We start from the raw sequence: 115343 nt of genomic DNA, 5'->3' as shown, positions 1-115343 counted from the left end.
CGCGGGCAACGACCGCAAGACCACCGGGTCGTACTACACGCCGTCGTCGCTGATCGAGTCGCTGCTCGACACCACCCTCGACCCGGTCATCGACGAGTACGCCGCGTCCGGGGTCGCCGACGACCTGCTGAAGATCACCATCTGCGACCCGGCCTGTGGCTCAGGACACTTCCTCGTCGCCGCCGCCCGCCGGGTCGCCAAGCGGTACGCGACCCTGGTCACCGGCGAGGCCGAGCCGGTGCCGTCCGCCGTGAACGAGGCCATGCGCAAGGTCGTCAGCAGATGCGTCTACGGAGTGGACATCAACCCCCTGGCCACCGAACTGGCCAAGGTGTCCCTCTGGATCGAGTCGCTGGAACCGGGTAAGCCGCTCGCCTTCCTCGACGCCCATATCAGGGTCGGCAATTCTCTGCTGGGAACCACCCCCAGACTGCTGGACGCCGAAATTCCCGATGCGGCCTTCAAAGCGATCGAAGGCGACGACAAGAAGATCGTTGCGTCGCGGAGGAGTGAGAACGCCAAACAACGGGGTAACCAGAGCACGCTCTTCGCGGAGCAGGGACCGCGCGTCGGGAACAAAAAGCTGAGCGGAAGACTCCAGGAACTGGCGGCCATCCCGGTGTCGAGCGTGGCCGACGTGCGGGAACAGGAACGATGGTTCCGCGAGTTCGAGCGGTCCGAGGAGTTGACCCGCGCCCGCCTGGTGGCCGACGCCTGGTGCGCGGCGTTCGTCTGGCGCAAGCATGTCGATGCTCCGGAACCCATCATGACCGACACCCTGCGACAGTTGGCAGCGGGAGGCGACCTTCCCCCGGCCATGGCCGAGGAGTTCGATCGGATCACGGAGCGCTACCGCTTCTTCCACTGGCACGTGGAGTTTCCCGAGATCTTCGATGTCCCGGCTGAGGGCGGCGCCGACATCGACCCGGTGACCGGCTGGCGGGGCGGATTCACCTGCGTGCTCGGCAACCCGCCGTGGGAGAGGGTCAAGCTGCAGGAGAAGGAGTTCTTCGCCACGAGGCACGAAGACATCGCGAACGCCAAGAACGCCGCCGCGCGGAAGAATGCCATCGCCGCGCTGGCCACCAGCGAAGAGGAGACGGACCGGAGGCTGTTCGCCGAGTTCGCGGACGAGCTCCGCAGCGCCGACGGCTGGGCACACCTGTTCCGGGAGTCAGGCCGGTATCCGCTGACCGGACGGGGGGACATCAACACCTACGCCGTCTTCGCCGAGACGGGGCGGACGATCCTCGGTCCAAGGGGGCGGGTCGGCATGGTGCTGCCCACCGGCATCGCCACCGACGCCACCACCCAGTTCTTCTTCAAGGACATGGTGGAGACGGAGACCCTTGCCTCGCTCTACGACTTCGAGAACGAAGAGAAGCTTTTCGTACACGTCCATCACTCGTTCCGGTTCTGCCTGTGGACAGCGTCGGGTGGCGAGGCAACTCAGCCTCAGATCAACCTGGCGTTCCGGCTCCGGCAGGTCGAACAGCTCGACGAGCGATCCTTCACGCTCACCCCCAAGGACATCACGCTGCTCAACCCGAACACCGGAACCTGCCCGGTCTTCGACTTCAAGCGCAATGCGGATATCACCCTCAGTATTTACCGGCGCGTCCCGGTGCTCTGGCGGGAGAGTCCTAATGTAAACCCTTGGAATCTGTCGTTCATGGCTATGTTTCACATGGCAAACAGCTCGGGTATCTTTCGCCCTAGTGCTCAGAATAAAGAAACTCTCGAAGGGATGCTGGAAGGGGGGTGGGAGTTCGACGGAAATCATCTCGTTAAGGATGGTGAGCGTTTGCTTCCTCTCTTTGAGGCGAAGATGGTCCACCATTTCGACGATCGTTATGGGACTTACAAGGATCAGACTCAGGCGCAGGCCAATGCTGGAACATTGCCTCGCCCTACGCCAGCACAGAAGGATGACCCCGCATACGCGACGTTGCCTCGTTACTGGATTTCAGAGAAAGAGGTCACCGATCGACTCCACTCTGCGGAAGACTCGCGTGGTAACCATCGATCCCCTGGTTGGGATCGCCGATGGTTATTCGGTTGGCGCAAGGTGTGTCGATCATCGGATACGCGGACGCTGATTACTGCACAGTTCCCTCTAGCTGGATTTGGAGACTCTGGTTATGTTGCCATATTCGACATCGAGAACCCAGATCTAGTTTCCTTGAATTTCAACGCCTATGTTCTTGATTTTGTCCTTCGACAAAAGATGGCGGGAACCAACCTTAACTATTTTCTTATCAAGCAGCTCCCTGTGTTGCTACCTGCAACCTATAAGCAAAGATGTCCGTGGGATGAGAGCGAATGGTTGGATCGTTGGGTTAGAGGGCGAGCGTTTGAGCTCACCTACACCTCCTATGGTATGGAGGCGTTCGCTCGCGATCACGGTGAGGAAGGCGCTCCATACAGATGGGACGACGAGCGGCGCTTCTGGCTGAGAGCCGAATTGGATGCGGCCTACTTTCATCTGTACGGCGTCGTCCGTGAAGACGTGGATTACATCATGGACACCTTCCGAGCCTTCCGGAACAAGTCTCCCCTCCTGTTTCAACGCACCAAGGACGCAATCCTGGAAATCTACGACGCCATGCAAGAGGCCATCGACGGGCGCAAGCCGTACCAGACTCCTCTTGACCCGCCTCCCGGCCACGGCCCCCGTCATCCGGAGCGGGCGCAGAAGGGTCGTTGAGCGCGTGGAAGTGGGCAGTGCGGCGGTTGCCGTGCCTCCGGAGAGGACGGGCTCGCCGGAAGCGCAGGGTTCTTGAGGCTCAGGAAGATGGGTGCTGGTCGGCCCAGCGGCTGAGGGAGGCGAGGCCGGCGCCGAGGTCGGGGAGGGGTAGGAAGGTGCATTGGTTGTCGGGGCGGGTGGGCAGGGCGAAGGTGACGGCCTTGGCGGGGGCGCCGGTGGTGAAGGTCGTGGTGGCGTAGACGTGGCAGTGGCCGCGCGAGAGCTGGTGGGCCAGGAGCAGGCCACGGCCGTTCTCGGCGAGTAGCGGTAGGCCGAGTTCGTCCACCGAGTGAAGCAGGTCGAAGATGATGCCGACCTCGTGCAGGTCGGGATCGCCGTCGGCGATCTCGCACCAGGTGGGGACGGCATTCACGCTGATGATGCGCAGCTCGTACGGCGGGTGGGCGTGCTTCTCGGCATTGGCGGCGAGTTCGGCGACGACGAGTTCGGCGTCGGAGATGGCATCGTCGCCCAGGCCGCTTTCCTGGAGCACTTCGCGGAGGATGGCGCGGGCTCGGCGGGAAGCCGAGCCTGGCTGGAGAACCCTGACCATCACCCGGACGTCACCGGGCTGCTCTCCAGTGGTGTGCCGCATACCGGGGTGATCGGGGACGGCGTCTGGAGGAAGATTGCCGACTGGCCGCATGGAGCTGCTCCGTTCGCTGTCGGTGACGGTGCACAGCAGGAAACGGCATGGCGCCGGGAGGGATGAACGCCGAGGTCGGCTCGTTGTTCGCAGGCGAGTGAGCCGCGCGCCCGAGGTGGTCGTTTGCTGGTCGTTTCGCTGCGCACGGTAGCGCGGCAAGTCTCGCCGACATGACAATGAGTAGTCGTTCGATTACGTCATGGAGGCGGTTGTGGATGAGCCACGGCGGGGCGAAGGGCGTCCGGAGTTGACCAGAGCACGCAGGCAGCGCGGGCTGAGCCAGGGGGCGGCGGCGGAGGCGGTCGGGGTGGGGGCGACGACCTGGGCGCGGTGGGAGCGCGGCGAGCAGGGCGTCCGGGCGGCTCACCGGGCGCGGATCGCCGCCGCGTTCGGGGTGGACGCTTTGGAGGTCGAACGATGGATAGACGGCTGGTCCTTCGGGGAGACATCTTCGTGGCCGATCACGGAGTACGGCGACACCTCGACGGCGGCTACGGTGAGGTCGGCCGCGCTCTTGTGGAGGTACGAGATGGATGCGTCCCGGCGTCATTTACTGGCCTCGTTGCCGTTCGTGCCCTCGGTGCTCGGCGAATGGTTGATGTCCTGGAACTACGCCACTGCGCCCCGGACGGTCGCGCAGCAGGGGGCCAGGTGCACGGTAGGCCTGGCCGACGTCGCTCGGATCAACGAGGCGCGCGAGGTGTTCGGCCAGATAGATCAGCGCTTCGGTGCCGGACTGGTCCGTCCGGTGGTCGTGCGATATCTGAGCGAGACGGTCACCCCGCTGCTGCGGGGCCGCTACGACGACCGGGTGGGCTCGGAGCTGATGACGGCGACGGCGGGAATGACCTGGCTGGCGGGCTGGACGGCCTTCGACCTGGGTCGTCACGGCCAGGCACAACAGCACTTCGGCCAGGCTCTGCGACTGGCGAAGACGGGTGACGACCCGCTGACCGGTGCGTGGGTGCTGGCGACGCTGACCCGCCAGGCGATTCACCTGGATCAGGCCACCTTGGCGGTGTGGCTGGCACGGGCCGCGACCGATACCGCCCGTCGGGCGCAGGCACCGCCGCGCGTCATGGCGTTGACGCTGACCAGGGAGGCCTGGGCGACGGCCCTGCATGCAAGGCCGGCCGAAACTCGTGACGGGCACGGTGCGAAGCAGGTCGAACACCTGCTCGCCGAGGCGGAGAGTGTCCACGCCCAAGGTGCCACCGACCGCGACCCGGTGTGGACGAGCAGGTACGAGGAGGCGGAGCTGAACGCGGAGGCGGGCAACTGCTGGCGACTGCTCGGCGACCACATGCGGGCGGTGAACTACGCGGAAGCAGCCGTGGCCGCGTTCGGTGAGCGCCTCCCCAGGTCCACCCGGCTCAATCGAGTGCATGCCGCTGAGGCATACCTGGGAATGGGCGAGCTGGAGCAGGCCCTCGATTCCGCACGGGCCGCGATCCCGGAGACGAAGGCGTTGGCCTCCACCCGTTCGGTCGAGCTGATTCGGCGGTTCGCCGGCCAACTGGAGCCCTACGGCGACAGCATCATGGTCCGTGAGTTCCACGACCACCTCAACCACGCCCTCGCCGCCTGATCTCACCGCCGTTCCTGCGGACCGAGTAAGAAGACGTTCGCAATCATGGTCGTCCGACGGCGGCGCCAAGATCAGGTGTCGCGTGATCGGTCTGACCACGCCGAGGGCGGGGTTGCCGTTCAAGGAGATGTGGTGAGACTCGGAGAGGCAAGCACTGGGGCATTGCTCTCGTACACCAGTAGCGTCGGGAGCATGGTTCCGGAACTGCGCGAACGTGCCGCTCTTGTGGCGTTGTTGCAGCGTCCTGGGGCGAAGTGGCAGGACATCGGGCTTGAGGTGCTGGAGTCCGGCAGTGCGGTGACCGTCCTCGAATCCCGGCTCAGGCTGCAGGAGACCCTGTTCCCCGCATCCGATCCCGTGGTGTCCGCGATCGCGGACGCGGCGGAGCTGGTGGAGGGCTGGGAGAAGGCCGGTATCGGGGTTCATGCCTGCTTTGATCTTGATTACCCGAGCCGGTTGCGCAGCATCCACCAGATGCCTCCGCTGCTGTTCTCGCGAGGCGGTCTCGTCGAGGATCAACGGGCGATCGCCGTTGTCGGCACTCGGCAGGCGAGTGAGCGAGGACTACGGATCGCCTCAGCGGTAGCGAGAGAGCTGGCTCTGAACGATGTGACCGTGGTCAGCGGGCTCGCGAAGGGCATCGACACCGCTGCGCACCAGGCGGCGCTCGACGCCCATGGCCGTACGGTGGCCGTGATCGGAACCGGGATCAACCGGTTCTATCCCAGTGAGAACCGTGCGCTGCAGGAGCGGATCGCCCACGAAGGCGCGGTGATCAGCCAGTTCTGGCCGGACGCGCCGCCCAGCAAGCAGAGCTTTCCGATGCGCAACGCCGTGATGAGTGGTTACGCCGCGGCCACGGTGGTGGTCGAGGCGCCTTGGAAGAGCGGGGCGCGCATCCAGGCCCGGCTGGCTCTTGAGCATGGCCGCCCCGTGGTGATGCCCGACCAGCTTCTGGAACACGACTGGGCTCGGGAGTACGCGAACAAGCCCGGAGTGCATGTGGTCTCCAGCATTGAGCAGCTACTGTCCGTAATAGAACAAATGATCTCCGGTGGAATTTCTCTGTAATGGCCGAAGCGGATCTCGCGATGATCCGACCATGGCATCGCGGATGGAGCTCACCCGGAAGATTCTGTTCATGGCCGCTCGGCTGCTGGCCGAGCACCCCGACGGCCTGCCCGTCTCCGAGATGTGGCAGCTCATCAAGAAGCGGTTGCCGGACGTGGACGAGCAGTGGAACGCGGGCGGCGCGGCGAGTAACACGCCGGAGCTCACTCTGACGTGGAAGAGCGGTGGCCTGGTCAAATCCGGTTGGGTCACCAAGGCGCATCGCCGCTGGTACCTGACGCCACTCGGCCGCATCGCCGTCAAGAGCCATCTCGACGTCTCGTCCTTCACCGCGGAAGCCAATGCCGGTTACCAGTACTGGGCGCAGCACAGGGCGGGGTTCGAGGCCGCCAAGCGGCTGGCGGAGGCCGTACCGGAGGGAAGCTGGATCGCGGCCGGAGACCTGGCCGCGCAGACCGGTCTGGACGGCGCGCGGTTGACGTCACTGTTCCAAGGGGAACGGCCCGAGGGCTGGCACCGGGTGCTGGATTCCGACGGCGGTATTCCGGACGACGCGCATGCCGACGAGCGGCTGCGGAAGGAGTGGCAGGAGCTGCTCACCGCGGACGGGCTGGACGCGATGCTCGGCATGGTGCCGCAGGAACGACGGATCTCCGGCGCCGATCTACGGCAACTGGTGGACGATGACACGGAGGGCGGCGACGGGGCGGAGCGTCCGCGTCGCGCGTGGCTGGTGCGCGGGTCCAACGTGCATGGGGTGAGTCTGGTGGCGGACTGGCTGGCGGAGGGATACTGCTCGCTCCCGGCCTCCAAGCTCCGGGAGCTGCCGCCGGGGACGGCGCAGGAGGCGATCCGGGCGGCGGTGGACGAGGACTACGCGCATGGCTCGTACAACGACCGGTTGAAGAAGACCGCCGAGTTCCACGCGTTCCTGTCGCGGATGCGCGAGGACGATCTGGTGCTCAGCAACGACGGGGGAAAGGTCTACCTCGGCCGGATAAAAGGTGGTCCAGCGTTCCGGGCCAGTGTGGAGAACCGGTCCAACCTGCAGCGGCCGGTCGAGTGGTCGAACTCGCGGGCCCCGCTCGACTTCGCCGATGACCTGCCGGACGAGATCTCGGCGAAGCTGGCCACCCAGCACGACGTGCTCGACCTGACGGAGTTCGTCGAGGAGCTGGAGGCGCTGGTCGGGCCCGCGCCGGTCAGGCCGCCGGTCGTCCGGGATCTGGTGCTGCCGGATGCCGGCGCCGAGCTGGCCGAGGAGTTGCTCGTCGACCAGGAGTGGTTGCAGGAGTGCGTGGAACTGCTCCGCGACCGTCCGCAACTGATCTTCTACGGGCCGCCGGGGACGGGGAAGACCTATCTCGCGCAGCATCTCGCCCAGTTCCTGGTCGGCGGGAAGCCGGAGAACGTCAAGCTCGTGCAGTTCCATCCGGCCTACTCCTACGAGGACTTCTTCGAGGGCTTCCGGCCGGTGCAGACCGCCGACGGGCAGGGCGTGACCTTCAAGCCGCTGCCTGGTCCGTTGCTGCGGCTGGTGGACGCCGCGCGGCAGCATCCCGAGGAGCCGTACGTCCTGATCATCGACGAGATCAACCGGGGCAACCTCGCGAAGATCTTCGGGGAACTGTACTTCCTGCTGGAGTACCGGAAGAAGGCCGTCGACTTGCTGTACTCCTCGGCGGAGGGGACGGGCCAGGCGTTCACGCTGCCTGAGAACCTGATCATCCTGGGCACGATGAACACCGCCGACCGGTCGATCGCTCTGGTGGACGCGGCGATGCGGCGCCGCTTCGCGTTCGTGGAGCTGCACCCGGAGGAGACGCCGACCCGGGAGATGCTGGGGCGCTGGCTGGAGAACAGGGAGCTGCCCGACGACGCCGCCCGCCTGCTGGCCGAGCTCAACGCCCGGATCGAGGACCGCGACTTCAAGATCGGTCCGTCGTACCTGATGCGGGCGGCGATCCACCGGGACGCCAAGGGGTTCGAGCGGGTGTGGCGGACCCAGATCCTGCCGCTGCTGGAGGAGCACCACTACGGCGACGGCATCGACGTCGCCGAGCGGTACGGCCTGTCCGTGCTCCGGCACCGGCTGGGGCTCGATCGGTGATCGACCTGAGGGAGGGCGCTCCACCGGTCGAGTACGAGCTGACCGCCGAGCAGGTGGCGGCGCTGGCGGCGGCGAAGGTCGTACGGATGGGTCCCGGACCGAGGGCAGGGCTGTGGAAGGTCCGCGACAACGGGTACGTGGGCGCGGCGGTCATCGGTGGCGTCGAGGTGCGGATCACCCCGAAGACCCCGATCGACCGGGTGCTCTTCCTTCTCGGGTACGCCCGTCGGCCGCGCGGCTGGCGGCAGGAGGAGGTGGACGCGGGGGAGCACCCGGAGCTGCTTCCGGCGCTCGCGCACGCCTACGCGCTGGCCGCCGATCGTGCCCTGCGGCAGGGGATGCTGCAGGGTTACCGGGAGGTGGAGGAGGCACTGCCGGTCGTGCGGGGTCGGATCCGGGAGGCCGACCAGATCCGCCGCCGGTACGGGCTCCCGTTGCCCGTCGAGGTCCGCTACGACGACTACACCGTCGACATCGCAGAGAACAGGCTGCTGCTGGCCGCGTCCGCCCGGTTGCTGCGGCTACAGGGCCTCTCCGTAGCGACCCGCAAGACGTTGCGGCACGTCATCGCCAGGCTGGCCGGAGTCACGCCGCCGGTGCCGGGGCGGCCGTTCCCGGTGTGGCGTCCCAGCCGGATCAACGCGCGCTACCAGACCGCGCTCGGGCTGGCCGAGCTCGTGCTTCGCGGGGCCTCCTATGAGCTGGACGACGGGACGGCTGTCCGGGTGAACGGCCTGCTGGTGGAGATGTGGCGGGTGTTCGAGGACTTCGTGACCGTGGCCCTGGCGGAGGCGTTCCGCCCGTCCGGTGGCCGCACCGACTTGCAGGACCGTCGCCACCACCTGGACCACGGGCGGCGGGTGCTGCTCAGGCCCGACCTGGTGCGCTATGTCATCGACTCCGCGGGAAAGGAGGTTCCGGCTGCGGTGGTGGACAGCAAGTACAAGATCTCAACAGGACCTGACGGCCATGGTGCGGATCTTTACCAGATGCTGGCGTACTGCACGGCGCTCGGTCTCGATCGCGGTCATCTGGTGTACGCCGAGGGGAATGCCGAGCCGTACCGGCACGTGGTGCACGGCGTGGGGATCGAGATCACGCAGCACGCGATCGACCTGACCCTGCCACCGATGCGGCTGCTCGCCGCTGTGGAGCGGGTCGCCGGATCGATCCTGCGGAACGACGACGGCCGGTAACCCGTATTGCTCGGGTAACGGCGTGCGAATGAGTTCAACGGAGTGCGTGGGCCGAACGGCGCCGCTCCCGCGTAGCCGAAAACGGATGTGCGTTGAGAGGGAGAGGGCAGACGGGGCGGGGCGTACTGGTCCGCCGGCCGCGTCGTCACCAGGCCTGCGGAGGTCACCGGATCGGTGTAGGGGTGGCCGTTGCCTGCCGTCGTCCGTGTTGTTCCAGGGAATTGAGTGACTTACTAATAATATTTATGTTTGCGGTAAATGTTACTATTGGCATGGTTGGTCTGGCGGTATTTGTGGTGAACCGGTCGGTGCCTCTTTCAATTGCCTGTCGTTGATGTACAACGGATTGGTAATGCGGAATCAGCCGATTGAGTGGTGAGGGATCGATGCGCGCAATCCCGGATGCAGGCGAGGAGATGTCGGAGCCTTGGGTGCGACGGGCTCGGAGGCCGAGGTGAACGAGGAGTCCACGGGAGACGAAAGGGCCGCGATGAGCGACGGGTTTGGGGCGGGGCAGCATCCCATCGACTTCTTGGCGCACCGCCAGCGCAGGGGTGAGGCGGGGGCCAGGGAGGACTTCGAGCAGATGCTCGTCTCGCTCGTCTCGGCGGTCACCGGGCAGGAGGCGGTGCCGGTCCGGGCGAATCCCGGTGACTGGGGCATCGACGTGCTGGTGGGAGATCTCAACGGTGAGATCACGGACTGGCAGGCGAAATATTTCATCGACGGGTTCGGGGAATCCCAGAAGGGACAGGTCAGGGACTCCTTCAAGTCGGCCCGGAAATACGCAGAAAAAGAAGGCCATGTCATAAAGAAATGGGTGCTGTGCATTCCCTGCAGCATGGATGCTCCGACACTGCGGTGGTGGCAACGCTGGAGCGGAGAGCAGCAGGCGGAGACCGGCATCGCCATCGAACTGTGGGACGAGAGCGGGCTGCGTCGCCGCCTCGACCTCCCCGAGGCGGCGACCGTCAGGAGGGTCTACTACGACCCCTATCGGCCCGCCGAGCCGGTCGATCCGCCCCTCGGGCCGCTAGCGGGTCCGGTCCCGACGGAGGTTTCCTGGCGCGGAGGCGAGGAGCTACGCCTCGGCGGCGACTGCTATCTCCTGCACGATGACGCTGCCGAGACCTTCAGCCCCGACCGGTCATGGGCGTGGCGGGAGGCGACCGCCGACCGTATCGAACCTGCCTCCGCCCGAGTACGGCTGCGTCAGATCACGATGCTCCGTGACGGCCCCGCTTCGGCCGACGCCCGGCGTGCCCTGCGTGACCAGGCAGCACTGCTCTCCAGCATGTCGGGTGTGCGCCGACTGCCCCGGCTGCTCGGCCACTATGAGGATCCGGCTCACGGGATCACCGTCGCCTCGGAACTGCCCCCGGGACCGGCCTGGCGCGAGGTCTTCGGACCAGGCGACGGGCCGCTTGACCACCTCACGGTCGCGGCGGTCCTGGACGCGGCCGCACGGCTGGCCGATTCGCTTGCCGAGCTCCATCGGAGAGGGCACAGTCACCGGAAGTTGAGTCCCGACGCGATCGTCATGACCGGCCGGGCCTGCGAACCGGTGCTGCGAGACGTGGGACTGGCGGCCTGGCCGCCGCGACCGGGAGAGGGCTTTGACGGTTACCGCGCGCCCGAGCAGGCGCGTTTCGGCCCGCACTCCCCTCGGCCGGGGATGCACACCGATCTCTACCAGCTCGCCGCCGTCGTCCATCACACGGTGACAGGCCATCCACCCCTGCCTGGAGGATCCCCGCCGATGCGGGTCACCGTACGAGGGTTCCCCTCCGTCGCCGACGAGCTGTTGGCGTGTGCCCTGGACGCCGACCCGCGGCGTCGCCCGGAGCGGATCGGGATGCTCGCCGCGGCACTACGGCAGGGACGGAAGGAAATCTCCCAGGGAGGGTTTTCGTGACGGCGTCATCGGTGTCGCCGGTCTCCCTGCCCGGTCCGGTGGCGGTGATCCCGTCGGAGAAGGTACGAAGCCGGCTGGCGCCACACCTGCGGCCGGACCAATTGATCAAGGAGATGACCCGCCTGTCCAGGATGGGAGCGCTGCCCGCCAGGCTGGAGGAGAACCCGGACCGTCTCGTCGTCTACACCGACACGCACGTCGCCTGGCTCTTCGTGACCCGGCGCGGGGATGCCTACAACCTTGGAACCGCGTTCCCGCGCGGCTTCCGGGAGGAGGAGCGGCTGCTGCGTGGCGCCCTGTTGCTGAAATGCTCCGCCGGTTGGCAGGGCTTCCACCAGTTGCGCGACGTGCCGGACGGTATGTCGGCGCACTGGCCATTGCTGCGGCGGGCCTGGGGCGGTGTCAGTTCCTCCGAGCCGGAACGGCCGTCGCTGCCCCAGCACCACACCGCGTACCTCGATCGGATGGCTCAGGTCATCGAGGCGGGGCGGGACATCGAAATCGCTCGGCAGCGCGAGGAGCCACCCGTCCACTACCGGAGCAGGGAGAGTGTCCGTGAGGAGCGGCGCTCCACCCAGAGCATGTACATCTTCGGCCTGGTGCGTCCCGCCACGTTGGCGGCCGGGGCCGTGGTGCATCTCGCCGACCAGCCCGACCTGAAGGGCAGAGTGGTGAGGGTGAAGGGGCTGGACGTTCTCATCCGGTTCGAGACGACGGTTGACTATGGCCGCATCCCCGCCCAGGGGGCCCTCGTAGTGATGCCCAGCGACCGCGTGTTCCGGGCGCAGGCCGACACCGTGAATGCACTGCGTCAGGGAGACGTGGTGAACCGTGGGCTGCTTGGTTGGCTTGTCGACCGGAGCCTCACCCCGTTCAAGGCGGATCCCAACGATCGGCCCCGTGGGACGCTCGACCAGGACAGCCAGCTGTCGGCGTTCCAGCGGGCACTCGCCGTGCCCGACCTGCTGCTCATCCTGGGGCCGCCGGGCACCGGCAAGACGAGGACGATCACCGAGATCGCGGTCGCGTGTGCCGCGCGGGGCGAACGCGTGCTGATCACTTCGCATACCAACCGGGCCGTCGACAATGTCCTGGAACAGTTGCCCGCGGACCTCCTGGCGGTGCGCGTCGGCAACGAGGATGTCATCACCGGCCGTGCCCGCGAGCTCATGGTGGAGAGCCACGTCACCGCGTTGCGGCAACGGATTCGTGCCTCCACCGAGGGAACGGTCTCGCGCCTGGCGCCGTTCATGAACGACAGGGACGCGGCCGGCCGTCGGCTGGCGTACCTCACGGAATCTCTCGCGGCCGCCCGCACGGCCGAGCGGGAGGAACAGAGGCACGCGGCCGGTCTCGACGCGGTCATCCAGCGGCTGGAGCCGGCCCAGGCCGATCGGATCACCGACGCCGTCAGCCGTCTCACCGCCGCACGCGCCGCCGCCGAGCGGCTGGACGCCCGGCGGGAGAGCTGGGAGCGGCGGCACGCGAGCGCCCAAGCCCGGACGGTTTCGGGGATGCTCGCTTTCTTCTACCGCCGGCTGGCCGGCCGCCAGTTGGCCCGGCTGAACGTGGTCCGGCAGGAGCTCGTGCTCGCCGCCGAGGAGGTGACGCGAGCCGAGACAGTGTGCCGCGCGGAACAGGCCGAGATGGAGAGACTCATCGAAGCCCATCCGGAGGCGGCTCGGCTGCTGGCGGCCAGGAACACCGCTCGTCGGGACGGCGAGAAGGCGACGGCCGAGGCGTCCAGAGCCGCGGGATCACTGCGGTCGATCGTCGCGGCCGTCGTCCCGACCTTGGAAGAGCCGCTGCCGGACGGACAGCCACCCGCGAACCTGGCTGGCTGGGAGGCTCTGCGTGACCGGTTGGGACAGGTCGTGGCGACGTTCCGGACGCGGGCGGCCCTGTTGGACGATTGGCGGGCCCGAATCGGCGACGCCGAGCAGGATCTCCAGCGTGAGCTGGTGCGCTACGCGGACGTGGTGGCCGCCACCTGCATAGGCACCGCGACCACCAAATTGCTCGCCGAGCTGGAGTTCGACCTAGTGATCGTCGACGAGGCCGGCCAGATCTCCACGCCCAACCTCCTTGTTCCCCTGGTCCGGGGGAAGCGCGCCATCCTGGTGGGCGACCATCAGCAGCTTCCGCCGTACCTTGACGAGGAGGTACGCGAGTGGGGAGACAACCTGGCTCAGAATGGGGATCTGCCGCCCGCCGACGCGAGAGAGATCGCCGACGTGCTGCGCAGAAGCGCCTTCGAACGGCTCTACGGAGCCGTGCCGGCGGACCACCAGGTCATGCTGACCGTGCAGCGACGGATGCCGCGTGAGGTTGGAGAGTTCGTGTCGGAGGCTTTCTACGAAGGTGTGCTCCGCACCGACCATGCAGGGAGGCACGACGACCCCATCTTCGCCAGCCCGTTTGCGATGATCGACACCAGCGACAGACCGGCGATCGAGCGAGCGGAGGAAGCGGGTAGTCGGCCCGGTTACGTCAGCCGGCTGGAGGCCGACATCGTGGTGCGGCTGGTGGCCGGATACGCCCGGTATTACAAGGACTGGGCGGTGATCGTGCCCTATCGCGCGCAGGTGGAGCGTATCCGTGCCGGACTCGCCCGCGTGCTCGGTGAGGGCACCGAGGTGGCGGACAACGTCGGTACGGTCGACTCCTTCCAGGGAGGTGAGCGTGATCTCATCGTCTACGCCTTCACCCGCAGTAACGCGCGTGGAGAGGTGGGATTCCTCAGAGAGCTGCGGAGGCTGAACGTCGCCGTTTCCCGGGCCAGGAGGCAGCTCGTGCTGGTGGGGGATACCACGACCCTCACCGCCGCCAGAGACGAGGGGTTCCGGGTGCTGGTGCGGCAGATGATGGACCATCTCCGCCGCGTCGGTGACCTGAGGCCCTCGGCCGAGGTCGCCGCCCGTCTCGACTGCCTTGACGAGTTCCCATGACGACACGTGCCATCTACCCCGCCCGGCGTGCCGTGGAGCACGCCGTCACCGTCCCCGGAGTCCGGCCGGTGCGCCTCTTCGCCGTCTCATGGCCCTTGTGGGAGGTGGAGATCACCGCGAACGTCTACGACGAGCAAGCCTACGAGGTCATTGACCGGTTCCTGGCCCGTGCTCTCTCGGAGGGTGGTATCGGCACTCGGGACGGACTGGTCGCCTTCTTCGGGCTGGAGTCCTCTCTGGTGGACCGCTGCCTCGCCTTCCTCACCGTGATCGGCCATCTCACGGTGAGCCGCCACGGTGAGGTCCGGCTGACCGAGCTGGGGCTGCGGTCCGTGCAAGCGGGTGTGCGGTACACCCCGAAGGAGAGCAGGCAGAAGGTGCTGATCGAACGCTTCACCGGCAGACCGCTGCCACGACACTACTATCGGGGGTCGCTCACCGTGCTGCCCAGTCCGAACGTCCCGCAGGAGTTGCTGGATGACCGTGCGCGGTTCCTTCCAGTGTTCGCGCCGACGGCATTCCACTCGCGGGTGGTCGACGACCTCGCGGCCCGCCCTGATCGAGCCGACTACAACCTTCCCGCCCAACTCAGAGAGATCAGAGGCGTCGCGGCACGGGATGCTTACCTGCCCACCTATCTGATCGAGACCAGCGACCGCTCCTTGCTTGCCTACACCGACACCGGTTCCGGGCGGGACGACTTCATGGAGGCCGTCTGCCGTGACGTTCCGGCGATTCGGGCGAGGATCGACACGGTGGATCGTGTGAACCCGCGCGAACTGTGGACTGAATGGCTCGCCGACAGAAAGTTTGGCCCTGGCCGGCTTCAGGAACTGCCGAACGCCGTCTGGCGGGTCATCCTGGCCCCGAGCGCGTTCGGCGGATCCTCGAAACTGCCGTTGAGCCAGGTGGGTTCCTTCCAACTGCGAAACCATCATTTTTTGCAGCTGTGGTGTGACGATGCCGGGTTACGCCGTCGTGCCGTGCTGGAAAGGGTCCTTGGCATGGCCCGCCTGTACGGAGTCCGTACCCGGGCCGATCTGTCCGATCGCGCCGCCGGCCTTGCTGCTCAGCTGGAAGTCGCCTTACCCACGTTCGCCGAACTGCGTGCCCACGCTGTCGGTGAACGCATGTACGACCACCTTGGCCACCTCGACGTGCTCGAATGATCAATCGGCGGCGGTTCTCCCTTCGTAGGTCCTGCCTTCCGTAACCCGGCCGTCGAAGGTGAACGGCCAGGTCTCATGCGTCTGTTCCTGGTCGGCTTAATCCGTTTCCGTCACCCGCAGACCGATGCGGTCGCGTACCGCCACCACCCGCGGGTCGTCATAGCCGGAAAGGAGACTCAGTGCCTCCGTCCAGTGCCGGTGAGCCGCCTCGGAGTCCTCGTCGAGCAGGGCCGCCCCCAGGCCGTCGAGGGCCAGGGCCTCGTTCCAGGCGTCGCCGAGTTCGTGGTGGACGACGGCGGCCTGGCGGTGGAAGTCGGCCGCCTCCGTGTGACGGCCGAGGTGGCGGTAGGCCTCGCCCGCACCATGCCAGGCCAGCGCCTCCCGGCTGCGGTCACCGAGGCGGCGATGGAGCATGGCGGAGCGGTGGTAGGAGTCCAGCGCGTCGGCGAAGCGGCCGTCGGCCTGCTGGGCGTTGCCGAGGGTGATGAGCCAGAAGCCCTCCAGCCGGTGGTTGCGGAGGCCGAGGGCGATGTCCAGCGCGGCCTGGGCCGACCGCAGGGCTTCCCGCACCTCTCCCTGCTCCCGCTGGAGCTCGCTCATGAGGCGCAGGACGTTGCCCTCACCGCGCTGGTTGTCCAGGGACCGGTGCGCCGCCAGCGCACGCCGGACGGCGTCCGCGGCCTCCGGCAGGCGGCCCGCGTGGTAGTGAGTACTGGCGAGATTGGACAGCATGGTGGCCTCCCAGTGAGCGGAGTCCCGCTCGTGGAAGGCGGCGGCGGCCTGCTCGAAGTGCTCCGCGGCGTCGTCCAGCCGTCTCGTGCGGAGATGCACCAACCCGATCAGGTTGAGCGAGTGTGCCTCGCCGAGCCGGTCGTCCAGCTCGCGCCAGATCGCCAGCGCGTTCCGATGGCATTCGAGGCTCTCGGCCAGGTGATTGATCCGGGTGTATCCCATGCCCAGCTCCGTGAGCAGCTGCCCTTCCGCGACGCGGTCACCCAGCCGTTCGGCCGCCGCCAGCCCCAGGCGGCCCACGGCCAACCAGTCGGCGACCGGTGCTGAAGGAGACTGCGCGTTCGACAGGACGGCCGACAGCTGCCAGGTGAGCCGGTCCTGCCCGGTCGAGGCGGCGCTCCTGATCGCCTGCAGGAGGTTCGTGTGGTCACGCTCGGACCAGTCCACGGCGCCGTTGTAGTCGGAGAAGGTCAGCGGATGCACACCGTCCATTGGTGGTGCGAGTTCCACCCGGGCTTCGGCGGGATTGATCCAGCTCTGGGCGGCGTCGGCGGTGTGCAGGTACCACTCCAGCACCCGGCGCAGCGCGACCTCGCGTTCCTCGGGCGGTTCCTCCTGCTGTGCCTGGTCGGCGGCGTAGGCACGCAACAGGTCGTGGAACTGGTAACGGCCGGGTGCCGTCTGTTCCAGGAGATGGGCGCCGACCAGGGAGTCAAGAAGCTGCCGGGTCCGGCTGGGGGACGATCCGGCCAGGGCCGCGGCGGCGTGGAATCCGAACTCGGGACCTGGATGCAGGCCCAGTAAGCAAAACAGCCGGGCGGCCTGCTCGGGCAGGGCACGGTAGGACCACGCGAACACCGTACGGACGGCTCCGGCCTCTTCGTCGTCCCCCGTGCTCAGGGCGTCCCACAGGGCGGACTCGTCACGCAGGTCGGCGATCAGGTCGTCCAGCCGCATGTGCGGGTAGCTGACGGCGCGTTCGGCGGCGATGCGCAGGGCGAGCGGCAGCCGGGCGCACAGCCGGGCCAGTTCGGTCAGCTTCTCCTCGTCGTCCTCCGGACGGTATCCGGCGGTGACGGCCCGCAGCAGGGCGACGGCCTCCGGCTCGGGCAGCGTGCCCAGCGTCAGCCGGTGTGCTCCGTCGTGTACGGCGAGACTTGACAGGCGGTTGCGGCTGGTGACGACGACCAGACAGCCCGCGCTGCCAGGCAGCAAGGGACGGATCTGACCCGCCGTCGCCGCGTTATCCAGAACGATCAGCACCCGGCGGCCGGCCAGCCGCGAGCGATAGAGCGCGGCGGCGGCGTCGACGTCCTGCGGCACGGAATGGGCGCGGACGCCGAGAGCGACCAGGAAACGGTGCAGAGCCTTGTAGGCGGTGACCGGCTCTCCCGGGTCATAGCCACGAAGATTGATATAAAGCTGCCCGTCGGGAAAACGATCCTGGACCTGGTGGGCCCAGCGCAGTGCGAGCGATGTCTTCCCTACGCCTGCCGTCCCGGCGATCACATACACCGAGATGACGCGTGGGTCGCCGTCCTCACCGATCAGTACCGTGTTCAGCTCTTCGAACTCGCCGGTGCGGTTGACAAACCCGCGCACATCGGCCGGTAGTTGCCGTGGGGTGGGGTTGGTGGGGTCGCTCCGGCCCGGTTTGCCATGCTCGTGGAAGTGAACTCCGCCACTGACGTCCCTGGCCTGTACGACATCACGAGAGGACCCCGACAGTTCTGAACGCGAGCCGCCGGGGCGCTCCTCTTCTTCTCTGGTCCTGTTGACGCCTACTCCAGCTTCGTCCCGGGCGAGTGAAGGTAGGTCAACTCGCGGTCGAAGTAGGAAATCACATCTTCTCCACCCTCATAGAGGTCTTTGATGTATTTCTCCCAATTTTCGATGATGCCGGGATCGGTGTAGCGAACCGCGCCGTCCGGGACGCCGGTCGCGGTGTAGAGGACGTAGTAGAGGGTCCGGCCGCCGAGGATGACCACTTCGGGCAGCGGATCGGTCCTCTCCGAGGCTGCCACCTTTTCCACGCCGATCACACGGATCCGCTCACCGCATTCGGCACGGATTCGCAGCGAGTGCAGTTCCCACCGCATATACGGTGTGAGCGGCGTCTCGACCACGCGTACCCGGTGAAAGAAGGAGCCGCGCCGTTCGTCCTCTCGGGTGAGCGCGAGCAGATCGTCTCGTCTCTCCTCGAGAAGCCGTAGCGCCTCGTCCCAATCGCCTCGGCGAAACGCGTCACGGCTTGGACTGCCCTGCTCCTCGAAGTGCTGCCGCCGCTCGAACTTCCAGGAGTCACGGTTGCGAACCTGTGCGTCCCGTTGCCGGAAGTCGCGTCTGTAGGCTTCCCTGACGAGTTTCTCGCCCTGCGCGGGCACGCCCCGCCCGGGAACGACGAAAGGGGCACGGGGATCAAACATCGGCGATGTCCGCCTTGGCTGTGCTGAGCATGATGCCCGGGATGACGACCAGTCGCTCGTCCGGTGCGAGGGACACGCCCTCCGGCAGGTGAGGACTGTAGGCAGCCGTGAGGTCCCTGCCGATCACCGCGATGTCACCATTGCTGAGCTGCCAGATATCTGGGCATTCGTCGCGGCCGTCTGATTTGTCTAACTCTTTGGCCGACTTTCCTAATCGTCGCTCGAACGACGCGGAAGGGTCCGCCTCCCAGGAACGAGCCATGCCCGCCTCCACTCGGCTTGGCTGTACGTTTTCACCTGTGCGGAGCATATGTTGGACGGTTCTCTGGGACAACGGAATGAGTGAGTTGTCACGCAAAAATAGCCGAAAAAACAAACGGCCGGTCCGAAATCAGGAGTAAAGCGGTCTGAGTGAAAAGTGTTCGTCGTATCGCACCGCTTCGCTGATTGTCGATGCGCAGGGTTACGGTGGCCTTACGCCGAGTCGACCTTGAGTGGAGGGATGGCGATCAGGTGGACCGTGGCAGACTTTTCCGGATTCGCGCTATGGCCGCATATCCCGACATCCAGTTCATCGATGATCGATTCTAGTGATCAGTGGACTCTGGAGACTTGAAGGGCACCATGGTACGAACAGTGCACGCATGGCTTTCCTGGGTCAAGGGCTCGCACATTAACGAGAAAGGGAGCGGAAGTTCCGGTGTCGTGGCAGGTCACAACCCCATCTGGGGCGTCTGGTGGTCGATTACGGCAGGTTCCACACGCACGACTCACGCCCTGTTGCCGGAGTGCCGGTCCGGACAGGAACAGCGGATCGGAGCTGCCGGTGGGACCTGAACGCCGGCTCCGTGAAGGATGGTCAGTCCGTGTCCGGTGCTCCGTGCGGCTTCGGAGCACCGAAGGTGATCCCACCCTCGATATCCCTGGCCTGCACGGCGTTGCCGTGCACGGTGCCGCTGATCTCGTTGTGAACACCACCGGCCTCGGGTTCGGGTGCGGCCTCTTCGGGGCGCGAGGAAAAAGCGCCATAAACCGCCAGCCCCAGCCCCAGCAGTCCGACAAACGCTCCGAGAACGCTGGCGAGCTTATCCGCACGATCAAGGCCGACCGTAATGAAATACCACCCCAGCGTGGCCAGTGCCACCAGTGCCACGGCTACACCCGACCAGGTCAGTGCGCGTCTCGACATGTGTTCAGTGTCGGCCATGTTCCAGAACGGCGGTAGCCCGCCGCCGCGAAGCTTGTCACGCCGGCGACCCGGTGATGCCCCCCGTTCCTTGCGAGCGGGCGTCCGCCGGCTTCGCCGTACGAGACGATCGACCAGGTTTTCACCGAGGGCGTCAGGACGGCCGCATGGTCTGGGTGCCGATGACGGTGAGGAGTTTCAGCTTGTCGGCGGCCTCGGTGCCGGGGGCGGCGCTGTAGACGATGATGCGGAGGTCGCTGCCGGGAACGGTGAGCACGTCGCAGTCGAGCGTGAGCGGGCCGACGTCGGGGTGGTGGACGGTCTTGCGGTCCGACTCGTGGACGCCGACGACATGGCTGTCCCACAGCTCCGCGAAGCGCGGGCTGGCGTTCCGCAGGTCGGTGACGAGCGAGCGCAGATCGGTGTCGGCGGGGTAGCGGGCGGTCGCCGACCGGAGATCGGCGACCGCGACCGTCTCGAAGCGGGTCTCCTGCTCCGGGGTGTGGCTCACGCGCCCCGGCAGGCCCGTGAAGTGGCGCCAGACCGCGTTGCGCTCGCGCCCGACCAGCAGGGAGGGGTCGCCGAAGAGCGCGGCCCACGGCCGGTTCCAGCTGATCAGGTTCCAGGAGGCGTCGCTGACGCTGAGGGGTGCGCCGTCCAGCTGGGCGAGCAGTCGTTGCACACTCGGGGTGATGTGGGTGGACATGCGCCCGGCGGTGGGCGGTGGCTGCCCCGCGAGGAGGAACAGGTGCTCGCGTTCCTGGGTGGACAGCCGCAGCGCCCGCGCCAGCGCGGTGAGGATCTGCGCGGACGGGGAGGTCGCCCGGCCCTGTTCGAGGCGGGTGATGTAGTCGGCCGACACCCCCGCGAGCATCGCCAGCTCCTCGCGCCGCAGGCCCGCCGCGCGGCGCGGCCCGCCGCCGGGCAGCCCGACCGCGGCCGGGGCGACCCGGTCACGCCAGTGCCGCAGCGCGGGGCCCAGTTCTCCGCTTTCGGTCATTTATCCAGTATGAGACGTTTTACGAGGTACAGCCTGGTACCGCCTGTCCCATCCACGGCCCGGTATCACCCTGCCTGACAGTGGAGGATGCCCTCTCTGTGACCGCCCCCGCCCGGAGGAGGGCGAGACGGGCGTTCCCCGTTCCGGCGTACGCCTCCTCCCCGGCAGGAAGCGGACCCCGGGCCCGCGAGGGCAGACAACGCAGGCGGTGCCGCACCTTGCGTGTCCCGTAAGGACCGCGTCGATCCCGTCAGGGACCGCATCGACGAGCTCGAACGGCACGAGCGCGGTCAGCTCCCCCGGATGCCCGGGCTTGACCTCCGCCAGGGAAGGCCAGGGCCTGGCATTTCTTTGCCGCGATATGGGATTAGAAATCTTTGCCACGGTATGGGATTAGAAATGCGCTTCCTCCGTATTCTGGATGAAAGGTACATAAAGCTCACCGTGTGGATGTTTTGGAGTGGGCAGGATGGCAGACGGCTGGGACGACGGGGGAGGGCCCGACGAGAAGCTCGTGGAGTGGTTCCTGGACGGGAAGCTCACGGGGAACGAGGTGCGCGCCGCGACCCTGCAATCGTGGCGGCGGTGCCAGGAGGCGGGACTCATGCCCAGCGCCGTGAGGCCGCGCCTGTCCGGTGATCTTGATTTTGACTGCGGAGTGGTGCGCGCGGCCCGGCCCGTGTTCGAGCGGATGCGTACCGTCATCAAGGGCACCCCCGTGACCATGTTCCTGGGCGATGCGAGTGGGGTCTTGTTCCTGCGCAACGAGGGCGATCCGGCCCTGTGCCGGACCATGGACGCGGTCGGCGCCGCGCCAGGGTTCCACTTCGCCGAGGCGGACATGGGCACCAGCGCCTTTGGCTCGGCGCTGGTGGAACGGCGAATCTGCCAGGTCACCGGCAACGAGCACTTCGCGGAGGAACTGCGCGGGCTCACCGGCGTGGGCGCCCCGATACGCCACCCGCTCAGCGGGCGGATGAACGGAGCCATCAGCGTCGTCTGCCTGAAGGACACGGCCAACGCGGAGATGATGGTCCTGGCCCGGCGATCGGCCGCCGCCGTCGAGCGGCGATTGTTCGAAATGGTGGTCGAACGCGAGCGGGCCCTGGTGGAGGAGTTCCTCCGGGCGCCCGAAGGAGGCGTCGCGACGGCTTCCACGCCCCTGGACCTGTGCCGCCGTGATCGGCTCGCCCTGGAGGACGCCGCCGTGAGGCTGGTCGCGCAGGGCCGGGCGGCGATGGTGAAGATGGCCCTCTCGGACGGCCGCACCGCCACGCTTGTGGCCCAGTCGATCAGCGGTTCCACCGCCATCGCGGTGAAGGCGAGGCTCACCGACGGCCAGGAGGCCCGGCCGGACGGGGGAGGAAGGTGACCGAAACCGACGGGTGGCTGCTCGCCATGAGCGAGCCGGGCATCGGCCGGCTCGCCCTGCGGGCGCGTGAGCGACTCACCTTGCTGTGCGACGCGGGTTCCTGCATCGGCACCACCCTGAAAGTCACCCGGACCGCCGAGGAACTGGCCCAGGTCGCCGTCCCCCGGTTCGCCGACTATGTCGCCGTCGACCTGGCCGACTGCGTCCTGCGGGGCGACGAGCCCGTCGGCATGGACGCGGGGCTGCGCCGGGTCGCCTTCGCGGGCATCGGGGAGGGGACCGCTCTGTACCAGCTCGGCGCGCTCATCCACCCGCTCCCTTCCACGCCGCAGGGGCGCAGCCTCGCCACCGAGCAGCCGGTGCTCGGCCCGGTGTTGTCCACTGCTTTCGGGTGGCTGGCACAGGATCCCGAGCGCGGCCGGAGAATCTGTGAGCAGGGCATCCACTCGCTCATCACGGTGCCGGTGCGAGCCCGGAGCGTCACGCTCGGGGTGGTGAGCTTCTATCGCGCCAAGGGCAAGGACGCGTTCGAGGAGGACGACCTCGCCCTGGCCGAGGAACTGGTCGGCCGCGCCGCGGTGTGCGTCGACAACGCCCGCCACTACACCCGCGAGCGCGCGATATCCGCAGAGCTGGAGCGCGTCACCGAGTCGTTGCAGCAGGCGCTCGACCGCCAGCGGTGCTTCACCACCGATGCCTCGCACGAACTGCGCACTCCGCTGGCCGGGCTGCGGGTCAAGTTGGAGGAGGCGCAACTTCACCCCGACGAGACCGACCTCGCCGACCTGGTGAAACACTCCCTGGGCGATGTGGACCGGCTGCAGGCCATCATCAGCGACCTCCTCATGCTGGCCCGGATCGGAGCGGCACCGCCCGCCGCCCTGGAGTCCGTCGACCTGGCCGTACTGGCCGAGGCCGGAACCGCGCGCCGCACCGGCGATCCGCACCCGGCACGGCTCGACCTCACCGCCGGCATGACGGCCGACGCCGTCCCGGAACAGATCAACCGGGTGCTGGACAACCTGCTGGACAACGCGCAACGGCACGCCGTGCGCGACGTGGTGGTCACGGTGCGCCGCGCCGGGAGCACAGCCGAGCTCAGCGTCACCGACGACGGCACGGGCGTGCCTCCAGCGGAGCGCGAGCACATCTTCCAGCGCTTCGCCCGGCTGGACACCGCCCGCAGCCGCGACCGCGGCGGCACCGGGCTCGGCCTGGCCATCGCCCGTGACATCGCCCGCGCCCACCACGGCACCCTCCACGTCGAGGACGCGTCCTCGGGCGGAGCGCGCTTCGTCCTCCGTCTCCCGCTCAGCACGCGGACGGCGTGAGGGCCTGGACCGTACGCGAAGGGATCGGACGGTTCGGACGCACGACGAGCCAGGCGCTCGTCCCGACCGGCTTGCCCAGGTCCACGGCAGCACCGCAGCCACTCGGGCCAGGTCCACCGCGACGCGGCAGGCGCCCTCGCCATCGGCTGGACGCGGGCTCACCACCGGGGAAGCCCAGAGGTCAGGCGCCCGGGTACTTCCTGCGCCAGGCGTCGGTGATCTCGTGGTTCCCGGCGGACCAGGCCGCGAAGTCGTCGGCCAGCTCGGTGATGGCGTCCCGGCCCTCAAGGTGCGCGAGCCAGTCGGCGGGGAGCGCCGCCTCACCGTGGAGGGTGCCCAAGAGGTTGCCGCAGACGGCGCCGGTGGAGTCGCTGTCGCCGGAGTGGTTGACCGCGAGCAGCAGCGCCCGCCCGACGTCGCCGGGCGCGGGGTGGGTCAGGGCGCAGTAGACCGCGATGGCGAGCGCCTCCTCGGCGACCCACGCGCCGCCCAGCGACTCCACCTTCTCCGGGCTCGGGCCGCCCCGCGCCGCGAGGGACACGGCGCCGCGCAGCGCCAGGCTGGTCTCCTCGTGCGAGGGGTACGTCGCCAGCAGGTCCATCGCCTTCCGTACGGCCCGCGCGAGCGTCTCGTCCGGCTTCGGGGGCCCGTCCGCCCCGCCGGGCCCGTTCTCCGTCAAGGACCCGTTCTCCGCCGGGAACTCGTTCTCCGCCAGGAAGTGGACGATGGCGGCGAAGGCGCCGGCGGCCAGGTAGCCGGTGGGGTGGCCGTGGGTGATCTGGGCGCACTCGGCGGCCAGGTCGAAGGCGTGGCGGGCGCTGCGCGCGCCCAGGCCGAAGGGGGCCGAGCGCATGACCGTCCCGCAGCCCTTGGAGCCGGGGTTGACCGGTCCGGGCTCGCCGAACGGGGCGGGGGCGCCCGCCTGGCGGGCCCTGCGGTCGCGCAGGCCCGACAGGCAGGCGTTCCCGGGGGCCCGCTGGGAGTAGAGCCACTCCTGCTCGCGGAGCAGGCCGGTGCGGACCGGGTCGTTCCCGGACGGGGCCGGAGCGGGATCGTTCGCCGGACGGTCGTTCGTGGCCGGGGAGGAGACGCGCGCCGGGCGGGCGGCGGTGCGGTCGTGCGCGGGGGAGGCGGGAGGCGGGGAGCGGTGCTGCTGGGTGTCCAGCCAGCGCAGGTAGGCGCGCCGGACGGCGGCGACGTCACCGCCGCGGATCAGTCCCTCCACGGTGAAAAGCGTCATCTGCGTGTCGTCGGTGATCAGGCCGACCTTGCCGCGCCAGTCGGGGACCAGGCCGGTCAGCCCCTCGGGTCCGTGCTGCCGGCGAATCCTTTTGATCGACTCGAACTCGACGGGAGCCCCCAGCGCGTCGCCGAGCGCGCCGCCCAGCAGGCAGCCTCTCACGCGGCCGAGATGGTTCGGCAGGTCATGGACGGGAGGACGCACGGGCACGATCCTTTCGTTGCCGGTTGACATCAACTTAACTTCAGGTTCGAGACTGTGCGCGAGGACATCGAGAGAAAGTGGTCGACATGCGCATTGTCCAGGTGACCGCGTTCGGGGGGCCGGAGGTACTCGTGGTGGCCCGCTCGCCGGAGCCGGTCGCCGGAGCCGGGCAGGTCGTGGTCGGGGTGTCCGTCGTCGATGTCCTGTCCCTCGAGACGCAGCTCCGTACCGGCTGGGGTGCCGAGTTCTTCGGCCAGAGTCCACCGTACGTGCCGGGGGGCGGGGTGGGCGGGCGAGTGGTCTCCGCCGGGGAGGGGGTCGACTCCGGCTGGGTCGGCCGCGACGTCATCGCCATGACCGGCGACGGAGGGTACGCCGAGCGGGCCGTGGTCCCGGTGGAGGCTCTCGTCCCCGTACCGGACGGGCTGGGCGTGCGGGAGGCGACGGCGCTTCTCCAGATCGGCCCGGCCGCGCTGAGCCTGGCGGGCGCGGCCGAGGTCAAGCCCGGGGAGCGGGTGCTGGTCACCGCGGCGGCCGGAGGGCTCGGCACCCTGCTGGTACAGCTCGCCCACGCGGCCGGCGCCCACGTGATCGCGACCGCCCGGGGCGGGCGCAAACTCGGCCTGGCCCGGGAGCTGGGAGCCGGCACCGTGGTCGACCACTCCGAGCCGGGGTGGCCCGAGCGGGTCCGGGAGGCGGCCGGCGGTGCCGGGGTGGACGTGGTCTTCGACGGCGCCGGGGGGCGGATCGGCCAGGACGCGTTCGGGATCGTCGCGAACGGCGGCAGGTTCTTCACGTACGGAGTGCCCGGTGGGAGCTTCGCGCGGATCGACCCCGAGGAGGCCGGGCGGCGGGGGGTGAGCGTGCGCGGGATGGAGCAGGTGCAGTTCGTCCCGGAGGAGGGCAGGCGGCTGGCCGGGCTGGCGCTGGCCGAGGCGGCGGCGGGCCGGATCAGGCCGGTCATCGGACAGACCTTTCCCCTCGATCGGGCCGCCGAGGCGCACGCGGCGATCGAGGCCCGCGACACCGTGGGGAAGACCCTGCTGCTGGTCTGAGGGATTCACCGGCCGGGCGCCGCCCCCACGCCGTCCTCATGTCTTTCCCATGTCTTCCCCCATGCCTTCCCCGCGCCTTCGCCGTGGCGCGCCCGGGCCGTGGACCCCGGCAGTCCACGCCGTCGACCAGGCACACACCCGCTCAGAGGGAGAGAACCATGTCGCAGGCCATCCGCTATGCCCGCTACGGCGGTCCCGAGGTGCTCACCCTCGACGACGTTCCCCTTCCCGATCCCGGTCCCGGGCAGGTGCGGGTCGCGGTACGGGCCGCCGGGGTCAACGGGATCGACTGGAAACTCCGCCGCGGATTCGTGGACCGTGGCCAGTTGTCGGCAGGGCCCGCCGGCGTCGGTGTCGAGTTCGCCGGAACGGTCGACGCCCTCGGGGCCGGCGTCGGTACGGGTACGGGCACCGCTGTCGATCTCGGGGCCGGTGCCGGGGGCTGGAGGGTGGGGCAGGCCGTCTTCGGCAGGGTCCTCTCCGGCGCCGTGGCCACCCACGTGCCGGCCGACGTCGGGAACCTGCTGGCCATGCCCGCCTGGCTGTCCTTCGAGCAGGCCGCCGCGCTGCCGGTGGCCGTGGACACCGCCTGGCGTACCCTGCGGGAGCTCGACGTGAAGGAGGGGCACACGCTGCTGATCCACGCGGTCGCCGGCGGCGTCGGGCTGGTCGCCGCGCAGCTCGCCCGGGCCAGGGGCGTGCGGGTGGTCGGCACGGCGAGCCCGGCCCGTCACGACTTCCTGCGCGAGCTGGGCGTGCGGCCGGTCGAGTACGGCGGTGACGGCGGTGACGGCGGTGACGGCATGGCAGGGCGGGTGCGTGCCGCGGCCCCGGAAGGTGTCGACGCGGTCCTCGACGCCTCCGGCCGCGACGTGCTCGCCATGTCGGTCGAGCTGGCCGGTGGTCCGGACAGGGTGGTCACCATCGCCGACGGGCGGGCCGCCGAGTACGGTGTGCGCTTCTCCAGGGGTACCGGCGGGCCTCCCCTGGCGGAGGTCTTCGCCGACGTCCTGCCCCTGCTGGAGCGCGGCGCGCTGCGCGTGCCGATCGAGAGGACCTTCCCGCTGGAGAGAACCGCCGACGCCCATCGGCTCAGCGAGGAGGGGCATCTCCTCGGCAAGATCGTGATCACCGTCCCGTGACACCGGATCCGGGGTTTCCCGGCCCGGGGGTCCGGGCCCGGCCGGAGGGGGTGACGTGAAACCGATGTGAAACCGGATTTGTCTATCTTGGCGTTGACCAGCGTCGATGTCGTCCGCAGGCGGCATCCGAGCTGTGCGAGGTGGAGATGGTCGTCCGCAGTGGGAACCAACGACACGACACCGGGGCGGCATGGGTACGGCCGGTCAGCCGGTCGCACCCATGCCTGTCGTCTCGCTTCCCATCGGTCGGGGAACCGCCCGGAACCTCGGGTGGGCCACCGGCCGGGAACGACATCGGGTGGGCCACCGGCCGGGAACGACATCGGGTGGGCCACATCGCGCCGGGGTCGCCGCCGTAGCGGCTACGGGGGCTGTTGCGGCCTGACACCGGGAACGGGGTTGTACGTAGTCATCGCGGCTCCACCGAGGGGTGCCGGTCACTTCTGCGCGGGCCCGCTCGCGCCGGACGTCCGGCACCGGCGGCCGGGCACCGGGCACTGATCGCCGGTGGGAAGCAGCCGCCGCTCAGCGTCGAGCGGCGGGTGGGCCGAGGTCCGGTGCCCAGGCCGGCGGAACCGGTCTTTTCGTCCGACCGTCAGCCTTCGCCAGGGGAAGGGCGATAACGGCTCGAAGGGGGAGAAGTTCAACAGCGAGATCCCATACGCGACACCTGGCGCTCGTGATTTGCTATCGATCACCAACGCCTGCGGGGTATGGCGCCGATCTGTTGACGATCAAGGAGAAAGATGAAGAAGATCAAGACGGGGTTGCTGGCGCTGATGGTGGCCGGGTTGCTGGGCGCGAGCGCCACGCCGGCCGCGGCGATCGATCTGCATGATCAGGTCACCAAGCCCGACTATGACAGCCACTGGATGGATCCCGGCGAGTAGCTCACCGGCGGGGACCGGCGTCGTGTGAAGCGGCCGGGCGAGGGGCTTCGGCGCTCCCGTCCGGCCGCGCTCCCGTCCGGCCGTGTACCCCCCGGGCCTCGTGCACCCGTCCGGCCGCGCAACCGGGTCGCACATCCAGCCCGGCCGCGCTCCCGTCCGGTCAGCAGGGGGTGGGCGGCGCGGAGAGCATGCCGTCGAGGGCGCGCCGGGCCTCGAGCGCCCGCTCGTGCCAGACCGGCAGGCCGATGTCGGCGAACTCCCTCACCGCCCGGTCCAGCAGGGTCGCGGCCTGCCCGTGCTCGCCGCGCTCGGCGGCGAGCCGCCCGCGGGCCAGGCGGGCGCGGGCCGCGACGAAGGGCTCCCCGAGCCCCTCGGCCAGCAGCAGCGCCGCGTCGAGCAGGCCGGCCGCGCTGTCGAACTCGCCCGCCAGCAGCTCGGCCTCGCCCGTCCCGAGCAGGCCGTACGCCTCGCCGATGCGGTCTCCGGCCGACCTGGCGGCGAGCAGGACCTGCCCGAACGCGTCCTTCGCCCGCGCCGGGTCGTTCTGGCGCAGGTGCAGCAGTCCCAGCCTGTTGAGGATCTGCGCGATTCCTCGCGCGTTGCCCAGGTCGCGGTAGACGGCCAGCGCCGTCTCCAGGAGCGGGGCCGCCGTGCGGGGGCGGTCGTGCTCGATGTGGATCTGGGCCATGCTGCCGAGCACATGGGCCTCGGCGTGCCGGTCGCCGACCTCGCGGAGCATGCGCAACGCCCGACGGTAGGCGTCGAGCGCGGTCTCCACCCGTCCCTCCACCCGCTCGATCAGCGCCGCGTTGCGCAGGGTGAGAGCCTGGCCGTGCCGGTCGCCCACCGCCTCGAAGAGCGGCAGCGCGGCCTCCAGGTGCGGTCGCGCGTCGGTGTAGCGCTGCCGGAACAGGGCGAGTGTGCCCAGCGAGTAGCGCATCGCCGCCTCGCCGCGCCGGTCGCCCGCGCGCAGGGCGGCGGCCAGCGCGGTCTCCGAGGTGTGCCGCCAGTCGTCGAAGTGGCCCTGCGCCTCGAACAGGGTGACCGCCGTCATCGCCAGGTCCCAGCACATCTCGCTCAGGCCGAGCCGGGCGGCCTGCTCCACCGCCGCCACCAGGCCGAGCCGTTCGCCGCGCAGCCAGCCGGACGGGTCGGCGAGCAGGCGGTCGGAGGTGGCCTCCCCGCAGTCCCAGCGCGGCCCGCCGCCGTGCAGGACGGTGTAGTCGCCGCCGTACTGCCGCCGGTGCGCCCGTTCGGCGAGCGCGAGATACCCTCCCGCCAGCCGGGTCAGCGCGGCGACGGTGGCGCCGGGAGGATCGTCGATCTCGCCGCGCTCCCTGGCGTGCAGCCGCACCAGGTCGTGGACGCGGTAGCGGGGCTCGCCGATGCCGTCCTGGCCCGCGTACTCGACGAGCTGAGCCTCCGTGAGCCTCTCCAGCACCTCCTCGGCGTCCATCTCCCCGGTGGCGCGCGATCCGGCGCGGGGGCCGGCGTCGAGCAGCGCCGCGGCGACCCAGCCGGCGAAGTCGGGCGTCCCGACCAGGGCGAGGCGGCGGAACAGGGTGCGGCCGGGCTCGTCGAGACCGGAGTAACCGAGGGCGAGGCTGGCCCGTACCGACAGGGTGCCGTGGGTGAGCTCGTCGAGCCGGTCGTGTTCGGCGGCGAGCCGGGAGACCAGCCGGTCGACGCTCCAGTGCGGCCGGGCGGCCAGCCGCGCCCCGGCGATCCTGAGCGCCAGGGGGAGATGCCCGCACAGCTCGGCCAGCCGCCCGGCGGTGGCGGTGTCGGCGGCCAGCTCGACCCGGCCGGTGATCGTACCCAGCAGCCGGACGGCGGCGGCCTCTCCGAGCACCCCCAGCGCGAGCCGCTGCGCGCCGGGCAGGGCGGTCAGCGCGCCGCGGCTCGTGACCACCACCGCGCAGCCGTTCCCCGCGGGGATGAGCGGCTCGATCTGGGCCTCGTTCGCGGCGTCGTCCAGCAGCACCAGCACGCGTCGGTCGGACAGGTGGGCGCGGAACACCTCGGCGCGCTCGTCCAGGCCGTCGGGAACGGCCGTCCCCGCCACGCCGAGGGCGCGCAGGAACCGGCTGAGCGCGTGCGACGGCTCGACCGGTTCGGCTCCGGCGCCGCGCAGGTTCACGTACAGCCGGCCGTCGGGGAAGGCGTCCCGCAGGTCGTGGGCGGCCTGCAGGGCCAGCGCGCTCTTGCCCACCCCCGGCATGCCGGAGATGGCGCAGATCACCGGTCCGGAGGCGGGGCGGTCGCGCAGGACGGAGAGGAGCCAGCGCAGCTCGGTGTCGCGCCCGGTGAGGTCGCCCACCCCGGCGGGGAGCAGGGACGGGGCCGGCGGGGCCGGCGGGGGCGGAACCGGGGGAGAGGGGGCCGGGTCCATCTCCGGTGCCGCTTCCGGGCGGGGGTTCAGGTCGACCCGGGGATCCCCGCGCAGGATGGCCTGTTCCAGCGCGCGCAGCTGCGGTCCCGGTTCCAGGCCCAGCTCCTCGGCCAGGACGGTACGGGTGCGCCGGTAGGTCTCCAGCGCCTCCGTACGCAGCCCGGCCCGGTGCATCGCCACCATCAGCCGCGCGGTCGTGGACTCCACCAGCGGATCCTCCGCGACCATCGAGAGCAGCTCGGGGATGACCTCCGCGTGCCTGCCCAGCGCCAGGTCGGTGTCGATGCGCTCGGTCAGTACCCGCCTGCGGTCCTGCTCCAGGCGTTCGGCCGCCTCCGCCAGCTGGGCCACGCCGTCCAGTCCCGAGAAGGCCCGGCCGTTCCACAGCGCGAGCGCCTCCCGCTGCAGGACGGACGCCGCCTCCGGCTCCCCCCGGTTCAGTGCCCGCCTGGCGCGCTCGGTCAGGTCGGCGAAGTGCCAGGCGTCGACCTCCTCGGGCCGCGCGGACAGCGCGTAGCCCGAGCGGTCGTGCCGGATCCGCTCGGGGGCGTCGAGCGTCCTGCGCAGCCGGTGCACGAGCACCTGCAGGTTCTTGCCCGCGCGGGGTCCGAGCCGCTCGCCCCACAGCGCGTCGATCAGGTTCTCTGCCGGCACGACGCGCCCTCGCGCGCAGACGAGGAGCGCCAGCAGCTGCTCCTGCCTGCGTGAGGACAGGGGCACGGGACGTTCGTCGGCGATGATCGTCACATCGCCGAGCACCTGGAATCTCATCAAGCTCCCCGAACGGCTCACGGATCTCAGGGGGCGAGGTGGACGGTGCCACGCCCTGGCGGTCATGGACTGCCCGATTCCGGCGAGGATAGCCCGGATGATCTTTTGGCGATAGTCAACCGGCGTTCGTTCGTATCGGGAGGCGGCAGGATTGCTTTTTTCCTGACAAGTCTCACAAATCCCGGAATATCGCCGTGCCTATTTGGTAACGGTGACGTAACAAGCCTTTACTGATGATTCCGTCCGGTGATTGACTCCGGTCATCCAACTGTAAGCGCTTCCACTCTCCCTCGCCGCCGAGTGTAAGCGCTTCCACTTCCCGGCAGATCGGACGACGGGTGTCAAACAGCGACGAAGGTCAGGGCGCGACCATCTACGAGGTCGCGCAGCGGGCGGGCGTCTCCATCGCCACCGTCTCCCGGGCGCTGCGCAACACCGGCCCCGTCGCGGCCGGAACGCGCGAGAAGGTGCTGAGGGCGGTCGAGGAGCTCAGCTTCACCCCGAGCCGCCTCGGCGTCTCCCTGGCCCAGGGCCGCCACGCGGCCAACGGGATCGTCTTCCCCGACCTGTCCGGCCCCTACTTCGCCGAGGTCCTCCTCGGGTACGAGGAGGTGGCCGCCGAGCTCGGCCGCTCAGTGCTCATCCTGTCCACCCGCGGGCGGGCCGCGGTGCAGGACCTGGTCAGGGACCTCGTCGGCCGGGTGGACGGCATGGTGATCTTCGGCAGGACCGTCGAGGACGCCCTGGTGGACGAGATCGTCAGGAGCAGGACCCCGCTGGTCCTGCTCGCGCGCGATCCCGTCGAACGGGCGGACGCGGTCTCCAGCGAGAACACCGCCTCGGCCGAGGCGCTCGCCACCCACCTGCTCGGTCACGGCTACACCACCTTCGCCCTGGCCGGGGACGACGACCGGGGCGACGTCACCCAGCGCTGGACAGGGGTCAGACGGGTCCTGTCCGGCCACGGGATCCGGCCTCCGGCGCCGTTGCCCTGCGAGCTCACCGTGGAGGGCGGGTACGCGGCGGGGCGTGCGCTGCTCGGCGGGAAACCCGATGACGGACGCCGTCCCGAGGCGGTGATCTGCGCCGACGACCAGGTGGCCCTGGGCGTCATCCTGGCGGCCGAGGAGCTCGGCCTCGACGTGCCCGGCGACGTGGCGATCACCGGCTGGGACGACATCATGGCCGCCCGCCACGCCAGGCCCGCCCTCACCACGGTGCGCCAGCCCATGCGCCTGCTCGGCGCCCGCGCCGCCCGCGCGCTGGACGAGCTCATCAAGGGCACCCGCACCGTCCCGAACTCCGAGATTCTCCCCACCCAGCTGATCGTCCGATCCAGCTGCGGGCCTCACCCCCTGGAGGAAAAGTGAAGAAGTACGCCGTCGGGATCCTCGCGCTGGGGCTGGTGCTCGCCGGATGCGGCCGGAGCACCGGAGGGGCCGCCGAGCAGGCGAGGGACGTCGACACCGGCAAGGCCGCCGGCGAGGTCACGGTCTGGGCGATCGGGGCCGAAGGGGAGGCGCTGGGCGCCTTCGCCAAGGACTTCGAGACGGCCAACCCCGGCATCACGATCAAGGTGACCGCGCTCGGCTGGGACGTCGCCCACGACAAGATCACCGCGGCCATCGCGGGGAACGCCACCCCCGACGTCACCATGCTGGGCAGCACCTGGATGGGCGAGATGGCCAAGACCGGCGCCCTCGACCCCACCCCGGCCAACCTGATCGACAAGTCGGCGTTCTTCCCCGGCGCGTGGGGCACGGTCGAGGTGGAGGGGACCGCGTACGGCGTGCCCTGGTACGTCGAGACCCGCGCCCTGTACTACCGCAAGGACCTCGCCGAGAAGGCGTCGGTGAAGCCGCCCGCCACCTGGGAGGAGACCACCGCCTTCGTGAAGGCCCTCAAGGAGAGGGGCGGCGCCTCGCTCGGCGTCGAGCAGAACTTCCGGCAGGGCTCCTGGCAGGAGGTGCTGCCGCTGGTGTGGCAGGCGGGGGGCGAGATCATCGCGGACGGGAAGTGGACGCTGGACACCCCCGAGATGGTCAAGGCGCTCAAGCAGTACGGCTCGTTCTTCGAGAGCGGGCTCGCCAGCACCGACCAGCCGACCGGCGCCTTCCCGCAGACGTTCGTCAAGGGGAAGGTCGGCGCCTTCTACTCCGGGCCGTGGATGATCGCGGGCCTGGAGAAGGACGGCGGCGAGGGCTTCGGCGACAAGTTCGCCGTCGCGCCCTACCCGAAGGGGAGCGCCGGAGGCCCCAGCCTGGTCGGCGGCAGCGACATGGTGGTCTTCAAGGACGCGAAGAACCGCGAGGCCGCCTGGAAGTTCCTGCGCTGGCTCGTCGACCCCAAGGTCCAGGCCACCTGGTACACCAAGGTCAACGCGCTGCCCAGCGTCGAGGCCGCCTGGCAGGACCCGGCGCTCACCGCCGACGAGCGCGTCACCGTCTTCGGCGAGCAGCTCAAGAACGCCAAGGCCGTCCCCGCCGTCCCGACCTGGGAGCAGGTGGCCAAGGTGATGGAGACCGAGGTCGAGAAGATGGCCCTGGGCAAGCAGACGGCCGAGGAGACGGCCAAGCGCGTCCAGGAGCAGGCCGAGACCATCGGGACCGGGGTCTGACCATGGTGGTCAGCGAGCGGGTGGGCTCGCGCGAGCCCACCGGACCGGCTCCCGTCAGGGAGCGGCGATCCGGGGGAGGGTTCCGCCGTACCGGCCTGGCCTGGATCTTCGTGACGCCCTTCGTGGTGATGTTCGCGGTCTTCTGGGCGGGGCCGCTCCTCGTCGAGCTCGGCATGAGCTTCACCGACATGCGCAGCACCGACGTGCGCGACCCCCTCGGGGTGAACCTCGTCGGGCTCGACAACTACCTGCGGCTGTTCGACGACGAGCTCATGCGCAAAGCCGCGGTCAACACGCTGATCTTCGTGGTGACCGCGCTCCCGCTCACCATCGCCCTCGGCCTGGGCGCGGCCGTGGCGCTGAACTCCGGGATCGCCCGGCTGCCCGCCGCGTTCTTCCGGCTCGGCTACTACCTGCCGTACGTCACCAGCATCATCGGCGTCGCGGTGGCCTGGAGGTTCCTGCTCGAACCCGACGCGGGACTGGTCAACCAGGTGCTCGCGGCGGTGGGCGTGGACGGCCCCCGCTGGCTCGCCGACGAGAACCTGGCGCTTCCTGTGATCATCGTCATGACCGCCTGGCGGAGCTTCGGCTTCGACATGGTCGTCCTGCTGGCCGCCCTGCAGGGCATCCCCAGGGAGCTGTACGAGGCGGCGGAGGTCGACGGCGCCGGACGCTGGGAGCGGTTCCGCTCCGTCACGCTGCCGATGCTCCGCCCGGCGCTGCTGTTCTGCACCGTCTACAGCTCCATCGGGTTCGCCCAGTTCATGGAGGAACCGCTGGTGATGACCCAGGGAGGCCCGGCGGGAGCGACCACCTCGGCGTCGCTCGCCATCTACAACCAGTTCGGCTCCGGCAACTACGGCTACGCCGCCGCCGCGGCGAGCGTCCTGTTCACCGTGATCGTGGCCCTCGCGGTCCTGCAGTTCCGGGTCGGGAGGTCCAGATGAGGCCCGTTCAGGGCGGGGAGGCCCCCGCGAAACCGGCCCCGGGCCGGGAGGCCGGCGTGAAACCGGCGCCGGGGCGGAAGCCCACCGCGAGACCCGCTCCGGGCCGCGAGGCCCTCGTGAAACGCCGCTTCTCCACGTACGCGCTGCTCAGCGTCGGGCTCGTGCTCGTCGTGCTCCCGTTCGCCTGGACGCTGCTCACCTCGTTCAAGCCGGAGATTGAGATCAGGCGGACACCGCCGGACCTGCTGCCGGTGCAGTGGACGCTCGGCAACTACGGCGAGCTGCTGGAGAAGATGAACATCACGCAGGTGTTCGTCAACAGCGCGGTGGTGGCCCTCGCCACCGTCGCGGGCAACCTGCTGTTCTGCTCGATGGTCGGGTACGCCTTCGCCAAGCTCGCCTTCCGCGGCAAGAACGTGCTCTTCGCGCTGGTCCTCACGCAGATGGCGCTGCCCGCCATCGTGGTGATGATCCCGCAGTTCGTGCTCATCGCGAAGCTCGGCCTGGTCAACACCTTCCTCGGGATCATCCTGCCCGGCCTGGTCACCCCGCTGGGCATCTTCCTGATGCGCCAGTTCATCGCGGACATCCCCGACGAGCTGATCCACGCCGCGCGGGTCGACGGCGCCAGGGAGTTCCGGATCTTCTTCAGGATCGTCATGCCGCTCTGCAAGCCCGCGCTCGCCACGCTCGGCCTGATCACGTTCCTCGGCTCGTGGAACAACTTCCTGTGGCCCGCGGTGGTCGCCCAGAGCGAGGACAAGTACACGCTGCCCGTCGCGCTGGCGATCTTCAACGGCTACCAGGGAACCCAGTACGGCCTGCTCATCGCCGGGGCGGTGGTCGTCGTGCTGCCGGTCCTGGTCCTCTTCGTCTTCCTGCAGCGCTTCTTCACCCAGGGAATCGCCTCCACCGGACTCAAGTAACCCCCCACGTAAGGAGCACCCGTGCGTCGTCGTCACGTGGCCGCCCTGGCGGCCTGCCTCGCCCTGATCACGGCCGCCCCCTCTCCCGCCTCGGCCGCCCCTACCCCCGCACCCCCCGCATCCCCCGCCCCCTCCGGTTCCCCCTCCGCGTCTCCCCTCGTCACCCCCGATGTCCCCTTGACAGCGGGGCGGCAGCGGGAGCTGCTGCGCCGCTACGCCGCGGACACCTGGAAGTCCATGGCCGCGATGGCCGACCCGGCGACCGGGCTGCCCTCCGACAAGATCGACGGCTCGCTCGACCCCGCCACCCGCGCCAAGGTGACCTCGCCGACCAACATCGCCACCTACCTGTGGAGTACGGTGGCCGCCCGCGACACCCGCCTCATCTCCAGGGGTGAGGCCCTGCGCCGCGTGACCAGGACGCTCGCCTCGACGGCGAAGCTGGAGCGGCACGCCCCGACCGGCCAGTTCTACAACTGGTACGACCCGCGCACGCTCCAGATCGTCCGCACCTGGCCGGAGGACGGCTCAGCCGTCCAGCCGTTCCTGTCCAGCGTCGACAACGGCTGGCTCGCCGCCGCCCTCATGATGCTCAGAAGCGCCGTGCCCGAGGTCTCCGAGCAGGCCGGGGCGCTGGCGAGGAGCATGGACTTCGAGTCCTACTACGACCCGCAGGCACGCCCCGACGCGGGCACCGGCCTGCTGCGCGGCGGGTTCTGGCCGGACAAGCCCACCGGCTGCTCGGTCGAGAGCGACTACAACGGCTCGGGGACCACGGTCCACTCCACCTGCCACCACTACGGCGCGCTCACCGAGGCCAGGATCGCCAGCTACGTCGGCATCGTCCTCGGCCAGCTCCCGCCCGAGCACTACTACGGCATGTGGCGGACCTTCCCCGACACCTGCGACTGGTCGTGGGCCGAGCAGAAGCCGGTCGGCGCCTGGCGCACGTACATGGGCGTCAACGTCTTCGAGGGCACCTACGGCTACCGCGGCATGCGCCTGGTGCCCACCTGGGGCGGCAGCATGTTCGAGGAGCTGATGGTGACCCAGCTCGTGCCGGAGGACGTCTGGGGCGCCAGGAGCTGGGGCCGCAACCAGCCGGTCTACATCGCCGCCCAGATCGAGCACGGGATGAACGAGGCGAAGTACGGCTACTGGGGCTTCTCCCCGTCCAACGACCCCGCCGGGGGCTACCGCGAGTACGGCGTGGACGCGATCGGCATGGACACCCCCGGCTACACCTCCGACCAGGAGCGCACCTCCGTCGACTACGGCTTCGAGGGATGCCGCGAGGGAGCTCCGGAACCGGCGTCGTACGGGGACGGCGTGGTCACCCCGCACGCGTCGTTCCTCGCGCTGCGCCACGCGCCCGACGCGGCTCTCGCCAACCTCGCCAGGCTCAGGGCGAACTTCGACGCCTACGGGCCCGGCGGTTTCTACGACGCGGTCGCCGTGCGCAGCGGCAAGGTCGCCAAGCAGTATCTCGCCCTCGACCAGGGAATGATCATGATCGCGCTCGGCAACGCGCTCGCGGACGACAGCCTGCGCCGCCACTTCGCCACCCGCGACGTCACGGCCAGGCTCGCCCCCGTGCTGCGCCTGGAGGAATGGGCCGTCGTGCCTCCCAAGTGAGCCGTGGCCCAACGCGCACATCCACCCATCGACCATCGGGGAGACATCAATGAGCACGGCCGACGCCGCACACCGGGACTGGCAGGCCCGCATCTACCGGCCGTCGGGGGAGGTGGCCGCGGCCGGAGGGGTCGAGGTCGCCGCCCCCCGCGGCCTGCGCGCCGACAGCGGAGGCGGGCACGTCACGCTGACCTGGGAACCGGTGGCCGGGGCCATCGGCTACCTCGTCCACCGCGCGCCCGCCGAGGACGGGCCGTACACCCCGACCGAGCAGCGTGACGTCGACGTGCCGGCCGTGCCGGATCCGCGCTACGTCGACACGCGCGGGGAACCCGCCTGGTACCGGGTCGCCGCCGTCACCACCATGGAGCGGACCGGCCCCCTCACCGAGGCGGTGTTCGCCGCGCCGCTCGAAGAGCCGGGCGCGACGGTCCTGCGGGTCGACGCCTCGGTGAGCACGCGGCCGCTGCCCAGGCCGTGGAAGTACATGATCGGCTCCGAGCACCTGTCGTACATGCTGTCCGCCGACACCGTGGGCGGGCGCCCGATCGGTCCCGAGCTGACCGAGGCGCTGCGGACGATGCGGGACGAGCTGGGCGTCGAGACCGTGCGCGCCCACGCGATCCTCTGCGACGACCTCGGCGTCTACCGGGAGGAGGACGGCAAGCCCGTGCACGACTTCAGCCGGGTGGACGAGGTCTACGACACGATCACCGCGTTCGGCATGCGGCCGATCGTGGAACTGTCGTTCATGCCGCGCGACCTCGCCTCCGACCCGTCGAAGACGGTCTTCGGCTACGAGGCGATCATCTCGCCGCCCAGGGACTACGACCGGTGGGGCGACCTGGTCCGCGACCTCACCCGGCACCTCGTCGACCGGTACGGCCTGCGCGAGGTGGTCGACAACTGGGCCTTCGAGGTGTGGAACGAGGCCAACCTGGAGGTCTTCTGGAGCGGTACGCCACAGGAGTTCTTCCGCCTGTACGACGTGTCGGCGGCGGCGGTCAAGGACGTCCACCCGGACATCCGCGTCGGCGGCCCGTCGTCGGCGGCCAACGGCTGGGTCCAGGAACTCATCGACCACGTGGACGCCTCGGGCGCGGCGCTCGACTTCGTCTCCACCCACACCTACGGCAACGCCCCGCTCGACTGGCGGCCCGCCCTGGAACGGCACGGCCGCGCGGGCACGCCGATCTGGTGGACGGAGTGGGGACCGACCCCCACCCACTTCCACGGCATCGGCGACGGGCCGTTCGGGGCGGCGTTCCTGCTGCACGGGATGCGGTCGGCGGCCGGGCGGGTGGACGCGCTGGCCCACTGGGTGGCCTCGGACCACTTCGAGGAGCTGGGCCGCCCGCCCGCGCTCTTCCACGGCGGGTTCGGCCTGCTCACGGTCGGCAACCTGCGCAAGCCCCGCTACCTCGCGCTCACCCTGGCCGACCGGCTGGGCGAGGACGAGCTCGCCTGCTCGGCCGGCGGCGACGTCGCGGGAGTCGAGGCGTGGGCGGCGCGCTCGGCCACCGGCGCCGTCGGGGTGCTGGTGTGGAACGGCACCCTCGACCAGGACCGGGCCGACGGCGCGGAGATCCTGTCGCGCGAGATCGCCCTCACCGTCGAGGGCCTGGCCGCGGGGGACTACGCGGTCAGCCACCACCGGATCGACGAGCGGCACTCCAACATCCGGGCGGTCTGGGCGGAGGTCGGCGGGGGTGCCGACTGGCCCGAGGGCGAGCAGTGGGAACGGCTCCGCGCCGCGAACGGCCTGGACGAGCTGGAACCCGCCCGTACCCTCCACGCGCCGGACGGGATCCTGCGGCTGGAGTTCTCCCTGCCCATGCCCGCCGTCTCCTACCTGGAGTTGACCCCGGCGTGACGGGGACGCGCGTCCCCCCGAGCCCTCGGAGGGGTCGCCGATACGGCCGTCGATACGGCCGCCGGTGCGGGAGCGCGCGCGGGAGGCGCGCGCCCCGCTTCACCGGGTTCGGAGGGGCGCGTACCGGGGCGGGGGCCGGTCGATCTCACTTCCGGCGGGATTGCCTGGTCGTTTTCGGGAACCGCGGGCACGCGGGAGGGCAACAACGGGTGTCCTGACCGAGAGCCGAGAGGCCGGATATGAGCGAAACGAGCCGGACCCGGACGGGGGCGGGCGGCATCCTCCCCGTCGATGAGGCGGAGGACCGGGACACCTCCCCCACCGGCGGGGCGGGGGACCGCGACCTCTCTCCCGCCGGTTCCCCCGTCGATGGGACGGAGGCCGACGACGCCTCCCTCGTCGTGCGGTCGCGGCGGGAGCCGGAGGCGTTCGCCGCGGTCTTCCACCGGCACGCGCCGGAGATCAAGCGCTACGTCACCCGGCGGCTGGGCGCCGACGCGGCCGAGGACGTCGTGGCGGACACCTTCCTCGTGGCGTTCCGCGGCAGGGAGGGCTACGACCCGGCGCAGCCCAGCGCGCGCCCGTGGCTGTACGGCATCGCGACCAACCTGATCAGGCGGCACAAGCGCGTCGAGGTGCGGCGGCTGCGCGTTCTCGAACGGACCGGCGTCGACCCGGTGACCGCACCGTTCACCGAGCGCAGCGACGAGCGGCTGAGCGCCGGTGCCGCGCGAAGGAGGCTGGCCGCCGCCCTGGCGAGGCTGCCCGCGGGCCACCGGGACGTGCTGCTGCTGGTGACGTGGGGCGGTCTCACCTACCCGGAGGCCGCCCAGGCGATGGACATCCCGGTGGGCACGGTCCGCTCGCGCGTCAACCGGGCCAGGAGCAAGGTGCGCGAGGAACTCGGCGGGGTCGACCCCACGTCCGTCAACGAGGAGACCTTCCATGGATGAGATGACCCAGGTGAACCGGCTGCGCTCGGAGGTGCCCCGGCCGGACCCGGCGGAACTGCGCGCCGAGGAGCGGCGGCTGCTGTCGGAGATCGCCGCCCTCGGCGCGACACCGGCCGGCCCCGGGGCCCGCCGTCCGGCCGGCCTCCGGAGGAACCTCCGGCTGAGCCTGAGAACGAGCCTGGGAACGAGCCTGGTGCTGGGGGCCGGGGCCGCGGTGGTCGTGGGACTCGGGTTCGTCGAGACCGGCCCGGCCTCCCGGCCGGAGACGACCGTCCGGGTGGCGCCCGTGGCCATGTCGGCGGTCCTCCAGCGGGCCGCCGACACCGCGGGCGAGCGGGACGAGCTGGACCCGAAGCCCGGCCAGTTCCTCGCCTACGAGATACAGAGCATGTTCCCGGTCAAGCTGAGGGAGGGCGGCAAGGAGGTCCGCTTCTTCGACCGCGTGCTGTTCAAGGTGTGGTTGCCGGTCGAGGGCTCCCCCATGGAGGGGGTCACGTCGAGCAGGCATCTGGAGCCGGAGCCGTTCCCCGGGGAGCCGCTGCCCGCCGAGGCCGAACGGCGGGAGGGCGGCGGCGCGCCGCCGTCGAGGTTCACCGGCCACGACATCCGTGCCGAGCACCAGCGCACCGACTACGCCTACCTGAGCCGGTTGCCCACCGATCCCGCGGGGATGCGCGAGCACCTCTACCGGGGTCTGGCCCAGGACCCCCTGGCCGACTACAAGGCGTGGGGGAACGTCGGCTCGATGATCACGCAGGCGTACATGCCGTCCGCCCAGCGGGCCGCGCTGTTCCGGGCGGCCGGTACGATCCCCGGCGTCGAGACCGTCGACCGGGCCGAGGACGCGGCCGGGCGCGAGGGGGTCGCGGTGGCCATGGCCAACAAGCTCGGCGGGGTGCGGCACGAGTACATCTTCGACTCCACCACCCACCTGTACCTAGGCGAGCGCGTCGTCGCGACGGACGCCGCCAGGGCGGGGGCGCCGGAGGGCACCCTGCTGACCTCGACGGCGCAACTGAAGGTCGAGGTGACCGACAGCGCGCCCGAGGCGGCCGGCCCCGCGTCCGGCGGCGTCGACCCCGCGACCGGCACACAAGGAGCACGCGACTAGCACGAACCGTGCGATGGTGACGCACGGATCGAGTGGTATTAATCCACACTCTTATCAACAGTTCAAGGGCTGGCGAATTCATCATTCTCTGTCACCATTGCCCCATGTACGCCTTCCGTTTTGTTCGCGCCGCGGTGTTCGCGGTCGTGTGCGTGACGGCGTCACTGGCCATGCACGTGCTGGCCGGAGGCAGCCCGGTGGGACCGGGTGTGCTGGTCTGGGCGGTGCTGCCGACCGCGGCGGGCGCGTTCGCGCTCGCCCGGCGGCGGCGTGGTTTCGGCATGCTGCTGGGGGCGAGCTTCGCCGCGCAGTACGGCATGCACCTGTGGTTCACCTCCGGCGCGGTACCACCGTCGACCGGGCACGAGCACGGCGCCGGTGACCTGTCCACCGGCCTGTTCATGCTGCTGGTGCACGCCGTGACGGCGGTGCTGTCGGCACACTGGCTGGAGCGGGGGGAGTGCGGCCTGGCCACACTCCTGTTCCTGCTCTTCGCCCCGGTCCTCACCCTGCTGCGGTGGCGCGCGCCCGTCACCTGCCTCGTCGCGCTCCCCGCCGCGCCCGGCGACCGGGTGCCACCGGTCACCCGGCTGCTCGCCGCCGCCGTCTCGCGCCGCGGGCCGCCCGCGGCCTCGTACGCCGTCTGACATCGGGCCGTCGCGCCCGGACGCCGTCGCGCCCTCGCCGGGCCCGCGTCTCCGGGCGCCGTACCCCTCCCGACCGCGGGTCGTAGCGCCGTCGCGCCGTCGCGCCCTTCCCGGTCGGTGAGCCCGAGTGCCGCCACACCGGCGCCCGCCGGCGCCTACCGGTTCCCGGTGGTACCCGGCGGCACCAGCCAACGCCAACGCCAACGGGCCGCGAGCCCGGCTCCCGCCATGCCTCCGGCCGGTGAGAGCCGGAATCCCGCCTGCCCTGCCGCGACGCCGAATCGAACCTCACACCGCGGTGCCGCGTACCCGACGGTGCGCGCGTTCCCTGCGAACGGAGAACCCTTCCCCATGACGTCCGACGTCGAGATCCAGCCCGGGACCGGGCCGTCCGGCCCCTCGCCGGTCCCCGTGCCCCCCGTGTCCCCCGTGTCCCCGGTGTCCCCGGTGTCCCCGGTGCCCTCCACCTGGGCGACGCTGCGCTCGCTCCTGCTCCGCCTGCACTTCTACGCCGGGATCCTCGTCGCGCCCTTCCTGCTGGTGGCGGCGACGACCGGCCTGCTGTACGCCGCCTCCTTCCAGCTGGAGAAGGTGGTCCACTCCCACGAGCTGACGGTCCCCGTACCGGCCGGGCAGCAGAAGCTGCCCCTGGCGCGGCAGGTCGCGGCCGCGACCGCCGCGCATCCCGGGGGAACGGTCGGAGCCGTATGGACCTACGACGAGCCTGACGCGACGACCCGGGTGCTGTTCAACGACCCCGGCCTCGCGGAGAGCGTCCGCACGGCGGTCTTCGTCGACCCGTACACCGCCCAGGTCCGCGGGTCGCTGGAGAGCTACGGCGGCTCGGGAGCCCTGCCCGTGCGAACCTGGATCTCCCAGCTCCACCGCCACCTGCACCTGGGCGAGCCGGGACGCATCTACAGCGAGACGGCCGCCAGCTGGCTGTGGCTGGTCGGGCTCGGCGGCCTGGTGCTGTGGCTGACCCGCCGCCGCCGTGCCGGTCAGCGGCTGCGCCGCCTCGTCGCCCCCGAGCGCGGCGCCCGCGGCCGGCGCAAGACCCTCTCCTGGCACGGCTCGGTCGGCCTGTGGGCGCTGGTCGGCCTGCTCGCCCTGTCGGCCACCGGCCTGACCTGGTCGAAGTACGCGGGAGCCAACGTCGACGTGATCCAGAGGGCGATCGGCTGGGACACCCCGTCGATGCCCGTCTCCGGCGGCCACGGTGACCACGGCGGCCACGCCGGAGGGGACGCGGGCGCCGCCCCGGCCGCCGACCCCGACCAGGTCGTCCAGGCGGCGGCGGGCAAGGGCCTGTCCGGACCCCTGGAGATCGTCTGGCCGGCCGAGTCCGGCGACCCGTACGTCGTCAAGGAGACGGACCGCCTCTGGCCGCAGCGCAACGACCAGGTGGCGGTCGACGCCGCAAGCGGCCAGGCGGTCGCGGAGCTGCGCTTCGACGACTTCCCCATCGGGGCCAAGCTGACCCGGTGGGGCATCGACGGGCACATGGGAGTGCTGTTCGGCCTGGTCAACCAGATCCTGCTGGCCGCGCTGGCCGTGGCGCTGATCTCGGTCATCGTGTGGGGCTACCGCATGTGGTGGCTGCGCCGCCCGACCCGCGGCTTCGGCGTCCCCTACGAGCGCGGCGGCCTGCGGCGGCTGCCCCTCGCCGTAGTCCTTCCCCTGGCGGCCGTGGCGGTCGCGGTGGGCGTGTTCCTCCCGCTGCTGGGCATCTCGCTGCTCGCCTTCCTCGTGGTCGACGTCGTCCTGGCCAGGGTCGCGGCGTCGCGCGCGGGGAAGCCGGAAACCGGCGAGCCCGGCGAGGCCGGCACGTTGAACGAGCCCGGCGAGCCCGGCGGGTCGGATGAGCCCGGCGAGCCGAGCAAGCCCGAGGCCGGGGTCTCCGGCTGAGACTCGCCGGCGGCGGCCGAGGACCCTCCAGGACCGGACCGGCCGGGGACGAGTGACCCCGGCCGGACCGGCCGGGACGGCGGGGTGCGGCGTGGGCGCACGCCGCACCCCCGCCCCGTCCCGGCCTCTCCGCTCAGTCGGGGTGGTGCTGGTGCTGCAGGTAGGCGGCGGTCTCGGGGTTCGCCGGGAAGTACGCCTCGATGGCCAGCTCGGCGACGGTGATGTCCAGCGGGGTGCCGAAGGTGGCCATGGTGCTGAAGAAGGCCAGCTCCCGGTAGCCGCGGCGGAGCCGCAGGGGGATCACGATGTCGCCGGGCCCCGGCCGGTCTATCTCCGGCTCGGGCTGGTCGCAGGGGTAGTCGTCGAGCTCCTGCCAGAGCGCCGCCAGCTCGGGGTCGGCGGTGAGGCTCATCTGGCGGCGGAGCCGGTGCAGTAGGTGGGCCCGCCACTCGCCCAGGTTGATGATCCGTTGCGCCATGCCCTTGGGGTGCAGGCTCAGCCGCAGCACGTTGACCGGGGGGACCAGCAGCTCCGGCGCGACCCCGCGCAGCAGCAACCCGGTCGCGGCGTTGCGGTCGACGAGGTTCCAGCGCTGGTCGACGACGACCGCCGGGTACGGTTCGTGCCCGCTCAGCACCTGCCCCAGCGCCTCCCGTACCGACGCCATGTGCGGTGAGCTGAGCGGCGTCTCCGCGTAGAGCGGCGCGAACCCGCCGGACAGCAGCAGGTGGTTGCGCTCGCGCAGCGGGAGCTCCAGCTCCTCCGCGAGGTGCAGGATCATGTCCCTGCTCGGTTTGGACCGCCCCGTCTCCACGAAGCTCAGGTGCCGGGTGGAGATGTCGGCCTGGATCGCGAGGTCCATCTGGCTCATCCGCCGTCGTTCCCGCCACTGGCGCAGAAGCTCGCCTACCGGCCGGGACGCGCTGGTGGTGGTCACCTACGCCACGATAATCGGTGACGTTTGGCGAAACCATTACCACCCACGTAACGCGCGCCATGATGTCGGAGCTGAAGTGGCGCTTGCGTTTCCCAGGAAATCCGAATCGCTGGCCGCCGCGATCCATGTTGGCTAGAATTATGTACATGACTGTTCTTCCTCTCGCGGACGCGCGAAACCGGCTCTCCGGCATCGTCGAGTCCGCGGTCACCACCCATGAGCGATTCGAGATCACTCGTAACGGCCTGCCCGCCGCTGTGCTGCTGGCCGCCGACGACTACGAGACGATGCGCGAGATGATCGAGATTCTCGCTTCGACGGAAACGGTGGCGGCCATTCGCGAAGGGCTCGCCGACCTGGAGTCGGGACGCGTCTCCTCCCTTGAGGAGGTGGAGGCCGAGCTCCGCCGGACCGGTCGTCTGTGAGCAGGCGGTATGAACTCAGCCTCACCCGCCGTGCCAGGCAGGATCTCGCCGAGCGGCTGCCGGCGAAGGTCGTTCCGGCGGTGTGGGAGTTCATCACCGGCCCGCTCCTGGACAACCCTCACCGGGTGGGCAAGCCGCTCGACGAGCCTCTCGCCCCGCAGTGGTCAGCGCGCCGGGGCGACTACCGGGTGCTCTATCTGATCGACGACGACACGATCGTGGTCCAAGTGATCACCATCCAGCATCGATCGGACGCCTACCGGTCGCGGTGAGGGGCGATCCTGGTCAGCGGTGGCGGACCTTGGTGGCGAGGCGGTTGAGGATGCGGTCCCACTCGGTGCCGAAGGGGTTGTCCTGGACGAGGTAGGTCCAGGTGGCCGTGGGGCGCTTGAGGCCCGCGCCCTCCAGGTCGAGGCCCTCCTCGGTGACGGAGGCGGTCTCGAAGGTCTCGACCGAGCGTGACTCGATCTCGGCCAGCAGGCGCTGGTAGGCCGGGACGGCGTCCTTGTGGAACTCGTCGATCGGGTTGAGCCGGCCGAGGACCCGCAGGTGGATGCCCTCCCGCAGCTCCGCCAGGTACGCCAGGTGGTCGGCCCAGCCGCGGTCGAGGTGGAACAGCACGATCTGGCGGGCCGCCTCGTGCAGCACGTCCTCGCCGACGCTCTCCGCCAGCTCCGCCCACCGCTCGGGGGCCGCCGCGGCCAGCGCCTCGCCGGCCACCCTGTCGCGCAGGACCCGGTCGCGGCGCTCCAGCAGCTGGCCGCGCTGGCGCTCCAGCAGCCGGGTGTAGCGCCAGGTGTTGCGGTGGATCTCCATGTTGACGCCCTCGGCGACCCGCTGGGCGTGGCCCACGAGGGAGTGCTCGGGCACGCCCTTGGCGTACTCGTCGGCGACGTAGTGGGTGATCAGCTCGTCCTCGCCGCTGACGAGGAAGACCGAGCCGCCGGGGTCGCCCTGGCGGCCCGCGCGCCCGCGGAGCTGGTCGTCCAGGCGGCTGCTGGTGTGCCGGCCCGAGCCGATGACGTACAGGCCGCCGAGCTCGTCGACGCCCTCGCCGAGGCGGATGTCGGTGCCGCGCCCGGCCATCTGGGTGGAGACCGTGAGCGCGCCGCGCTCCCCGGCCCGGGAGATGATGGCCGCCTCCTCGGCGTCGTTCTTGGCGTTGAGGACCACGCACTCCAGCCCGCGCCCGCTCAGGGTGAGCGCCAGGCGCTCGGACTCGGCCACGTCCAGGGTGCCGATCAGGATCGGCCGGCCGGTGGCGTGCACCTCGACGATCTCCTCGACCAGCGCGAGGTCCTTCTCCATGCGGTACTCGAAAAGGCGGTCGGGCTCGTCGATCCGCACGTTCGGCCGGTTGGGCCGGATCACGGCGACCTTGAGGTCGTAGAACTCCCGCAGCTGGTCGCCGACCGCCACCGCGGTGCCGGTCATGCCGCACTTCTCCGGGTAACGGGTGATCAGCGCCTGGACGGTGATCGAGTCGAGGATCTCGCCGGTCTCCGACGGCGAGAGCGCCTCCTTGGCCTCCACCGCCGCCTGCAGCCCGTCCGGCCAGCGCTGCAGCAGCGCCACCCGGCCCCGGGAGGGGTTGATCAGGTGCACCTTGCCGTCACGGACGATGTAGTCGACGTCCTTGGTGAGCAGGGCGTGCGCGTGCAGCGCGAGGTTGACGTCCGTCAGGGTGGCCGGGGTGTCGTAGAGGTCGAGGCCGAGCGCCTGCTCGACGGTGTCGATGCCCTTGCTCGTCAGGTGGACGTTGCGCGCCTGGTCGTCGAGCTCGTAGTGGTAGCCCTTGACCAGCTGCCTGACCAGCGCCGCCATCTCCGGGACCGCGTCGCCGGGGTCGGCGGCGCCGGCCAGTACCAGCGGCACCCGGGCCTCGTCGACCAGCACGGAGTCGGCCTCGTCGATCAGCGCCACGGCCGGCGCGGGCACGATCAGGTCGTCCACGCTGGTGCTCAGCCGGTCGCGCAGCACGTCGAAGCCGATCTCGCTGACCGAGCCGTACGTCACGTCCGCCGCGTAGGCCGCCCGGCGCTCGCCGGGCGTGGAGTTCTGCCCGATCCAGCCGCAGGAGACGCCGAGCGCGGCGTAGAGCGGGCCCATCCACTCGGCGTCACGCTGGGCCAGGTAGTCGTTGACCGAGATGACGTGGACGCGCTTGCCCTGCAGGGCGTATCCGGCGGCGGCCATCGCGCCGGACAGGGTCTTGCCCTCGCCGGTGGCCATCTCCGCGACGTTTCCCGACAGCATCGCCAGCATGCCGACCAGCTGCACGTCGTACGGCCGCAGGTCGAGCGCGCGGCGCGCGGCCTCGCGCATGATCGCGCAGAACTCCGGAAGGTCGTCGGCCGACGGCGTGGGCAGCTCGTCGAGCGCGCGGATCCGCTCCTCGCGGGTCCCGGCCTCCGCGACGACCTTCTCGAACTTCGAGAGGTCGATGGTGCCGGGGCGTTCGAGGAACCGCCTGAAGAGCTGGGTAATCGAGGCCACGTTCCCTCCAACGCCCGTCCCCGGGCTCGCGTTCCGTCTCTCCGCACATTGTGGTGCAAAGATCGGCCGTTCAGGATCGGGGTGCTCCCGCCAGATTTCCGGAGCACCGGTGACTTGTCACGCCATAGCGGGATAAGTCGGAGGCGATTTTAGCCAACAAGCCGTGGACATCCAGGATGATCACCACAAAGCTTGGAACATGGCCTTCTCCGATTACCAGTACGAGATATACCTCAACGGCCTGGTCGGGACCCCGCCCGCGTACTCGACGTCCGTCACCGAGCTGGAGCGGGTCGCGCGCGAGCGGCTCGACCCGGGACCGTACTGGTACGTCGCCGGTTCCGCGGGGACCGGCGCGACCGAGCGCGCCAACCGCGAGGCGTTCGACCGCCGGAGGATCGTGCCCAGGATGCTGCGCGACGTCCCGGTCAGGGACCTCGCCGTCGAGCTGTTCGGCAGGACCTATCCCGCGCCGCTCGCCCTCGCCCCGATCGGGGTGCAGTCGATCGTGCACCCGGACGGCGAGATGGCCACCGCGAGGGCCGCCGCCTCGCTCGGCATTCCCACGGTGCTGAGCACCGCCGCGTCCCACACGCTGGAGGAGGTGGCCGAGGCCGACGGCCCCCGGTGGTACCAGCTCTACTGGCCGCACGACGACGAGGTCACGCTCAGCCTGCTCGACCGGGCCGCCAAGAACGGCTACGACACCCTGGTCGTCACCCTCGACACCTGGACCCTGGCCTGGCGCCCGCACGACCTCGACCACGCCTATCTGCCGTTCCTGCGCGGGACCGGCCTGGCGATCCCGCTGTCGGACCCGGTGTTCCGCGCCAGGCTGGCCCGCCCGGTCGAGGAGGACCTCGACGCGGCGATCATGCAGTGGGTGCCGATGTTCAACGGCCGCCCCCACACGTGGGACCAGCTGGCCCTGCTCCGCGACAACTGGGACGGGCCGATCGTCCTCAAGGGCGTCCAGCACGTGGACGACGCCCTGCGCGCCGCGGACGCGGGCATGGACGGCGTGGTCGTCTCCAACCACGGGGGCCGCCAGATCGACGGCGCCACGGCCTCGCTCGACGCGCTCCCCGCGATCGCGGCGGCCGTGGGCGACCGGATGACCGTGCTGTTCGACTCGGGCGTCCGCACCGGCTCCGACATCGTCAAGGCCCTCGCCCTCGGCGCGCGGGCCGTGCTCCTCGGCAGGCCGTACGTCTGGGGCCTGGCCGCGGGCGGTGAGGAGGGCGTGCGCCACGTGGTGCGCAGCCTGCTCGCCGAGCTCGATCTCACCCTCGGCCTGGCGGGCCACAGCCGCCCCGCCGATCTCGACCCTTCCGTCCTGGAGGCACCGTGAGCCTGTCCGACCTGCAGCCCGTTCCCAGCGACCAGCTCATCTTCCGGCTCCCGCAGAAGTTCGAGAGCGTGGAGGAGGAGCGCCGCCACCGCCGGGAACGCCTGGTCGCGGCGCTGCGGCTGTTCGGCGGGTTCGGCTTCGAGGAGGGGGTGGCCGGGCACATCACCGTCCGCGACCCCGAGCACACCGACCACTTCTGGGTGAACCCGTTCGGCATGTCGTTCAAGCACATCAAGGTCGGCGACCTGATCCTCGTCAACCACGAGGGCCAGGTGGTCGACGGCCGCCACCACGTCAACCAGGCCGCGTTCGCGATCCACTCGATGGTCCACCAGGCCAGGCCGGACGTGGTCGCCGCCGCGCACAGCCACTCGGTGTACGGCAAGGCGCTGTCGTCGCTCGGCACGCTCCTGGAACCGCTCACCCAGGACGCCTGCGCCTTCTACGAGGACCACGCCCTGTTCGACGACTACACCGGCGTCGTCCTGGAGACCGAGGAGGGCCGCCGCATCGCCCAGGCCCTCGGCTCCCACAAGGCGGTGATCCTGCGCAACCACGGGCTGCTGACGGTGGGCGACAGCGTGGACGCCGCCGCCTGGTGGTTCATCACGATGGAGCGTTCGTGCCAGGCCCAGCTCCTGGCCAAGGCCGCGGGGCCCACCGTCCAGATCACCCACGAGAACGCCAAGCTCACCCACGGCCAGATCGGCAACGACACGGTCGGCTGGATCAACTTCCAGCCCCTGTACGACCAGATCGTCGCCACCGAACCCGACCTGTTCGGCTGACGCCCCGCGCGGGCCCCGTACGGTTTCCCGTACGGGGCCCGCGCCCCGGTCACACCGGGACGGGCGCCTGTCCTCTCTCCTTCAGGGCGAGCAGGGCGACCGCGCCGAGCAGCAGGACGCTCCCGCACGCCGTCGCCGGGGTGAGCCGTTCGCCGAGCAGCAGGATCCCCAGGATCGCCGCGCCGACCGGCTCCACCAGGGAGATCACGGCGGCCGTCGTGGCGCGTACCGCGGCGAGGCCGGTGAAGAAGAGCCCGTAGGCCAGGGCCGTCGGCACCGTACCGAGATAGGCGACGACCGCCCAGGAGGCGAGCGGGTCACCGGAGGGCAGCAGCCCCTGGGCCCACGCGACGGGGAGCAGGCAGATCCCGCCGACGACGAAGCCGCCCGTCGCGGTGGCGTACGGCTCACCGGTGGAGGCCCGGTTGAGCAGGGTCACACCCGCGTACCCGGCCGCCGACAGCAGGGCCCACCCGATACCGGCCGCCGAGAAGGCCGCCCACCCGTCGCCGAGCGTCAGCACGGCCAGGCCGGTCAGGGCGATCGTGACCGCGCCCAGCCCGGTGGCGCCCAGGCGCTCGCCCAGCAGCAGCCGCCCGCCCGCGGCCACCAGGACGGGGGTGGCGCCTATCGTGACCACGGTGGCCACGGCCAGGCCCGATTCGGCGATCGCCGCGAAGTAGGCCGTCTGGTAGACGGCCATCGCCACGCCGGTGACCAGGACCCGCCCGAGCACCGGGCTCCGCCAGGCGAGGCGGGCCGGCCGGAGGACGGCGAGCGGTCCGGCGGGCCGGGGCCCGCCGGGGGCCGGGTCCCATCCGGTGGGACGGGTCCGCCGAGCGATGGTGAGTGGTCCGGCGGGCCGGGGCCCGCCGAGGCCGAACAGGAGCCTGGCCAGCAGGAGCACGGCGGCTCCGGCGGCGAACCGCCAGAAGGAGACGGCGACGGGGCCGAGCCCGCCCGTCTGGTGGAGCAGCGCGCCGGCGGCGCCGCCGGTGCCCCAGGCGGTCGCCGCGATGGACACGTACAGCAGGCCCCGCCGTACGGAGACATGCGTCATGGAGATCTCTCCAGATGAGGTGGTCGTCGTCAGGTCGCACGTATGCGGACGGCAAGCACCCACCGGACCGCTCGGGTCCGGTCGTCAGGAGAGAGGGCCGCCCGCTAGGGGGCGGTCGGCGGGGAGACGATCAGGAACATGGAGTCACCCTAACCAGGCTCTCCTCACGGCGGCCACCACTTATCCCGGCCACCAGCCGTTCCGGCCCGCGCTCCGGTGCCCGAGCCGGTCCCGGTCCCGGTGCCCGGGCGGGCCCCGCGAACTGTTCCGGCAAACGTGACAGCAGCTGACAGGTATGGGCGCGACGATCGTTCCATGACCACGACAGCACAGCTTCTCGCCGTGAACATCGACTGCGCCGAGCCCAGGCGGCTGGCCGAGTTCTACGCGGCCGTCCTCGGTTACGAGATCCAGTACGCGGAGGACACCTACGCCGGTATCGGCGACGGCACGACGAGCATCTACTTCCAGCAGAACCTCGACCGCAAGCCGGCCGCGTGGCCGGGGCCCGACAAGCAGTTCCATCTGGACGTCCGCGTGCCCGACCTGGAAGGGGCCGTCCGGGACTACCTGGAACTCGGAGCCACCCGGCCCGACTTCCAGCCCGGCGAGGGAAAGTGGGTCGTGCTCGCCGACCCCGAAGGGCACCTGTTCTGCGTCTGCCCGCCCAGCGGCCAGTGACCAGCGGCCGGTGACCACCGGCCGCGCGGACACCTTAGGGCCGGGTGGCCGGCCGGGCTCCGCCGGGCACGGGGAGATCGCCGGCCGTGCGGACGCCCCGGACCCGGGCACCGTTCGCGCCCCGGCCCGAGGTGATCACCGGCCGTGCGGGTCCCGGGCAGGGTGCCCCCGTCCGGGGCCGTGGGGGGCGGGGCGGCGCGTTCCTCCGGATGACTGGACGATCCGGGAGGGATGCGCTGAAGTTGCCTTCCGGACTCTCTCCTCCCCGGAGGCGGCGGAGAGCCCGTTCTCCCTCGTCCGAGGCTCGTCCGAAGGCGGAGGCCCCCACCCCGAGGAGGATTGATGAGGCGGCACCCCCGGCGCGGGACGGTCGGCGTGATCTCACTCGTCGCGGCGGGGGCGGTGGCGACGGTCGCGCTGGTGGCGAGCCGGGCCGGGGCACCGGACCTGGCGGCCTACGTCCCCCTGCCCGGCCTGCTCGCCCTGGTGGCCGCGGTGCTCGCGGGGGTGGGCGCCGGGCTGACCCTGGCGCGTCCCCGGCGGGACGACCGCGCGGCACTGCGCGTCCTGTCCTGGTGGTGGGTCCTCGCCGGCGTCGTGCTCATCGTCGTGTCCATGTGGGGCGCCACGGCCGTCCTGCTGTTCCTCGCGGACACGGCGCCGGACGCCTCCAAGCGCGTCGAGATGCGCCTGGACGCGGTGAAGACCGGCCTGACCGTGGGTGCCGGGGCCGTGGGGCTGGTGGCGCTCCTCCTGGGCGTGCGCCGCCAGTGGCTCGGGGAGCGTACGCAGGCCTACCAGGAGTACGACGCCGGCGAGCGGCGCGTGACCGAGCTCTACACCAAGGCGGCCGACCAGCTCGGGCACGACAAGGCCGCCGTGCGCCTGGCCGGCCTGTACGCCCTGGAACGCGTCGCGCAGGACAATCCCGAACACCGTCAGACGGTCGTCGACGTGATCTGCGCCTATCTGCGGATGCCGCCTCCCTCGGCCGCGCCGGGGGAGGCGGAACCCGCCGGCCGGGAGGAGACCATCGACCCGCAGGAACTCCAGGTGCGCGCCACGGCCCAGGTGATCCTCAGGAACCACCTGCGCTGGAGCAGGTCCGAGCCGGTCAGGCCCGTCACGTTCTGGCCGGACATCGACGTCGACCTCACGGGCGCGTGGCTCGTGAAGCCGGGGTTCGTCGACTGCCGGATGCGCCGGGCCGGGTTCGGCGGAGCCAGGTTCGAGGGGTTCGCCCGCTTCGACAGGGCCGTCTTCGAGGGCGTGGCGGTGTTCGGGGGAGCGGTCTTCAGCGGCAGGGCGGCCTGGGGGGAGGCCAACTACAAGGCGGGCTTCGAGGGCGCGGTGTTCAAGGACGAGGCCGCGTTCCGGCAGGCGGTGTTCGCCCTCCGGGCGGATTTCAGGGGGGTCACGTTCGAGCGGGAGGCGTTCTTCAACCGGGCCGTCTTCAGGGACCGGGCTCTCTTCCGCGGGACCACCTTCGAGGGGGTCGTGCTCTTCGGCGACGCCGTGTTCGAGGACGAGGCGGTCTTCCGCCAGGCCACTTTCGCGGGAGGGACGTCCTTCGGCGAGGCCGTCTTCACGACCGCGCCCGCCTTCTGGGAGGCGACGGTACGGGAGGCTCCCGCCGGCCGGCGATCCTGGCCCGCCGGGTGGCGGGAGACCGCCCGCGATGACGGCTCCGGCACGGCGCATCTGGTCCGGGATGTCCGCGAGAACCGGGAGAACCGCGGGAACCCCGACGACTCCCGGTCCGGCGATGACGGCCCCGGCACCCCGCATCTCGTCCTTGAGGGCACCGAGGACCTCGAGAACCCCGAGGGCACCGAGGACCGTGCGGACTCCCGGCCCGGCGAGCCCGCCGCCCGGACCGGTGACGGCGGTCGGGGTGCCGATCGGATCCGGACCGATGACCGGGATGCCGGTCATGCCAGAGGTGCCGGTTCGTGAGGGTGTTTCCCGCCGGAGGGGGGCGTCGCTCTCGTCGGCACCGGCCGGACGACGCCTCGCCGCGTCTCGTACAGGCAGAAGAAGGTCCCTACCCGTTCGCCGTGCGCCTTAAGCTTGCGGGATGACCCGTGAATCGCTTCTTTCCGGATGCCCCGTCCGTTATGTGAGGTGGCGATGACCTGGGTCGGGATATCGATCGCCCTGGTCGGCGCGCTGGGATACGCCCTGGGAGCCGCGCTCCAGCAGTTCGAGGCGGTCTCCGAGGGCGCGTCGCTGAAGCTGATGAAGCGGCCCCGCTGGTGGCTCGGCGGCGTCATCGGTTTCACCGGGGCGTCCCTGCACGCCGTCGCCCTCAGCTTCGCGCCGCTGATCGCGGTGCAGCCGATCAGCGTGGCGACCCTGGTGTTCGCGGTGCCGCTGGCGGCGATGCTGCACGGCAGGCGCCCGCACAAGGCGGAGATCATCGGTTCGATCGCGGTGGCCGTCGGGCTGCTCGGGCTGCTGTTGCTCGTCCCCGCGCACCCCGTGAAACCCCACATGACGAACCAGGAGGCGCTGGGCTTCCTCGGCTGCGTCGGGCTGGTCGTGCTGGTGACCCATCTGCTGGCCAGGAAGATGACCGGCTCGGCCCACGCGCTCGCGTTGTCGGTCGGCGCGGGGGCGGTGACGGCCAGCGTCTCCACCTTCGTCCGGGTGGTGGGCGGCACCTTCGACGGCGACCTGAGCACGCTGCTCAACTGGTTCACGGTGGCGATTCCCGTGCTGCTCGTCTGCGCGGTGGTGCTGCTGCAGAAGACCTACGAGGTGGGTTACTTCGGCATCTCCTACGCCGCGGTCCAGATCGTCGACCCGATCACCTCGATCCTCGCGGGCGCGCTCCTGCTCGACGAGGCGGTGCCCAGCGGCTGGCTGAACGTGATCCCCGCCCTCGGCGCCGCCGCGCTGCTCGTCTGGGGGACGATCACCCTGGGACGGCTCTCCCCCGACCAGGGGGTTCCCGCCACGGTGCGCGAGAAGGCGGGCGTCGCGCGGTAGTCGCGAAACAGCGCGGGGCCAGGCGGGGTCCAGGCGGGGTCAGGTGGAGGGCGGTGTCCAGCCGAACACCTCGTCCATCGCGCCGTTCACGCTCGCCGGGGCGAGCCGCCAGCTGAGCGCCATCATCGTGTCGCGCAGCCGTACGGCCAGCGGGCCGCGCATCCGGGTGGCGCGGCAGACCGCCGCGGACCGGGCCACGATCCTGGACGTACGCTCCAGCCGCGCGGCGCTGTAGCCGGCCAGCACGTCGTTCCCGCCGGTCGGCCCGCCGCTTCCGGCCGGTGATACGCCGCTTCCGCCGTCCGCGCCGGTACCGCCGGTGAACCTCCCGCCGTCGCCGACCACGTGGGCCAGCACCACCGCGTCCTCGATCGCCTGGCAGGCGCCCTGACCCAGGTTGGGGGTCATGGCGTGCGCGGCGTCGCCCAGCAGGGCGACCCTGCCCCGGTGCATGGCGGGCAGCGGGGCGGCGAGGTGGTGGACGTCGTTCCTCAGGACCTTCTCCGGCGAGGCCGCGGCGAGCAGCTCCGGGATCGGGGAGTGCCAGTCTCCGAACAGCCGGCGCAGCTCGGCCAGCTGGTCCCCGCCACCGCCGCCCGCCGGGACGGTGTCGGTGGCGTAGCAGTAGGAGGTGCCCCCGGCCAGTGGCATGACGCCGAAGACCTTGCCCCGCCCCCAGCTCTCGTACGCCTGACCCGGGACGCCCTCGGCGGGGATGAGCACCCGCCAGCTGGTGACGCCCGCGTAGCGAGGGGCGGGATGGCCGGGGAACAGCGCCGACCTGACGGGAGAGTGGATGCCGTCGGCCGCCACCACCAGGTCCGCCTCCGCCGGCCCGTCGGGGAGGGTCACCAGGCCGCTCTCCGGGTCGACCTCCGAGACCTCGGTGTTCAGCCGGACCGTGCCGGGTTCGAGGTGGGAGGAGAGCACGTCGACCAGGTCCGCGCGGCGCAGCAGCACCACGGAGTCGCCGCCGTTGCGCGCCGAGGCGGCCTCCACGCTGGTCCTCACCAGCCACCTGCCGTCGGAGCGCCGGATGCCGCCGGCGCCCTGGACGGCCGACAGCTTGCGGATCTCGTCACCGGCCCCGATCGTGTCGAGCGCCTTGAGCGCGTTGGCGGCGACGGCCAGCCCCGAGCCGACCGGCTCCAGGGACGCCGCCCTCTCGAACACCGTCACGTCCCAGCCCCGCCGCTGGAGCGCCACCGCCGCCGTCAGCCCGCCGATGCCCGCTCCGATGACCACCGCACGTGCCATGACCTTCTCCTTTACTACGGATGTAGTGAAGGTTACTACGCCTGTAGTCGAACTACAAATGTAGTATCGAAGGGTGAAGTCCCAACGCGCGGAGCTCGTCGCCGACACCGCCATCGCCCTGCTGGCGGATCGGGGAATGCGCGGCCTGACCCATCGAGCCGTGGACGAGGCGGCGGGTCTGCCGCCGGGGTCGACCTCCAACCTGGCCCGCACCCGGTCCGCGCTCCTGGAGCTGACCCTCGCGCGGCTCACCCAGCTGGAGTCGGCCGCGTTCGCGCCGATCCTCGAGCCTCCGGCGCCGGACGTGGTCGAAGCCCTCGCCGAGATGACGGCCCAGGCGCTCTGGACGCAGCTGACCGTCGGCCGCCGCCGGACGGTCGCCCGCTACGAGCTGGCCCTCGAGGCCACCCGCCGCCCCGAGCTGCGCAGGATCTACGACAGGGCGGGTGAGCGCTTCCGCGCCCCCGTGGTCGCGATCCTCTCCACCGCGGGATCGTCCGACCCGGTACGGCACGGACGCCAGATCATCGCCTTCAGCGAGGGAGTGATCTTCGACGCCGTCGTCGGCGCCGGAGCGGAACCGACCCTGGAGGACCTCCGGCTGGGGGTCAGGGAACTCCTGCGCGGCATGCTCGGCCGTGAGGGACCGTAGGTCACGAACCGCCGGGCAGGCCGGTGAGGCGGGCGCGGTGGGCCGGCCACTCGTCGTCGAGGATGCTGAAGTAGGCGGTGTCGCGCCAGGTGCCGTCGGCACGGCGGCGCTGGCGGCGCAGGGTGCCCTCGGCGACGCCGCCGAGGCGCCTGATCGCGTCCTGCGAGCGGACGTTCAGGTTGTCGGTCTTGAGCTGGACCCGGTTCACGCCGAGCTTGTCGAAGGCGTGGTCGATCAGCAGGACCTTGCACTCGGTGTTCACCGCGGAGCGCCACACGGACCTGCCGTACCAGGTCCAGCCGATCTCGATGCTGTCGGCGTATCCGGGGGTGTCGATGTAGGTGGTCCAGCCGACCGCGCGGCCGGTCTCCCTCAGGATCACCGCGAACGGCACGTGGTCCGGCGTCTCGATCAGCCGTACCGCGATCTCCGTCAGCTCGGCCTCGGTGCGCGGGGTCGGGGCGGGCATCCAGCGCCACACCTCGTCGTCGCCGCCACCGGCCAGGAACAGATCGGGGAGGTGGTCGCCGGTCAGCGGCTCCAGCCGTACGGTCTCGCCTTCGAGGACGACGGGAACGGGCATCTTCGCGGTCATGGAGACGACCCTAGAACCTGCGGCGGACCTGCTCGAAGGTCCACTCAGGGGGTGTTCCCGGGGACCACTCGGCGCTCGAACTGCGCGAGCCTGCGTCCCGCCGCGGAGTCCTCGATCAGCCGGATGAGACGCTTCTCCCTCGTCTCGGGCCGCTTCGCGGTGGTCACCCAGTGCAGAGCGGTCCTGCGGTAGCCGGGCGGCTGGCTCTGGAACCACTCCCACGCCGCCGTCTCCGCCCGGAAGCGGCGCTCCTGCTCCTCGTCCAGCGCGGCGTCCTCGGTCCGCTCGTGGGAGTAGATCACCGAGTTGTCCTCGGTCCGCTGCTCGAAGGCGAGCAGGCCCGCGGGACGCATCAGGCCGCGCTCGGTCAGTTCGGCGACCTTGGCGATGTTGACCGCGCTCCACGTGCTGCGCGCCTTGCGCGGCGTGAAGCGGATGCTGTAGCTCTCGGCGTTCACGGTCCTGCGGACGCCGTCGATCCAGCCGAAGCACAGGGCCTGCTCGACGGACTCGGGCCAGGTCATGCTCGGGCGGCCGGTGCCCTTCTTGAAGAAGCCCACCAGCAGTTCCCTCTCGGTCTCGTGGTGCGCCTCCAGCCAGGCGCGGAACTCCTCGGGGGTGGCGAAGAAGGCGGGGTCCATGGGGTCGAGCATAGAGGGCCTGTCGACAGACATACCGTCCGGTCGGTACCCTCACGGGAGACCGTGAGGAGGGGCCATGGATTTCGCGTTCGACGCCGAGACCGAGGAACTGCGGGGACGACTGCTCGGCTTCATGGACGAGTGCGTGTATCCGGCGGAGGAGGCCTTCGAGGCCCAGGCCGCCGAGAGCGGGTGGGCCACTCCACCGCTGATGGAGGATCTCAAGCAGGAGGCGCGCAGGCGAGGTCTATGGAACCTGTTCCTGCCGGGCGAGCACGGCGCCGGCCTGACGAACCTGCGGTACGCGCCGCTGGCCGAGATCATGGGCCGCTCGCCGAGGATCGCCCCGACCGCGACCAACTGCGCCGCCCCCGACACCGGCAACATGGAGGTCCTCTCCATGTTCGGCAGCGAGTGGCAGCGCAAGGAGTGGCTGGAACCGCTGCTGCGTGGCGAGATCCGGTCGGCGTTCGCGATGACCGAGCCCGACACCGCGTCCTCCGACGCCACGAACATCGCGCTGTCGATCGTCAGGGACGGCTCCGAGTACGTCGTCAACGGCCGCAAGTGGTTCGCCTCCGGCGCGATGAACCCCAACTGCAAGATCTTCATCGTGATGGGCAAGACCGACCCCGAGGCGTCCTCGCACCGGCAGCAGTCGATGATCCTGATGCCGCGCGACACGCCCGGCATGCACGTCAGGCGGGGCATGCACGTCTTCGGCTACTCCGACTCCGACCACGGCGGGCACGCCGAGATCGTGTTCGAGGACGCCAGGGTGCCGGTCGACAACCTGATCGGCGAGGAGGGCGGCGGCTTCGCGATCGCCCAGGCCCGCCTCGGGCCCGGCCGTATCCACCACTGCATGCGGCTGATCGGGATGGCCGAGCGGGCCGTCGAGATGATGTGCGTCCGGACCCTGTCGCGGAACGCGTTCGGCAAGCCGATCGCCCAGCAGGGTGTCGTCCAGGACTGGATCGCCGAGTCGCGGGTGAGGATCGAGCAACTCCGCCTGCTCGTGCTGAAGACCGCCTGGCTGATGGACACCGTGGGCAACCGGGGCGCCCACGCCGAGATCCAGGCCATCAAGATCGCCACACCGCGCGACGTGGAGTGGATCCTGGACAAGGCGATCCAGTCCCACGGCGCCGGAGGCGTCAGCCAGGACTTCCCGCTGGCCGGCCTCTGGGCGGGCGCCCGCTCGCTGCGGCTCGCCGACGGGCCCGACGAGGTCCACAAGCGCTCCCTGGCCTACCGGGAGCTTAAAAAGCATATGTGACCCGGCGTCGCTCCGGCCATCCCGTACACCCGGGGCGGCGCGGGGGCCGGGGCGCCCCGGAGGCGCGGGGCGCGCGAACCGACGACGGCCGGCTGACGGCCGACGAGGCTCGACGGAGGTCGGCGAAGGTCGGCGAAGGTCGACACAGGTCGACGAGGATCGATGGAGATCGACGAAGGGAGCGTCCGTGGCGCTGGACGAGAAGGCGGTCAGGGAGCGCGCTGCCGCGTTCCTGGCCGGGCACGACCCCGCCGGGGACCGGCTGGAGTTCCTGCGGGCCAGGTTCGACGCCGGGCTGGCCTGGGTGCACTTCCCCGAGGGGCTCGGCGGGCTCGGAGCGGCGCGCGAGCTGCAGGGCGTCGTGGAGCGCGAGCTGGAGGGGACGCCGCAGATCAATCCCGGGCTGCAGACGATCGGGCTGGGGATGGCGGCGCCCACGATCCTGACGTTCGGCACCGACGAGCAGCGCAGGCGGTTCCTGCGCCCGCTGTGGACGGGCGAGGAGATCTGGTGCCAGCTCTTCAGCGAGCCCGGCGCCGGTTCCGACCTGGCCACGCTCGGCACCCGCGCGGTCAGGGACGGCGACGAGTGGGTGGTGGACGGGCAGAAGGTGTGGACCTCCGGCGCCCACCACTCCCGCTGGGCGATCCTGGTCGCCAGGACCGACGCGGACGTGCCCAAGCATCGGGGGCTCACCTACTTCGTGTGCGACATGCACGCCCCCGGGGTCGAGGTCAGGCCGCTGCGGCAGATCACCGGCGAGGCCGAGTTCAACGAGGTCTTCCTCACCGGCGTACGGCTCGGTGACGACCTGCGGCTGGGGGAGGTCGGTGACGGCTGGCGGGTCGCGCAGACCACGCTCATGAACGAGCGGGTCGCCATCGGCGGCGCGCCGGTCCGGCGGGGCGGCGGCGTGGTCGGCCTGGTCGCCGACACCTGGCGCTCCCGGCCCGAGGCGCGCACCCACGACCTGCACCAGCGCCTGCTGCGCCTGTGGGTGGAGGCGGAGGTGACCCGCCTGGCCGGTACGCGCCTGCGCGAGCAGCTCTCCGCCGGGCAGCCGGGACCCGAGGGCTCCGGCATGAAGCTCGCCTTCGCCGACCTCAACCAGGCCCTGTCGGGGCTGGACGTGGAGCTGCGCGGGGAGGAGGGCCTGGTCTACGACGACTGGACCTTCCGCCGCTCCGACACCGTCGACTTCTTCGGCCGGGGCCCCGGATACCGCTACCTCCGCGCCAAGGGCAACTCCATCGAGGGCGGCACCTCGGAGATCCTGCGCAACATCATCGCCGAGCGCGTGCTCGGCCTCCCCTCGGAACCCCGCGTCGACAAGGACGTGCCCTGGAAGGACCTTCCGCGATGAGACGGAGCGAATCCGACGCAGTGAGCGGAGTGGGTCGCGAGGGACGAGCGGGCCGCGTAGTGAACGAGGAGTGGTGAGCGACCGATGACACTGCTGTACACCGAAGTCGAAGAGGAGCTCAGGGCCTCTGTGCGGGATCTTCTCGCGGACCGCTGCGGGGCCGACGCCGTGCTGAGGCGTGCCGAGTCCGAGGCGCCGTACGACATGGACCTGTGGAAGACACTGTCCCGGGACATCGGGGTGGCGGGCCTGCTGGTGCCGGAGGAGTACGGCGGGGCGGGGGCGTCGGCGCGGGAGGTCGCGGTGGTGCTGGAGGAGCTGGGGCGGGCGGTGGCGCCGCTGCCTTTCCTCACCAGCTCGGTGCTCGCCACGAAGGCCCTGCTGCAGGTCGGCGAGGAGGACCTGATCCAGGAACTCGCCTCGGGGGAGACGACGGCGGCGCTCGCGGTGTCGCTGGCTGCCTCGCCGTACCGGCCGCTGCCGGAGACCGTCACCGTCACGGACGGCGGGGTGCTGAACGGGGAGATCACGGCGGTGGCCGGCGCGGACGTGGCGGACGTGCTGCTCGTACCCGTCGGGACGGCGCTCTACCAGGTGGAGGCGGTGAATGTCCGGATCGACGTGGTGCCGTCGCTCGACCTGACGCGGCCGGTCGCCACCGTCACGTTCTCGGACACCCCCGGTCATGCGATCGGCAGGCTCGACGTGCGGAGGGTGCTGAACTTCGGCGCGGGCCTGCTCGCCTCCGAGCAGCTCGGGGTCGCCGAGTGGTGTCTGAGCACGACGCTCTCCTACATCAAGGAGCGCCACCAGTTCGCCCGGCCGGTCGGCTCCTTCCAGGCGATCAAGCACCGGATGGCCGACCTCTGGCTGGACGTGGTGCGGGCCCGCGCCGCCGCGAGGAACGCGGCCGACCTGCTGGCCGCGGACCCGGGCGCGTCCGATGCGGGGGAGGCGGCCAGGGACCGCGAGCTGGCGGCGGCGGTGGCCGCGTCGTGGTGCTCGGAGGTGGCGGTGCACGTCGCCGAGGAGAGCGTCCAGCTCCACGGGGGGATCGGGATGACCTGGGAGCACCCGGTGCACCTGTATCTCAAGCGCGCCAAGTCCGCCGAGATCGCGCTCGGCACCCCCGGTGCCCACCGGGAGGCCGTGGCGGCCCTCGCGGACCTGCCCGGTCCCGCCTGACGCCTGACCGCGTGCCGACACGATGACCCCCGGCTCCGTGCCGGGGGTCGTCGTGCTGTCAGACCGTGAAGCTCATCGCGCTGCCACGCCGTGGAACAGGGTGTCGATGATCCGGGCGGCGAGCGCGTCGGGGTCGGGCTTACCGGATTCGCCGGGCCTGTCCCAGGTGGGGCCGCACGCGGTCTCGTTGAGCAGGGCCAGGTAGACCTGGCGGGTCCAGAGAAGGTCGGTGCCCGGGGGGAGCAGCCCGGTCTCCCGGGCGCGCAGGAACAGCGCGTCGCACCTGTCCATGGTCTCGGCCTGGATGCTCGCGGCCTCCTCGCCGAGCGGGTTGACGTGGCTGAGGGCGAACCGCCAGCGGGACTTGATGTGGAGCACGTTCGTGGTGGCCTGGTGCAGCGCGACCAGCGGGGGAGCGGTGTGCGGCCTGGCCGCTTCGACGGCCGCGCTGATCTCCCGCCACGCGGCGGTCGTCATGATCTCGACGAGGGCCTCCCGGCTGGCGAACCGCCGGTGAACGGTGGTCCTGGCCACCCCGGCAGCCTCCGCGATCTGCTCCATCGTCGCGCCCGGATTCTCGCCGAGCAGCTGCTCGGCCGCCTCCATGATCGCCCGGATGCTGCGCTCGGCGTCCGCTCGCAGCGGGCGGCCCTTCGTCTCCATAGGCAGATGCTACAGGAATGATCCCGCTAAAATCTTTAGTGGTACACGAGTGTTGCAGATAATCGACAAGCTGCTACTTTCGAGGAGTGTCAGGACATCGAAAGGAAGATCGTGATGAGTAAGACGGCTTTGGTGACCGGTGCCTCCTCGGGCCTCGGCATGGAGTTCGCCCGACGGCTCGCCGCCCGCGGGGACGACCTCGTGCTGGTCGCCCGTTCGGTCGACAGGTTGGAGAAACTCGCCGATGAGCTGCGGAGTTCGTACGGCGTGCGGGCCGAGGTGGTCGGCCAGGACCTCGCGGCGCCGGACGCCGCGTCGCGGGTGGCGGAAGAGGTGGCCGCCCGGGGGATGACCGTCGACCTGCTCGTCAACAACGCGGGCTTCGGTACGGCCGGCCGGTTCGCCGAGATCCCCGCCGAGCGGGATCAGGACCAGCTGATGGTCAACGTCGTGTCCATGGCGGGTCTGACGCACGCGTTCGTCCCGGGCATGGTCGAGCGCGGCGGGGGCGCGGTCGTCAACGTGGGATCCACCGCGGGCTTCCAGCCCACGCCCTACTTCGCGACCTACAGCGGGTCCAAGGCGTTCGTGCTCACCTTCAGCCTCGCCCTGTGGAGCGAATTCCGGGGCAGGGGGGTGAAGGTGCTGGCGCTCTGCCCGGGGCCGGTCCAGACGGGGTTCTTCGACGCGCTCGGCACGGACGACGCGAAGATCGGCGCGCAGGAGCTGACGCCGGAGGCCGTCGTCGGGGCCGCCCTGCGCGCGCTCGAGCGCGACCGGGGCTACGTGATCCCCGGGGTGGGCAACTCCGTCTCGACCCGGTTGCTGGCCAAGTTGCCGCGCAGGCTCGTCGCCCTGCTCGGGCGGAGGGTCACGCGGGGGGTGCTGGCCGATCCGGTCGCAGCGAGGTGAGCAGCAGGTCGGCGAAGTGCGCCCCCAGCTCGGGACCGGAGAGCGCGCCCTCCGCGCTGTACCAGGTGCCCAGGTGGTGGACGGAGCCGAAGAAGAAGTCGACGACGATGTCCGCGGGGACGTCGCTCCTGAAGGTGCCCTCGCGCTGCCCCTCGGTCACCAGGTCGCGGAAGCGCTCGTGATAGTTGCGCCGCTCGGCGCGGACGACCTTGCGGGTGTCGGGCGCGAGCAGGTGCATCGAGCGGAAGAAGATCTTGGAGTCGTCCAGGTTCTCCACCGTGGTCGTCACGACGTCCGCGGCGGCGGAGTGCAGGCGTGAGGCCACCGGCCCCGGGCCGTCGGCGAAGTGGGTCAGCCGCTCCATCTGCAGGCGCAGCACGCGCCCGTAGATCTCGTGGAGCAGGTCGTCCTTGGAGTCGAAGTAGTGGTACATGGCGCCCTTGGTGACGCCGGCCGCCGAGACGACCTCCTGCACCGACGTACTCTCGAAGCCTCGCTCGGCGAACAGGCGTGTGGCCTCGCTGAGCAGGCGTTGCCGTACCGGCTCCTGGTCCTGAGTCATGCGTCCCCCATGGTGTGGTGAGGGAAAGCATACCGACTGGTCGGTTGCGCCGCTGGTGGCTGGCGAATGTGTGTTACTTGCGTCACCTTCGCGATCCAGGGATAGCTGGAGCCCCCGATCGGGTATTTCATAGTCTAAGGATCTTCAGCGTGGCAGGTCCCCCCTCCCGTCCTTCCCGACCGTTCTAGCCATGGGGGTTCGCTATGCCGGGCGGATCTATCTACGTGACGCCAGTCGACCAGGTCCACGGCCTGTCGCCGCAGGTCATGTACGAGCAGTTCTGGATCAAGGAAGCCGCCCAGCGCAGGAAGATGCGCGCGGTCAAGGCGGTGGTCGGCCTGGCGGTGGGAGTCGCGCTCGCCTACCGGTTCAACCTGTCGCCGCCGATCCTCGGGCTGCTGGGCGCTCTGCTCGTCGCCGCCGGGGACGCGTTCCTGACCTGGCGGGAGTACGACGCCACCGCCGTCTGGCGCGGCAGGCGCCGGGGCGAGACCATCACCGGCAAGCTGCTCCGCCGCAAGCTGCGCAAGGACGGCTACCACATCCTCGAAGGCCGCGCCGTCCCGGGCAAGGCCTCGGTCGACCACCTCGTCATCGGCCCCGGTGGGGTCTGGGTGGTGGACAACGAGGCATGGGACCCCGACACCGAGATCGCCCGGTACGGCGACCGGTTGTTCCTGGGTGAGAAGTACGGCACGAAGGTGGCCAAGGCACTCGTCGAGGTCTCGGAGTCGCTGGCCGAAATCCTCTCCCGCGAGTCGGGCATCCCCGTCACCATCGAGCCCCTGATCGCCGTGCACGGCGGGGAGATCAGGCGGTCGGTCACCGCGGAGGGGATCACCCTTCTCAAGCCCCGCCTGGTCGCGCGCTGGATCCAGAAGGGGCCACGGGCCGACTTCGACGACGCCCAGGTGGAGGTCCTCGTCAGGACCGCCGCCCGGGTGCTGCGCCGCATGAGCTGACCGCGCCCGCCGCCCTTTTCTCAGACGAGCTCCTCGATGAAGGCCGCCAGCTGCGCGGCGTTCCGGCACTCGTACATCGGCACGATCCCGCCGTACGCCGTCGCCAGCGAGTCGCCGCTGTCCCACTGGGCGGTCGGCTCCGGGTTGAGCCAGTAGGCGTGCCGGGCACCCCCGGCCAGGCGCCTCAGCGTCTCCAGCGCGGGCGGCTGGTAGTTGGACCGGGCGTCGCCCAGGATCAGCAGGGACGTCTTCGGCCCGATGGCGTCGCCGTACCGTTCGGCGAACCGCTCCAGCGCGTGGCCGTAGTCGGTCCGGCCGAACCGCACCATGTCGGCCTCCTTCGTCAGCCGGGTCATCGCCTCCACCACGTCGGCGCCCGGTACGAAGAACCGGGTGATCTCGTCCACGGTGTCCACGAACCCGAACGCGCGGACCTTGGTGAACTGCTCGCGCAGCGCGTACGTCAGCAGCAGGGTGAAGTGCGCGAAGGAGGCGACCGAGTCGCTGGTGTCGCACAGGACGACCAGTTCGGGCCTGTGCGGGCGGCGCGGCCTGTTGAAGGTGGTGAGCGGCACCCCGCCGCTGGACAGCGAGGCCCGTACGGTCCTGCGGAAGTCGAGGCGGCCACGGTGGCCGAGCCGGTGCTTGACGGTCAGCCGGGCGGCGAGGCGGCGGGCGAGCGGGTGGACCTCCCGGCGGAGCCTGGCCAGGTCGGCCTTGGTGATCCGCAGGAAGTCGAGCTGTTCGAGCGGCGGGCGCACCGCGGAGCGGGCGATCCGCTCGATCCCGGAGTCCTCGGCGATCCGGCGGCGCACGTCGGCGGAAACGGCGTCCTCGAAGCGCCTGGTGTTCTCGCCGATCCGCTGCCGGGCGACCCTCTCCGCCAGCCCACCGCGCTCCCGGCCCGCGAGGACCTCGGCGAGCAGCCGCGCCATGAGCGTCTCGGGAGAGAGCGTCCGCATCACCGGGTAGGAGAACCAGTTCTGCCTGCCGGGGCCCGCGGGCCGGCGGCCGAAGCGCTCCACCATCGCCCGCGCGAACTCGTTCATCCCCTCGGCGCCCAGCAGCAGCCCGGCCAGCCGGTCGCGCAGCTCGGAGACCTCGGCGGTCTCCAGGTCCGGCAGGCCCGGCAGGCCTGGCAGGTCCGGATGGGCCGCGCGCGGCGCCTGCAGTCCGGTCGTCGAGGCGGGGAACCACAGGTCGAACAGCGTGTCGAAGCCCGGCCGGTGCGAGGGCCGCTTGACCAGCGTCGCGGCGTACGCGGCCCGCAGCGACTCCCGCTCGGCCAGGTCGATCACCGCCAGCGCCCTGGCCGCGTCCAGGCCCTCGGCCGGCGAAACCGGCAGCCCGGCCTCGCGCAGCGCGTGCACGAACCCCACGTGCCGGTCGAGCAGGCTCACCTCCGGCCTCCCTTCCCGTGGACCGGGCCCGTCACAGGGCCAGTTCCTTGCGCGCCCGGGTCTGGTCGGAGGCGTGCTTGAGGACGACGCCGAGGGTGGCTCCGATCGCCGCCTCGTCGAGCTCGGTCCTGCCCAGCGCGATCAGGGTGTTGGCCCAGTCGATCGTCTCGGCGATCGAGGGCGACTTCTTCAGCTCCAGGGCGCGCAGGGTGGCGACCGTGCGGGCGAGCTGCTCGGCCAGGCTCGCCTCGATCGCGGGCACCTGGGCCAGCACGATGTCGCGCTCGCGCTCCGGCGTCGGGTACTCCAGGTGCAGGTAGAGGCAGCGCCGCTTCAGCGCCTCGGAGAGCTCGCGGGTCGCGTTGGAGGTCAGCACCACGTACGGCTTCCGCACGGCGGCGATCGTGCCGAGCTCGGGGATCGTGACCTGGTAGTCGGACAGGATCTCCAGCAGCAGTCCCTCCACCTCGACGTCGGCCTTGTCGATCTCGTCGATCAGCAGGACCACCGGCGTCTCCGACCGGATCGCCGCGAGCAGCGGCCGCTCCAGCAGGAACTCCTCGGTGAAGATGTCGTCATGCGTGGCGTCCCAGTCCTCGCCCTGCCCGGCCTGGATGCGCAGCAGCTGCTTCTTGTAGTTCCACTCGTACAGCGCCCTGGCCTCGTCCAGCCCCTCGTAGCACTGCAACCTGACCAGCCGGGCCCCGGTCGTCGCCGCCACGGCCTTGGCGAGCTGGGTCTTGCCCACCCCCGCGGGCCCCTCGGCGAGCAGTGGTTTGCCGAGCGCTCCGGCCAGGAAGACCGAGGTCGAGATGGAGGCGTCGGGGAGGTAGTCGACGGCGTCGAGCCGCTCGCCGGCGTCGCTCGGTGAGGCGAACCACATATGTGCTCCCAGTACAGGACCGAATGTTGTTCTAGCTTAGCCGGTGATCGTCTCCGCCCCGCGATCGCCTTCGGCCGGCGGCGGTCGCCGATTTCGAAGCGCCGCCCGATGTGCGCTATTCTTCAAGGGCTTCAAGCGCCGCTAGCTCAGTTGGTTAGAGCAGCTGACTCTTAATCAGCGGGTCCGGGGTTCGAGTCCCTGGCGGCGCACAGCACGTCCGACCAGCGCACCGGCGATTTTCGCAGGTGCGCTGTCGGCGTTTCTGGCGTCTCGTTCCCGCATGGGCTCGTCGCCCGTGTCGGCTCCAACGCCGCCACGCCGATAGGACGATCACCGGCAACCATCGTGAGGCGTCCGGTCGTGCCGGAGGCGGGGCTAGGGTGCGGTGTCATGGATGCTGCCGATCTTGACTATCGGGTCCGGACGCTCTCCGGTTGTATTCCCCCGGACCTGGTCTCCCGGCTGGTCGAACTCGGTCACGTGGGGGAGGTCGAGTTCCATGCCGGGCGTGGGGAGTGGTTCTGCGCACGGGAGTGGGCCCGGCTGCTCACGGAGCGAGGCCGGCGCCGGACGCACCGAGGAGACGGTCGCCCTCCTCGAACGGCACCCGGACGCCGACAGCGGCCTCCTGGCCCGTCACCTCATAGAGCTCGGCCGCGTCAAGGACGCCGTGGCGGTCCTCCAGCGCAGGCCCGAGCCCCCGGAGGACGAGACCTTCTGGGCCGGCACGGCCGGCACGCTCGTCGACGAACCCCCGTTCTGAGGACAGGGGAACGTCCGGCGGGGATGCTCACAGGCGTCTCCGGGTTCGGGTGCGCTCGTACGCGACCGTCCGGCGCGGCGTCCGTGCACGGATGGCCGGACGGTTCCACGGATGCCGGCACCCCCGAGTGCCGCCGGGGCGGTGCGGGGGCACGCGGGGCGGCCACCCGCTACTTGGCGCCGCAGAGGGCGTCGTCGGTGACCTTGATGACCTTCAGGGCTCCGGCCTCGGTGCCGGGCAGGGCGGTCACCGCGACCGCGACCGCCCGGCCGTCGGTGGTGGCGGCGTTGCGGGTCTCGTAGCCGTCGATGTCGCCGCCGTGGCCCCACGCGGTGTCGCCGCAGTTCAGCTTCATCTTGACCACGCCGAGCCCGTACCGCCATCCCTCGGGGAACCCGGGGGCCTTGACCGTCTTCTTCATCTCCGCCAGCTGCGCGGGCTTGAGCAGCTTGCCGTCCAGGAGGGCGAGGAAGAAGGTATTGAGGTCGTTCGGGGTGCCGATGAGCTGGCCGGCCGCGCCACCCCAGGACGGGTCCATCGTGGTGATGTCGACGAACTCGCCCCTGGGCTTCCTGACCGTGTAGCCGCGGGGGTGCGGGCCCTTGACGGTCTGGTCGCCGACGCCCGGCCAGTAGGTGTCACGCAACCCGGCACGGTCGATGACCCGCCTGGTGACCTCTTCGGCGATCGGCCGGCCGGTGACCTTCTGCACGACCAGGCCGAGCAGCAGGTAGCCGGTGTTGCTGTACTCCCAGCCCTTGCCCGGCCTGAACGACGCCTTGTGCCGCAGCGCCACGTCGATCATGTCCCTGGGCTCGACATAGCGGTGCTGGATCTTGAAGAAGTCCTGATGCATGTAGCGGGTGTAGTTGGGCAGGCCGCTGGTGTGCTGGAGGAGCTGGCGAACCGTGATCTCACGGCCGTCGCCGGCCTTGCCGCGGACCAGCCCGGGAAGGTACTTCTCGACCGGTCCGTCCAGCTTGATCTTCCCCTCGCCGACGAGCTGCAGCACGACGGTGGCGACGAACGTCTTGGTGTTGCTGCCAATGCGCACCCGGCCGTCGGCCGGCACCTCCTCCCGCGTCTTCAGGTCGCCGACGCCCGCGGTGTAGCCGGTGACGCGCCCGTCGATGTCACGCACCGAGGCCAGCGCGCCGGGGAACTCCTTGCCGATCAACCCGTCGAGTGACTTCTGCACACCGTCGTCGAAACCGGCGGCCGTGGATGCCGAGGCCGACGCCGCGACCGGGGCGGCGGCGACGCCGACGGCGATCGTCGTGGCGAGCGCGCGGGCGAGGAGGCGGGAGCGGGGGGAGGAGAGCTTGTACATCGGAACTCCTTGTTCGAGGGTCACTTGCCGACCCCTGAAGCATGTCGCGGGGGAGATCATCACTTCGATCCCGCGAGCTGGAGACTCCTGGTACAGCTGGTGCTACCTCGATCGTCAGGTGACGGGCAGGTGGTCGAGGTAGCCCCGGAGGTTGCGGCGGGTCTCGGTCACCGAGTCCCCGGCGAACTTCTCCGCCACCGCGTCCGCCAGGACGAGCGCGACCATCGCCTCGGCCACGATCCCGGCCGCCGGGACCGCGCACACGTCCGACCGCTGGTGGTGGGCCCGCGCCGGGGCGCCGGTGGTGACGTCCACGGTGGCCAGGGCCCGGGGCACGGTCGCGATCGGCTTCATCGCCGCCCGCACCCGCAGCGGTTCGCCGGTGCTCAGACCGCCCTCGGTCCCGCCGGAACGCCCCGAAGCCCGCCTGACGCCCTCGCTCGTCGGCACGATCTCGTCGTGCGCCCTCGACCCCGGCGTACGGGCCAGCTCGAAGCCGTCCCCGACCTCGACGCCCTTGATCGCCTGGATACCCATCAGGGCGCACGCCAGCCGCGCGTCGAGGCGCCTGTCCCAGTGCACGTGGGAGCCGAGCCCCACGGGGACCCCGTAGGCGAGGACCTCGACCACGCCGCCGAGCGTGTCACCGTCCCGGTGGGCCTGTTCGATCTCGGCGACCATCGCCTTGCTCGCGTCCGCGTCCAGGCAGCGCACCGGATCGGCGTCCAGTCTCCCGGCGTCCCCGGGGGTGGGGAGGATCCCGCCCGGGGCCCTGGCGGAGGCCAGTTCCACGACGTGCGAGACGAGCTCGATCCCGGCCGTCTCCCGCAGGTAGGAACGGGCCACCGCGCCCAGCGCGACCCGCGCCGCCGTCTCCCGCGCGCTGGCCCGCTCCAGGATCGGCCTGGCCTCGTCGAAACCGTACTTCTGCATGCCCGCCAGGTCCGCGTGGCCGGGCCGGGGCCGGGTCAGGGGAGCGTTGCGGGCCAGTCCCTCCAGCGCCTCGGGGGCGACCGGGTCGGCCGCCATGACCTGCTCCCACCTGGCCCACTCGGTGTTGCCCACCATGATCGCGACCGGTGAGCCCAGGGTCAGCCCGTGCCGTACGCCGCAGAGGACGGTCACCTCGTCCCGCTCGAACCTCATCCGCGCGCCCCGGCCGTACCCCAGCCGCCGCCTGGCGAGCGCGTCGGCCAGCATCCCGGTGGTGACCGGCACACCGGCGGGCAGCCCTTCCAGGGTCGCCACCAGGGCGGGTCCGTGGGATTCCCCGGCGGTCAGCCAGCGCAGCCTGCTCATCGGGACGCTCCCGCGCTGAGGCTGAGAGCGCGGCCGAAGTCGCGGGCGCCGTGCAGCCAGGCCACCCTGTCGTGCAGGTCGTCCACGGTGAGGGAGGACAGCATCTCGTTGCGCGCCCGCGCCTCGGCACCCGCCGGGTGGTAGAGCCGCGTCCCCAGCTCGCGGGCCACCAGCTGGGTCCTCGCCGCGCGCTCGCGCCGTTCGGCGTTGTACTTCTCCAGGCGCTGCGGGATCGCGTCCTCGTCCCAGTCGAGCAGCCTGCCAATCACCACCGCGTCCTCCAGGGCCATGCACGCGCCCTGGGCGGCGTACTGCAGCATCGGGTGCGCGGCGTCGCCGAGCAGGGCGACCCGCCCGTCGGTCCAGCGGTCGACCGGGTCGCGGTCGCACAGGACCCAGGTCCTCCACTCCTCGCCCAGTTCCAGCAGGTCGCGGGCCGTGTCGCTCAGGCCGGGGAACTCGCCCAGCACGCGGGACCCGTCCACGGGCTCGCCGGCGACCTCCTCGCGGGCGCCGTCGTCCCGGGTGGCGGCCAGGTTCAGGAACCTGCCGCCGCCGATCGGGTAGTGGACGAAGTGCCATTTCGGACCCGCCCAGAGGGTGACGGTGTTCCAGCGCAGCTCCTCGGGGACCTTCTCCATGGGGATGACCGAACGGTAGATGGTGTGCCCGGAGATCCGGGGCCCGCCGTCCCCGACGAGCTGCCGGCGGACGGCCGAGCGGATGCCGTCGGCCCCGACGAGGGCGGCGCCGGTGAACCGCTCTCCCGCGTCCGTGACGGCGGTGACACCGGCCGGGCCCTGCTCGTACCGGGTGACCTGCCGGCCGCCGAGCAGCTCGATGTCGCCGGACGCGCGGCAGGCGTCGAGCAGCGGCTGGTACAGGTCGCCCCGGTGGACCACCGCGTACGGGTTGCCGAACCGTCCCCGGTAGGCGCCGGTCAGCGGCATGCTGGCCACCCGCTCGCCCGTCGTGCCGTCCATGAAGCGCAGCTCGTCGATGAAGACCGCCCGGTTGCGCACGGCCTCGCCGACCCCGAGGCAGCCGAGCGCGTGGAAGGCGTTCGGCCCCAGCTGGATGCCGGCGCCCAGCTCGGCGAACGTGGCCTGGCGTTCCAGCACGGTCACCCGATGTCCCCGATCGGCGATGCCCAGCGCCGCCGCGAGGCCGCCGATGCCACCACCGGCGATGAGAATCTTCGCCATGTCCTCGTCATCCCTCCAGGGCCAGGCCACGGCCCGCCAGTTCGGCGATGTCGAAGATGCCCTCGGTGGTGGCCTCCACCTCGAAGACGGAGCGCTGGACGGGCGGGAATCCGATCAGTTCGGCGGCCCTGGCCGGCAGCGGAACCGCCGCGGCCTCCGCCGACTCCCAGAGCAACACGGCGCCCCAGCGGTCGCTCCTCCGGTCGGATATCCAGAACTTCAGGCGCAGCCCGGGAATCGTGGCGAACCGGTCCACCGCCTCGTCGCGCAGAAACGCGCGGAGCGATTCGACGGTCTGGTCCGAGTCCCGCAGATCCCACCAGACGACCGCGGCCTGCATACGCGTGACACCTCCGGAATTCGATTCTTCGTGCCGTTTTAGCGGGTGTTTTGTTTCCCGGGTGAACGGCCATTCTTCGGTTGTCATCTAGTACGGTAATCCCCAGCTCAGGGCGGTACAACGGGCCGGTGATAAGACATTCTTCTCATGATGCGAACAAGAAGAAACAGTGATCGTAAAAGGTTTCAAGCGGGAATGAGCGGGCGTCGGAAAACGGCCGGTAGGGATAGGGGAAATGTTGAGGACCGGCTCCGGTCTTTCGCCGGGGCCGGTCCTTTTCATCGGTTTCTTCGTATGTGAATCAGCGGTCAGCCCTTTTTCGCCTCCGCGATGGTGCGGGCCATTCGCTCGATGCTGGCCTTGTCGAACAGGTCGTCGATGTCGACGTCGGCGTCGAAGACCTCGCGGATCCGCTCGGTCAGGCGGGCCGCGCGCAGGGAGTCCCCGCCCAGCTCGAAGAAGTTGTCGAGGATGCCGATGCCTTCGAGTTCCAGCGTCTTCGCCCAGATCTGCTGCAGGGACCGCTCGATGTCGTCGCGCGGCTCCTGGTAGGGGCTGCCGACGTCCGGGCGGGACCGGGGCGGCTCGGGGAGCGCGGTCCGGTCGATCTTGCCGTTCGTCGTCGTCGGGAGACCGCCGATGACGTACGCCGCCGGCACCATGAACGAGGGAAGCGTCTGCTGCAGCGCCGCCCGGACGTCCCGCACCTCGGGGACGGGCCCGGAGCCCGGCTCGATGTAGGCCACCAGCTGGACGTCTCCCTGACCGTCCTTCCTGGCCAGGACCGCTGCCTGGCCGACGCCCGGCTGGGCGGCCAGGACGGCCTCGATCTCGCCGAGGTGCACCCGGTTGCCGCGGACCTTGATCTGGTTGTCGGTACGGCCGACGATCTCGATGCTCCCGTCGGTCCAGTAGCGCGCCACGTCGCCCGTCCGGTACAGCACCGGGTGGCGGACCTGGTCCATCGGGTTGGCGAGCCACTTCTCCGCGGTGGCCTCGGGCCGGCCCAGATACCCCTGCGACAGGCTCCCCCCGGCCACGAAGATCTCGCCGACGACTCCCGGCGGGAGGACTTCGAGGTTCTCGCCGAGCACGTACGCCTTGACGTTGGGCGTGGGCCGGCCGATCGGGGGCAGGCGGTGGGCGCGCCCCTCCTCGCCGAGGTCCACGCCGAGCTGGGTGATGTCGCACGTGGCCACCACCGTCGCCTCCGCGGAGCCGTACAGGTTGAACACGTGGAAGGGCAGGTCGGCGGAGGGCCACGACTGCACGCGCTCGCCGCAGATCCTGATGTTGACCAGCTCGGTCTCGGCGGGCCAGTGAAGCGTCCACAGCCGTTCGGCCATGGCCTTCATGAGCAGGGTGTGGGTGATCCGCTCCGAGACGAGCCAGTCGCGCAGCCACTCGGGCGACGTCACGACCGACGGTTCGGGGATGTGGACCGTGGCGCCCGCGGCCAGGACCGAGAAGCACTCGACCTCCACCATGCCGTAGCCGGGCGCCGCCAGCCACGTCCCGCGGGACTTCTCGGTGATGCCGCAGATCACGCGCATGCTGTAGATGAGGTTGCGGGCCGCGCCGTGCGGCACCATGACGGCCTTGGGCACCCCCGTGGAGCCGGAGGTGTAGCAGATGTGGATGAGGTCCCCGGCCTCCACCCGCTCGCCGACCGGGGTGGTGGGCTCGTCGCGCCAGTCCGCGTCGTCGAGCGAGAGCACCGGGCAGATCCCGGACACCGTGGACTCGTGGGCCCTCATGGTCAGCACCACCACGGCGGAGGCGTCCTCGATCATGAAGCGGACGCGGTCGTCGGGGAACTCGGGGTCCAGCAGGATCGCCGCCGCCGCCGTCTTGAAGCAGGCGAGCTGCGCGATCAGGCTCTCGGCGCCGCGCGGGAAGCAGACCCCGACCCGGTCGCGGGGGCGGACCCCCGCCGAGGCCAGCCGGTGGGCGAGCTGGTTGGCCTGGTCGTCGAGTTCGCGGAAGGTCAGACGGCCACCGGGCCAGGCCACCGCGACCACGTCGGGCGTCCGGCGCGCGATGTCCGCGACGACCTCGTGGAAGAAGAGGTCGGGCACGGGCTCGTCGGTCCTGTTCCAGTCGACCAGGATGCGCCGCGACTCCTCCTCCGTGAGCAGGGCGACGTCCCGCAGCGCGACGGCCGGGTCGGCCGCCAGGGCGTCGAGGACCCGCCCCAGGTGCAGCGCGTACTGGGCGGCGGCGTCCGCGTCGAACTCCGCCCCGGACATCACGAGCTCGAAGCCGCCCTCGTCCCGGACGAGCACGGTCAGCGCGGCACGCGGGCCCGCCTCCTCTCCGTTCGCGAAGCCGTCGTTCGCGAAGCCGTCGCTCGCGGGGACGCCGTTCGCGGGCGCGTCTCCCGTGAAGACGACGGCGTGACAGGCCTCGCCGTCGAACGGCTCCGCCCGCGCGGCGGCGATCGCGGACAGCAGGTCCGCGGCGGTCGTGTCCCCCGACACCCGCAGCCGGACGGTCCCGGCCGGACCCCGTCGCGCCCGCCGTCCGATCAGCAGCTCGGTCTCCCCCGTGTAACGGTGGAGCAGACCGGCCAGGGCCGCCACCGCGAACGTCTCCCGGTGCGGGACGGCCTTCTCGGGGACGGGGATGGGGTGCCGGTGCGGCTCCCCGTTCGGGTCGTCACCGGCGGGACGGGCGAGGGGAAGCGACGAGTTGGTCGTTTCCATGGGAATCGTTCCTCTCGAGATAGCGTGGGACAGGGGCTCAGGCAAGGGCCGGCAGCGAGGCGGGGAGAGCGGCCTCGGCCAGCAGGGGGGTGTTCTCGGCACCGGCCCGCCGGAGGGAACGCCCGGTCTCGGCGGCCTCGGCGAGCTCCTCGACCATCCGGGTGGTCTGCTCCCAGTCCACGCAGGCGTCGGTCACGCTCTGCCCGTACGCGAGGCGGTCCGTCCGCCCCAGGACCAGGTCCTGCCGGCCGGCGGCCAGGAAGCTCTCCAGCATGATCCCGGCGATGCCGGTCTCCCCGCCGGCGATCCGCCGCGCGATGTCCGAGGCGACGTGGGGCTGCCGCTCGTGGTCCTTGCCGCTGTTGCCGTGGCTGGCGTCGATGAAGAGGCGCTGGGGCAGTCCCGCCTTCCCCAGCAGCTCGAGGGCGTTCGCCACGTCGGAGGGTCCGTAGTTCGGGGCCGTGCTGCCGCCGCGCAGGACGACGTGGCACTCGGGGTTCCCGCTGGTGGCGACGATCGAGGCGACGCCCTCGTCGTCGATGCCCGGGAACACGTGCCCCTTGGAGGCCGCGACGATGGCGTCGACCGCGTCCTCCACGTGGCCGCTCGTCGCGTTCTTGATGCCGACGGGCATGCTGAGCCCGCTGGTGAGCTGCCGGTGCACCTGGCTCTGGACGGTGCGGGCACCGATCGACCCCCAGGACACGGCGTCGGAGAAGTAGAGGGGGGTCAGCGGGTCGAGGAACTCGCAGCCGATCGGCAGGCCGGTCTCCAGGACGTCCACCATCAGGCTTCTCGCCAGGCGCAGCCCGCTGTTGAGGTCGTGCGAGCCGTCGAGGTGGGGGTCGCTGATGAGCCCCTTCCAGCCGAGGCGGGTCCGCGGCTTCTCCATGTAGACCCGCATGACGACCACGAGCGAGCCGGACACCTGCCGCGCGAGGTCGGACAGCCGCTCGGCGTAGGTCAGGGCGGCGCGGGGGTCGTGGATGGAACACGGGCCGGCGACCACGACGAGCCGGTCGTCCTGGCCGCTCAGCACCTGGGCGACCTCGTACCGGCCGTTGAGGACGGTCTCCCCGGCGGCGGGCGACAGCGGGATCTCCTCCCGCAGCGTCGCGGGCGGGAGAAGCGGCTCGACCGGGGTGACACGGGAGTCGAGGGAGGGGGTGGGAGACGCGTCGGGGGTCTGGGTGACGGTCATGACGGGGTTCCTTCCTGTGGAGTGATCAGGCGTCGCGCGCCTCGAGGACGGCCGCGGAGAATGTGAATCCCATGCCGGTGCCGATGAGGAGCACCCGGTTCCCAGGCTCCAGAAGATCCTCTTTCAACAGGTGGTCCAGGCCGTAGAGCTGGTCGGCGGGGCCGAGGTGGCCGATCGTGAGCCCGAGCTCGGCCAGGGTGTTACCGGGGACGGCGTCCAGTGGCCGTACGAAGCTCTCCTTGAACAGGGCCCGCCCGACGAACGGCGTGACGAGCCAGTCGATCCCGTCCATGGACAGGCCGGCGTCGGACAGCGCCCGGGAGACGACGCCGGCGGTCCCGGCCGCCGACCTGGCGCGGACGTCGCGCAGCGACAGTTCGCCGCGGGCCAGGAACTCCCGGGTCCTGCGCCTCATGTCGGGCCGCGGCTCGGGGGCCGTACGGAACGGCTCGTCGCCGCGTGAGAGACCTTCGAGGGCCGCGTCGGTCTCCGACGCGCAGGACAGCAGCCTCAGCCGGCCACCGCCGCGGGTGACCACCGCCGACGCGGCGCCGTCACCGAAGACCATGCCGGGGGAGAGGTACCAGCGGTCGGTGGGCGGGGCGAACCGGTCCGCGACCGTGATGAGGGCGGAGGGGAGCTCGGGGCGTCCCGCCAGCATGCTCGCCGCGATCTCCAGGCAGGCCAGGGAGCCGTTCGACGCCGCCGAGACGGTCATCGGCATCCCGGCCATCCGGGTGCCCAGCAGTTCCCCGCCGATCCAGCAGGCCGCGGGCCACATGTCGACGCCCTGGAAGTGGCTGTGGCTGTGCAGGTAGAGCGTGTCGGGACCGATCTCCGTCCCGCAGGCCGCGGCCTCCTTGAGCGCCTGCCTTCCCGCGGTCACGGCCATCTCGGGGGGAGCGTCCGCGGACTGGGAGACGGAGACCATCCCGGTGCTCTCCGCGACCTCGGCCGAGTAGGAGCCGTCCTCGACGGCCCGGCCTATCGGCACCAGGTCGCCGAGCGTGCCGCCCGTGCCGGAGATCCAGATGTCATCGAATCGCATCGCTGAGCGTCCTTTCCGTGCCGGAGGTGCCGGAGGTGGCGGCGGCGCCGGAGGTCTCGGGGACGTCCCACAGGTACTCGCCGCCCGCGGTGACGTGGATCGGCCCGCAGATCCCGTCGAGGATCCGCCGGACGCTGCGGAGCAGCACCCGTCCGACGGCCGTGTCGATCGCGCCCGCCAGGTGCGGGACGCTCGTGGAGTAGTCCACCTGGAAGGTGACCTCGCAGCCCTCGGAGAGGTCCTCGGTCGTCCAGGAGCCCCTGAACTCGTGGAAGTCGCCGGTGACCTGCTCGAACTCGATCCGGTACGGCTGCGCGCCGATCAGGTGGCGGCTGTGCTGGACCCACTCGGCCGTGCCGCCGCGGAAGGCGAGGACCCACTGGCGGAGCCCGCCGCCGAGGTCCTCGACGGAGAGGATGTCCGGGGCGCACGACGGGAACGCCCGGTCGTCGCCGAGCTGCTCGATCAGATCCTCGGCCGAGCACCACACCTTGGCCTTAAAAATGCGAGATGTCATGGTATTTACTCCGTATCGGTCGCCGGGCGGACGATGCTGACGCCCTGCAGGTGCGAGGCGCGCAGCATGAGGTAGTTCGCCTCCCCGAAGGCGCCGCCGGTCAGGCCGGTCCCGCCGTGGGTGGGAAGGAACGGCAGGAAGCCGGCGTGCGAGTCGTTGATCTTGAGCTGGCCGCCGCTCGTGACCCCCTCGGCGAACCGGTCGATCACCGAGGGGTCGGCGGCCCAGAAGGAGTTGCGCAGGCCGTACGCGTTGCCGTTCACGAACTCGATGACCCGTTCCAGCAGGTCGTCGTCCGTCCCGCCGGCCTCGGGGACGATGACCGGCAGGAGGGGGAAGAACGTCTCGTCGCGTACCACCCACAGCGACCTGGAGTCGCGGAGCCCGTCGACCCGCAGGATCGTCGGCTCCAGGAAGAACCCGGTCTCCGACGCGGATCCGTCCGCCTCCAGGCGGCGGCCGCCGTGGACGAGCGTCGCGCCCTGCCCGAGCGCCTGGGCGACGCAGGCGTGGAACGCGTCGACCATCAGGACCGGGGTGAGCACGACGCCGCGCTCCTCGGGGTATCCGGGCTGGATCTTCTGCACGGCCACGGTCAGCCGCTCGACGAGCTCGTCGGCGATCGCGGGGTGGGCGACCACCTGGTTGGGCACGTTGCAGATCTGGCCAGACTGCGTGAAGAACTGCGTGAGGCTCTCCACCGCGACGTCCAGGTCCGCGTCGTGCCAGACCACGAAGCAGTCGTTGCCCGCGAGCTCCAGGATGGGCTTCTTGCCGGCCGCGACGCAGTCACGCTCCAGGGCCAGACCCTTCTTGCTGCCCCCGATGTAGACGATGTCGTCGACGTGCTCGCTGGCCAGCCAGGCGTCGAGCATGGGCGGCCCGCAGAGCGCGTTGAGCGTGCCGGGGGGCGCGCCCGCCTCCTCGAGCACCGGCGCCACGATCTCCCGCATCGTGTACATGACCGCGAGCGGGATCCCGCGCGGCGCGCGCACCACCACGGCGTTGCCGGCCAGGAGGGCGGTGACGCCGAACAGGGCGTTGGCGACCGCGGCGTTCTGCGGCGGGTTGACGCAGACCACCCCGTCGGGGACGCGTCGCAGGATCATCTCGCGCTCGCCGTCGTGCCGGTCGAAGCGCATCTGCGCGGCGCACCATCCGAGCGTCTCCCGGCTCCAGCCGGTGAGGGGGATCCCGTCGACCATGCCCTCGGCGAGGGAGCGGGGCTGCCCCTCGGCGACCAGGATCTCGACCAGCTCGTCCCGGTGCTCGGCGAGGCGTTCCGCGATGCGGTACCCGATCTCCATCCGGGTGGCGAGCGGGAAGCGGGCCCATTCGGGGGCGGCCCGGGCCGCCGATTCGAGGGCCAGCTCCACCATCGCCTCGTCGGCGACGGCACACGCTCCCGCGACGACGTCCCCGGCCGATTCGATGTCGACGACGCCCAGGTCAAGGTCGCGCTTGAGCCTCAGGCTGGAGAAGGTGTCCTCCAGGACGGCCCGCGTGGTGACCGTGTGGACGTACTTCCCGCTGTCGCCGGTGATGTCCCTGCCGCCGATGTAGGCGGGATAGACCCTGGTCGTCACGTCGTTTCCCTTCGCGCCCCGGATTTCTCGGTCGGATTTGTAGTTACCAGCAATTACGCTAAGGCGGTAACAGGGGTGGAACAACGGGGGTGCGATAAGACCTGCTTCTCGGGATGCGAACGCGAACCGTGGAGCGCGCGGCACTACAAACAGATTCCGGCTCGCTGATCGTGTCCGTGCCGTCGTGGCCGGGCGCCGGTGGGGCGGGAATCTCGGCGAGGCGTGTCGAATCACCGATACTGCACTACCGGTAAACATTTTTCGGTAGTAACCTTGTCAGGGTGAAGCGACAACCGGGAGACAGAGCTGTGGCGCCGGGCCCGCTCGCGCTGGTGCAGGCGTTCGTCAACAGCGTCAACGTGGAGTTCGGCCCTGACCGTTTCGCCACCGCGGAGGGCCTCGCCACCTGGCTGGAACGCAACGGCCTCGGCGGCCCGGGGGTGGAGCCGGGCGAGCTGGATCGCCGTGACGCCGTGATCCTGCGGGAGGCGCTCCGCGCGCTCCTGCGGGAGAACAACGGCGGGCCCCCCGACCCTCAGGCCCGCCGCACGATCGAGCACGTCGCGCGCGCCTGCCCGCTCGTCGTGGGGTTCGACGGGGAGGCCGGGACCCTCGGCCTCCGGCCCGCGCTGACCGACGTGCGCGGGGCCCTCGCCACGGTGCTGGCGTCCGTCGCCGATGCCGTCGCCGACGGTTCCTGGCAGCGCCTCAAGGCGTGCGGCGAGCACCGATGCGAGTGGGTCTTCTACGACCGGTCACGAAACCGGGGCAGCAGGTGGTGTTCGATGTCGGTGTGCGGGACGCGGGCCAAGATGCGCACCTACCGCGAGGCGAAGCGGGCGCACAACGAGATCGGGTAGACCGGACGAGCCGGGTGGAGGCGGCCCGGCCGCCTCCACCCGGCTCGTCCGGTCGTGTCACCGATCCGGTCGCGCCTCGTCGGGGATCACGGTGCGTTCTCCCGGCCGAGGAGCTTTCTCGCGACGACGAGCTTGGTGGCCGCCGCGGTGCCGTCCGCGAGCTGGAGCCCGATGACGTCCCTGAGCCGCTGCGCGATCGGCCCGTCCTCCGACCAGCCGAGGTGGCCCATGGTCAGCAGGGACTGGTGAACGGCCTCCATCGCCGCCTTCGGCGCCCACCACTTGGCCATGTTGGAGGGGAGCCGCGGGTCCAGGCCGCCGTCGGCGCGCCACAGCGCCTCGTACGACACCAGCCGTGCCGCGTGGAGCATGGTCGCGTGCTCGACCAGGGGGAAGGCGACTCCCTGGAACCTGCCGATGGGCTCGCCGAACGCCTCCCTGGCGCCCGCGTGGGCGACGGCCTCGTCGAGCGCGGCCCTGCCGACCCCGAGTGCCATCAGCGAGATGAGCGCCCGCGAGACGCCGAACCCGCGCATGACCGCGGCGAAGCCGAGTCCCGGTCGCCCGACCACGTCCCGGGGGCCGACGCGGACGCCGTCGAGGACGAGCCTGCCGCGCCCGCCGGACCGGCAGCCGAGGTCGGAGAGGACCCCGCGGCTCACCCTGGCCTCGTCGAGCCGGACGTAGAAGGCGGTGATGCCGTGCGCCCCCTGCTCTCCGGTGCGCGCGAAGACCAGGCCGTGCGTGGCGTAGGCGGCGAGCATGATGGAGGTCTTCTCGCCGTTCAGCACCCATCCGTCACCGTCGGGCTCGGCGCGCATCTCGATGCCCGCGGCGTCGGTGCCGTGGCCGGGCTCGGTGAGGCAGAGCGCGACGATCGCCTCGCCGGTGGCGATCGGCGGCAGCCAGCCCGCCAGCTGCTCCGGCGTGCCGTTCGCGGCCAGGACACCGCCGATGAGGGCGGCGTTGAGCACGGGGTAGCAGACCGACAGGTCCGCCGCCGCCAGCTCCTCCAGGGCGATGCCCGCGCTCACCGCGTCGAGCCCGCGCCCTCCGTACTCCTCGGGGACGCGCAGCGAGAACAACCCCTCCTCGCCCATCTCGGCGAGCAGCCCGGAACGGTAACCGCGTCGCACGTCGCTCTCGTGGCGGTACGGGGCGACCCTGTCGGCCGCGAACTCCCGCACCCTCTTGGCGAGCGCCTGCTGTTCACTGGTGAATTCGAAGTCCATGACCTGTCCTAAGCCCGGAGCCGGTCGCGCAGGGCGAATTTCTGGATCTTTCCGGAGGGGGTTCTCGGCAGCGACGGCACGATCTCCAGCCGCTCGGGCCAGTACTGCTTGGCCATGCCGAGGCCGGCGAGGTGGCCGCGCATGTCGTCGATGGTGAGCGGGGGATCCGACGGCGAGTCCGCCGTGACGAGGATCGCGCAGGTGCGCTCGCCCAGCCGGGGGTCCGGGTAGCCGACGACGGCCACGTCCTTGACGGCGCGGTGCCGCAGCAGGGCCGCCTCCACCTCCACGACGGGGATGTTCTCGGCGCCCCGCATGATGACGTCCTTGACCCGGCCGGTGATCCGGATGCCGCCGTGGCCGTCCTCGCGGGCCAGGTCCCCGGTGTCGAACCAGCCGTCCTCGGTCAGTGACTTCGCGTACACCTCGGGGCGGCGGAAGTAGCCGAGGCACTGGGCGGCGCCGCGGACCTGGAGCAGGCCGGGCTGCCCAGCGGCCACCGGCCCGCCCTCGCGGCCGACGATCCTGACCTCCATCCCCGGTACCGGGGTGCCGTCGCTCTCGGCCGCGCGCATCGCCGGGTCCTCGGGGCGGGTGATCGTCACGCAGCCGTTCTCGCTCATGCCCCACAGGGCGTACACCCGGCAGCCGAGGACCTCCCGCGCCTCCTCCACCAGGAGCGGCGCGATCGGCGCGCTGCCCGTGGCGAACGTCGCCAGCGCGGACAGGTCCCTCGGGGAGGCGCGCTGCGCCTCGATGAGGTCGGAGAGGAACGTGGGCGCGCCCATGAAGAACGTGACCTTCCGCTCCTCCAGGATCCGCAGCATCAGGGCCGGGTCCCACGCGTCCACCTGCACGGCCGTCGCGCCGAGGATGAGCGGCATGAGGAAGTTCCAGGTGTAACCGGCCTGGTGGGTCGTGGGGGAACCCATCGCCGTCACTTCCCTGATCGTCAGGTGAAGCACGTCGGCCTGCGCCCTGTTCATCGAGTACAGGGTGTTGTGGCTGTGCACGACGCCCTTCGGCTCACCGGTCGTGCCGGAGGTGAACACGATCTGGGCGGGGTCGTCCGGTCCGGCCTCGAGGGCGTCGAGGGCCTCGATCTCCTCGGGGGAGGGATCGGGGCCGAGGAGGTCGCGGTCGAAGTCGAGCGCGCCGCTCATGCCGCCGCCGCGACCGCTGCCGCCGCCGAGCAGCACCCGGTGGCGCAGGCCGGGGACGGCGCGGGCGACCTCGGCGCTCATGTCCGCGTACGAGAAGCCGCGGAACTCGGCCGCCGCGATGTACACGGGGCTGGCGGTGAGCCCGGTCATGAACTCGACCTCGCGCCTGCGCATGATCGGCACGACCGGGCCCGCCACGGCGCCGATCCGCGCGCACGCGAGGATCGACGCGACGAGCTGCCACGAGTTGGGCAGCTGCAGGGTCACCACGTCACCGCGGCCCACGCCCAGCCGCACCAGGCTCACCGCGAGACGGTCGACATGGTGGACGAGCTCGGCGTAGGTCACCGTCTCGGCGACGCCGTCGCGGTAGCAGACGAGCGCCTGCTTGTCCGGGTGGCTGGCGGCGGAACGCCGGAGGTCGTCGAGGACCGTCTCGTCGCGCCACCAGCCGGCGGACCGGAAGTCGTCCTTCATCGGGGGTCCCTCCTCGGTCTGCCGAGGGCCGTCCTGGCCCGCGCGGCGACGGCCTGGGGGGTGATGCCACCCCGCTCCAGGAGATATCTCTGGCCACCGGAGACCGGCACGAACGCGTCCGGCATCGCCACCCGGTGCACCCTGACCGGCAGGATCTCGGAGAGGCTCTCGGCGACGGCGGCCCCGAAGCCCCCGGCGCGCCAGTGCTCCTCCACCGTGACCACGACGCCGGTCGCGCTCGCCGCGGCGGCGAGCGTGGCCGTGTCCAGCGGCTTGACCGTGTGCACGTGGATCACGGACGCCGCGATGCCGTCGCGCTCCAGCAGGTCCGCGGCGTCGAGGGCGGCGAGCACCGGGTACGGGCCGCAGGCGGCGAGCGTGACGTCGGCCCCCTCCCTGAGGGTCCGCGCCTGCCCGAGCCGTACGGGCGGGCCGTCGGGAAGGTCGGGGGTGGCGTTGCGGCCCAGCCGGAAGTAGACGGGGCCCGGCAGGACGAGGGCCTGGCGGAACAGCTCGTCGGTGGTGGCCGCGTCGGCCGGGACGACGACGGTCATGTTCGGCAGGTTCCGCATGACGGCCAGGTCCTCCAGCGAGTGGTGGGTGGGGCCGAGATGGCCGCCCGACACCCCTGAGTGGGTCGCGGCGATGCGGACGGGCAGGTTGTTGAGCGCGATGTCGACCTTGACGGCCTCCAGGGCGCGGGTCGAGGCGAACGCCGCCATCGTGTTCACGACGGGCACGCGCCCCTCCTTGGCGAGCCCGGCCGCGGCGCCCATGAGGGTGTGCTCGGCGATGCCCAGGTTGAGGTACCTGTCGCCCGCCTCGCCGAAGTCGACCCCGCTGAACAGGCCGGTGTCGCTGTCCAGGCAGATCAGCCGCTCGTCCGCGGGCATGAGTTCCACGAGCACGTCCCGGTAGACCTCACGGGACGAGCGCGTCTTCAGTGTGGTGGCGGTCATCGCCGCTCTCCTTCCGAGGCGGCGCGCAGGTCTTCCGCGGTGGCGCGCAGGGCGGAGAGCGCGCGGCGGTGCTGCCGGTCGCCCAGCTTGGCGTAGTGGCTGCGTGCCTGCCCCTCGATGAAGGGCAGTCCCTTGCCCTTGACGGTGTGGGCGATGATCAGGGTGGGCCGCCCCCGCTCCGGCGGCGCGGTGAACGCCGCGGTCAGCGCGTCGACGTCGTGGCCGTCCACCTCGTGGACCCGCCAGCCGAAGGCCCGCCACCGGTCGGCCAGCGGCTCCAGGTCGCCGACGGACTCCGTCTCGCCGGTGATCTGGAGGCGGTTGCGGTCGACCACGGCGGTCAGGTTGTCCAGCCCGTGGTTCGCGGCCACGCTCGCGGCCTCCCAGACCGAGCCCTCCTGGAGCTCGCCGTCGCCCATGACCACGAAGCACCGGCGGCCGGAGCGGCCGAGCCTGGCCGCGAGCGCGACCCCGACGCCCAGCGCCAGGCCGTGGCCGAGAGAGCCGGACGGCATCTCCACGCCGGGAATCTCGGCGTGGGGGTGGGCCATGAAGGAGCTCCCCGGCAGCGCGTAGTCGGCGAGCCGCTCCTCGGGGAAGAAGCCGGCCTCGCAGAGGGTCGCGTAGAGGGCGATGCCCGCGTGTCCCTTGCTCAGCAGCAACATGTCCCGGTCGGGCGAACCCGGGTTCCGGGGGTCGATGCGCATGATCTGGAAGTACAGGGTGGCGAGGACCTCGACGAGGGACATGGACCCCCCCAGGTGCCCGCCCTCGGGACTCGCGCACATGTTCACGATGTGTTCCCTGATCCGGCCCGTCACCGCGGCCGGATCGGTCATCTCGCCCGCCGGGGTCGTGCCCGGCAGGATGGAGGTGCTGCTCACGTCTGCTCCTTTCGCCTCGGTCAGTTCGGGTGCAGGCCGATGAAGTCGAGCCCGAGGGACTCGGGCAGGCCGAGCCGGATGTTCATGCACTGCACCGCGTTCCCGGAACCGCCCTTGACCAGGTTGTCCAGGGCCGCGATCACCGTCACGCCGTCCGACTCCGGGTCCAGGGCGAAGCCGACGTCGCAGAAGTTGGAACCGGACAGGATCTTCGCGTCCGGGAACCGGTGCAGGCCGCGCCGCTGGGCGACCACGCGGACGAACGGCTCGTTCCCGTACCGCTCCCGGTAGACGGTGCGGATGTCCCGCTCGCCGGCACCGTCGGTGAGGCGTGCCCTGCACAGCAGCTGCACCCCTCGTACGGCCTCCACTCCCGTCGCCGTCATGCGGACGGGAAGCCCGGTCGCCTGGGAGATCTCCGCCTCGTGCCGGTGGCGCGTCGGGGCGAAGACCCTGAGCGCGCCGCTGCGTTCGGCGTGCAGGTTCTCCGAGCCCGCGGTCGCCCCGGCGCCGCTGGAGCCGGTCCTGGCGTCGACCGTTATCTCGTCCTCGATCAGCCCGGCCTCGGCCAGCGGGGTGAGCGCCAGGATGCCGGCGTTCGCCATGCAGCCGGGCACGCTGATCCGGTCGGCCGTCCGCAGGCGGTCCCGGTGGAACTCCGGCACGCCGGGCACGAAGGTGCCGAGAAGTTCGGTGGCCTCGTGCGGAACCCCGTAGTAGTCCTCGTAGGTGTCGGCGGACCGCAACCGGAAGTCTCCGGACAGGTCGATGACCGTGCCGGCCCTGCCGAGGTACTCCGGCATCCGGCGCATCGTCTCCCGGTGCGGTGTCGCCAGGAACAGCACGTCGTAGTGGCCGAGCCGGTCCTCCGCGCAGAACGCCAGCCGGGTCCTTCCCCTCAGGTTCGGGTGGACCCCGTCGACCTGGCGGCCCTGCAGCCGCCGCGAGGTGGCGGCGGCGAGCTCGACCTCCGGATGTGTGGTCAGGATGCGCAGGAGCTCGCCGCCGATGTAGCCGGCGGCCCCGACGACCGCGACGCGTGTCATGTCTCTCCCCTCGCGATGAGATGGGCCGCGATGGCGTCCGCCACGTCGACCCTGGAGCCGTGGGCCTCCTGGAAGCCCCTGAACTCCACCCGGTCGTTGACCTCGAGCACGGTCAGGTGCCCGTCCACGTCCTCGATGAGGTCGACGCCCGCGATGTCGGTGCCGACCGCGTCCGCGGCGGCGACCGCGAGCTTGGCGTGGACGGGGCCGAGCGGGCAGTACTCGCTCACGGCGCCCCTCGCCACGTTGGTACGCCACTCCTCGCCCCGGCGGTAGGTCGCGCCGATCGCCTCGCCGCCCACGACGAGCACGCGGATGTCCCGGTCGGCCTTGGGCACCTGCTCCTGCAGGTAGACCACGTGCGACTGCGGGGAGGGCAGCGCGGCGACGTGCTCGAGCACGGCCGTCGCCACGGCGCGGTCCGTGACCCTGGTCACCAGCCGGCCCCAGGAGCCGACCAGCGGTTTGACCACGGCCGGATAGCCGATCTCGTCCAGGGCCTCCAGCGCCGCTTCGGACGTCATCGCCAGCGCGGTCCTGGGCGTCGGCAGTCCGCTGTTCAGCAGGGCCGCCGACGTGTGCCACTTGTCGCCGCTGAGATGCGTGGCGGCGGCGCTGTTCAGCACCGTCACCCCCGCCGACTCCAGGGCACTCGCCGCGTAGAGAGCGCGGAAGTGCCCGACTTCGCGATTGAGGACGAGGGTGGGACCGGTCCAGGCCGAGTCGTCGGCGACGAACAGCGACCTGGGGTCCAGGTGCTCGAACCTGGCGCCGCGCCGTTCGAGGGCGCCCATGATGCTCTTTTCCTCGAACCGCACTCGTGACGCGAGGACGGCGAGGTGAGGTGCTACGGAATCCATGGCACAGCTCCCTCCGCTACTCGCCCCAGTCTTCTTCGACGTCCGGTGCCAGCGTGAGGGCCGGGGGCTGGACGGAGGCGATCTCCAGCTCGCTCCGGCAGTCCAGGCACTCGACGATCTCGCTCACCCTGGCGTCTCCGTCGATCGTCACCTCGGCCGCGCACTCAGGGCATTCCGGGCCGTTCACAACCTTCTGCATGAGCTCATCCCTGTTCGTAGTTGTCCGAGATTGTCTTATAAACCGTAACCCCATTTCCCATGAAACAGCTAATAAGTGGTTTTACTCGAAATGAACGATATTGCTTATATGGAGATCTCATAACACTGGTCTATTACCTCATAAGCATCGCTTCTTGGGTAGGGGCCGAAAATTGCCGTGCCGGGTGATTAAGCTCTTCAGTGGTGATTATTTGCTTGCTTGTCGTCATCTTCGGAAGTCTCCAGAAGTTCCCAGAGGTCTCCAGAGGTCTCCAGAAGGAGGGGTAATGCGAGGGATCGCAGAGAGTCCGGCCGTCAACGGCAACGGTGCGCACCCGGCTCCATCTGATCTTGATTTCGATTTCGGAACCGTCGATCGCACGCCGGGCGAGGAGTTCGCGTCCGCCGTGAGCGCGGCCGGTGAACGCGCCGGTGACGGTGATGGTGCCGGTGAGCGGGGGGACCTGGTGGTGCCCTTCGGCATGCACCTGCCCGCGGCGTTCCCGCTCTTCGCCTCCCGCCCCCGCTATCCGGTACGCCACCTGCTGAAGACCGCGCCCGTGGCCGACGGCCCGGCGTCCTACGTCCACGAACCTCCCCGGGGGCGGTTGAGCGAGTCGGGCACCTCCTACGCCGCCACCCCCGAGGCGGCCTTCGCGCCCAGGATCGAGCGGGCCAGGCTCACCGACCTCACCGTCTCCGTGCCGATCCCCGAGGGGATCCTCGGGCAGCCCGCGCTGCTGGCCCCGTACGTCGACTACCGCGTGCTCGTCCGGCTGTCGGTGGCGGAGAACGAGGCGCTGCTGCACGGCACCCGCGACGGAGCGATCACCGGGCTGCTCCGGCTGCCCGGCACCCGCCACCGGCGGACCGGCCTCGGCCTCGAGGAGGCGGCCACCGAGGCCGCCGCCGAGGTGGAGGAGACCGGCGGCTCGTGCGACGGCATCGTCGCCCACCCCGCGGTCTACTGGGAGATGGTCAGGACGGGCATGCTCGGCCGGCTGGCCGCCGCCGGGATCACCGTGTCGAGGACGCGGATGATCCCGAGGGACACCCTGCTCATGGGGGACTTCCGCGCCGCGTTCACCCTGCTGCTGCCCGGCACCTCCTTCCTCGCGCTGCGCCGCGGCGCCGGGACCGACGGCGCCGACCTCGTCCAGGCGAGCACCCGCGTCGGCCTCGCCGTGCACCTGCCGCAGCACCTGATGACGCTGTCGTGGGGTGGCCGCCATGGGTGACCCGCGGATCCTGTACATCACCGGGTGGATGCGGAGCGGCAGCACCCTGCTCGGGAACGTCCTCGGCGAGCTCCCCGGCGTCCTGCACGCCGGCGAGCTGCACTACCTGTGGCGCAACGGCGTGCTGAACGCCGGCACGAACTCCAGCTGCGGCTGCGGCAGAGACCTGACCGCGTGCGACGTCTGGTCCCCGGTCCTCGGATCCGGCGACGTGGCACAGGCCGGCGCCGCGCGCCGGATGATGATCCTGCAGCGCTTCCTGCTGCGGACCCGCCACACCAGGAACCGCCTCGCGGAGGCCCAGGGCAGGACACCGACGGCACCCGGCGTCGAGGAGGCGCTCGGACGCACCGCCGCCGTCTACCGGACGCTGGCCACGAGCGGCGGCGAGCGCCTGATCGTGGACGGCTCGAAGTATCCCGCCGAGGCGGCCGCGCTGCTGGGGCGTACGGACCTGGACGTCCGGGTGCTGCACATGGTGCGCGACCCCCGCGCGACGGCGTTCTCCTACAAGAACGCCAAGGAGTACATCGACCCGATGAGCCCCGCCCGCAGCAGCGGGTACTGGAGCGCGTTCAACGTCGCGTCGGAACTCGTCGGAGGCGCCGCCCCCGACCGGTACCTGCGGGTCAGGCACGAGGACCTCTGCGACCGGCCGCGAGAGGTCGTCGCCCGGGTCATGCGGTTCGCGGGGCTGGCGGGAGAGCCGCCGGTCGACGGGGCCGGCCTGGTCTCGCTCGGGGAGAACCACACGGTGACCGGCAACCCCGACCGGCTGTCCAAGGGCGACACCAAGATCCGTTCCGACGAGCGCTGGCGCACCGCGCTGTCCGCGCGGGAGATCGCCGCCGCGACCGCGCCGGCCCTGCCGGTGCTCACCCGCTACGGGTACCCGCTCCTGCCGACGAGGTAGGCGACCGCCGCGGGTACCCGCTCCTGCCGATCGGGCAGGTACGAGAATTAGGGAGCCATCTCATGGACCTTCGGCTCAAAGGGCGCGTGGCCCTGGTGGCGGCTTCGAGCAGTGGGCTCGGGCTGGCCGTGGCCAAGACCCTCGCGGCGGAGGGGGCGAACGTCTCGATCTGCGGCCGTGATCCCGCCAAGCTGGCCACGGCCCACGTCGAGGTCAACACGATGGGGACGGGCGAGGTGCTCAGCACTCCCGTGGACCTGCGCGACGAGCGGGCCGCCGCCGAATGGGTGCGGCGGACCGCGGACACGTTCGGCGGGCTGGACATCGTGGTGACCAACTCCGGCGGGGTCCCGTTCGGGCCCGTCGACAGCTTCCAGGTCGCCGACTACCGGGCGGCCATCGACGGGAACCTCCTGCCGCACGTGAGCATCACCCTCGCGGCGCTGCCCTTCATCAAGGAGGGCGGCTGGGGCCGCATGCTGATGATCGCCTCGGAGTCGGTGCGCCAGCCCCACCCGGAGAGCGGCCTGTCGTCGGTGGCCCGGCTGGGCCTGCTCGGCTACATGAAGGGACTGGTGCACGCGCTCGGCGCGAACGGGGTCACGATCAACATCCTCGCCCCGGGCTTCCACCGCACCCCCATCCTCGACGAGCAGTTCGGCGCGGAGGTGGAGACGGAGATCGCCCGCGTCGCCGAGCGGATCCCCCTCGGCAGGATCGGGGACGTGGCGGATTTCGGCGCGCTGGCCGCCATGCTCGCCAGCGACCAGGCCTCGTACGTCACGGGCACGGTTTTCGTGGCCGACGGAGGCAACACCCGCGGCATCGGCTGAAGGCATCGGCCGAGGAGATCGGCCGAAGACATCGGCCGACCGGCCGGGAAGCTGAGGAGGAGCGAAAGATGTCCGTACTCGGACACGTCGCCAGTACGCGCAAGGCGGCACTCTACGTAGTCAAGATAGGGAGCGCGAGTCTCGGCCACGACGCGCTCTTCGACGAACTGGCGCTGCTGCGCCGCCGCGGCGCCCGCGTGCTCCTCGTCGCGGGCGGCGCGGCCGGCATCACCCGGCACTACGCCGACATCGGCCGCCCGGTCAGGACGCTGAGCCTGCGGGGCGACAGCGAGGTGCGCTACTGCCCTCCCGAGGAGATGCCGCACATCGTGGACGCGTACGAGCGGGTGACGTTGCCGCGCGTGCGCGACGCGCTCACCTCGCGCGGGCTCACCGTCTTCGCCTCGGTCGCGCGGGACGGGGCGCTGGTGAGCGCCCAGGCCAACCGGCCGCTGCGGGCCGTGCGGGACGGCAGGACGACGGTGGTCCGCGACCACCGGGCGGGCACCGTGACCGGGGTGGCCGCGGACCGCGTCCAGGCGCTGCTCGACGCGTTCGACGTGGTGTGCCTCTCGCCGCCCGTCGCCGACGGCGCCGGCGGCGACGGTTCCGCGCTCAACGTCGACGCCGACGTCCTCGCCGCCGAGCTGGCCAACGCCCTCGCCGCCGACCACCTGCGCCTCGTCACCGGCACACCGGGACTGCTCGCCGATCCGGAGGATCCCGCGAGCCGCCTGACCGACGTCGTACGCGGCGAGGGAGAGCGGTTCGCGCGGGGCCGGATGCGGCAGAAGGTACGCGCGGCGGAGATCGCCCTCGACGGGAGCGCCGACGTCGCGATAACCGGGCCGCACATCCTGTCGCCCGCGTCGGGAACGCGCTTCTGGCGCGCCCCGGCGCCCGCGCCGGACCTGTCGCTCCTCGCCCGCGCCGTGGAGATCTCCTCGGTGTCGGCCGACGAGCGGGAGCTCGCCGAGTACCTGGTGGACTGGTGCACCGGGCGCGGCGTCCACGCGGAGATCGACGCGGCGGGCAACCTCGTGGCCACCCGCGGCTCCGGCGACCGGCGGCTGCTCATGCTCGGGCACCTCGACACCGTGCCGCACCGGTGGCCGGTGCGCTGGGACGGGCTGACGATCACCGGCAGGGGCTGCGTCGACGCCAAGGCCAGCCTCGTCGCCTACCTGGAGACCCTCGCGGACATGGACGTGCCGAGCTGGGCGCAGGTGCGCGTCGTCGGCGCGGTCGAGGAGGAGGTCACCTCGGCGGGGGCCTTCCACGCCAGGGACCACTACCCGGCCGACGCGGTGGTCGTGGGCGAGCCCAGCGGCGAGAAGGCCCTGACCATCGGCTACTACGGCCTGCTCAAGGTGCGGATGCGCGTCAGCCACAGCGTCGGCCACACCGCGGGGCAGGGCGTCACCACCGCCGCCGACCAGCTGGTGGACGTCCTGGGCAGGCTCCGCGACGAGATCGCCGGGGCCGACTCCCAGGCGCTGGTGGCCGTGCTCGGCATCCACGCGGTGAACGGCGGGGACGTCCAGCTGGGCGAGGCCGTCGTCGACGTGCGGGTCCCCCCCACCCTGGACCTGGAACACCTCGTCGAGCTCGTCCGCCGGGTCGCGGGACCGGTCGTCGTGGAGGTGCTCCGCGCCACGCCCGGAGTGGTCACCTCCCGTACCAGCCCGCTCGTGAAGGCGTTCTCGCGGGCCTTCAGGGAGGAGGGCGTGGCTCCGAGGTTCCTCGCGAAGAAGGGGAGCAGCGACATGAACACCCTCGCGACCACCTGGCGGGGGGTGCCCATGGTCGCCTACGGCGCGGGTGACGCCGCGCTCGACCACACGCCGGACGAGCACCTCGACGCCGAGGAGTTCAGACGGGCCAGGACCGTGCTGTCCAGGGCGGTCGCGAACTGGGTGGAGCAGGGCCGCCCACCGGCGACGCCGGCCACACCGCAGGACACGGCCGGTGCCGGGCCCGCCGAAGGTGCCGAGGCCGCCGGTGGCGCCGGGGCCGGCGAGACCGCCGGAGCCGCCGGAGCCGCTGAGGCTGTCGCAGGAGAGAGGACACCGTGATGACAACGATCGCCGTCGACGAGACCGCCGGCCACACCTACCAGCTGTCCCACCTGGACGCGCTGGAGGCGGAGGCCGCCCACATCTTCCGGGAGACGGCCGGGGAGTTCGACCGGCCGGTGATCCTCTTCTCCGGGGGCAAGGACTCCATCGTCATGCTCCACCTGGCGCGCAAGGCGTTCGCCCCCGCGCCGGTGCCGTTCCCCCTGCTGCACGTCGACACCGGCCACAACTTCCCCGAGGTCATCGGCTACCGGGACCGCGTCGTCGCCGAGCAGGGCCTGCGGCTGGAGGTCGCCTCGGTCCAGGAGCTCATCGACCGGGGGGAGCTGGCCGAGCGGCCCGACGGCTCGCGCAACCCGCTGCAGACGGTGCCGCTGCTCAACGCCATCGAGACGAACCGCTTCGACGCGGTCTTCGGCGGCGGGCGGCGGGACGAGGAGAAGGCCCGAGCCAAGGAGCGGGTGTTCTCCCTGCGCGACGACTTCGGCGGCTGGGACCCGCGGCGGCAGCGACCGGAGCTGTGGAACCTCTACAACGGCCGCCACTCGCCCGGCGAGCACGTCCGCGTCTTCCCGCTGTCGAACTGGACCGAGCTGGACGTCTGGCAGTACATCCTCAGGGAGGGGATCGAGCTTCCGCCGATCTACTTCGCGCACGAGCGCGAGGTCTTCTCGCGCCGGGGCATGTGGCTCGCCCCCGGCGCGTGGGGCGGCCCGAGGGAGGACGAGCCCCTGGAGCGGCGCCTCGTGCGGTACCGCACGGTCGGCGACATGTCGTGCACCGGCGCCGTCGACTCCGGCGCCGCGACCCTGGAGGCGGTCATCGAGGAGATCTGCTCCTCCAGGCTGACCGAGCGGGGCGCCACCCGCGCCGACGACAAGCTGAGCGAGGCCGCCATGGAGGACCGCAAACGGGAGGGATACTTCTGATGACCACCACACTGCTGCGCTTCGCCACCGCCGGATCCGTGGACGACGGGAAGTCCACCCTCGTCGGCCGGCTGCTGTACGACTCGAAATCGATCCTCGCCGACCAGCTGGAGGCGGTGGAGACGGCCTCACGCAAGCAGGGCCTGGAGACCGCCGACCTCGCGCTGCTCACGGACGGCCTGCGCGCCGAGCGCGAGCAGGGAATCACGATCGACGTCGCGTACCGCTACTTCGCCACCGCGCGCAGGCGCTTCATCCTCGCCGACACGCCCGGCCACGTGCAGTACACCCGCAACATGGTCACCGGCGCCTCGACCGCCGAGCTCGTGCTCATCGTCGTCGACGCCCGCAACGGCGTCGTCTCGCAGACCAGGCGGCACGCCGCCGTCGCCGGCCTCCTCCGCGTCCCCCACGTCGTGCTGGCCGTGAACAAGATGGACCTCGTCGGCTGGGACGAGGGGGTCTTCGCGGCGATCGCCGAGGAGTTCACCGAACACGCGTCCGGCCTCGGGGTCGGCGAGGTGACCGCGATCCCGATCTCCGCCCTCACCGGCGACAACATCGTCACCCCCTCGCCGAACATGGACTGGCACACCGGTCCCACGATCCTGGAACTCCTGGAGACGGTGCCGGTGGGCGTCGACCCCTCCCGGGCGCCCGCGCGGCTTCCCGTCCAGTACGTCATCCGGGCGGACGGCCACCGCGCCTACGCGGGCCAGATCTCCAGCGGCGTCCTGCGCGTCGGCGAGCGCGTCACGGTCCTGCCCGGCGGGCGGACCTCCACGGTGGCGGCGATCGACGTGCTCGGCGAGCCCGTCGCCACGGCGTGGGCGCCGCAGTCGGTCGCCGTACGCCTCTCCGACGACGTCGACGTCTCCAGAGGCTCCCTCATCGTGCCGGAGGACGCGGCCCCCGACCTCACCTGCGAGCTGCGCACGACCACCTGTCACCTCCACGAGCGCGCCCTGCGCGTGGGGGAACGGGTCCTGGTCAAGCACACCACCAGGACGGTCCAGGCGGTCGTCGAGGACATCGTGCCCTCCACCGCCCTGGGGGATCTGACCTGTGCCCCGGAGGCGGACAGTCTCGCCGTCAACGAGATCGCGAACGTCGTGCTGCGTACCACCGACCCTCTCGCGGCCGATCCCTACGCGCGGTCCCGCATGACCGGTTCCTGCCTGCTGATCGATCCGGCGGACGGGACCACCCGCGCCGCGGGGATCGTCGAGGAGACGCCGCCGGGGTGAGGCCGCCCGGCGCCATCGGGGTGATTCACCCGGCATCGTCAGGGTGAATCACCCGGCATTCGTGCTTTCCGGGGTGGGTCGTGTCTTCGCCCGTTCGGGCGGTGCGCCGAGGAGCCGTCCGGCGCCCGTGGTCGTCGGGGTGAGTCACCCGGCATCTCGGGGGTGAGTCACCCGGCGGGAACCTTCGGGGACGGAGCCGACCGGCTCGGCCGGGCCGGCCTGTTCAGAGGGCGGGTCGGCCTGTTCGGAGGGCTCAGCCGGCGAAGGGGTAGCCGCGCAGTGACTGCTGGAAGGCCTTGCGCGCGATCGGGACGTACCCCGAGGTCGCGGCGCCGGTGGAGAGGGCCATGGTCACCGGCAGCGGGCCCGGCGGGGAGGGGAGGGCGAGCCTGGCCGCCTTGGGCAGGCCCCAGAGGTCGTCGCCGTTGGCGACGAGGCAGGCCACGCCCAGGCCGGCCTTGGCGGCCGCGCGCAGCCCGACGAGCTCGGCGCCCTCGTAGCCGACACGCCACGGGACGTCCGACTCGTCGAGGACGTCCACGATGCGGCCGCGGAGCGTGCACGGTTCCGTGAAGAGCGTGAGCGGGAGCGCGGCGCCCTCTCCGTGGGCCGGACGGCCGAACCAGTCCATGCGCATGTGGCCGAGTTCCTGGCTCGCGGCGCCGGCGCCGTTGGACTTCGTCTGCAGGAGCAGCGCCAGGTCCAGCTGGCCGGTGTTCACCCGGCCCTCCAGGGATTCGCTCAACCCCGTCTGGACGCTGACCTGGGCGTGCGGCATGCCCCTGGTGAGCAGCCGCAGGATCTCCGGGAGCGCCTCCGCGAGCTGGTTGACGATCCCGATGGACAGCCGCACGTTCCCCGGAGGGGGGACGAAACGGCCCACCGCCTCGTCGTTGAGTGCCACGAGGCGGCGGGCGTACCCGAGGAGTTCCTCGCCCTGCGGGCTGAGCTGCAGCTTCCGGCCGGTCGAGGTGAATATGGGACCCTTGACGAGACCGCTCAGCTGGCGGATCTGCTGGCTGATGGCGGGCTGGGTTATGTGCAGGGACTCCGCGGCCCTCCGGAAACCGCCGACATCGACTACGGTGACCAATGCTCTCAGCCGATTTATTTGCAGGTCGTGGTACATTCTTCCTCTTAAGCTGACCTAGTAGGAAAGTATCGAGCCATCTGTTCGAAGTGGCTTTTTGGATAAATAGGTCGCAGGCTTTTCCGGATGTTCGCGCCGTGCTCTAGTAGGGCAGGTGGACCCCGCTGGGAGTGCGGGTGTCGAGGGCGTACCGGGAGTCGTTCGCGCGTTTCCTCCTCTGCCGGGGGATCCGGATGAGTTTTCTCTGCGGCCGGCGGATTTGTTTCCGCTCCATGGTCTCCTCCAGTCTTCTGGTCCGGATGCGGTCAGCGTAGCCCCGGCGGACCGGGAGCTCCTACACACAGGGCCACGAGTGCGGTGTGAAACTCTCATGCTCGCTTGATGACGCGAAAACTATTCTCATCGCCGGTCGGGAAGCACAATTTACTTATTCGAACTCATCCAGATCGAGGAGACGGCGATGGTGACCTTGAACGCTTCACGGACCGAGCGGCCGAAGGAGCACGACCGGCTCTTCGCCGAGTTCTTCGTGAGCGCCTGGACCGAGCCCGCGCGCGCCGGCGGGCACGACGGCGACCCCGTCGCGGCGCTCGCCGGGTTCGGTGTCCACCTCCACAGCGGGGAGGAGGCGCCCGAGCCGAGTGCCGGGCCCGTGGCGTGCGAGGTCCTCGAGGACCTCGTCATCGAGGACCTCGACCATCCCGCTCCCGTCGTGGCCGCTTGGACCTACTGCGGATGAACGATCCCATCGAGGGCGGGGCGACCTCACCGCTGATCGGATTCAAGCGCCACCTGCGGGCGGTGACGGTTCCGGGGGAGGCGATCTATCTGACCTCGGCCCGGGGAACGGTCGCCCTGTCCGGTGGGCAGATCCAGGCGCTCGCGCCGTTGCTGGGCGGCGACCACAGCCTCGCCGAGGTGCGGAGGCGGACGGCGTCCGAGATCTCGGCCGTGCAGCTCGGGCGGATCCTCGGCAGGCTGGCGGAGGCGAACCTCGTCGGATCCCGCCGTCCCCCGCGAGGCGGCGCCGATGCCGCGTCCGAGGCGTACTGGGACCTCGGGCGGGTGGGCGCGGACCGGGCCGCGACGGCCCTGGCGGAGTCGTCCGTCGGGCTCGTCGCCCTCGGGGGCGTCGACACGGGGCCCGTGGCCGAGGCGTTGCGGTCGATGGGTGTCACCGTCGACGAGGACGGTGACCGGCCCGCGACCCTGACCCTCGTTCTCTGCGACGACTACCTCGACCCGGAACTCGAACGGGTCAACGAGCGGCTGCTGGCGGACGGACGGCCCTGGCTGCTGGCCAAGCCGGCCGGCGCCGACCTGTGGGTCGGTCCGGTCTTCCGGCCGGGCGAGGGGCCCTGCTGGTCGTGCCTGACCACGCGGCTGCGCGGGCACCGGCGCGGGGAGGCGCGGCTGTGGAGCGCGTCGAAGACGAGCGCCACCAGCCCGCCCGACGCGTCGCTGCCCCTCACCCGCGCCCTCGGGGCGCAGTTCGCGGCCCTGGAGGCGGCCAAGTGGCTGGCCGGGTCGCGGGGCGAACGGCAGGACACCGTGTGGACGCTGGACACCTTCTCGCTGGAGGGCCGCCACCACCGGGTGGAGAAGCGCCCGCAGTGCCCCTCCTGCGGGGATTCCGGGCTGGTGGCGGCGAGCGTCGAGAAGCCCGTCGTCATCGCGTCCAGGAGCAAGGCGGCCGTGGGCGGCAACGGGCACCGCGCGCTCGCCTCCGAGCTGGTGTGGGAACGCTACCGCCACCTGGCCGACCCCCTCACCGGGATCACGGACGCGATCCGGCGCGACCCGCGGAGCCCCTCCTTCCTGCACTGCTACCTTTCCGGGCCGAATCTCGCGCTCACCGACGACAGCCTCACCGCGATGAGAGCCGGTCTGCGCCAGCAGAGCGGCGGCAAGGGGAGCACCGACATCGAGGCCAGGGTGGGCGCGCTCTGCGAGGCGGTGGAGAGACACTGCGGCTCGCGGCACGGGGACGAGCCGACGGTGAGGGACAGCCTCCGCGGCCTGGGCGAGCGAGCCGTGCGTCCCGACGAGTGCCAGCACTTCCACCGGCGCCAGTTCGAGGACCGCGACCGCTGGAACGCCGAGAGCATGGCCTTCCAGCACGTCCCGGAGCCGTTCGACGACGAGGAGGTCGTCGAGTGGACCCCGGTGTGGTCGCTCACCGCGAAGCGGCAGCGCCTGCTCCCCACCGACCTGCTCTACTTCAGCAGGGGCGGCCATCCGTCGGTGCGCGCGACCTCGAACGGGAACGCCGCGGGCTCCAGCGTCGAGGACGCGATCGTCCAGGGCTTCCTCGAACTGGTGGAGCGCGACGCGGTGGCCATCTGGTGGTACAACCGCACGCGCCAGCCCGCGGTGGACCTCGGCTCGTTCGACGACCCGTGGATCACCGACCTCCGGTCGCGCTACGAGGACATCGACCGGGAGTTCTGGGTCCTCGACGTCACCTCCGACCTGGGCATCCCCGTCATGGTGGCGATCTCGCGGCGCGTCGACAAGCCGGCCGAGGACATCATGCTCGGGTTCGGGGCTCACTTCGACCCCCGGATCGCCGCGCGGCGCGCGCTGACCGAACTCGGGCAGCTGCTCCCGGCCGTCGCCGGGGCACGCGCCGACGGGACGGGGTACGGCCCGACCGATCACCACATCCGGGACTGGTGGCTCACCGCGACGACGGGGAACCAGCCCTACCTCCGTCCCCACGGGAACCGGGCCCCGCGGACCCCGGGCGACTACGCCTACACCCCTCGCGGCGATCTGCGGGAGGACGTCGAGCACATCGTCACGCTGGCCGGGCGGACGGGCCTGGACGTCCTCGTCCTCGACCAGACGCGTCCCGACATCGGCATGCCGGTCGTCAAGGTCGTCGTTCCCGGCCTGCGGCATTTCTGGGCGAGGTTCGGCCCCGGCCGGCTGTACGACGTCCCCGTCCTCCTCGGGCGTCTCGACAGGGCGACGGCCTACGAGGACCTCAACCCGATTCCCCTCTTCATGTAGCCGTTCCGCCTCGACAAGGGTCAGGAGTCACAGGATGGTCGGAGGCCAAGGCAGCGATACCGATGTGCTCCAGATATTCCCCCAGTGGTCGTTCCGGGAGGACGTGTACGTCGAACCGGACCCGTACGGCGGAACCGTGGTGCTCCACAGCCGCTGGGAGGACGTGGTCCTGCGATACCCCGGATCCACCGTGCTGGAGGCGATGCGCCGGATGAGCCTGGGGCCCACCTCGCTCGACAACGTCATCCGCGAGGACGCCGAGCGGCGGGAGCTCGACGCGATCCTCGACGGTCTCCAGCACCTCGTGGTGCGTTCCTTCGGCTTCGACCCCGAGCAGCCGCTGATGTCGGTGATCCCGCTCGCCCAGCGGGCACGGTTCCGGCTGCCGGAGGTCCCCCCGCTCCACCCGGTCCGCCTGTCCAGGTTCGCGCTGATCAGAACCGACGGGAACAACTACCACGTCGAGTCCCCGCTGTCGCTGCACCGGGTCATCCTGCACCGGGCCGAGGCCATGTCCGGTGTCGGGTCGCTGATCCGCCCGGTCGTCCCGTCGGCGATCGAGCGGGACCGCCGGCCCGTGGTCGACTATCTGATGGCGGCGGGGATGGTGGTGCAGGCCGTGGAGGAGGACCCCTTCCAGCCGATGGTGTTCGAGGAGGACGTCGACCCCGCTCTCGTGGCCTGGACTCCCGTCGATCTCATGTTCCACACCCGGTCCACCCTGGGCAGGCACGACCACGACTTCGGGGCGACGTACCCGATGGGAGACCAGTGGAGCGTCGAGCCCGTCGTGAAGCCGGAGCCCGCGCGGGTTTTCGCCGATCCGGGGCGGGAGCGGGCTCCCGTCGCGCTGCCCCGGCCGAAGTGGGGCGAGCTGCTCGCGGCGGATCCGCCGCTGACCACGGTCGTCGAGGCGAGCCGGCACACCCGGCACTACGGTGAGAGACAGCTGACGGCCGACGAGCTCGGGGAGCTCCTGTACCGGACGGCCAGGGTCCGGTCCCTGGTCGGCTCCCCGGACGAGACCTCGACGACCTCGACGAGCGATCGCCCCTACCCGAGCAGCGGCGGCTCCTACGAGCTCGAGCTGTACGCCACGGTGGACAGGTGCGCCGGCGTCCCCCGGGGCGTCTACCACTACGACCCGCTGCGGCACCGGCTGGAGCCGATCGAGTCCACCCCGGCGGACGTGGACGAGCTGCTGGAGACGGGCAAGGTGGCGGCGAACCTGGACGCGACGCCGCCCGTCCTGCTGACCATCACCGCGCGCTTCCGCAGGCTGTCGCGGAAGTACAACGGGCTGAGCTACTCGCTGGTGCTCAAGAACGTCGGAGCGCTGACGCAGACGCTCTCCCTGGTCAGTACGGCCATGGGGCTGGCGGCGTGCAGGCTGGACAGCGGCGACATCGAGGTGACGGGACGCGTTTTCGGCCTCGACTGGCGTGTCGAGTCGAGTGTCGGCGGGTTCGTCGTCGGCCACCGTCCCGGCCGCGAGCCGAGCCGCTTTTCCGGGCGGTACGCGGTGAATGACGCCGAGTGGGTTCTTCGAGCAAGGGCGGAAATCACGTAAGTTGGACTTCCTTTTTTGGCATTTCATGAATGTGTGAGGATGCGCGCGGCGGGAGCCGCGTGAACACGCCGCGTCCCACCCGCCGGACGCGCGTGAATCGTGCCGCACGACTATGACACGTGGTTTTTCCGCCGCGTGCACCCGTTGATTCCCCTGGAGCCACGCGGACGGGCCTATCTAAGCTTATTCAGCTGATATAGATTGTTTCGGGGCGTCGGGCTGACGGGGAAGGACCACCGGTCGGGCTTTGGAGGAGACGGTCGATGACGGTGAACGCCGGCCCGCCGCAGCGCCGGCGCGGATTCGCCAGGTCGCTGCACAGGTCACGCCTTAGGACCCGGCACGGGGTGGGCGGGCTGGCCGCCCCCAGAATGGCCCGTGTGATCATCGTCGCCGTCCTGTACGGCTACGTGTTCAACGCGCTGATGTTCGTGTGGGGAAGCGGTCTGCCGGGTCCCGACCTGCTGGGTTTCGCCGGCTGCCTGTTCGTCGCGCTGGTCCTGCAACTCGCGCATTCGACGCGGGACGCGCTGAGCTGGCCCGCGCCGGTCCGGGCTCTCACGCTGTCGGTACAGGCCGTCGCCACCTTCCTGCCGTTCGCGTGGGTCGGTCCGCAGGCGGGATCCATCGCGGGGTTCCTCGCCGGGTCCATGCTGCTGGTGGTGGCGGGGCCGGGGCGCTGGGGGCTCTTCTTCGCCGTCGCCGCCGGTGTCGGCGCGCTGCTCGCGCTCCGGGAGGCGAACCTGCTGGCGTTGGACGTCGTCTACAGCGTCTACTTCACCCTGCTGACCGGGTTGATGGTGTACGGGGTCAGCTCGCTGGCGTCTCTGGTGAAGGTGCTCTACGCGGCGCGGGGGGAGTTCGCGCGGATGGCGGTGGCGCGGGAGCGGCTGCGGGTGGCGCGGGACCTGCACGACCTGCTGGGCTACAACGTGTCGGCGATGACCCTGAAGAGCGAGCTGGCGTACCGGCTGCTGCCGGGGGCGGCCGACCGGGCGCGGCAGGAACTCCGGGACGTCCTGGTGGTCGCCCGCCGCGCGCTGGCGGAGGTGCGGGTGGTGGCGGGCGGGTATCTCCCCATGTCGCTGACGGCGGAGGCCGAGTCGGCGGAGTCGATGCTGTCGGTCGCCGAGATACGGGTGGGCGTGGCCGTCTCGCGAGAGGGCCTGCCCGAGGCGCTGGACACCGTGCTGGCGATCGTGCTGAGGGAGGCGGTCACCAACGTGCTGCGGCACAGCAAGGCGCAGCGCTGCGAGATCGAGGCGGGGGTGGAGGACGGCTGGGCGCGGCTGCGGGTCGGCAACGACGGGGTCGAGCCGGAGCTGGGGACGCGCTCGTTCGAGACCGGTACGGGACTGGGGAATCTCACGGGCCGGCTGGAGGCCGCGGGGGGACGGTTGTCGGTCACGGTCGACGGTGAGTGGTTCCAGCTGACGGCGGAGGCCCCGGTCGAGGCCCCGCCGGTGGCACCGGTCGCGGAGGGCTCCGAGGTCCCCGGCGCGCCCGAGGTGACCAGGACGCCCGACGCGCCGGAGACGTCCGAGGAACCCGGGGTGCCGGGCAGGCCCGGGACCCCCGGCACGCCCGGGACGGTCAAGGTGCCCGGAGCGCCGGAGGAGGAGCACGTGCGGCCGGGAACACCGGGCGACCGGCCGCCGGTCAGGGCCACGGCGCGGACGTGGCACCTGCGGGTGGCGCGCTTCATCGCCGTGCTGGTGCTGTCGGGTTACGGCGTCCTCATCGTGGTCAACGTGCTGGCGGAGCGGCCGCACCCGGTCGGGCTGATCGGATTCGCCGCGTGCGTGGCCGTGCTGGTCGGCGTGCAGATCGTCCACTCCCTGGGGGAGCCCCGGTCGTGGCCGGGGTGGCTCAGGAAGGTGACCCTGGCGGTGCAGGCGGTCGCCACGGCCCTGCCGCTGCTGTGGGTCGGCGCGCCGTGGGGTTCGATGGGCGGTTTCCTCGCGGGGGCGGTCCTGCTGCTGGTGGGCGGCCGCTGGCGGTGGGTGCTGTACGCGGCCGTCGGCGCGGGGGTGATGCTGCTGTCCGTGCTCCAGGGCGACGTGGCGGAGTGGACCGCGTATCTGGTGATCTCCACGCTCCTGACCGGGCTGGTGGTCTTCGGCATCAGCTCGCTGTCGGACCTGGTGGCGCAGGTGGACCGGACGCGGGGGGAGCTGGCGCGGATGGCGGTGACCCAGGAGCGGTTGCGGGTGGCGCGGGAGCTGCACGCGCTGCTGGGGCACGAGCTGTCGGTGATGATCGTCAAGAGCGAGCTGGCGCACCGGCTGCTGCCGAGGTCCGCGGAGCGGGCGAAGACCGAGGTGGCGGAGGTGCTGGAGATCGCACGGCGGGCGGTCGCGGATGTCCGGGCGGTGGCCAGCGGGTACCGGCACATGTCGTTCGACGCGGAGGTGGACTCGTCGGTCTCCACGCTCGCCGCCGCGGGAATCGACACCGGGGTGAGCGTTCCCGCGGACCTGGTTCTCGGGGAGCTGGACGCGCTGCTCGCGGTCGTGTTGCGTGAGGCGGCCACGAACGTGCTGCGGCACAGCGACGCGCGGCGGTGCACGATCGAGGTGGTCCTGGAAGCGGGCGGGGTGCGGCTGTGCGTGACCAACGACGGGGCGCCGCCGGAGGTGCTTCCGGCCGTCCGCGACGATTCCGGGCTGGGGGACCTGGCGGCACGGCTGCGCGCCGTCGGCGGGCGGCTGGCGGCCGAGGTCGCCGACGGGGCGTTCCGGCTGGTCGTCATCGCTCCCGGCGCCGCCCTCGTTCCCCGTGTGCAGGCGTTGGGGGACGCGTCGCGGGACGCTCGGGGAGACATGCCGGAAGATATGTCTGCAGATATATCGAGAGGCGCGCGGAGAACGGACGGCCATGATGGGTGATACGGCCGGAGCTTTTTTCGGCTGACAAATGCGAGTAAGTGAATGTCAGAATTCTGCGGCATTGCCAAATTCAATTGACTGGGTACTATTCGGGGCAAGATCGGTTGGTCCAGTCGTTCGATCGAATGGTGGCGAGGCGTATGTGGACGAGAATCGCCTCGCAGAGTCGCTCGCGGGATCGCTCCCGGCGCCGCTTCCGGCGCCGCCCGTGGGATCGGCCGCAGGGGCGCCCGGGGCCCCCGGTCGTCGGTTCTCGTCCCGGAGCCGACGTCCGAACGGGAGCGCCGCTGTGCTGAAGATCCTCCTCGCCGAGGATGTGCCCATGGTGCGCGGGGCGCTGGCCGCCCTGCTGGACATCGAGTCCGACCTGACGGTGGTGGCACAGGTCGGCAGCGGGGACAGGATCGTGCCCGTCGCGCTCGAGACGCGTCCCGACGTCGCGATCATCGACGTCGACCTGCCCGTGCTCGACGGTCTTTCCGCGGCGGAGGAGCTGCACGCGAAGCTGCCCACGTGCCGGACGCTGATCCTGACGGGCCTGGGACGGCCCGGCACGCTTCGCCGCGCCCTCTCGGTGTCGGTGTCCGGCTTCCTCCTCAAGGACACGCCCTCGGAACGCCTCGCCCAGGCGGTCCGCGAGGTGGCCGCGGGGCGTCGCATCGTCGACCCGCAGCTCGCGCTGACCGCGTGGGACGTCGGGGAGAACCCGCTGTCCGGACGTGAGGTCCAGGTCCTGAGGCTGGCCGCGGGCGGCGCCGAGCCGCCGGAGATCGCGGCCGTCATGCACGTCTCCGTCGGGACCGTGCGCAACTACCTCACGAAGATAGTCACCAAGCTGAACGCCAGGAACCGGGTGGACGCCATCCGCATCGCCACCGAGGCCGGCTGGATCTGACCGGGCGGGACCTCGCGTCCTCCCCGTCCTCCCTGTCCTTCCTGTCCTTCCCGGCCTCCTCGGCCTCCTCGGCCTCCTCGGCCTCCTCGGCCTCCCGATCCTTTCGGGTCCGTCGTTCCGTTCTCGCCGTTCCGTCTTCGCATCCTGAGAAGGATGTCTTATCGCGGGCCCATTGTCCTGATTTTGTTACCGGCATAGCGTAATTGCTGGTAACAAAAGCGTCGGCCGCTGTTCGTCACGTACTTCCCCCGGCCGGGAAAGGATGCCCGCAGATGAGTTCCAACAGGTGGCTGCACTACTTCGAGACGCGGATCCCCCTCTCCGAGGAGCCGCCGCGGATCGCGGCCAGGCTCGCCGGCTCCGGCCTGCACGCGGCGTACGTCGTGTACGAGAGCGGAGGGAAGTGGTCCTACGCGGGGGGAGCCCGGGCCGAGGTCACGCTGGACCGCAACGGCGCCCGGCTGGTCCAGGAGGACGAGCCCGACGTCGTCCTGCCCTGGAGCGACCGGCCCCTGCGCCAGGTGGCCCGGCTGCTCGACACCGTGAAGGTCCCCGCCTGGCGCGCGTACGGCTGGGCGACCTTCGAGCTCTCCTACGCCAAGGAGGGGAAGCTGGACCACGTCGGTGACGGCCGGCTGCTGCACCTCGTGGTACCGAAGGCCGAGGTCCGCATCGAGGACGGCCACGCCCACCTCCGCGCCGCCGACCAGGAGACGCTGACCGCGCTGCTGGAGACGATCTCCAGCCCCGCGGAGACCCCCGACGGAGCGCCGAAGCCGTTGGACGTGCGCGAACTCGGCGAGGACGCGTACCGCCTCGCGGTGAAGCTCGCGGTCGAGGAGATCAACCAGGGCGACCTGAACAAGGTCATCCTGTCGCGGGTCGTCGACGTCGACGAGGACATCGACCTGATCGCCACCTACCTGGCCGGGCGCCGGGGCAACAACCCCGCGCGGTCGTTCCTGCTCAACCTCGGTGGCGTGGAGACGGCCGGGTTCAGCCCGGAGATCGTGGTCAAGGTGTCCGCGGACGGCCACGTGGTCAGCCAGCCGCTGGCCGGGACCAGGGCGCTCACCTCTGACCTGCTCGAGAACGAGAGCCTGCGCGCCGACCTCCTGGCCTCCGCCAAGGAGATCTACGAGCACGCGATCTCGGTGAAGGTCGGCACCGACGAGCTCGTCGACGTCTGCGTGCCCGGATCGGTCGAGGTGCCGGAGTTCATGGCGATCCGTGAGCGCGGCAGCGTCCAGCACCTGGCCTCCCAGGTGTCCGGCAGGCTCGCTCCCGGCTTCAGGGCGTGGGACGCCTTCGGCGCGGTCTTCCCCGCCGTGACCGCGTCCGGCGTGCCGAAGGAGGCCGCTTACACCTCGATCCGCAGGCACGAGCCCGAGTCGCGCGGCCTGTACAGCGGGGCCGTGCTGACCGTCGACCACACCGGCGAGATGGACGCGGCACTCGTGCTGCGCAGCGCCTACCGCAAGGACGGCCGCACCTGGCTGCGCGCCGGGGCCGGCATCGTCGGGCAGTCCACTCCCGAGCGGGAGTTCGAGGAGACCTGCGAGAAGCTCGACAGCGTCGCGCGCTACCTGGTCCCCGCCGTCGAGGGGAGTGCGCGATGAGGGTCGACGACATCTACCTCGCCGGGGTGGGCGCCTACCTGCCCCCCGTGGTGACCACCGAGCACGCGGTCCGGGAGTCCTGGTACGACCGGGCCGACCGCGAGGCCTCCGGGATGGAGGCCGTGATGGTGGCCGGCGAGACGCCGGCCCCGGAGATGGCGGCCCGCGCGGCCCTGGTCGCGCTGCGCCGGTCGGGGCACGAGCCGGACGACTTCGGCGCGCTGCTGCACAGCGACAGCTACCACCAGGGGCCGGACGGCTGGTCGGCGCCGCACTACGTGCTGCGCAGGACGCTGAACCGGCCGATCACCGCGCTGGAGGTCAGGCAGGGCTGCCTCGGCATGATCGCGAGCCTTGAGATGGCCGCGCACCGGCTGATCGCCGACCGTGACAAGGACGCCGTGCTGCTGACCGCCGGGGACAACTTCTCCACCCCGCTGGTGGACCGGTGGCGGGCCTCCAGGATGTTCCTGCTCGCGGACGGCGGCGGCGCCGCGGTGGTCTCGCGGCGCGGCGGCTTCGCCCGGGTGCTGGCCTTCGGGACGGTCTCCAATCCCGGGATGGAGGAGCTGCACCGCGGCGGGGAGGTGCTCTTCCCGCCCGGCATCACCGTCGGCCGCTCGCTGAACTTCGAGGAGCGCAGCGACTACTGGCGACGGCAGTGGGCGGAGGGGAAGGCGCCCCCGATGGGGCACTTCGGCGAGTGCGTCGCCGAGGCGGCCGGGCGGACGCTGGCGGAGGCCGGGATCTCCATGGAGAAGGTCACCCGCGTCTGCCACACCGGCTTCGCGCGGGGCTCCCTGGAGGGCATGTTCCTCGACCCCCTGGAGATCGACGCGGACCGGGGCCTGTGGGACTTCACCCGGGGGGTCGGGCACGCCGGCGCCGCCGACCCGTTCATCGGCCTGGAGCACCTGTGGACGAGCGGGCAGGTCGCTCCCGGCGACCACGTGCTGCTCATCGGCAGCGCCCCCGGCATGGAGGCCGGCTGCGCGGTCGTGGAGATCGTCGCCCCGTACGAGCCCGGGAACCCCGAGCTCCAGAACCACGAGCCCGAGAATCACGAGCCCCTGCGGCACGACCCCCAGAACGAGAACCACGAGCCCGGGAACCGCGAGCCGGAGAACGGAGGCCGGTAGATGCTTGACGGATGCACGCCATGGCCCGAGGAGTTCGCCGCCCGTTACCGGCGCGAGGGACTCTGGCGCGGGGAACGCCTCGGCGACCTCCCGCGGACCTGGGCCCGCGCGTTCGGAGACGGTACGGCACTGGTCGGCGGAAGGCTGCGACTGTCCTACCGGGACCTGGAGAACCGGGTCGACCGGATGGCGGCGGGTTTCCACCGGCTCGGGATCGAGCCCGGTGACCGGATCGTCCTGCAGCTGCCCAACGTCCCCGAGTTCGTCATCGTGGCCTTCGCGCTCTTCAGGGTGGGCGCCAAGCCGGTGTTCTCCCTGGCGTCGCACCGGGCCAACGAGATCGGGCACCTGTGCGAGCTGTCCGGCGCGTCCGGATACGTCGTCCCCGGCGTCCACCGCGGGTTCGACCACACCGCGCTCGCCCTGCGGATGGCCGGCGAGGTGCCGAGCCTGCGCCGGATCTTCGTCCTGGACGGGGAGACCGGCGAGGAGGGCGAGAGGAGCGGCGACGAGACCGCCGCGGCCGCCGCGGTGATCCCGCTCTCGCGGGTGGACGCCGACCCGGTCCCGCTCCCCGGGAGCGACCCGTCGGACGTGGCGTTCTTCCTGCTCTCCGGCGGGACCACCGCGCTGCCCAAGCTGATCCCGCGCACGCACGACGACTACGCGTACCAGACCAGGGCGGTGGCCGAGCTCTGCGAGCTCGGCGCGGACGACGTCTACCTGGCCGCGCTGCCGGTGGAGTTCAACTTCACCTGGGGCTGCCCGGGGGTCGTCGGCACGCTCGGCTCCGGCGGCACGGTCGTGCTCGCCGAGAGCCCGGTCGCGGAGGACTGCTTCCGCGCGATCGAGCGGGAGAAGGTCACCATCACCTCGGTCGTCCCCACCGTGGCGCAGCTCTGGCTGGAGGAGGTGGCGTGGGCCGAGGCGGACCTGTCCAGCCTGCGCGTGCTGCAGATCGGCGGGGCCAGACTCCAGCCTGAGCTGGCCGCGCGGATCGAGCCCGAGCTGGGCTGCCGCCTCCAGCAGGTGTTCGGCATGGCCGAGGGAATGCTCTCCATGTCCAGGAAGGGCGACGACCCCGGGTCCGTCGTGAACACCCAGGGGCGGCCGATCTCACCGGCCGACGAGGTGCGGATCGTCGACGAGCGGGACGCCGAGGTGCCCCCGGGGGCCACCGGCGAGCTGCTCACCCGTGGCCCGTACACCCTGCGCGGCTACTACCGCGCCGAGGAGCACAACCGGCGGGCCTTCACCGAGGACGGCTTCTACCGCACCGGTGACCTGGCCCGGCTGACCGCCGAGGGGAACCTGGTCATCGAGGGACGGCTGAAGGACGTGGTGATCCGCGGCGGAGACAAGATCGCGGCCGGAGAGGTGGAGGGCCACCTGCTCACCCACCCGTCGGTCGCCAGGGCGGCGGTCGTCCCGGTCCCCGACGAGTTCCTCGGCGAGCGGATCTACGCGTTCGTCGTCCACCGGGGCGAGCGGGGCGAGAGACCGGCGCCGGCCGAGCTGAAGCGGGCGCTGCACGAGCGCGGGCTGGCCGAGTTCAAGCTGCCGGACCGCGTGGAGTTCGTCGACGACTTCCCGCTGACCCCGCTCGGCAAGATCGACAAGAAGGTGCTCGCCGCCGCGGCGAAGGACCCGGCACTGTCCCGCCGGTGGGCGCCCGCGGAACCCACCCCCGACCACCAGGAAAGGTGAACCGGACATGGAACGCGATATCTCAACACCGCCCACGGCCGACGACCTGCGGCAGACCGTCGCGACGATCGTCGGCACCGAGCCCGGCGAGATCACCGGCGACGCCAACCTCGTCTTCCTCGGGCTGGGATCCCTGGAGATGATGCGGCTCGTCACCCGATGGCGTCGCCAGGGCGTCGCCGTGGAGTTCGGCGAGCTCGCCGCCGAGCCGACCGTCGACGCGTGGCAGCGGCACCTGCGCGCGGCCTGGGAGGCCCGGCAGGTGAAATCGGGGGAGGCCGTCGGATGAGCGCGCTGCTGATCCGCGGCGGCTGCCTCTACCCGGCCGACGCCGGGGCGCGCGTCGTCCCCGACGGCGCCGTGCTCGTCGAGGGCGAGCGGATCGTCGCCGCCGGGACCACCGCGGAGGTCGAGGCCGCCATGGAGCCCCGGCGGCGCGAGGACCTGCGCACGATCGACGCCCGGGGGAAGATGATCCTGCCCGGCTTCGTCAACGCGCACTGGCACGACCTGTTCGCCATGCGGTTCCCCTTCAAGGGGGCGCTGCGGCCCGCCGCCGACCGCGACGACAAGCCCGCGTTCATGGCGCTGGGCGGCGACGTCCGGCAGATCTCGGTGGTCTTCGACTCCTTCCACGACCAGATCGACCGGCTCACCCCGGACGAGGCCGAGGCCATCGCCCGATACTCGATGTGGACCCAGCTGCGCTCCGGCGCGACCACCCTCGGGGACGTGGGCTCGTTCAACCGGCCCGAGGCGCTGGCCTCGGCCGCCCGCCACCTCGGCATGCGCTGTGTGGTCAGCACCTGGGCGAGCGACGCGGTGTGCGCCCCCGGCGAGTCGCGGTTCCGCAGGACCCGCGACGCCGACGTGGTGCTGCGGCGGATCGAGGACCTGCTGCGCGACTGCGCGGGGGACACGAGCGGGCTGGTACGGGCGCGGCCGACCTCGGTCTACGGGGTCAACATGACCGGCGAGCTCGGCACCGGTTTCGCCGAACTCGTCGCCAGGTACGACGTGCCGTTCGCGACACACGTCGGCGCGCTGCGCAACGAGGCCGAGGTGACGCGGAGCTACTACGGCACGACCCCGGTGCGCAGGTTCGCCGAGCTCGGCCTGCTCTCCGACCGGTTCATGGCGGTGCACTGCGCGTTCGCCGACGACGAGGAACGCGAGATGCTCGTCGCGGCGAACGCGCACATCAGCCACTCGCCGGCGAAGTACGGCCCGGCGGGGGAGTCCTCGCTGACCGAGACCCGGGCGATGCCGGAGTTCCGGCGCGCCGGGCTGGACGTCTCGCTGTCCACCGACGGCGCCGCGCTGCCGGTCGGCGGCATGGCCGAGGCCATGCGGGTCACCTGGCAGATCTACAACGAGATGTACGCCGACCCGACCGAGGTGCTGCCGACCGACGCGCTGGCGATGGCCACCCGGCTCCCGGCCAGGGGGCTGGACTGGGCGGGAGAGATCGGCAGCATCGAGGCGGGCAAGCAGGCGGACCTGCTGCTGGTCCCCGCCGACGACTGGCGCTACCTGCTCAACCCGCGCCCCCTGGAGAGCTTCCTCGCGCTCGGCGGCTCGACGGACGTGGACACCGTGATCGTCGCGGGCCGGACGCTGGTGGAGGGCGGCAAGGCCACCGGTCTCGACGAGGACGAGCTCGAAGCCGACTACATCGAGGCACTCGGCGCCTTCTCTGTGCGCTGCCTCGGTGTCGACCCCGATCTGGTCGCCACGCTGACCCGTGCGGCACGCCGATGAGGAGGTATCACCGATGCATGACAGGACGGCCCTGGTCACCGGGGCGGCAGGCGGTATCGGCGAGGCGGTGGTGCGGGCGCTGGCCGCCGAGGGCGTCGCCGTCGCGGCGGTGGACGCGAACGCCGAGGCACTGAACCCGCTCGTCAAGGAACTCGCCGAGGCCGGGCACCGCGTCCGGGGTTTCGTCGTGGACGTGACCTCCAGCGCCGAGGTGGACATCGTGGTCGAGCGGGCGGAACGCGAGCTGGGGCCGATCGGCTACCTGGTCAACGCCGCCGGGGTGCTGCGCGTCGGCGCGGGAGCCGCGCTCACCGACGACGACTGGGACACCACGTTCGCGGTCAACGCGACCGGCGTGTTCCACGTCAGCAGGGCGGTGGCCAACCGGATGATCCCCCGGAGGGCCGGGGCGATCGTCACGCTGGCCTCCAACGCGGCCAGGACGCCGCGCTGGAACATGGCCGCCTACGCGGCGTCCAAGGCCGCGGCGAGCAGCTTCACCAAGTGCCTGGGGCTGGAGCTCGCCCAGCACGGCATCCGGTGCAACGTGGTCGCCCCCGGCTCCACCGACACGCCGATGCTGACCTCGCTGTGGGCCGGAGACGACGCGCCGCGGGTCTCCATCGAGGGCGCGCCGGAGACCTTCAGGGTCGGCATCCCGATGGGGCGGCTGGCGCGGCCCGCCGACGTCGCCGACGCGGTGCTGTTCCTGCTCTCCGACCGTGCCGCGCACATCACCCTGCAGGACCTCACGGTCGACGGCGGCGCCGCCCTCGGCAACTGAGCACGACCCCGCCCGGCCGGGAGCCCGGCCGGCCCCGGAGCCCGGAACCCCACGAAGAGACGTCACGAAGAGACTTGACGAAGAGCGGAGGCACGCCATGGCGATCCCGGCGATCGAGTCCTATCCCATGCCGACCGAGGACGAGCTGCCGGAGAACATCGCGCGCTGGACCATCGATCCCGATCGCGCGGTGCTGCTCGTCCACGACATGCAGAACTACTTCCTGAGCCCGTTCCCGCGCGGGCAGGCCCCCACGACCGACCTGGTGGAGAACGTCGCGACGCTGCGGGCGCGCTTCGCCACGCTCGGCGCGCCGGTCGTCTACACCGCCCAGCCCGGCGGGATGACCGACGAGCAGCGCGGCCTGCTCAAGGACTTCTGGGGCGCGGGGATGAGCTCCGCCCCGGAACACCGGATGATCATCGATCGGCTGGCCCCGTTCGGCCCCGACGTCGTGTTCACCAAGTGGCGGCCCAGCGCGTTCTGCCGTACCGGCCTGCTCGACCTGTTGCGCGAGAGGGGCCGCGACCAGCTGGTGATCTGCGGTGTGTACGCCCACGTCGGAATCCTGATGACCGCCCACGAGGGGTTCTCCCAGGACATCCAGACGTTCGTGGTGGCGGACGCGGTGGCCGACTTCTCGCGGGAGTACCATCGGCAGGCGCTGGACTACGCGGCGTCGAGGTGCTCGGTGACGCTGTCCACCCGGTCCGCGCTGGCGATGCTGAACGGGGCTGCCGCCGACGGGGCCGCGCCGGACGCGACGGTCCTGGACGAGGCGGCGCTGGAAGGAGCGGGACGATGACCGCGGCGACGACCGCGGCGACGACCGAGGCGGCCGGGACGCTCCTGCTCGACCGGATCCTCGGCCCGCAGGCGCCCCCGTTCGCCCTGCTGCACCGTCCGGGCTCGACCGGGGCGGACCGGCTCGACCTGCTCATCGGGGAGACCACCGAGGTCGGCCGCATCGCGGACATCCCGCTGCCGCCCGATGACGACGCCCGCCGAGGTGCCGGTGCCCGGCACGAGGTGCTCGCGATGTTGCCGTACCGCCAGATCGGCGAGCGCGGGTACGCGTTCCCCGACGACGAGGCCCCGCTGCTCGCGATGACCGTCGTCGACCAGGCCGTGCTGCCGATGGGCGAGGTCCTCGACCGGCTCCCCGACGGGCCGATCGAGCTGGGCGAGGGCGACTTCGACTCCGACGACGAGGAGTACGCGGCCACCGTGCGCCGGGTGCTCTCCGAGGAGATCGGCCGGGGAACGGGCGCGAACTTCGTCATCAAGCGGTCGTTCTCCGCCGACATCACCAACTGGTCGACCCGCACGGCGCTGGCGTTCTTCCGGCGGCTGCTCGGCAGGGACCCCGGCTGCCACTGGACCTTCGTGATCCACACCGGCGGGCGTACCTTCGTCGGCGCCTCGCCCGAGCGGCACATCAGCCTCGACGCGGGCACCGTGGTGATGAACCCGATCAGCGGCACCTACCGGTACCCGGCGGAGGGACCCGAGGTGCGCGGGGTGCTGGGCTTCCTGTCCGACAGCAAGGAGGCGAACGAGCTCTACATGGTGCTCGACGAGGAACTGAAGATGATGGGCCGGGTGTGCGACCTCGGTGGCCGCACGGTGGGCCCGTACCTCAAGCAGATGGCGCGCCTGGCGCACACCGAGTACCTGATCGAGGGGCGCAGCTCGCTGGACGTGCGGGACATCCTGCGGGAGACCATGTTCGCGCCCACGGTCACCGGCGGCCCGCTGGAGAGCGCCTGCCGGGTGATCAGCCGCTACGAGCCGGAGGGCCGGGACTACTACGCGGGCATGGTCGCGCTGATCGGCCGGGACGAGGCGGGCGGCCGGGCGCTGGACTCCGCGATCGTCATCCGTACCGCCGACATCGACGCGGCGGGCCGGATGCGGATCGCCGTCGGCGCCACGCTGGTCCGCGACTCCGACCCGGCCTCCGAGGCGGAGGAGACCCGGACGAAGGCCGCGGGGCTGCTGGAGGCGCTGCGCCACGCGCCGGGAGGCGACGTCGGCGCCCCCGCCCCGGTGGCGGACATGGGCACCCACCCGCGAATACGGCGGGCACTGATCGAGCGGAACGCGCCGCTCGCCGGCTTCTGGTTCGAGGGCCCGGACAACCGCAGGCACCTCGTGCCCAGGCTGGTCGGCCGCAGGGTGCTGGTGATCGACGCCGAGGACACCTTCACCGCGATGGCCAGACATCAGCTCGCCGCGCTGGGGTGCGAGGTCAGCGTGCGCCGGTTCGACGAGGACTACCGGCTGGAGGAGCACGACCTGGTCATCGTCGGCCCGGGTCCGGGAGACCCGAGGGACCACGACGATTTCAAGATCGACCATCTCCGGGACGCGACGCGGCGCCTGCTGGAGCTGGGCATCCCCTTCCTGTCGGTCTGTCTCGGCCACCAGGTGCTCAGCACGCTGCTCGGGCTGGAGATCGGCCGCAACCCGTTCCCCAACCAGGGCGTGCAGCGGAAGATCGATTTCCTGGGGCGGACGGAGCTGGTGGGCTTCTACAACACCTTCACCGCCCGCAGCTCCGCCGACCGGTTCCCCTGCCGGGAGCGCGAGGGCACGGTCGAGGTGTTCAGGGAGGCGTCGAGCGGCGAGGTCCACGCGCTGCGCGGGCCCGGCTTCGTCTCGGTGCAGTTCCACCCCGCGTCGGTGCTGACCCGCAACGGCGTGGAGATCCTCGGCGAGGTCCTCGGCGACCTGCTGGCGCACGCCGAGCGTGCCGTCCCGTCCGGGGCCGGGCCCTCCCGGTGAGACGCGCGCTCAGGGGCGGGGGAGGGCCTCGATGGTCTCCATGTGGATCTCGCCCCAGTCGCCGAGCGGGATGAGCGCGGTGTTGAGCGAGTGGCCGAACTCGGTCAGCGAGTACTCCACCTTCGGCGGAACCTGGTGATAGACCTCGCGGTGCACCAGGCCGTACGACTCCATCTCCCGGAGCTGCTGGATCAGCATCTTCTCGCTGATGCCCGACACGCTCCGGCTCAGCTCGCCGAACCGGAGGGCCCCGGAGTGGAGGGCCCACAGGATCAGCGCCTTCCACTTGCCGCCCACGACGTCGACGGCGGCGTCGAGCCCGCACGAGTAGGTCCGTTTCTTCATCCCGCTCTCCACACTTACGAAAAGGTTAGTACCTGACAAAATAGTAGGTACTTGAGGAAATTTCAGCGGCACGCCAGCATCGAAACGTCCCAGCCGGGGTCACGAGGGGATCCGGGACTGGGACCTTCTTGTGCCGACACCGCATGAAATAGGGGGATAAATGAATACCGACGATCGGGCGCCGGTGACAGTCATCGGTCTGGGGGCGATGGGCAGGGCGCTGGCCGGGGCCTTCCTGGACACCGGTCACCCCACGACCGTGTGGAACCGTACCGCGGGGAAGGGCGGAGAGCTCACCGGGCGGGGCGCGACCGAGGCGGCCACCGTCGCCGAGGCGGTCGCCGCGAGCCCGATCGTCGTGGTCTGCGTGCTGGACTACGACGCGGTCCGCGAGGTCCTCGGCGCGCCCGGCGTCCTCGACGTCCCCGAGGGCTCCGGCACCCCCGGCACCCCCGGCACCGTTGCCGGCCTCCTGGCGGGCCGGACCCTGGTGAACCTCACCAACGGCACGCCCCGCCAGGCGCGCGAGCTGGCCCGCTGGGCCTCCGAGCGGGGAGCGGACTACCTGGACGGCGGCATCATGGCGGTGCCCCCGATGATCGGGAGTCCCGGATCCCTCGTCCTCTGCAGCGGGTCGCCGGAGACGTTCGCCGCTCACGAGCGGACCCTGTCGGCGCTGGGCACCGTCTCCCACCTGGGTGAGGACGCGGGCCGGGCGGCCCTGTACGACATCGCGCTGCTCAGCGCGATGTACGGGATGTTCGGCGGCTTCTTCCAGGCCGTCGCCATGGTCGGTTCCGAGAAGGTCCCGGCGACGGAGTTCACGCCGCTGGTGGTCTCGTGGCTCAACGCCATGATCACAAGCCTTCCCGAGATGGCGAAGGCGTACGACGCGAACGACCACTCCGCCACCGCCTCGAACCTGGGGATGCAGGCGGAGGCCTTCGTCAACCTGCTGGACGCCGGCAGGGACCAGGGCGTCAGCACCGAACTGCTGGAGCCCATGGGGACGCTGCTCCACCGGGGGGTCGCCGCGAACCGGGGCGACGACGACCTCTCGGCCCTGATCGGCCTGCTTCGCACGGACTCCGCGAGGGGCGCGAACGCCGGATCGCACGACATCGGATCGGAGTAGGACATGACCCACGACCACCCCACCCCGGTGACGGTTCTCGGCCTGGGGCCGATGGGCCGGGCGCTGGCCGGGGCGTTCCTCGCGAACGGCCATCCCACGACCGTGTGGAACCGCACGGCGGCCAGGGCCGAGGATCTCGTCGCCCGGGGAGCGATCCGCGCGGACACGGTGGCCGACGCGGTCGCGGCGAGCCCGCTGACGATCGCCTGCGTGATCGACTACGACGCCGTGCGGGCGATCGTCGATCCGGCCGCCGACGCGCTGAAGGGCCGCACCCTGGTCAACCTCACCGCCGACACGCCGGAACGCGCCCGCCTGATGGCCGCGTGGGCCGCCGAGCTCGGCGTCGACTATCTCGACGGGGCCATCATGACCCCGACGCCGACCATCGGGGGACCGGCGGCCCTCTGACCGGATGCCGTCACCCCCGGTGCCGGCTCGCCAGGGCCTCGGCGAGCCGGGTGCGGGGCGGCCGGCGCCGGCACCGGTCCGCGTCGGCCACTGCCCGGTCGTGGCGTCGTCCGCCACCTCCTCGGGCCGTCGTTTTCGTACAAGACGGCCGCGATGGCGCTTCCTAGCATGGGCGCGGGCATTCCGCCGCCGGTGCGTCGGCGCGGCACTGCCATCCGCTTGTCGATCTACCTGGTGGCCCCGTCACCCGGCAATGAGGAGAACAGCACATGCGTGATCTGGTCTATACCGCGTTCGTCTCGCTCGACGGCGTCGTGGACTCCCCTGGCGCGCCGAGCGAGGGGCACCGCGGCGGTGGCTGGGTGGCCGACGTCGAGTTCCTGCCCGAGGCGTTCTCACTCAAGGGCGAGGAGCTCGAGGACACGACGGCGCTGATGTTCGGCCGCCACAGCT

General features: G+C 71.1%; 96 protein-coding genes and 1 tRNA gene (2 of these 97 only partly in view). 61 read left to right on the top strand and 36 right to left on the bottom strand.

Translation table 11 applies throughout. The annotated features are described in order from the left end of the window. Positions 1-2707 carry the 3' portion of an Eco57I restriction-modification methylase domain-containing protein gene (locus tag ACVCAG_RS21305; RefSeq protein ID WP_447190162.1) on the top strand. 1379 nt of this gene lie to the left of the window's left edge, so 2707 of the gene's 4086 nt are visible here — the last part of the coding sequence; its start codon lies beyond the left edge, outside the window; the stop codon is at positions 2705-2707. 79 nt (positions 2708-2786) lie between these two features. Here the strand turns inward: ACVCAG_RS21305 and ACVCAG_RS21300 are convergent, their stop codons facing one another. Continuing rightward, positions 2787-3299, bottom strand: coding sequence for an ATP-binding protein (locus ACVCAG_RS21300; RefSeq protein WP_447190180.1), 513 nt, complete (start codon positions 3297-3299; stop codon positions 2787-2789). 340 nt (positions 3300-3639) lie between these two features. Here ACVCAG_RS21300 and ACVCAG_RS21295 point away from each other — a divergent pair, with 340 nt between their 5' ends. The 7 genes from ACVCAG_RS21295 (at position 3640) to ACVCAG_RS21265 (ending at position 15389) form a co-directional block, all read left to right on the top strand. Next, a complete protein-coding gene (locus ACVCAG_RS21295) occupies positions 3640-4980 on the top strand; it encodes a helix-turn-helix domain-containing protein (RefSeq protein ID WP_447190161.1) in 1341 nt (446 codons plus the stop codon). A 192-nt stretch (positions 4981-5172) separates the two neighbouring features. Then, positions 5173-6051, top strand: a complete 879-nt coding sequence (locus ACVCAG_RS21290; protein WP_447190160.1) for a DNA-processing protein DprA — start codon at positions 5173-5175, stop codon at positions 6049-6051. 31 nt (positions 6052-6082) lie between these two features. Next, entirely contained in the window at positions 6083-8161 is a 2079-nt protein-coding gene (locus ACVCAG_RS21285; RefSeq protein WP_447190159.1) for an AAA family ATPase, read from the top strand. After that, positions 8158-9357 (top strand): McrC family protein, encoded by a 1200-nt coding sequence (locus ACVCAG_RS21280; RefSeq protein ID WP_447190158.1) that lies wholly within the window; start codon positions 8158-8160, stop codon positions 9355-9357. The genes ACVCAG_RS21285 and ACVCAG_RS21280 overlap by 4 nt, the downstream gene beginning before the upstream one ends. Before the next feature lie 490 nt (positions 9358-9847). After that, the gene (locus tag ACVCAG_RS21275) at positions 9848-11272 is read left to right on the top strand and encodes a hypothetical protein (protein ID WP_447190157.1); all 1425 of its coding nucleotides are present in this window, start codon (positions 9848-9850) and stop codon (positions 11270-11272) included. Beyond that, positions 11269-14220: a DEAD/DEAH box helicase gene (locus tag ACVCAG_RS21270; RefSeq protein ID WP_447190156.1), complete on the top strand. Its 2952-nt coding sequence runs from the start codon at positions 11269-11271 to the stop codon at positions 14218-14220. The genes ACVCAG_RS21275 and ACVCAG_RS21270 overlap by 4 nt, the downstream gene beginning before the upstream one ends. Further along, positions 14217-15389: a hypothetical protein gene (locus ACVCAG_RS21265; protein ID WP_447190155.1), complete on the top strand. Its 1173-nt coding sequence runs from the start codon at positions 14217-14219 to the stop codon at positions 15387-15389. The genes ACVCAG_RS21270 and ACVCAG_RS21265 overlap by 4 nt, the downstream gene beginning before the upstream one ends. Before the next feature lie 96 nt (positions 15390-15485). Here ACVCAG_RS21265 and ACVCAG_RS21260 read toward each other — a convergent pair whose 3' ends face one another. The 5 genes from ACVCAG_RS21260 to ACVCAG_RS21240 all read right to left on the bottom strand — a co-directional run bounded on the left by ACVCAG_RS21260 (position 15486) and on the right by ACVCAG_RS21240 (position 20733). Beyond that, the gene (locus ACVCAG_RS21260; RefSeq protein ID WP_447190154.1) at positions 15486-17723 is read right to left on the bottom strand and encodes an ATP-binding protein; all 2238 of its coding nucleotides are present in this window, start codon (positions 17721-17723) and stop codon (positions 15486-15488) included. Between the two features lie 179 nt (positions 17724-17902). Further along, on the bottom strand, positions 17903-18547 hold the full coding sequence (locus ACVCAG_RS21255) for a DUF6879 family protein (RefSeq protein WP_440081585.1): 645 nt from the start codon (positions 18545-18547) through the stop codon (positions 17903-17905). Next, positions 18540-18809, bottom strand: a complete 270-nt coding sequence (locus ACVCAG_RS21250) for a hypothetical protein (protein WP_440081584.1) — start codon at positions 18807-18809, stop codon at positions 18540-18542. Before ACVCAG_RS21250 ends, ACVCAG_RS21255 begins: the two co-directional genes overlap by 8 nt. 597 nt (positions 18810-19406) lie before the next feature. After that, the gene (locus ACVCAG_RS21245) at positions 19407-19754 is read right to left on the bottom strand and encodes a hypothetical protein (RefSeq protein WP_440081583.1); all 348 of its coding nucleotides are present in this window, start codon (positions 19752-19754) and stop codon (positions 19407-19409) included. A 133-nt stretch (positions 19755-19887) separates the two neighbouring features. Next, positions 19888-20733, bottom strand: a complete 846-nt coding sequence (locus ACVCAG_RS21240) for an MmyB family transcriptional regulator (RefSeq protein WP_440081582.1) — start codon at positions 20731-20733, stop codon at positions 19888-19890. Between the two features lie 469 nt (positions 20734-21202). Here ACVCAG_RS21240 and ACVCAG_RS21235 point away from each other — a divergent pair, with 469 nt between their 5' ends. Both ACVCAG_RS21235 and ACVCAG_RS21230 read left to right on the top strand, forming a co-directional pair. After that, a complete protein-coding gene (locus tag ACVCAG_RS21235; protein ID WP_447190153.1) occupies positions 21203-22105 on the top strand; it encodes a hypothetical protein in 903 nt (300 codons plus the stop codon). Continuing rightward, complete coding sequence (locus ACVCAG_RS21230) at positions 22102-23436, top strand: ATP-binding protein (RefSeq protein ID WP_447190152.1); 1335 nt, start codon at positions 22102-22104, stop codon at positions 23434-23436. Before ACVCAG_RS21235 ends, ACVCAG_RS21230 begins: the two co-directional genes overlap by 4 nt. Before the next feature lie 181 nt (positions 23437-23617). Here the strand turns inward: ACVCAG_RS21230 and ACVCAG_RS21225 are convergent, their stop codons facing one another. Next, positions 23618-24880 (bottom strand): ADP-ribosylglycohydrolase family protein, encoded by a 1263-nt coding sequence (locus ACVCAG_RS21225; protein WP_447190151.1) that lies wholly within the window; start codon positions 24878-24880, stop codon positions 23618-23620. 86 nt (positions 24881-24966) lie between these two features. Between ACVCAG_RS21225 and ACVCAG_RS21220 the strand changes: the two genes are divergently transcribed. From ACVCAG_RS21220 to ACVCAG_RS21210, 3 genes are all read left to right on the top strand, one after another. Continuing rightward, positions 24967-25935, top strand: a complete 969-nt coding sequence (locus ACVCAG_RS21220; protein ID WP_447190150.1) for a zinc-binding dehydrogenase — start codon at positions 24967-24969, stop codon at positions 25933-25935. Positions 25936-26093: 158 nt separating this feature from the next. Beyond that, positions 26094-27077 carry an NADP-dependent oxidoreductase gene (locus ACVCAG_RS21215; protein ID WP_447190149.1) on the top strand — a complete coding sequence of 328 codons (984 nt, stop codon included), beginning with the start codon at positions 26094-26096 and terminating at the stop codon, positions 27075-27077. Positions 27078-27823: 746 nt separating this feature from the next. Next, positions 27824-27967, top strand: a complete 144-nt coding sequence (locus tag ACVCAG_RS21210; protein ID WP_440081575.1) for a hypothetical protein — start codon at positions 27824-27826, stop codon at positions 27965-27967. Positions 27968-28127: 160 nt separating this feature from the next. On the opposite strand, the gene ACVCAG_RS21205 is transcribed toward ACVCAG_RS21210, so the two are convergent. Beyond that, positions 28128-31130, bottom strand: a complete 3003-nt coding sequence (locus ACVCAG_RS21205; RefSeq protein WP_447190148.1) for an AfsR/SARP family transcriptional regulator — start codon at positions 31128-31130, stop codon at positions 28128-28130. Between the two features lie 338 nt (positions 31131-31468). Between ACVCAG_RS21205 and ACVCAG_RS21200 the strand changes: the two genes are divergently transcribed. The 10 genes from ACVCAG_RS21200 (at position 31469) to ACVCAG_RS21155 (ending at position 43750) form a co-directional block, all read left to right on the top strand. Beyond that, entirely contained in the window at positions 31469-32500 is a 1032-nt protein-coding gene (locus ACVCAG_RS21200; RefSeq protein ID WP_440081571.1) for a substrate-binding domain-containing protein, read from the top strand. Then, on the top strand, positions 32497-33747 hold the full coding sequence (locus ACVCAG_RS21195; RefSeq protein WP_447190147.1) for a sugar ABC transporter substrate-binding protein: 1251 nt from the start codon (positions 32497-32499) through the stop codon (positions 33745-33747). Before ACVCAG_RS21200 ends, ACVCAG_RS21195 begins: the two co-directional genes overlap by 4 nt. A gap of 2 nt (positions 33748-33749) precedes the next feature. Next, positions 33750-34697: an ABC transporter permease subunit gene (locus ACVCAG_RS21190; protein WP_440081568.1), complete on the top strand. Its 948-nt coding sequence runs from the start codon at positions 33750-33752 to the stop codon at positions 34695-34697. 56 nt (positions 34698-34753) lie between these two features. Then, entirely contained in the window at positions 34754-35623 is an 870-nt protein-coding gene (locus tag ACVCAG_RS21185; protein WP_447190146.1) for a carbohydrate ABC transporter permease, read from the top strand. A 21-nt stretch (positions 35624-35644) separates the two neighbouring features. Beyond that, a complete protein-coding gene (locus ACVCAG_RS21180; protein WP_447190145.1) occupies positions 35645-37258 on the top strand; it encodes a glucoamylase family protein in 1614 nt (537 codons plus the stop codon). 49 nt (positions 37259-37307) lie between these two features. Next, entirely contained in the window at positions 37308-39131 is a 1824-nt protein-coding gene (locus tag ACVCAG_RS21175; protein WP_440081565.1) for a GH39 family glycosyl hydrolase, read from the top strand. Between the two features lie 239 nt (positions 39132-39370). After that, positions 39371-40084 (top strand): RNA polymerase sigma factor, encoded by a 714-nt coding sequence (locus ACVCAG_RS21170; RefSeq protein WP_447190144.1) that lies wholly within the window; start codon positions 39371-39373, stop codon positions 40082-40084. Further along, positions 40077-41195, top strand: a complete 1119-nt coding sequence (locus ACVCAG_RS21165) for a CU044_5270 family protein (RefSeq protein WP_447190143.1) — start codon at positions 40077-40079, stop codon at positions 41193-41195. The genes ACVCAG_RS21170 and ACVCAG_RS21165 overlap by 8 nt, the downstream gene beginning before the upstream one ends. 104 nt (positions 41196-41299) lie before the next feature. Next, on the top strand, positions 41300-41842 hold the full coding sequence (locus tag ACVCAG_RS21160; protein ID WP_440081561.1) for a hypothetical protein: 543 nt from the start codon (positions 41300-41302) through the stop codon (positions 41840-41842). A 351-nt stretch (positions 41843-42193) separates the two neighbouring features. Next, on the top strand, positions 42194-43750 hold the full coding sequence (locus ACVCAG_RS21155) for a PepSY-associated TM helix domain-containing protein (RefSeq protein WP_447190142.1): 1557 nt from the start codon (positions 42194-42196) through the stop codon (positions 43748-43750). 133 nt (positions 43751-43883) lie between these two features. Here the strand turns inward: ACVCAG_RS21155 and ACVCAG_RS21150 are convergent, their stop codons facing one another. Beyond that, positions 43884-44687 carry an MmyB family transcriptional regulator gene (locus ACVCAG_RS21150; RefSeq protein WP_440065630.1) on the bottom strand — a complete coding sequence of 268 codons (804 nt, stop codon included), beginning with the start codon at positions 44685-44687 and terminating at the stop codon, positions 43884-43886. A 146-nt stretch (positions 44688-44833) separates the two neighbouring features. On the opposite strand from ACVCAG_RS21150, the gene ACVCAG_RS21145 reads away from it, so the two are divergent. After that, positions 44834-45112, top strand: coding sequence for a type II toxin-antitoxin system Phd/YefM family antitoxin (locus tag ACVCAG_RS21145; RefSeq protein ID WP_362837472.1), 279 nt, complete (start codon positions 44834-44836; stop codon positions 45110-45112). Further along, positions 45109-45384, top strand: a complete 276-nt coding sequence (locus ACVCAG_RS21140) for a type II toxin-antitoxin system RelE/ParE family toxin (RefSeq protein ID WP_440081559.1) — start codon at positions 45109-45111, stop codon at positions 45382-45384. Before ACVCAG_RS21145 ends, ACVCAG_RS21140 begins: the two co-directional genes overlap by 4 nt. Positions 45385-45397: 13 nt before the next feature. On the opposite strand, the gene secA2 is transcribed toward ACVCAG_RS21140, so the two are convergent. Then, positions 45398-47599 carry an accessory Sec system translocase SecA2 gene (gene secA2, locus ACVCAG_RS21135; protein ID WP_440081760.1) on the bottom strand — a complete coding sequence of 734 codons (2202 nt, stop codon included), beginning with the start codon at positions 47597-47599 and terminating at the stop codon, positions 45398-45400. 208 nt (positions 47600-47807) lie between these two features. Between secA2 and ACVCAG_RS21130 the strand changes: the two genes are divergently transcribed. Both ACVCAG_RS21130 and ACVCAG_RS21125 read left to right on the top strand, forming a co-directional pair. Beyond that, on the top strand, positions 47808-48959 hold the full coding sequence (locus ACVCAG_RS21130) for a lactate 2-monooxygenase (RefSeq protein ID WP_440081558.1): 1152 nt from the start codon (positions 47808-47810) through the stop codon (positions 48957-48959). Further along, positions 48956-49747, top strand: a complete 792-nt coding sequence (locus tag ACVCAG_RS21125) for a class II aldolase/adducin family protein (protein ID WP_440081557.1) — start codon at positions 48956-48958, stop codon at positions 49745-49747. The genes ACVCAG_RS21130 and ACVCAG_RS21125 overlap by 4 nt, the downstream gene beginning before the upstream one ends. Before the next feature lie 49 nt (positions 49748-49796). On the opposite strand, the gene ACVCAG_RS21120 is transcribed toward ACVCAG_RS21125, so the two are convergent. Continuing rightward, complete coding sequence (locus ACVCAG_RS21120) at positions 49797-50807, bottom strand: DMT family transporter (protein ID WP_447190141.1); 1011 nt, start codon at positions 50805-50807, stop codon at positions 49797-49799. A gap of 315 nt (positions 50808-51122) precedes the next feature. Between ACVCAG_RS21120 and ACVCAG_RS21115 the strand changes: the two genes are divergently transcribed. The 3 genes from ACVCAG_RS21115 to ACVCAG_RS21105 all read left to right on the top strand — a co-directional run bounded on the left by ACVCAG_RS21115 (position 51123) and on the right by ACVCAG_RS21105 (position 54479). Next, positions 51123-51488, top strand: a complete 366-nt coding sequence (locus tag ACVCAG_RS21115) for a VOC family protein (protein ID WP_447190140.1) — start codon at positions 51123-51125, stop codon at positions 51486-51488. Between the two features lie 342 nt (positions 51489-51830). Beyond that, the gene (locus ACVCAG_RS21110; RefSeq protein WP_447190139.1) at positions 51831-53444 is read left to right on the top strand and encodes a pentapeptide repeat-containing protein; all 1614 of its coding nucleotides are present in this window, start codon (positions 51831-51833) and stop codon (positions 53442-53444) included. Between the two features lie 174 nt (positions 53445-53618). Then, on the top strand, positions 53619-54479 hold the full coding sequence (locus ACVCAG_RS21105; RefSeq protein WP_440081550.1) for a hypothetical protein: 861 nt from the start codon (positions 53619-53621) through the stop codon (positions 54477-54479). A gap of 39 nt (positions 54480-54518) precedes the next feature. Here ACVCAG_RS21105 and ACVCAG_RS21100 read toward each other — a convergent pair whose 3' ends face one another. Continuing rightward, a complete protein-coding gene (locus tag ACVCAG_RS21100) occupies positions 54519-55736 on the bottom strand; it encodes an FAD-dependent oxidoreductase (RefSeq protein ID WP_447190138.1) in 1218 nt (405 codons plus the stop codon). Positions 55737-55809: 73 nt separating this feature from the next. On the opposite strand from ACVCAG_RS21100, the gene ACVCAG_RS21095 reads away from it, so the two are divergent. Next, the gene (locus ACVCAG_RS21095; RefSeq protein WP_447190137.1) at positions 55810-56388 is read left to right on the top strand and encodes a TetR/AcrR family transcriptional regulator; all 579 of its coding nucleotides are present in this window, start codon (positions 55810-55812) and stop codon (positions 56386-56388) included. Between the two features lies 1 nt (position 56389). Here ACVCAG_RS21095 and ACVCAG_RS21090 read toward each other — a convergent pair whose 3' ends face one another. Beyond that, the gene (locus ACVCAG_RS21090; RefSeq protein ID WP_440081547.1) at positions 56390-56983 is read right to left on the bottom strand and encodes a GNAT family N-acetyltransferase; all 594 of its coding nucleotides are present in this window, start codon (positions 56981-56983) and stop codon (positions 56390-56392) included. A 44-nt stretch (positions 56984-57027) separates the two neighbouring features. Further along, the gene (locus tag ACVCAG_RS21085) at positions 57028-57624 is read right to left on the bottom strand and encodes a YdeI/OmpD-associated family protein (protein ID WP_440081546.1); all 597 of its coding nucleotides are present in this window, start codon (positions 57622-57624) and stop codon (positions 57028-57030) included. Positions 57625-57700: 76 nt separating this feature from the next. On the opposite strand from ACVCAG_RS21085, the gene ACVCAG_RS21080 reads away from it, so the two are divergent. The 3 genes from ACVCAG_RS21080 to ACVCAG_RS21070 all read left to right on the top strand — a co-directional run bounded on the left by ACVCAG_RS21080 (position 57701) and on the right by ACVCAG_RS21070 (position 61451). Further along, positions 57701-58903: an acyl-CoA dehydrogenase family protein gene (locus ACVCAG_RS21080; protein ID WP_440081545.1), complete on the top strand. Its 1203-nt coding sequence runs from the start codon at positions 57701-57703 to the stop codon at positions 58901-58903. A 187-nt stretch (positions 58904-59090) separates the two neighbouring features. Then, positions 59091-60266 carry an acyl-CoA dehydrogenase family protein gene (locus ACVCAG_RS21075; protein ID WP_440081544.1) on the top strand — a complete coding sequence of 392 codons (1176 nt, stop codon included), beginning with the start codon at positions 59091-59093 and terminating at the stop codon, positions 60264-60266. A gap of 84 nt (positions 60267-60350) precedes the next feature. Next, complete coding sequence (locus ACVCAG_RS21070) at positions 60351-61451, top strand: acyl-CoA dehydrogenase family protein (RefSeq protein ID WP_447190136.1); 1101 nt, start codon at positions 60351-60353, stop codon at positions 61449-61451. 72 nt (positions 61452-61523) lie between these two features. Here ACVCAG_RS21070 and ACVCAG_RS21065 read toward each other — a convergent pair whose 3' ends face one another. After that, the gene (locus ACVCAG_RS21065; RefSeq protein WP_440081542.1) at positions 61524-62114 is read right to left on the bottom strand and encodes a TetR family transcriptional regulator; all 591 of its coding nucleotides are present in this window, start codon (positions 62112-62114) and stop codon (positions 61524-61526) included. Positions 62115-62228: 114 nt separating this feature from the next. Between ACVCAG_RS21065 and ACVCAG_RS21060 the strand changes: the two genes are divergently transcribed. After that, positions 62229-63026, top strand: a complete 798-nt coding sequence (locus tag ACVCAG_RS21060; RefSeq protein ID WP_440081541.1) for an SDR family NAD(P)-dependent oxidoreductase — start codon at positions 62229-62231, stop codon at positions 63024-63026. Here ACVCAG_RS21060 and ACVCAG_RS21055 read toward each other — a convergent pair. Beyond that, positions 62986-63588 (bottom strand): TetR family transcriptional regulator, encoded by a 603-nt coding sequence (locus ACVCAG_RS21055; protein WP_440081540.1) that lies wholly within the window; start codon positions 63586-63588, stop codon positions 62986-62988. The two genes, ACVCAG_RS21060 and ACVCAG_RS21055, sit on opposite strands and share 41 nt — an antisense overlap. Positions 63589-63812: 224 nt before the next feature. On the opposite strand from ACVCAG_RS21055, the gene ACVCAG_RS21050 reads away from it, so the two are divergent. Further along, the gene (locus ACVCAG_RS21050; RefSeq protein WP_440081539.1) at positions 63813-64550 is read left to right on the top strand and encodes an NERD domain-containing protein; all 738 of its coding nucleotides are present in this window, start codon (positions 63813-63815) and stop codon (positions 64548-64550) included. A 20-nt stretch (positions 64551-64570) separates the two neighbouring features. Here the strand turns inward: ACVCAG_RS21050 and ACVCAG_RS21045 are convergent, their stop codons facing one another. Then, positions 64571-65950 (bottom strand): vWA domain-containing protein, encoded by a 1380-nt coding sequence (locus tag ACVCAG_RS21045; protein WP_447190135.1) that lies wholly within the window; start codon positions 65948-65950, stop codon positions 64571-64573. Between the two features lie 31 nt (positions 65951-65981). Then, positions 65982-66833 (bottom strand): AAA family ATPase, encoded by an 852-nt coding sequence (locus ACVCAG_RS21040; protein ID WP_440081537.1) that lies wholly within the window; start codon positions 66831-66833, stop codon positions 65982-65984. A 135-nt stretch (positions 66834-66968) separates the two neighbouring features. On the opposite strand from ACVCAG_RS21040, the gene ACVCAG_RS21035 reads away from it, so the two are divergent. Then, positions 66969-67042, top strand: a tRNA-Lys gene (locus ACVCAG_RS21035). Positions 67043-67341: 299 nt separating this feature from the next. Continuing rightward, on the top strand, positions 67342-67596 hold the full coding sequence (locus ACVCAG_RS21030; RefSeq protein WP_440081536.1) for a tetratricopeptide repeat protein: 255 nt from the start codon (positions 67342-67344) through the stop codon (positions 67594-67596). Positions 67597-67765: 169 nt separating this feature from the next. Here ACVCAG_RS21030 and ACVCAG_RS21025 read toward each other — a convergent pair whose 3' ends face one another. The 9 genes from ACVCAG_RS21025 to ACVCAG_RS20985 all read right to left on the bottom strand — a co-directional run bounded on the left by ACVCAG_RS21025 (position 67766) and on the right by ACVCAG_RS20985 (position 78827). Continuing rightward, positions 67766-68926, bottom strand: coding sequence for a serine hydrolase domain-containing protein (locus ACVCAG_RS21025; protein ID WP_447190134.1), 1161 nt, complete (start codon positions 68924-68926; stop codon positions 67766-67768). A 114-nt stretch (positions 68927-69040) separates the two neighbouring features. Further along, positions 69041-70225 carry a chorismate synthase gene (gene aroC / locus ACVCAG_RS21020; RefSeq protein WP_447190133.1) on the bottom strand — a complete coding sequence of 395 codons (1185 nt, stop codon included), beginning with the start codon at positions 70223-70225 and terminating at the stop codon, positions 69041-69043. After that, the gene (locus ACVCAG_RS21015) at positions 70222-71430 is read right to left on the bottom strand and encodes a 3-hydroxybenzoate 6-monooxygenase (protein WP_447190132.1); all 1209 of its coding nucleotides are present in this window, start codon (positions 71428-71430) and stop codon (positions 70222-70224) included. Before ACVCAG_RS21015 ends, aroC begins: the two co-directional genes overlap by 4 nt. 7 nt (positions 71431-71437) lie before the next feature. Next, positions 71438-71770: a hypothetical protein gene (locus tag ACVCAG_RS21010; protein ID WP_344745356.1), complete on the bottom strand. Its 333-nt coding sequence runs from the start codon at positions 71768-71770 to the stop codon at positions 71438-71440. Positions 71771-72078: 308 nt separating this feature from the next. Further along, positions 72079-74475, bottom strand: a complete 2397-nt coding sequence (locus tag ACVCAG_RS21005) for a non-ribosomal peptide synthetase (RefSeq protein WP_447190131.1) — start codon at positions 74473-74475, stop codon at positions 72079-72081. Positions 74476-74512: 37 nt separating this feature from the next. After that, a complete protein-coding gene (locus ACVCAG_RS21000) occupies positions 74513-75676 on the bottom strand; it encodes a 3-deoxy-7-phosphoheptulonate synthase (protein ID WP_440081531.1) in 1164 nt (387 codons plus the stop codon). Between the two features lie 25 nt (positions 75677-75701). After that, on the bottom strand, positions 75702-76724 hold the full coding sequence (locus ACVCAG_RS20995) for a ketoacyl-ACP synthase III family protein (RefSeq protein WP_440081530.1): 1023 nt from the start codon (positions 76722-76724) through the stop codon (positions 75702-75704). Beyond that, on the bottom strand, positions 76711-77241 hold the full coding sequence (locus tag ACVCAG_RS20990) for a type II toxin-antitoxin system RatA family toxin (protein ID WP_447190130.1): 531 nt from the start codon (positions 77239-77241) through the stop codon (positions 76711-76713). The genes ACVCAG_RS20995 and ACVCAG_RS20990 overlap by 14 nt, the downstream gene beginning before the upstream one ends. Before the next feature lie 5 nt (positions 77242-77246). Continuing rightward, positions 77247-78827: an aldehyde dehydrogenase family protein gene (locus ACVCAG_RS20985; RefSeq protein WP_440081528.1), complete on the bottom strand. Its 1581-nt coding sequence runs from the start codon at positions 78825-78827 to the stop codon at positions 77247-77249. Between the two features lie 281 nt (positions 78828-79108). On the opposite strand from ACVCAG_RS20985, the gene ACVCAG_RS20980 reads away from it, so the two are divergent. Next, positions 79109-79687, top strand: a complete 579-nt coding sequence (locus ACVCAG_RS20980; RefSeq protein WP_440081527.1) for a CGNR zinc finger domain-containing protein — start codon at positions 79109-79111, stop codon at positions 79685-79687. Between the two features lie 86 nt (positions 79688-79773). Here ACVCAG_RS20980 and ACVCAG_RS20975 read toward each other — a convergent pair whose 3' ends face one another. The 7 genes from ACVCAG_RS20975 to ACVCAG_RS20945 are packed head-to-tail and all read right to left on the bottom strand — an operon-like array spanning position 79774 to position 86507. Further along, positions 79774-80919, bottom strand: a complete 1146-nt coding sequence (locus ACVCAG_RS20975; protein WP_440081526.1) for an acyl-CoA dehydrogenase family protein — start codon at positions 80917-80919, stop codon at positions 79774-79776. 8 nt (positions 80920-80927) lie between these two features. Then, positions 80928-82559, bottom strand: a complete 1632-nt coding sequence (locus ACVCAG_RS20970) for an AMP-binding protein (protein ID WP_447190129.1) — start codon at positions 82557-82559, stop codon at positions 80928-80930. Continuing rightward, complete coding sequence (locus ACVCAG_RS20965; protein WP_447190128.1) at positions 82556-83518, bottom strand: transketolase family protein; 963 nt, start codon at positions 83516-83518, stop codon at positions 82556-82558. The genes ACVCAG_RS20970 and ACVCAG_RS20965 overlap by 4 nt, the downstream gene beginning before the upstream one ends. Then, entirely contained in the window at positions 83515-84402 is an 888-nt protein-coding gene (locus ACVCAG_RS20960) for a transketolase (RefSeq protein WP_447190127.1), read from the bottom strand. The genes ACVCAG_RS20965 and ACVCAG_RS20960 overlap by 4 nt, the downstream gene beginning before the upstream one ends. 20 nt (positions 84403-84422) lie before the next feature. Next, positions 84423-85448 carry an N-acetyl-gamma-glutamyl-phosphate reductase gene (argC, locus tag ACVCAG_RS20955; RefSeq protein WP_440081520.1) on the bottom strand — a complete coding sequence of 342 codons (1026 nt, stop codon included), beginning with the start codon at positions 85446-85448 and terminating at the stop codon, positions 84423-84425. Further along, positions 85445-86308, bottom strand: a complete 864-nt coding sequence (locus tag ACVCAG_RS20950) for a RimK family alpha-L-glutamate ligase (protein WP_440081519.1) — start codon at positions 86306-86308, stop codon at positions 85445-85447. The genes argC and ACVCAG_RS20950 overlap by 4 nt, the downstream gene beginning before the upstream one ends. Before the next feature lie 16 nt (positions 86309-86324). Next, entirely contained in the window at positions 86325-86507 is a 183-nt protein-coding gene (locus tag ACVCAG_RS20945) for a lysine biosynthesis protein LysW (protein ID WP_440081517.1), read from the bottom strand. Between the two features lie 286 nt (positions 86508-86793). On the opposite strand from ACVCAG_RS20945, the gene ACVCAG_RS20940 reads away from it, so the two are divergent. The 6 genes from ACVCAG_RS20940 to ACVCAG_RS20915 all read left to right on the top strand — a co-directional run bounded on the left by ACVCAG_RS20940 (position 86794) and on the right by ACVCAG_RS20915 (position 93744). Next, positions 86794-87744 (top strand): family 3 encapsulin nanocompartment shell protein, encoded by a 951-nt coding sequence (locus ACVCAG_RS20940; protein ID WP_440081515.1) that lies wholly within the window; start codon positions 86794-86796, stop codon positions 87742-87744. After that, on the top strand, positions 87737-88657 hold the full coding sequence (locus ACVCAG_RS20935) for a sulfotransferase (RefSeq protein WP_447190126.1): 921 nt from the start codon (positions 87737-87739) through the stop codon (positions 88655-88657). The genes ACVCAG_RS20940 and ACVCAG_RS20935 overlap by 8 nt, the downstream gene beginning before the upstream one ends. 62 nt (positions 88658-88719) lie before the next feature. After that, a complete protein-coding gene (locus tag ACVCAG_RS20930) occupies positions 88720-89490 on the top strand; it encodes an SDR family oxidoreductase (protein ID WP_440081513.1) in 771 nt (256 codons plus the stop codon). 68 nt (positions 89491-89558) lie between these two features. Further along, positions 89559-91565 (top strand): M20/M25/M40 family metallo-hydrolase, encoded by a 2007-nt coding sequence (locus tag ACVCAG_RS20925; protein WP_440081512.1) that lies wholly within the window; start codon positions 89559-89561, stop codon positions 91563-91565. After that, the gene (cysD, locus tag ACVCAG_RS20920) at positions 91565-92497 is read left to right on the top strand and encodes a sulfate adenylyltransferase subunit CysD (protein ID WP_440081511.1); all 933 of its coding nucleotides are present in this window, start codon (positions 91565-91567) and stop codon (positions 92495-92497) included. The genes ACVCAG_RS20925 and cysD overlap by 1 nt, the downstream gene beginning before the upstream one ends. Continuing rightward, positions 92497-93744, top strand: a complete 1248-nt coding sequence (locus tag ACVCAG_RS20915) for a GTP-binding protein (protein ID WP_440081510.1) — start codon at positions 92497-92499, stop codon at positions 93742-93744. Before cysD ends, ACVCAG_RS20915 begins: the two co-directional genes overlap by 1 nt. 253 nt (positions 93745-93997) lie before the next feature. On the opposite strand, the gene ACVCAG_RS20910 is transcribed toward ACVCAG_RS20915, so the two are convergent. Further along, positions 93998-94873, bottom strand: a complete 876-nt coding sequence (locus ACVCAG_RS20910; RefSeq protein WP_440081508.1) for a LysR substrate-binding domain-containing protein — start codon at positions 94871-94873, stop codon at positions 93998-94000. 421 nt (positions 94874-95294) lie between these two features. On the opposite strand from ACVCAG_RS20910, the gene ACVCAG_RS20905 reads away from it, so the two are divergent. The 13 genes from ACVCAG_RS20905 to ACVCAG_RS20845 all read left to right on the top strand — a co-directional run bounded on the left by ACVCAG_RS20905 (position 95295) and on the right by ACVCAG_RS20845 (position 112999). After that, complete coding sequence (locus tag ACVCAG_RS20905; RefSeq protein ID WP_440081506.1) at positions 95295-95573, top strand: hypothetical protein; 279 nt, start codon at positions 95295-95297, stop codon at positions 95571-95573. Beyond that, complete coding sequence (locus tag ACVCAG_RS20900; RefSeq protein ID WP_440081504.1) at positions 95570-97849, top strand: TOMM precursor leader peptide-binding protein; 2280 nt, start codon at positions 95570-95572, stop codon at positions 97847-97849. The genes ACVCAG_RS20905 and ACVCAG_RS20900 overlap by 4 nt, the downstream gene beginning before the upstream one ends. 34 nt (positions 97850-97883) lie before the next feature. Beyond that, positions 97884-99419, top strand: a complete 1536-nt coding sequence (locus tag ACVCAG_RS20895) for a SagB family peptide dehydrogenase (protein ID WP_440081502.1) — start codon at positions 97884-97886, stop codon at positions 99417-99419. 263 nt (positions 99420-99682) lie between these two features. Continuing rightward, entirely contained in the window at positions 99683-102307 is a 2625-nt protein-coding gene (locus ACVCAG_RS20890; RefSeq protein WP_447190125.1) for a histidine kinase, read from the top strand. Positions 102308-102596: 289 nt separating this feature from the next. Then, entirely contained in the window at positions 102597-103202 is a 606-nt protein-coding gene (locus ACVCAG_RS20885; RefSeq protein WP_440081500.1) for a response regulator, read from the top strand. A 272-nt stretch (positions 103203-103474) separates the two neighbouring features. Then, positions 103475-104821, top strand: a complete 1347-nt coding sequence (locus tag ACVCAG_RS20880) for a salicylate synthase (RefSeq protein WP_447190124.1) — start codon at positions 103475-103477, stop codon at positions 104819-104821. Beyond that, positions 104818-105960: a ketoacyl-ACP synthase III family protein gene (locus ACVCAG_RS20875; RefSeq protein WP_447190123.1), complete on the top strand. Its 1143-nt coding sequence runs from the start codon at positions 104818-104820 to the stop codon at positions 105958-105960. Before ACVCAG_RS20880 ends, ACVCAG_RS20875 begins: the two co-directional genes overlap by 4 nt. Continuing rightward, positions 105961-107667: a (2,3-dihydroxybenzoyl)adenylate synthase gene (locus tag ACVCAG_RS20870; RefSeq protein WP_447190122.1), complete on the top strand. Its 1707-nt coding sequence runs from the start codon at positions 105961-105963 to the stop codon at positions 107665-107667. A gap of 7 nt (positions 107668-107674) precedes the next feature. After that, positions 107675-107956 (top strand): phosphopantetheine-binding protein, encoded by a 282-nt coding sequence (locus ACVCAG_RS20865; protein WP_440081496.1) that lies wholly within the window; start codon positions 107675-107677, stop codon positions 107954-107956. Continuing rightward, positions 107953-109428 carry an amidohydrolase family protein gene (locus tag ACVCAG_RS20860; RefSeq protein WP_440081494.1) on the top strand — a complete coding sequence of 492 codons (1476 nt, stop codon included), beginning with the start codon at positions 107953-107955 and terminating at the stop codon, positions 109426-109428. Before ACVCAG_RS20865 ends, ACVCAG_RS20860 begins: the two co-directional genes overlap by 4 nt. Positions 109429-109441: 13 nt before the next feature. Then, positions 109442-110212: a 2,3-dihydro-2,3-dihydroxybenzoate dehydrogenase gene (locus ACVCAG_RS20855; RefSeq protein WP_440081492.1), complete on the top strand. Its 771-nt coding sequence runs from the start codon at positions 109442-109444 to the stop codon at positions 110210-110212. A 97-nt stretch (positions 110213-110309) separates the two neighbouring features. Next, positions 110310-111017 carry an isochorismatase family protein gene (locus ACVCAG_RS20850; protein WP_440081490.1) on the top strand — a complete coding sequence of 236 codons (708 nt, stop codon included), beginning with the start codon at positions 110310-110312 and terminating at the stop codon, positions 111015-111017. After that, the gene (locus ACVCAG_RS20845) at positions 111014-112999 is read left to right on the top strand and encodes an anthranilate synthase family protein (RefSeq protein WP_447190121.1); all 1986 of its coding nucleotides are present in this window, start codon (positions 111014-111016) and stop codon (positions 112997-112999) included. The genes ACVCAG_RS20850 and ACVCAG_RS20845 overlap by 4 nt, the downstream gene beginning before the upstream one ends. Positions 113000-113008: 9 nt before the next feature. Here the strand turns inward: ACVCAG_RS20845 and ACVCAG_RS20840 are convergent, their stop codons facing one another. Next, on the bottom strand, positions 113009-113344 hold the full coding sequence (locus tag ACVCAG_RS20840) for a winged helix-turn-helix transcriptional regulator (protein WP_440081487.1): 336 nt from the start codon (positions 113342-113344) through the stop codon (positions 113009-113011). A 184-nt stretch (positions 113345-113528) separates the two neighbouring features. Between ACVCAG_RS20840 and ACVCAG_RS20835 the strand changes: the two genes are divergently transcribed. From ACVCAG_RS20835 to ACVCAG_RS20825, 3 genes are all read left to right on the top strand, one after another. Continuing rightward, the gene (locus ACVCAG_RS20835; RefSeq protein WP_447190120.1) at positions 113529-114479 is read left to right on the top strand and encodes an NAD(P)-dependent oxidoreductase; all 951 of its coding nucleotides are present in this window, start codon (positions 113529-113531) and stop codon (positions 114477-114479) included. A gap of 3 nt (positions 114480-114482) precedes the next feature. After that, entirely contained in the window at positions 114483-114890 is a 408-nt protein-coding gene (locus ACVCAG_RS20830) for an NAD(P)-binding domain-containing protein (RefSeq protein WP_447190119.1), read from the top strand. Between the two features lie 269 nt (positions 114891-115159). Next, positions 115160-115343: the start of a dihydrofolate reductase family protein gene (locus tag ACVCAG_RS20825; RefSeq protein ID WP_440081482.1), read on the top strand. It continues 389 nt past the right edge of the window; 184 of the gene's 573 nt are visible here — the first part of the coding sequence; it begins with the start codon at positions 115160-115162; its stop codon lies beyond the right edge, outside the window.

It is taken from the genome of Streptosporangium sp. G12, assembly GCF_052983175.1.
The sequence above is the reverse complement of the archived record's forward strand: the minus strand, read 5'-3'. Positions and strand labels throughout refer to the sequence as shown.

What these genes read in the sequence shown, in the direction of transcription:
- ACVCAG_RS21300 (WP_447190180.1), bottom strand. Translation starts at nt 3,299, where the DNA reads ATGGTCAGGGTTCTCCAGCCAGGCTCGGCTTCCCGCCGAGCCCGCGCC.
- ACVCAG_RS21290 (WP_447190160.1), top strand. Translation starts at nt 5,173, where the DNA reads ATGGTTCCGGAACTGCGCGAACGTGCCGCTCTTGTGGCGTTGTTGCAG.
- ACVCAG_RS21285 (WP_447190159.1), top strand. Translation starts at nt 6,083, where the DNA reads ATGGCATCGCGGATGGAGCTCACCCGGAAGATTCTGTTCATGGCCGCT.
- ACVCAG_RS21275 (WP_447190157.1), top strand. Translation starts at nt 9,848, where the DNA reads ATGAGCGACGGGTTTGGGGCGGGGCAGCATCCCATCGACTTCTTGGCG.
- ACVCAG_RS21265 (WP_447190155.1), top strand. Translation starts at nt 14,217, where the DNA reads ATGACGACACGTGCCATCTACCCCGCCCGGCGTGCCGTGGAGCACGCC.
- ACVCAG_RS21255 (WP_440081585.1), bottom strand. Translation starts at nt 18,547, where the DNA reads ATGTTTGATCCCCGTGCCCCTTTCGTCGTTCCCGGGCGGGGCGTGCCC.
- ACVCAG_RS21250 (WP_440081584.1), bottom strand. Translation starts at nt 18,809, where the DNA reads ATGGCTCGTTCCTGGGAGGCGGACCCTTCCGCGTCGTTCGAGCGACGA.
- ACVCAG_RS21245 (WP_440081583.1), bottom strand. Translation starts at nt 19,754, where the DNA reads ATGGCCGACACTGAACACATGTCGAGACGCGCACTGACCTGGTCGGGT.
- ACVCAG_RS21240 (WP_440081582.1), bottom strand. Translation starts at nt 20,733, where the DNA reads ATGACCGAAAGCGGAGAACTGGGCCCCGCGCTGCGGCACTGGCGTGAC.
- ACVCAG_RS21235 (WP_447190153.1), top strand. Translation starts at nt 21,203, where the DNA reads ATGGCAGACGGCTGGGACGACGGGGGAGGGCCCGACGAGAAGCTCGTG.
- ACVCAG_RS21220 (WP_447190150.1), top strand. Translation starts at nt 24,967, where the DNA reads ATGCGCATTGTCCAGGTGACCGCGTTCGGGGGGCCGGAGGTACTCGTG.
- ACVCAG_RS21215 (WP_447190149.1), top strand. Translation starts at nt 26,094, where the DNA reads ATGTCGCAGGCCATCCGCTATGCCCGCTACGGCGGTCCCGAGGTGCTC.
- ACVCAG_RS21210 (WP_440081575.1), top strand. Translation starts at nt 27,824, where the DNA reads ATGAAGAAGATCAAGACGGGGTTGCTGGCGCTGATGGTGGCCGGGTTG.
- ACVCAG_RS21205 (WP_447190148.1), bottom strand. Translation starts at nt 31,130, where the DNA reads ATGAGATTCCAGGTGCTCGGCGATGTGACGATCATCGCCGACGAACGT.
- ACVCAG_RS21190 (WP_440081568.1), top strand. Translation starts at nt 33,750, where the DNA reads ATGGTGGTCAGCGAGCGGGTGGGCTCGCGCGAGCCCACCGGACCGGCT.
- ACVCAG_RS21175 (WP_440081565.1), top strand. Translation starts at nt 37,308, where the DNA reads ATGAGCACGGCCGACGCCGCACACCGGGACTGGCAGGCCCGCATCTAC.
- ACVCAG_RS21170 (WP_447190144.1), top strand. Translation starts at nt 39,371, where the DNA reads ATGAGCGAAACGAGCCGGACCCGGACGGGGGCGGGCGGCATCCTCCCC.
- ACVCAG_RS21165 (WP_447190143.1), top strand. Translation starts at nt 40,077, where the DNA reads ATGGATGAGATGACCCAGGTGAACCGGCTGCGCTCGGAGGTGCCCCGG.
- ACVCAG_RS21160 (WP_440081561.1), top strand. Translation starts at nt 41,300, where the DNA reads ATGTACGCCTTCCGTTTTGTTCGCGCCGCGGTGTTCGCGGTCGTGTGC.
- ACVCAG_RS21155 (WP_447190142.1), top strand. Translation starts at nt 42,194, where the DNA reads ATGACGTCCGACGTCGAGATCCAGCCCGGGACCGGGCCGTCCGGCCCC.
- ACVCAG_RS21145 (WP_362837472.1), top strand. Translation starts at nt 44,834, where the DNA reads ATGACTGTTCTTCCTCTCGCGGACGCGCGAAACCGGCTCTCCGGCATC.
- ACVCAG_RS21130 (WP_440081558.1), top strand. Translation starts at nt 47,808, where the DNA reads ATGGCCTTCTCCGATTACCAGTACGAGATATACCTCAACGGCCTGGTC.
- ACVCAG_RS21120 (WP_447190141.1), bottom strand. Translation starts at nt 50,807, where the DNA reads ATGACGCATGTCTCCGTACGGCGGGGCCTGCTGTACGTGTCCATCGCG.
- ACVCAG_RS21115 (WP_447190140.1), top strand. Translation starts at nt 51,123, where the DNA reads ATGACCACGACAGCACAGCTTCTCGCCGTGAACATCGACTGCGCCGAG.
- ACVCAG_RS21110 (WP_447190139.1), top strand. Translation starts at nt 51,831, where the DNA reads ATGAGGCGGCACCCCCGGCGCGGGACGGTCGGCGTGATCTCACTCGTC.
- ACVCAG_RS21105 (WP_440081550.1), top strand. Translation starts at nt 53,619, where the DNA reads ATGACCTGGGTCGGGATATCGATCGCCCTGGTCGGCGCGCTGGGATAC.
- ACVCAG_RS21100 (WP_447190138.1), bottom strand. Translation starts at nt 55,736, where the DNA reads ATGGCACGTGCGGTGGTCATCGGAGCGGGCATCGGCGGGCTGACGGCG.
- ACVCAG_RS21090 (WP_440081547.1), bottom strand. Translation starts at nt 56,983, where the DNA reads ATGACCGCGAAGATGCCCGTTCCCGTCGTCCTCGAAGGCGAGACCGTA.
- ACVCAG_RS21085 (WP_440081546.1), bottom strand. Translation starts at nt 57,624, where the DNA reads ATGGACCCCGCCTTCTTCGCCACCCCCGAGGAGTTCCGCGCCTGGCTG.
- ACVCAG_RS21080 (WP_440081545.1), top strand. Translation starts at nt 57,701, where the DNA reads ATGGATTTCGCGTTCGACGCCGAGACCGAGGAACTGCGGGGACGACTG.
- ACVCAG_RS21070 (WP_447190136.1), top strand. Translation starts at nt 60,351, where the DNA reads ATGACACTGCTGTACACCGAAGTCGAAGAGGAGCTCAGGGCCTCTGTG.
- ACVCAG_RS21065 (WP_440081542.1), bottom strand. Translation starts at nt 62,114, where the DNA reads ATGGAGACGAAGGGCCGCCCGCTGCGAGCGGACGCCGAGCGCAGCATC.
- ACVCAG_RS21060 (WP_440081541.1), top strand. Translation starts at nt 62,229, where the DNA reads ATGAGTAAGACGGCTTTGGTGACCGGTGCCTCCTCGGGCCTCGGCATG.
- ACVCAG_RS21055 (WP_440081540.1), bottom strand. Translation starts at nt 63,588, where the DNA reads ATGACTCAGGACCAGGAGCCGGTACGGCAACGCCTGCTCAGCGAGGCC.
- ACVCAG_RS21040 (WP_440081537.1), bottom strand. Translation starts at nt 66,833, where the DNA reads ATGTGGTTCGCCTCACCGAGCGACGCCGGCGAGCGGCTCGACGCCGTC.
- ACVCAG_RS21025 (WP_447190134.1), bottom strand. Translation starts at nt 68,926, where the DNA reads ATGTACAAGCTCTCCTCCCCCCGCTCCCGCCTCCTCGCCCGCGCGCTC.
- aroC (WP_447190133.1), bottom strand. Translation starts at nt 70,225, where the DNA reads ATGAGCAGGCTGCGCTGGCTGACCGCCGGGGAATCCCACGGACCCGCC.
- ACVCAG_RS21015 (WP_447190132.1), bottom strand. Translation starts at nt 71,430, where the DNA reads ATGGCGAAGATTCTCATCGCCGGTGGTGGCATCGGCGGCCTCGCGGCG.
- ACVCAG_RS21010 (WP_344745356.1), bottom strand. Translation starts at nt 71,770, where the DNA reads ATGCAGGCCGCGGTCGTCTGGTGGGATCTGCGGGACTCGGACCAGACC.
- ACVCAG_RS21005 (WP_447190131.1), bottom strand. Translation starts at nt 74,475, where the DNA reads ATGGAAACGACCAACTCGTCGCTTCCCCTCGCCCGTCCCGCCGGTGAC.
- ACVCAG_RS21000 (WP_440081531.1), bottom strand. Translation starts at nt 75,676, where the DNA reads ATGACCGTCACCCAGACCCCCGACGCGTCTCCCACCCCCTCCCTCGAC.
- ACVCAG_RS20995 (WP_440081530.1), bottom strand. Translation starts at nt 76,724, where the DNA reads ATGCGATTCGATGACATCTGGATCTCCGGCACGGGCGGCACGCTCGGC.
- ACVCAG_RS20990 (WP_447190130.1), bottom strand. Translation starts at nt 77,241, where the DNA reads ATGACATCTCGCATTTTTAAGGCCAAGGTGTGGTGCTCGGCCGAGGAT.
- ACVCAG_RS20975 (WP_440081526.1), bottom strand. Translation starts at nt 80,919, where the DNA reads ATGGACTTCGAATTCACCAGTGAACAGCAGGCGCTCGCCAAGAGGGTG.
- ACVCAG_RS20970 (WP_447190129.1), bottom strand. Translation starts at nt 82,559, where the DNA reads ATGAAGGACGACTTCCGGTCCGCCGGCTGGTGGCGCGACGAGACGGTC.
- ACVCAG_RS20965 (WP_447190128.1), bottom strand. Translation starts at nt 83,518, where the DNA reads ATGACCGCCACCACACTGAAGACGCGCTCGTCCCGTGAGGTCTACCGG.
- argC (WP_440081520.1), bottom strand. Translation starts at nt 85,448, where the DNA reads ATGACACGCGTCGCGGTCGTCGGGGCCGCCGGCTACATCGGCGGCGAG.
- ACVCAG_RS20950 (WP_440081519.1), bottom strand. Translation starts at nt 86,308, where the DNA reads ATGGATTCCGTAGCACCTCACCTCGCCGTCCTCGCGTCACGAGTGCGG.
- ACVCAG_RS20945 (WP_440081517.1), bottom strand. Translation starts at nt 86,507, where the DNA reads ATGCAGAAGGTTGTGAACGGCCCGGAATGCCCTGAGTGCGCGGCCGAG.
- ACVCAG_RS20940 (WP_440081515.1), top strand. Translation starts at nt 86,794, where the DNA reads ATGCGAGGGATCGCAGAGAGTCCGGCCGTCAACGGCAACGGTGCGCAC.
- ACVCAG_RS20935 (WP_447190126.1), top strand. Translation starts at nt 87,737, where the DNA reads ATGGGTGACCCGCGGATCCTGTACATCACCGGGTGGATGCGGAGCGGC.
- ACVCAG_RS20930 (WP_440081513.1), top strand. Translation starts at nt 88,720, where the DNA reads ATGGACCTTCGGCTCAAAGGGCGCGTGGCCCTGGTGGCGGCTTCGAGC.
- ACVCAG_RS20925 (WP_440081512.1), top strand. Translation starts at nt 89,559, where the DNA reads ATGTCCGTACTCGGACACGTCGCCAGTACGCGCAAGGCGGCACTCTAC.
- cysD (WP_440081511.1), top strand. Translation starts at nt 91,565, where the DNA reads ATGACAACGATCGCCGTCGACGAGACCGCCGGCCACACCTACCAGCTG.
- ACVCAG_RS20915 (WP_440081510.1), top strand. Translation starts at nt 92,497, where the DNA reads ATGACCACCACACTGCTGCGCTTCGCCACCGCCGGATCCGTGGACGAC.
- ACVCAG_RS20910 (WP_440081508.1), bottom strand. Translation starts at nt 94,873, where the DNA reads ATGTACCACGACCTGCAAATAAATCGGCTGAGAGCATTGGTCACCGTA.
- ACVCAG_RS20905 (WP_440081506.1), top strand. Translation starts at nt 95,295, where the DNA reads ATGGTGACCTTGAACGCTTCACGGACCGAGCGGCCGAAGGAGCACGAC.
- ACVCAG_RS20900 (WP_440081504.1), top strand. Translation starts at nt 95,570, where the DNA reads ATGAACGATCCCATCGAGGGCGGGGCGACCTCACCGCTGATCGGATTC.
- ACVCAG_RS20895 (WP_440081502.1), top strand. Translation starts at nt 97,884, where the DNA reads ATGGTCGGAGGCCAAGGCAGCGATACCGATGTGCTCCAGATATTCCCC.
- ACVCAG_RS20890 (WP_447190125.1), top strand. Translation starts at nt 99,683, where the DNA reads ATGACGGTGAACGCCGGCCCGCCGCAGCGCCGGCGCGGATTCGCCAGG.
- ACVCAG_RS20880 (WP_447190124.1), top strand. Translation starts at nt 103,475, where the DNA reads ATGAGTTCCAACAGGTGGCTGCACTACTTCGAGACGCGGATCCCCCTC.
- ACVCAG_RS20875 (WP_447190123.1), top strand. Translation starts at nt 104,818, where the DNA reads ATGAGGGTCGACGACATCTACCTCGCCGGGGTGGGCGCCTACCTGCCC.
- ACVCAG_RS20870 (WP_447190122.1), top strand. Translation starts at nt 105,961, where the DNA reads ATGCTTGACGGATGCACGCCATGGCCCGAGGAGTTCGCCGCCCGTTAC.
- ACVCAG_RS20865 (WP_440081496.1), top strand. Translation starts at nt 107,675, where the DNA reads ATGGAACGCGATATCTCAACACCGCCCACGGCCGACGACCTGCGGCAG.
- ACVCAG_RS20860 (WP_440081494.1), top strand. Translation starts at nt 107,953, where the DNA reads ATGAGCGCGCTGCTGATCCGCGGCGGCTGCCTCTACCCGGCCGACGCC.
- ACVCAG_RS20855 (WP_440081492.1), top strand. Translation starts at nt 109,442, where the DNA reads ATGCATGACAGGACGGCCCTGGTCACCGGGGCGGCAGGCGGTATCGGC.
- ACVCAG_RS20850 (WP_440081490.1), top strand. Translation starts at nt 110,310, where the DNA reads ATGGCGATCCCGGCGATCGAGTCCTATCCCATGCCGACCGAGGACGAG.
- ACVCAG_RS20845 (WP_447190121.1), top strand. Translation starts at nt 111,014, where the DNA reads ATGACCGCGGCGACGACCGCGGCGACGACCGAGGCGGCCGGGACGCTC.
- ACVCAG_RS20840 (WP_440081487.1), bottom strand. Translation starts at nt 113,344, where the DNA reads ATGAAGAAACGGACCTACTCGTGCGGGCTCGACGCCGCCGTCGACGTC.
- ACVCAG_RS20830 (WP_447190119.1), top strand. Translation starts at nt 114,483, where the DNA reads ATGACCCACGACCACCCCACCCCGGTGACGGTTCTCGGCCTGGGGCCG.